The following is a 114,289-nucleotide window of genomic DNA, read 5'->3' as shown; positions in this document are numbered from 1 at the left end:
GCCCCACCTGCCACCAGCGCATCCGGGTGCCCGTGCGCGGACGGGTGCGGGCCCGCTGCGGGCTGTGCCGGACGGTTCTCGAATGCGACACCTGACCGATCTTCCGTACGCTCGAAACATGACGAAAGAGCCGACGGCGGACGCCCGCGCGCTGTTCGAGGCGGTGCACAGCGGCGCGGACGACGCCGTCGTGGGACTGCTCCGGGCCGGGGTCCCCGCAGATGTGACCGATGAGGACGGGCAGACCCCGCTCTATCTGGCGGCGGTGAGCGACGAAGTCGGGATCGTCCGGGTGCTGCTCGCGGCGGGCGCCGATCCCGGGCGGGCGAGCGGCCCCGAGAGCGGGGACCTGCCGCTGTGCGGGGCCTCGGTCGGCGGGCACACCGAGGTGGTACGAGCGCTGCTCGCCGCGGGCGCACCGCCCGACCAGCAGGAGGCGTACGGCTTCACGGCGCTGCGGTGGGCGATGACGCAGGGCCACGCCGCGACAGCGTGGGCGCTGCTCGAGTACGGCGCCGACCCCGACCTGCCGGGCCCCGGCGGCGAGCAGCCGCTGGTGCTGGCCGCCCGCCGCGGCTCCCCGTCGACCGTACGGGCCCTGCTGCGGCACGGCGCCGCCGCGAAGGAGGCGGCACTCGCGGAGGCCCGGCAGTGGCTCGTACGGGATGTGGAGCGGGAGCTGCGCGAGGGGCTGTTCCGTGCGTTCGCGAAGGACGAGGGGTACGAGGCGGTGGCGCACCGGATCGAGGAGGACGGCGGGGTGACCGTCGTCGTCGAGCTGCTGCGGGACGGCACGCTGTTCGCGGGCAATGAGCAGCAGACCGGCCACGCGGCGATCGTGACGCTGCTCGAAGGGGAGTTGGGGGTCCGGACGCCGTACGCGAAGCTCGCCGAGCGGGCCCTGCGCTGCGGGGACCCCGAGCAGGACGACTGGATCGAGTCGGTGCTGGCGCTGTGGGGCCGCGGCGACGAGGAGACCTTCCAGGCGGCGTCCGCGTGGTGCGCGAGCGACGACCCGATGCGGCAGGCGTTCGCGGCGGATGTGCTGGCGCAACTGGGCTTCGCGAGCCCGGGTTCAGGGTCGGGGTCGGGGCCGGGTTCACGTTTGGGGTCGAAGGCTCCGGGCGAGTCGGCCGGACAGGACACCCGGCGGCCGTTCGCCGCCCGCGCGCTGCCCCTGCTGCGCGAGCTGTCCCGCGAGGCGCGGGAGCCCGAGCTGATCCAGGCGGTCGTCCTCGGTCTCGGTCACCACGGGGACGTGGCCGCGCTGCCGGAGATACTGCGGCATGCCGGCCACCCGGACGCGGAGGTGCGCAACCAGGTGGCGCTCTCGCTGTTCGGGCTTGTGCCGGGCGACCACGCGGAGGGCATCGAGGCGCTGATCGCGCTGAGCCGGGACGCGGACGCGCATGTCAGGGACTGGGCGACCACGGCGCTCGCGGGCGTGGACGCGGATACGGCCGAGATACGCGAGGCGCTGGCGGCGCGGCTCGGCGACCGCGACGCGGAGACCGCGGCGGAGGCGGCCCGAGGCCTGGCGATACGTCAGGATCCGCGCGCCGCACCGGCATTGGCGCGGATTCTCGCGAACGAGGACCCCGACGGGTACGCCCGCGACACGGCAGCCGACGCCGTACGCCATGTACACGACGAGAAGCTCAGGCGGCGGCTCGAACAGACCGCGCCGCGCCACCGCTGACCCAACGGCGAAGTCGCCGGCCGGCGACCTCCGCCCCGTCGATCACATGGGTCCTGCTCACGGGGCGGAGAACGGAGGATGCCGGCTCAGCAGCCGTAGTCGACGAGGTCGAACGAGGCGTAGTGATCGGCGGTGTAGTAGTCCTCCTGGACCGAGTCACCCGTGACGATGCGGCGGGCGCCGCGGTTGGAGGAGCCCGGAGTCTTGACGGTGTACTCGTGGTAGTAGCCGGTCGAGTGCGAAGGCAGGACGCCCTCGCGGTTCTGGAAGACCGTGCCGTCCTGGGGGTACGGGAACGGCCCGCCCGACTCGATCAGATCGAGCGTGTCGTGCGCCTGGGAGGGGAGGTCGGAGTGGCAGATGTCACCGACTGCGGCCGCGGCCGCGGTCGTGGGGGTGGGGGTGGGGGTGGGGGTGGCCGTGGCCTGACCGCCGATGAGGAGAGTCGAGACAAGGGCGGCGATGCCACCGAGGGTGGCGATTCGTGGGGGGATTCGCATACGCACTATTGATGCGCGTAGAACTTGACGGGTCAATGTCAACTGGGCGGAATTTCCCGGAAGTTAACCGGGTCGCGGGCGGGCGGTGTACGACCTTCACCTGTTGTCCGCGCGGCTATCGCACCCCGTACACAGGCTGCGGCGGCTCCGCCTCGGTCAGCAGCTTCAGCGCCGCGACGCCCGCATCGGCGGGGGTCCAGCGCGTGCCCTTGTCGGCGGTGGGGCCCGGCCGCCAGCCCTCCATGACGGTGATGCGGCCGCCCTCGGCCTCGAAGACGCGACCGGTCACGCCGGCGCTGTCGGCCGAGCCGAGCCAGACGACGAGTGGCGAGACGTCCTCGGGCAGGGCGGCAAGTCCGGCGAAGGTCGCCTCGGTCATACGCGTACGGGCCGCGGGCGCGATGGCGTTGACCTGGACCCCGTACCGGCCCATCTCGGCCGACGCGACCAGTGTGAGGCCGATGATCCCGGCCTTGGCTGCGGCGTAGTTGCCCTGGCCGACGCTGCCCAACAGCCCTGCGCCCGAGGTGGTGTTGACGACCCGGGCCGCCACCGGCCGCCCCGCCCTGGCCTCTGCACGCCAGTGCGCGGCGGCATGCTTGAGGGGGAGGAAGTGGCCCTTCACATGCACCCGCATCACGGCGTCCCAGTCGTCCTCGTCGAGGTTGACGAGCATGCGGTCGCGCAGAAAGCCCGCGTTGTTGACCAGCGTGTCGAGCCGTCCGTACGTCTCCAGCGCGGCGGCGACGAGAGTCGAAGCGCCGTCGGCCGTGGCGATGTCGCCGCCGTGCGCCACGGCTTCGCCGCCCGCCGCCCTGATCTCGTCGACGACCTGCTGAGCGGGTCCGCTCGATCCGCCGGCCCTGTCCAGGCTCGCGCCCGAGCCCCCGCCCGAGCCCCCGCCCAAGCCCCCGCCCAAGCCCCCGTCCAGGCCGACGTCCAGGTCGTTGACGACGACCTTCGCTCCCTCGGCGGCGAAGGCGAGCGCGTGGGCCCGCCCGAGACCGCGTCCGGCGCCGGTGACGATGACGACACGTCCCTCGCACATGCTCCTGCCGGGGGTCCGGGGGTTGCCCCCCGTGATGGCACTGCCGGTCATCTCACTTCTCCTTGTTGACAGTTGCGGCATCGAGGAAGGCGGGGCGCTCCCCGCCCCCGTGCACGAGCAGCGAGGCTCCGCTCACATAGGCCGCGCGCTGCGAGGCGAGGAAGACGGCCGCTTCGCCGATCTCCGAGGGCTCGGCGAGCCGCCCGAGTGGCACCGTGCGGCCGACCGCCGCGATGCCCTCCTCGTCGCCGTAGTGAAGATGGGACAGTTCGGTGCGGACCATGCCGAGGACGAGCGTGTTCACGCGGACTTCCGGTGCCCACTCCACGGCCATGGAGCGGGCCAGGCTCTCAAGACCGGCTTTGGCCGCCCCGTACGCCGCCGCGCCCGGCGAGGGGCGGCCGCCGCTGACGCTGCCGATCATCACGATGGACCCGCCGGACGCCCTGAGGTGCTCGTGGGCGGCGAGCGAGGCGGTCAGCGGCGCGGTGAGGTTGAGCTCGATCACGCGGGCATGGCGGGCGGCGTCGTCTGCGCATTCGCCTCCGGCGAGCATCCGGTAAGGCGTCCCGCCCGCGTTGTTGACGAGGGCGTCAAGCCGCCCGTGCCGCGCCACGACGTCGGCGAAGAACTCCCCCACCGCGGCCGGATCACGCAGGTCAAGCGGTACGAACTCGGCCCCGGCGACCGGGACTTCGGGCGGCCTTCGCGCACAGACCACCACCTTGGCGCCCGCGCGCAGGAACGCCCGGGCGATGCCGGCGCCGACGCCCCGCGTGCCGCCCGTGACGACGGCGACCCTCCCGTCCAGCTCCATCGGCTGCTACCTTCCTCACCTAACAAATGTTTGGTGGAAAGGTAGCTGATCCGCTCATGGGTGTCTCCACCGCAAGCCCCGAGAAAGGCATCTGTGTCGTCACGGTCGACTTCCCACCCGTCAACGCCCTTCCCGTACAAGGCTGGTACGACCTCGCCGACGCGGTACGGACAGCGGGCCGCGACCCAGAGATCCGCTGCGTCGTGCTCACCGCGGAGGGCCGCGGCTTCAACGCGGGCGTCGACATCAAGGAGCTGCAGCAGGATGTCGGCCACAGCGCCCTGGTGGGAGCGAACCGCGGCTGCTACGAGGCCTTCGCCGCCGTGTACGAGTGCGAAGTGCCCGTCGTCGCCGCCGTGAATGGCTTCTGCCTGGGCGGCGGCATCGGACTCGTCGGCAACGCGGACGCGATCGTCGCCTCCGACGACGCCACCTTCGGGCTGCCGGAGCTGGACCGCGGCGCTCTCGGCGCGGCCACCCACCTCGCCCGGCTCGTTCCCCAGCATCTGATGCGCGCGCTGTACTACACCTCGCGCACCGCGACCGCGCAGGAACTGCACGCCCACGGCTCGGTCTGGAAGGTCGTCCCGCGCGCTGAACTGGCCGATGAGGCACGAGAGTTGGCGCGGGAGATCGCCCGGAAGGACGGGAATCTCATCCGGCTGGCCAAGGCCGCCATCAATGGCATCGACCCCGTCGACGTACGCCGCAGCTACCGCTTCGAGCAGGGCTTCACCTTCGAGGCCAACCTCAGCGGGGTCGCCGACCGCGTCCGCGACACCTTCGGCAAGGGCACCTTCGGCAAAGCCCCCTTCGGCAAGGAGGACCAGCAGTCGTGACCGACAAGACGATGACACCCGAAGAGGTCGTGGGCCGCCTCCGCAGCGGAATGACGATCGGCATCGGCGGCTGGGGTTCGCGCCGGAAGCCCATGGCGCTGGTGCGGGCACTGCTCCGCTCCGAGATCACTGATCTCACCGTGGTCTCGTACGGCGGCCCCGACATCGGCCTCCTCGCCGCCGCCGGCCGGATCCGCAAGCTCGTCACGGCCTTCGTCACCCTCGACTCGATCCCGCTCGAACCGCACTACCGCGCAGCCCGCGAGCGCGGTGACTTCGCCCTCACCGAGATCGACGAGGCGATGTTCATGTGGGGGCTGCACGCCGCCGCCAACCGGCTGCCGTTCCTCCCGGTACGGGCGGGCATCGGCTCCGACGTGATGCGGGTCAACCCCGGGCTGCGCACGGTGACTTCGCCGTACGAGGAGGAGGAAGCCCGCGAGGAGTTCGTCGCCGTACCGGCCCTGCGGATGGACGCGGCGCTGGTCCACCTGAATCGCGCGGACCGGCTCGGCAACGGCCAGTATCTGGGACCCGACCCGTACTTCGACGATCTGTTCTGCGAGGCCGCCGACGCCGCATACGTCTGCTGCGAGCAGCTGGTGGAGACCGCCGAGCTCACCAAGGACGCCGCCCCGCAGACCCTGCTGGTGAGCCGACACTCCGTCACCGGCGTGGTCGAGACCCCGAACGGCGCGCACTTCACCTCATGCGCCCCCGACTACGACCGGGACGAGATCTTCCAGAAGCTGTACGCGGCCACCCCCTGGCCCGAATTCGCCGAGCGCTTCCTGTCCGGCACCGGCGAGCACGACTACCAGTTGGCCGTCCAGACCTGGCACGAGGAGCAGCGGTGAGCGTCAGCCGATCCGAGTACTGCGTGATCGCGTGCGCCGAGGCGTGGCGCGACAACGGCGAGGTGCTGGCCAGCCCCATGGGCCTGATCCCGTCCATCGGGGCCCGGCTGGCCAAGCGCACCTTCTCGCCCGATCTGCTGCTGACCGACGGCGAGGCGATGCTGGTCGGACTCGACGGGACGGTCGAAGGGTGGCTTCCGTACCGCCGCCATCTGACCATGGTCACCGGCGGCAGGCGGCACGTGATGATGGGCGCCGGCCAGATCGACCGCTTCGGCAACCAGAACATCTCCTGCGTCGGCGACTGGGAGCGGCCGAAGCGACAGCTGCTGGGGGTGCGCGGCGCGCCCGTGAACACCCTCAACAATCCGGTCAGTTACTGGGTGCCGAAGCACTCCGCGCGGGTCTTCGTCGGGCGCGTCGACATGGTGTGCGGTGTCGGCTACGACCGAGCGGCCGGGGCGCGCTATCACCGTATCCCTCGGGTGGTGTCCGACCTCGGCGTCTTCGACTTCGCGACCCCCGACCGCTCGATGCGCCTGGCGTCCGTGCATCCCGGTGTCACCGTCGAGCAGGTCCGGGAGGCGACCGGCTTCTGCCTGGTAATCGGCGACGACGTCCCCTGCACACGCGAACCGAGCGCCGATGAGCTGCGTCTGATCCGCGACGTCATCGACCCGAAGGGCCTGCGCGAGCGCGAGGTCAAGGGCTGATGGAGACCGCCCTCACCAAGCTCACCGGCGTCAGGCACCCGGTCGTGCAGACCGGCATGGGATGGGTGGCCGGACCCCGGCTGGTCTCCGCCTCCGCCAACGCCGGCGCGCTGGGCATCCTCGCCTCCGCCACGATGACCGCCGACCAGCTGCGGCAGGCTGTCCGCGAGGTCAAGTCCCGTACGGACGCGCCCTTCGGGGTCAATCTCCGCGCCGACGCCGGCGATGCCGGGGACAGGGTCCGGATCATCATCGACGAAGGCGTACGGGTCGCTTCCTTCGCCCTGGCGCCCTCCCGCGAGCTGATCGCCGAGCTGAAGGACTCGGGCGTGATCGTCATCCCCTCGGTCGGGGCCCGCAGGCACGCCGAGAAGGTGGCCGCCTGGGGCGCGGACGCGGTGATCGTCCAGGGCGGCGAGGGCGGCGGCCACACCGGCGATGTGGCAACGACCGTGCTGCTTCCGCAGGTTGTGGACGCGGTCGACATTCCGGTGATCGCGGCCGGGGGCTTCCATGACGGGCGGGGGCTGGTCGCGGCGCTCGCCTACGGCGCGGCGGGCATCGCGATGGGCACCCGTTTTCTGCTCACGTCGGACTCGACCGTGCCGGACGCGGTCAAGGCCCGGTATCTGGCGGCGAGCGTCAAGGACATCACGGTCACCACCGCCGTCGACGGGCTCCCGCACCGGATGCTCCGTACGGATCTCGTCGACTCCCTTGAACGGGCGGGCCGTACGAGAGCACTGGCACAGGCCGTCCGCCGGGCTGCCGGCTTCAGGAAGATCTCGGGCCTGTCCTGGCCGCAGATGATCCGCGACGGTCTGGCCATGAAACACGGCAAGGAGCTGAGCTGGAGCCAGGTCCTGCTCGCCGCCAACACCCCCATGCTCCTCAAGGCATCCATGGTCGAGGGCCGCACCGACCTCGGCGTGATGGCCTCGGGGCAGGTCGCCGGGCTGATCGAGGACCTCCCCAGCTGTGCGGAGCTCGTCGCCCGGGTGATGTCCGAGGCCCGGCACGTGCTCGGCGCCCTGCCCGTCGCAGAGTGATCCGGGCTTCGAGGTCAGGCCTCGCGGTTGAGCTCTACGACAACGTCCTCGAGGCGGTTCATCGAGATCTGCATGCCGCGTTCCATGCCCGAAGCGATATGGCCGTCACGGTGCTCCTGGCTGGTGTGCAGGACGGTGATGGACATCGTCGTCACGCCGTCACGCTCGTCGAACACGATGGTGTCGAGCGCCGCGGCGTCGGGAAAACCCTCGAACACCTCGGTCGAGACGATGCGGCGCGGAGCCTCGATCGTGCGGTTCCGCCGGTCGGCCTGAAATTTCGGGCCGACCGGCCGAATGTTCAGCCTCGCCGGCGGTTGAGTCGCGGGGCCCTGGGGCGGAGCCCCGAAACCAAGCCCCGCCGGCGATTGAGGTGCGGGGCCCAGGGCCGGAGCCCAGGGGGACGCCCGCGGCCGCGACCCCGCTTTGCGCTAAACCGCTGTGCGGCGGCCCCCCTGCGCCCCGCCCTGCGCGCCGCGGCCCGGGCGGCCGCCCTGGCCGCCGCGGCGGCCGCGGGTGCGCGCGCCGGCCGCGGTGCCCGACTGGGCGCCGCCACGGCCGCCCTGGCCCGGGACCTGGGCGCGGCGCCGCTGCGGGCGCTGCTGCACCACCGGCTGCGGCACCTCGATCGTGATCGCGACCCCCGAAGGCTCACGCGCCCCGGTGAGACGGCTGAGCTCGTCGTCGCTCGACTTGATCCTCGCCGTGCGCGGGGCGATACCCGCGTCCGACATCAGCCGGGTCATCTCACGCCGCTGCTCAGGCAGCACCAGCGTCACGACGCTGCCGGACTCGCCCGCCCGCGCGGTGCGCCCACCGCGGTGCAGATAGTCCTTGTGGTCGACGGGCGGATCGACGTTCACGACCAGGTCGAGATCGTCGACATGGATCCCACGGGCCGCAACATTCGTCGCGACCAGCGCGGTGACCTGCCCGGTCTTGAACTGGTCGAGCGTGCGGTTGCGCTGCGGCTGCGAGCGGCCGCCGTGCAGGGCCGCCGCCCGTACTCCGCTGGCGAGCAGTCGCTTGGCGAACCGGTCGGCGCCGCGCTTGGTGTCCACGAAGAGGATCACCCGGCCGTCGCGGGCCGCGATACGCATGGCCACGGCCTTCTTGTCCGTCTCGTCCGCCACGTGCAGCACATGGTGCTCCATCGTGGTGACCGCGCCCGCGGACGGGTCGACGGAGTGCACGACGGGATCGGTGAGAAACATCCGTACGAGCCGGTCGATGTTCTTGTCCAGCGTCGCCGAGAACAGCATCCGCTGACCGTCCGCCTCGACCTGCTTGAGCAGCGCCGTGACCTGCGGCATGAAGCCCATGTCGGCCATCTGGTCAGCCTCGTCGAGGACGGTGATCGCCACCTGGTCGAGCACGCAATCGCCACGCTCGATCAGGTCCTTGAGCCGCCCGGGCGTGGCCACGAGCACCTCGGCGCCGCGCCGCAGCGCGCCCGACTGCTTGCTGATCGACAGCCCGCCGACGACCGTCGTCAGCCGCAGCTGCACGGAGGTCGCGTACGGCGAAAGAGCGTCGGTGACCTGCTGCGCGAGCTCACGCGTCGGTACGAGGACGAGCGCGAGCGGCGCCCGCGGCTCGGCGCGCCGACCCGCGGTGCGGGCGAGCAGCGCGAGCCCGAAAGCGAGGGTCTTGCCGGATCCGGTGCGCCCGCGGCCGAGTATGTCGCGGCCGGCGAGGGAGTTCGGCAGCGTCGCTGCCTGGATCGGGAAGGGCTCGGTCACGCCCTGCGCCGCGAGGGTCTTCAGCAGGGCGGCCGGCATGTCCAGCTCGTCGAACGCCTCGACGGCAGGCAGCGCGGGTGTGATGGTTTCCGGCAGCGTGAATTCCTGCGGGGACGCCACCTTGCGGGCGGGAGCCTTGCCGGAACCCTTCACTGGGCCCTGGGCGCGGGAATTGACCGGGCGCTTTCGGGTCGGGCGGGCCGGGCGTTCGGAGCGAGTCATGCGGATATTGCCCTCCTGGGCATGTGAGACAGCACAAGCCGGGGCCCGCACCTTCACGGTGCGGGCCCCGGCTGCGAGGTTCGCGTCCAGCTATTAGGCCGGGACGATGTTCTCCGCCTGCGGGCCCTTCTGGCCCTGCGTGACGTCGAAGGAAACCTTCTGGCCCTCCTGGAGCTCGCGGAAGCCCGAGGTAGCGATGTTCGAGTAGTGGGCGAAGACGTCGGCGCCGCCGCCGTCCTGCTCAATGAAGCCGAAGCCCTTTTCCGAGTTGAACCACTTCACGGTTCCAGTAGCCATGTCATTCTCCTAAAACAGGGGCAAGCCGGAAACCCACACCTCGTGAGTTTCCCGTCGCGATATTGAGCCCCATCCGGAGAAGCCGGAAACAATAATGTGCGCCTGAGGAAGCATTCCCGTCAGGCGCACACAAAGTTCATGGGTACCAAAACTGCAACGCCCTCACCGTAGCACGCCCGCGCCGGAAAGGCTCGTGTTCACAGCCGTTCGATGATCGTGACGTTGGCCTGACCTCCCCCTTCACACATCGTTTGCAGTCCGTACCGGCCTCCCGTGCGCTCCAGTTCATACAGGAGCGTCGTCATCAGCTTCACGCCCGTGGCGCCCAGAGGATGACCCAGTGCGATCGCACCGCCGTTCACATTGACCTTGTCCGGGTCCGCGCCCGTCTCCTTCAGCCAGGCGAGCACCACGGGCGCGAAGGCTTCGTTGATCTCGACCAGATCGAGGTCGTCGATCGACATGCCGGTCTTCTTCAGCGCGTACGCCGTCGCCGGGATCGGCGCCGACAGCATCCGGATCGGGTCCTCGCCCCGTACGGAGAGATGGTGGATCCGGGCCCGCGGGGTGAGGCCGTGCTCGGCCACGGCCCGCTCGCTCGCGATCAGCATCGCCGCCGCGCCGTCCGAGACCTGCGAGGAGCAGGCGGCCGTGATGGTGCCGCCCTCCAGGACCGGCTTCAGGGCCGCCATCTTCTCCAGCGTCGTGTCGCGCCGCGGACCCTCGTCGACCGTCACGTCTCCGTACGCCACAAGCTCCCGCTCGAAGCGGCCCTCGTCGATCGCGCGGATCGCACGCCGGTGGGACGTGAGCGCGAACACCTCCATGTCGCGCCGCGAGATCCCCCACTTCTCCGCGATCAGCTGCGCGCCGTGGAACTGGTTGACCGGCTGGTCGCCGTACCTGGCCCGCCAGCCCTCGCTGCCCGCGAACGGGCCTTCGGTCAGTCCGAGCGACTCGGCGGCCTGGCGGGACGCGAAGGCGATCGGGATCTGCGTCATGTTCTGGGTGCCGCCGGCGACGACCAGGTCCTGGGTGCCCGAGAGCACGCCCTGCGCCGCGAAGTGCACGGCCTGCTGCGACGACCCGCACTGGCGGTCGATCGTCACGCCCGGGACCTCTTCGGGCAGTCCCGCCGCCAGCCATGCCGTACGGGCGATGTCTCCGGCCTGCGGGCCCACCGTGTCCAGGCAGCCGAAGACGACGTCCTCGACGGCGGACGGGTCGACTCCGGAGCGTGCGACCAAGGCCTTCAGTACATGCGCGCCCAGGTCCGCCGGGTGGACCTGGGCAAGGCCGCCCTTGCGCCTGCCCACCGGGGTGCGTACCGCTTCGACTATGTAGGCCTCGGCCATGACAACTCCTCGATCGGTTACGTACGTACGGCGATCCCGTCCAGCACCATGGACAGGTACTGCCGGGCGATCTCCTCGGGGCTGTGCTGCCCGCCCGGCCGGTACCAGGAGGCGGCCACCCACACGGTGTCGCGCACGAACCGGTAGGTGAGCCGGATGTCCAGGTCGGCGCGGAAGACCCGGTCCGCGACACCGCGCTCCAGCGTCCCGAGCCACGCCTTCTCGAACTTCTGCTGCGAGTCGGTGAGGTAGTGGAAGCGGGGCTGGGCCGCCAGGTGCCTGGACTCCTTCTGGTAGATCGCGACGGCGGCGCGGTGCCGGTCGATCTCCCGGAAGGACTCGGTGACGAGGGCCTCGATGGTCTCCCTGGGCCCGAGCCCGGCGGCGAGCACGGCGTCGTACCCCTGCCAGAGCTCGTCGAGGAAGGTGGAGAGGATCTCGTCGAGCATCGATTCCTTGGAATCGAAGTGGTAGTAGAGGCTGCCGGCGAGCATCCCCGCCTCGTCCGCGATCTTGCGGACGGTGGTGGCGTTGTACCCCTGGGCGGCGAACACCTCGGCGGCGGTGTCGAGGAGCTCGCGGCGGCGCTCGGGCGAGGCGCTCACCTGGGTCTTCTTCTTGCTGTTGGTCGGCACCCGACCATTCTCGTCCTACGCATGCTGGCTGCTGACGGAGAGGACCTCGCCGGTCAGGTACGAGGAGTAGCCGCTGGCCAGGAAGACGATGGCGTTGGCGATCTCCCACGGTTCGGCGTACCGCCCGAAGGCCTCCTTGGCGGTCAGCTCCTGAAGCAGTTCGGCCGATGTGACCTTCACCAGGTGCGGATGCATGGCGAGGCTGGGGGCGACGGCGTTGACGCGTACGCCGTACTCCGCGGCCTCGATCGCCGCGCAGCGGGTGAGCGCCATGACTCCGGCCTTGGCGGCGGCGTAGTGGGCCTGGCCGGCCTGGGCGCGCCAGCCGACGACGGAGGAGTTGTTGACGATCACCCCGCCGCGGCCGGTCGCCCGGAATGAGCGCAGGGCGGCCCGGGTGCAGCGGAACGTGCCGTTCAGGGTGACGTCGAGGACCTTGTCCCACTGCTCGTCAGTCATGTCGGCGAGTGCGGCGGTGCCGCCGAGGCCGGCGTTGTTGACCACGATGTCGAGTCCGCCGTGGTCCCGTACCGCCTTCTCGAACAGCGCCTGGACCTGGGCCTCCTCGGTGACGTCGCAGGGCACTGACGTCACGGCGGCTGTGCCGAACTCCTCGGCGAGCGCGGCCTCGGTCTCCTTGAGGCGGCGTGCGTGCGCGTCTGAGATGAGGATGCGCGCGCCCTCCTGAAGGAATTTCCGGGCGGTCGCGCCGCCGATCCCGGCGCCGGCCGCGGCGGTGATCACGGCCGTACGGCCTTTCAGGAGGTCGTGACCCGGTACGTACTGCGCCCTGTTGTCCGTCACGGCGGCAGGTTAACCTACCAAACACTTGTTAGGGAAGGATGCGCGAATGGACCTGTACCACTCCGCCGACGAGGAGGCCTTCCGCGCCGAGGCCCGCGCCTGGCTCGCCGCGCATGTGCCCGCCGAGCCCCTGCCGTCCCTGGAGACGCGGGAGGGCTTCGCGGCGCACCGCGCGTGGGAGGAGCGGCTCTACGCGGACCGCTGGTCGGTCGTCTCCTGGCCGCGGGGGTACGGCGGCCGGGGCGTCGACATCTTCCAGTGGCTGATCTTCGAGGAGGAGTACTACGCGGCGGGTGCACCGGGCCGGGTCTCGCAGAACGGCATCAACCTCCTCGCCCCCACGCTCTTCGACCACGCCACGCGGGAGCAGCGGGCCCGCGTGCTGCCCGCGATGGCGAGCGGCGAGGTGATCTGGGCGCAGGCCTGGTCGGAGCCCGAGTCGGGCTCCGACCTCGCGTCGCTGAAGTCCCGCGCGGTGCGGACGGACGGCGGCTGGCTGCTGAGCGGGCAGAAGACCTGGTCCTCGCGGGCGGCCTTCGCGGACCGGGCGTTCGGCATCTTCCGCACCGACCCCGATGCGCCGAAGCCGCATCACGGCCTCACCTATCTGATGTTCGACCTGTCGGCGCCGGGCGTGACGGTGCGTCCCATCGGCCGCCTCGACGGCAAGCCCGCCTTCGCCGAGCTCTTCCTCGACGAGGTCTTCGTCCCCGACGAGGACGTGATCGGCGAGCCGGGTCAGGGCTGGCGGATCGCGATGTCCACGACGGGCAACGAGCGGGGGCTGACGCTGCGCTCCCCCGGCCGTTTCCTCGCCGCGGCGGACCGTCTCGTACGGCAGTGGCGCGCGAGCGCCGATCCCGCCGACACGGCATTGCGCGACCGGGTCGCGGACGCGGTGATCGGCGCGCGTGCGTATCAGCTCTTCACCTACGCGAACGCCTCGCGCTTCGCGGCGGGGGCGAACATCGGCGCGGAGTCGAGCCTGAACAAGGTCTTCTGGTCGCAGTACGACATCGCGCTGCACGAGACCGCGCTCGATCTGCTGGGCCCGATCGGGGAGTTGGCGGAGGGCGAGTGGGCGGAGGGGTACGTCTTCTCGCTCGCCGGCCCCATCTACGCCGGTACGAACGAGATCCAGCGCGACATCATCGCCGAGCGTCTGCTCGGCCTTCCGAAGGGCCGCCGCTGATGCGTTTTCTGCTTGACGACGAACAGGCGGCGTTCGCCCGCTCGCTGGACGCGCTGCTGACGGCGTCGTACACACCGTCGACCGCCCGCGCCTGGTCCACCGGGAACCACGCCCCTGGCCGGGCGCTGTGGTCACGCCTGGCCGAGGCGGGAGTCTTCGCGCTCGCGATCCCGGAGCCGTACGAGGGAGTGGGCCCGCTCCCGGTCGAACTGACGGTGGCCTTCACGGAGTTGGGCCGCCACGCGGTGCCGGGCCCGCTGGTGGAAACAGTGGCCGCGGCGGCGCTGCTGTCGCGGCTGGCCGAGCTGGGCGACGCGTCCTCCGCCAAGCGGCTGCTGCCGGGTCTCGCGTCGGGCGACTCGACGGCGACGCTCGCGATGACAGACGGCGGACCGTACGCGCTGGACGCGGACGCGGCGACGGTGACGCTGGTGGTGTCGGCCGCGGCTGCTCCGGTCGCCGAGCTGCGTATCGCGGCCGGGCACGGCGTGGCGCAGGCGTCCGCCGACCCCGCGCGGCGGCTGTCCGTGCCCACCGGCGGAGGCGAGGTGCTGGCCGCCGGGCCGCACGTGGACGCCGCCGCCGCGTATGCCGCGGACGTCGCGCGTCTCGTCACCGCCGCGCAAGCCCTCGGCGTCGGGCTCGCTCTCCTCGACCGGACCGTTGCGTACGTCAAACAGCGCACCCAGTTCGGGACCGCCATCGGCTCCTTCCAGGCGGTCAAGCACCGGCTGGCGGACACCCTCATCGGGCTCGAGTTCGCCCGGCCGCTGCTCTACGGGGCAGCCCTGTCGATGGCCCCCGCCGATATCGCCGCGGCCAAGGTGACCGCGGGCGAGGCCGCGTACGCCGCGGCCCGCACCGCGCTCCAGCTCCATGGAGCGGTGGGCTACACCGACGAGCTCGACCTCTCGCTCTGGCTGCGCAAGGCGCGTCCGCTGCGCGACGCCTGGGGCACCCCCGGCCAGTGCCGGGCGCGGGTGCTGGGCGTATGACTCAGCGGCGCCGCTGCGTGCGGACCGCCGCGCCCGGCTGCCAGGTCCGTACGACCAGTTCCTCGCCGTCGACGTACGTCTGAACCACCTCGCCCAGCTCGACGCGGAAGAGATGGAACGGCTCCGGTGGCTTGACTTCCGCCACGAACCGGGCCTTCTCCCCAGGATCGGTGACCTCCACCGCGCGCCCGGCGATCCGGACGTCACCGCCGCCCATGGAGTCGTCGGCGCCGGGGTTCGCCTGGAGGGCGAAGCGCGGATCGCGCTTCAGGTCCTGCGCCTTACGGGAGCCCGGCATCATGCCGAGCCACAACTCACCGGAGCGGAACGTCACCTCAAGACCCGTCACCCGCGGCGAACCGTCCTTGCGCAGCGTGGCCAGCACATGGTGCTTGTACTGCTCGAATCGCTTCTGCACGGTCTCCGCGAAGCCCGGCTCCGCCGCCCGGAAGTCTGCCCATGAATTCGATGTCATGGAGCCATGAAACCGGGAAAGCAGGACATCTCCTGTCAGGATTAACCCGCCCATGGCCCCCGCCCACGGCCCCGCCCCCGCTCACCGGGTCCGCAGCGTGACGACCGCCGCGTGCCCCTCCGTACGCAGCGAGCCGGGCGAGTCGTCCAGCACCGCCGCGTCGTACTGCCCGAGCGTCACGCGCGCATCCTCCAGGACCGTGGGCCCGTCCACCGCGACGATCACGACCGTCGAGCCGGGCTCCACCACTACCCGCAGTCCGCCGCGCACCACCGAGGTCAGGCAGGCCGTACGGCCCCTGCGGTGCATGACGTTGAAGTTGACGACGGGCCCGCCGAGGAGGCGTCCGTCGGTCTCCACATCACCGGGGAAGTCGTAGGGCCGGTACCGCTCATCGGCCAGTGTGCGCTGCCCGCCGACCATGAGGTCCATCCCGGCACCCTCGACCACGGTCAGCGTCCGGTCGATCCCGGAGAACGCGGAGAACGGTCCCTCCGCGCCGACGTCCGCGAGGCTGATCCGCCAGTCGAAGGCGTCCATCCCGGCCCCCTCGGGCGAGACGGCGATCTCGCGGGTGACGCCGCCGCCGTTCTTCCACGGCACGGCCGCCCGGTCGGCTGCCCTGAACACCCGTACCGTCATCGCACGATGCCTTGCGCACGGGCCGCCGCCAGCCAGCTGGGGAACTCGGCGACCAACCGGTCGTAGAGCTCCATGTCCGGGACCTGCCGCGGGTCGAGTCCGGCGTGGAAGAAGCCCGCGTTGTCGACGGCGCGTTTGGCGGGCACGGCGAGTTCGTCGAGCTTGTGCAGGAAGTCGAACTGCGAGCTGCGCTTGTTGCCGAAGCCGATGAACTGCCAGAACAGCGGCAGCTTCGCGGCCTTGCACAGATAGCGTTCCGCCGCGTGCTTGCTGATCGGGCCGCCGTCCGTCTGGAAGACGACCAGCGCGGGCGCGGTCGAGCCGCTGTCGATGTAGTGGTCGATGACCGCGTCCATGGCCAGGTGGTAGCTGGTCTTGCCCATGTGCCCGAGGCCCGCCACGATCTCGTCGACCCGGCCGCGGTGGTTCTCCAGGGCGATGTCCGTGACCGCGTCGATGTCCGTGGAGAAGAAGACGACGGGCACGGATCCGTCGTCGTCGAGGTGTGCCGACAGACCGAGCACCCGGTCGGCCAGGGCCTGGACGCTGCCGTCCTTGTAGTAGTCCTTCATGGAGCCGGAGTAGTCGAGCACCAGATAGACGGCCGCGCGCTCCCCGCTCAGCCGGTGCTTGTCCAGGGAAACACCGGCGCTCTTGTAGAGGCTGACCAGCGCGGGAGCGGTCTCCTCGATCTTGCGGAGACTGATGGCCGCCATGCGGGGCTCCGTTCGTTCCATATGACGGGAAGACAGGGGAGACGAGACTACGTCCAGAACGCACCGCGGCGCCTGCCCAGTCCGGTCGGGGACAGGGGCAGGCGCCGCGTTACAGGGTCCGGGGGGTGAGCCCCGGTTCTACCAGCCCGTACGTCGTTGTACGGGACGTCTATTGGAGGTGGAACTCAGACCGTCAGCGCACGGTCCGTCGGGCGGATCGGAGCCGGCAGTTCGCTCGCCCCCGTCAGGTAGCGGTCCACACCGCGCGCCGCCGAGCGGCCCTCGGCGATCGCCCACACGATCAGCGACTGACCACGGCCCGCGTCACCCGCGACGTACACGCCGTCGACGTTCGTCGCGAAGTCCGCGTCCCGCGCAACGTTGCCCCGCTCGTCCAGCTCCAGGCCGAACTGCTGGACCAGACCGTTCTCCTGGTCCGTGCCGGTGAAGCCCATCGCGAGGGTGACCAGCTGCGCGGGCAGCTTGCGCTCCGTGCCCGGCTTCTGGGTGAGCTTGCCGTCGACGAACTCCACCTCGACCAGGTGCAGGAACTGCACGTTCCCCTCGTCGTCGCCCTCGAAGTGCGTCGTCGAGACGGAGTAGACCCGCTCGCCGCCCTCCTCGTGCGCCGAGGTGACCTTGTAGAGCATGGGGAACGTCGGCCACGGCTGGCCCGACGGCCGCTCCTCGCCGGGACGCGGCATGATCTCCAGCTGGGTGACGGAGGCCGCCCCCTGGCGGTGGGCCGTGCCCACGCAGTCCGCGCCGGTGTCGCCGCCGCCGATGACGACGACGTGCTTGCCCTCAGCGGTGATCGGGGGAGCGACGAAGTCACCCTCCTGCACCTTGTTGGAGAGCGGCAGGTACTCCATCGCGAAGTGGATGCCGTTCAGCTCACGGCCGGGGACCGGCAGGTCGCGGGAGACGGTCGCGCCCGCCGCGATGACCACCGCGTCATAGCGCCGGCGCAGCTTCGCCGCGTCGATGTCACGGCCGATCTCCACCTCGGTACGGAACTTGGTGCCCTCCGCGCGCATCTGCTCGATACGGCGGTTGATGTGCACCTTCTCCATCTTGAACTCGGGGATGCCGTACCGCAGCAGCCCGCCGATGCGGTCCGCGCGCTCGTACACCACGACCGTGTGACCCGCCCGCGTCAGCTGCTGCGCCGCGGCCAGACCCGCCGGGCCCGAGCCGATGACCGCCACCGTCTTGCCGGAAAGCCGCTCCGGCGCCTGGGGCCGTACGTCATTGCTGTCCCAGGCCTTGTCGATGATCGAGACTTCGACGTTCTTGATGGTGACGGCCGGCTGGTTGATGCCGAGGACGCAGGCCGACTCGCACGGAGCGGGGCACAGACGGCCGGTGAACTCCGGGAAGTTGTTGGTCGCGTGCAGCCGCTCGCTCGCGGCCGCCCAGTCCTCGCGGTAGGCGTAGTCGTTCCACTCGGGGATGAGGTTCCCCAGCGGACAGCCGTTGTGGCAGAACGGAATGCCGCAGTCCATGCAGCGGCCGGCCTGCTTGCTGATGATCGGCAGCAGCGAGCCGGGAACGTAGACCTCGTTCCAGTCCTTCACGCGCTCCGCGACGGGGCGGGACTTGGCGACCTCGCGGCCGGTGGTCAGGAAGCCCTTGGGGTCAGCCATTGGTCGCCGCCTCCATCATCTTCTCAGTGGTCTCCTGCTCGGAGAGACCGGCGAGCTCAGCGGCGTCCTTGGCGGCGAGCACTGCCTTGTACGTGGTCGGGATGATCTTGCTGAATCGGTCCACCGCGACGGACCAATCTGCCAGCAGCTTCGCTGCGACGGTGGAGCCCGTCTCCTCCTGGTGGCGGCGCACGACATCGTGCAGCCACTCCTTGTCGGCGTCCGAGAGGGCCTCGATGGCATCGACATTGCCGACGTTGACGTTGTCGCGGTCGAGATCGATGACGTACGCGACACCGCCGGACATGCCGGCTGCGAAGTTACGTCCGGTCTCGCCCAGCACCACCGCGTGGCCGCCGGTCATGTACTCGCAGCCGTGGTCGCCCACGCCCTCCGAGACGACCGTGGCCCCGGAGTTACGGACGCAGAACCGCTCGCCGGTGCGGCCGCGCAGGAACAGCTCGCCGCCGGTCGCACCGTAGGCGATGGTGTTGCCCGCGATGGTGGAGTACTCGGCGAGGTGGTCGGCGCCCCGGTCCGGGCGGACGATGACGCGGCCGCCGGAGAGACCCTTGCCGACGTAGTCGTTGGCGTCGCCCTCCAGGCGCAGGGTGACGCCCCGCGGGACGAACGCGCCGAAGGACTGGCCCGCCGAGCCGGTGAAGGTGATGTCGATGGTGTCGTCGGGCAGGCCCGCGCCGCCGAACTTCTTCGTCACCTCGTAACCGAGCATCGTGCCGACGGTCCGGTTGATGTTGCGGATCGCGACCTGCGCGCGGACCGGCTGGGCTTCCTCGGCGGTAGCGGCGTTCAGCGCTTCGGCGGCGAGCTCGATCAGCTCCTTGTCGAGCGCCTTCTCCAGGCCGTGGTCCTGCTCGACCAGCGCATGGCGCACCGCGCCGTCCGGCAGCTCGGGGACGTGGAAGAGCGGAGCCAGGTTGAGGCCCTGCGCCTTCCAGTGGTCCACGGCCCGCTCGGTCTCGAGGAGTTCGGCGCGGCCGACGGCCTCCTCGATCGTACGGAAGCCCAGCTCGGCGAGGAGCTCACGGACCTCCTGGGCGATGAACTCGAAGAAGTTGACGACGTACTCGGCCTTGCCGGAGAACCGGTCCCGGAGGGTCGGGTTCTGCGTGGCGATGCCGACCGGGCAGGTGTCCAGGTGGCAGACGCGCATCATGATGCAGCCGGAGACGACGAGCGGCGCGGTCGCGAAACCGAACTCCTCGGCGCCGAGCAGCGCGGCGATGACGACGTCCCGGCCGGTCTTGAGCTGACCGTCGGTCTGGACGACGATGCGGTCGCGCAGGCCGTTGAGCAGCAGGGTCTGCTGGGTCTCGGCGAGGCCGAGCTCCCAGGGGCCGCCCGCGTGCTTCAGCGAGGTGAGCGGCGAGGCGCCGGTACCGCCGTCGTGGCCGGAGATGAGGACGACGTCCGCGTGCGCCTTGGAGACACCGGCGGCGACCGTGCCGACACCGACCTCGGAGACCAGCTTCACGTGGATGCGGGCGGCCGGGTTGGCGTTCTTGAGGTCGTGGATCAGCTGAGCCAGGTCCTCGATGGAGTAGATGTCGTGGTGCGGCGGCGGCGAGATCAGCCCGACGCCCGGGGTCGAGTGCCGGGTCTTGGCGACCCAGGGGTAGACCTTGTGGCCGGGCAGCTGGCCGCCCTCGCCGGGCTTGGCGCCCTGCGCCATCTTGATCTGGATGTCGTCCGCGTTGACCAGGTACTCGCTCGTCACGCCGAAGCGGCCGGAGGCGACCTGCTTGATGGAGGAGCGGCGCTCCGGGTCGTACAGCCGGTCCGCGTCCTCGCCGCCCTCACCGGTGTTGGACTTGCCGCCCAGCTGGTTCATGGCGATGGCGAGGGTCTCGTGCGCCTCGCGGGAGATCGATCCGTACGACATCGCGCCGGTGGAGAAGCGCTTGACGATCTCGGAGACCGGCTCGACCTCGTCGATGGAGATCGGCTGGCGGTCCGACCTACCGTTCTCATTTGTCTTTAGGGCGAACAGGCCGCGCAGCGTCATCAGCCGCTCGGACTGCTCGTTCACACGGTCCGTGTACTTCTTGAAGATGTCGTACCGCTTGGTGCGCGTGGCGTGCTGGAGGCGGAAGACCGTCTCCGGGTCGAACAGATGCGGCTCGCCCTCACGCCGCCACTGGTACTCGCCACCGATCTCCAGCGCGCGGTGCGAGGCCGCGATGCCGGAGGCCGGGTACGCCTTGGCGTGCCGGGCAGCGACCTCCTTGGCGATGACGTCGAGTCCGGCTCCGCCGATCTTCGTGGCGGTGCCGTTGAAGTACTTCTCCACGAAGGCCTCATCGAGACCGACGGCCTCGAAGACCTGCGCGCCGCGGTAGGAGGCGACCGTCGAGATGCCCATCTTGGACATGACCTTCAGGACACCCTTGCCCAGCGCGTAGATCAGGTTGCGGATGGCCTGCTCGGGCTCCAGGCCCTCTATGAAGGTGCCGGCCCGGACCAGGTCCTCGACGGACTCCATCGCCAGGTACGGGTTGACGGCGGCCGCGCCGTAACCGATGAGGAGCGCGACGTGGTGCACCTCGCGTACGTCGCCGGCCTCGACCAGCAGGCCCACCTGGGTGCGCTGCTTGGTCCGGATGAGGTGGTGGTGGACGGCGGAGGTGAGCAGCAGCGACGGGATCGGCGCGTGCTCGGCGTCCGAGTGCCGGTCGGAGAGAACGATCATGCGGGCGCCGTCCTCTATGGCGGCGTCGACCTCGGCGCAGATCTCCTCGATGCGGGCCGCGAGGACGTCGCCGCCGCCGCTGACGCGGTAGAGACCGGAGAGGGTCGCGGCGGTCATGCCGGGCATGTCGCCGTCGGCGTTGACGTGGATGAGCTTGGCCAGCTCGTCGTTGTCGATCACCGGGAAGGGCAGCGTGACCGACCGACAGGAGGCCGCGGTCGGCTCGAGCAGGTTGCCCTGCGGGCCCAGCGAGGAGTGCAGCGAGGTGACGAGCTCCTCGCGGATGGCGTCCAGCGGCGGGTTGGTGACCTGCGCGAACAGCTGGGTGAAGTAGTCGAAGAGCAGCCGGGGGCGCTCGGACAGGGCCGCGATCGGGGAGTCCGTACCCATGGAGCCGAGCGGCTCGCCGCTGGTCCTTGCCATGGGCGCGAGGATGACGCGCAGCTCCTCCTCGGTGTACCCGAAGGTCTGCTGGCGGCGGGTGACCGAGGCGTGGGTGTGGACGATGTGCTCGCGCTCGGGCAGGTCCTCGAGCTCGATCTCGCCGGCCTCCAGCCACTCCTGGTACGGCTGCTCGGCGGCGAGGGCCGACTTGATCTCGTCGTCCTCGATGATGCGGTGCTCGGCGGTGTCGACGAGGAACATCTTGCCGGGCTGGAGGCGGCCCTTGCGGACGACCTTGGCCGGGTCGATGTCGAGGACGCCGACCTCGGAGGAGAGGACGACGAGTCCGTCGTCGGTGACCCAGTAGCGACCCGGGCGCAGGCCGTTACGGTCGAGGACCGCGCCGACCTGGGTGCCGTCGGTGAAGGTGACACAGGCCGGGCCGTCCCAGGGCTCCATCATCGTGGAGTGGTACTGGTAGAAGGCGCGCCGGGCCGGGTCCATGGAGTCGTGGTTCTCCCACGCCTCGGGGACCATCATCAGCACGGAGTGCGGCAGGGAGCGGCCGCCGAGGTGCAGGAGCTCCAGGACCTCGTCGAAGGACGCGGAGTCGGAGGCGTCCGGCGTACAGACCGGGAAGATCCGCTCCAGCTTCTCCGCCCCGAAGAGCTCGGAGGCGAGCTGCGACTCGCGGGCACGCATCCAGTTGCGGTTGCCCTTGACCGTGTTGATCTCGCCGTTGTGCGCGACGAAGCGGTACGGGTGGGCGAGCGGCCAGCTCGGGAAGGTGTTGGTCGAGAACCGCGAGTGCACGAGCGCGACGGCGGTCGCCAGGCGGCGGTCCGAGAGGTCCGGAAAGAAGGGCTCCAGCTGGCCGGTGGTCAGCATGCCCTTGTAGACGATGGTGCGGGCGGAGAGCGAGGGGAAGTAGACGCCGGCCTCGCGCTCGGCGCGCTTGCGCAGCACGAACGCCTTGCGGTCCAGTGCGATGCCCTTGCTGGCGCCGTCCGGTCCGTCCGACACGAAGAGCTGGGAGAAGGCCGGCATGGTGGCGCGCGCGCCGTTGCCGAGCAGATCCGGGCTGACCGGGACCTCGCGCCAGCCGAGGACCGTCAGGCCCTCCTCGGCGGCGATCTTCTCAATGCGTGAGACGGCTCCCGTGGAGTCGTCGGCCGGCAGGAAGGCGATACCGACGGCGTAGGAACCGGCTTCGGGAAGTTCGAAGTCGCCGACCTCACGCAAAAATGCGTCGGGGACCTGAAGCAGGATGCCGGCGCCGTCACCCGAGTCGGGTTCGGAGCCGGTGGCACCGCGGTGCTCGAGATTACGCAGTACGGTCAGCGCCTGCTCGACCAGCTCATGGCTGGCAACACCGGTGAGGGTGGCCACGAACCCGACGCCGCATGCGTCGTGTTCGTTACGGGGGTCGTACATCCCCTGGGGGGCGGGGCGACCGTCCATGGGCGACCAGGCGTCGGAACGCATCGGCACTCCCGTCGTCGTCGTGGCATATGCAACTGCCGAGGGACGACGTTGGCCCTCCGCGAAATTTCGTGCAGGTTACATGATGGAGTGCTTCTCGGAAAGCGGATAGCTCGTTCCAGCATGCGGACACCGCACAAAGCGGTGAAGGCGGGTCACAGTCGGACAGATCGATATCCGCCGGCCCATCGCAGATCAGGCTCCATTGCCCACAGCGTCTACGGCTCATGCCCGGTGGTTAAGGACTCGAAACCGCGGAGTAACGGCTACATATGTAGCTCCATGCATAGTGTCTCACCTGAGGCGGTTTTCTCAGAGAGGGCGTACGTCACAACCTTCGGGGGCGACCGGCCCGGACCGCAAGGGCCGCGGGTCAGAGAGCCGCGCCGAACAGCGCCCCGAGCCCGTAGGTGACGGCCGCCGCCGTGCCGCCGAGGACCAGCTGGCGCAGTCCGCTGTACCACCAGCTGCGCACGGTCACCCGGGCCACGAGCGCACCGCAGGCGAAGAGCCCGACCAGAGCGAGCAGCACCGCGGGCCACAGGGAGCTCGCGCCGAGGAGATACGGCAGTACGGGCAGCAGCGCGCCCAGCGCGAACGAGCCGAAGGACGAGACGGCGGCGACGGTCGGCGACGGCAGGTCGTCCGGGTCGATGCCGAGCTCCTCGCGGGCGTGGATCTCCAGCGCCTGCTCGGGGTCCCTGGAGAGCTGCATCGCAACTTCACGGGCCAGCGCGGGCTCGACGCCGCGGGCCACGTACAGCGCGGCGAGCTCCTCCATCTCGTCGACCGGGTGCTTACGCAACTCCCGCCGCTCCACGTCCAGTTCGGCCTCGACGAGCTCCCGCTGGGAGGCCACCGAGGTGTACTCGCCGGCCGCCATAGAGAAGGCGCCCGCGGCGAGTCCGGCGAGCCCCGTGATGATGATGGTCTGCTGGGACACGGCGCCGCCCGCGACACCGGTCATCAGGGCGAGGTTGGAGACCAGTCCGTCCATCGCGCCGAATACCGCGGGGCGCAGCCAGCCGCCGTTGACATCACGGTGGGTGTGGTTGTCGCGGTGCGCTGCGTGGAGCGTCGCCTCGGTTTCGATGATGGACACAGTTCTCCCCTTCTCCGGCAGCGGGCCCGTGGTCCCGCTCCCCCCTCAACACCCTCGAAAATACGCACCATGTAAGGGGCCCGCCAGCAAGGCAGGCCGTACTTACCTGTAGTCAGGCGGGTGACAGACACGTTTCTCAGACTCGTCGCGCGCCGCATGTGGCACAGATGCAGGAACAGGCTCGGTGCGCGCGAAAGGGGCCCGCCCCATGGAGTTGATTGCATGCAATCCCGCTGATCCCGCGGCCGACGCCCCCACCGCCCCTGTTACGGCCGCCGCAGTTACGACCGCCGCCGTACTCCGCGACCGGGCCTGTGGCGCACTGCTCGGCCTCGCGGTGGGCGATGCGCTCGGCGCCCCCGCCGAGAACATGCGGCCGTCGGAGATCCGCCGCCGGTGGGGTCGTATCGAAGGATTCGTGAGCGAGGACCCGGCGGGTACGGACGACACGGAGTACGCGATCTTCTCCGGCCTGCTGCTGGCGCGGCACGGCTCGGCGCTGACCGTCGCACATGTCGAGAAGGCGTGGCACCACTGGATCGCGGATCTGGACGAAGGCCCGTTCCGCGGAGCGGGGTTCAGCGAACGCGGCACCCTGGAGAACCTGCGGCGCGGGCTCGCCGCACCGATCTCGGCCCAGCACCGGCACGCGTGGAGTGACGGACTGGCGATGCGCGCGGCGCCGTTCGGCGTCTTCGCGGCGGGCCACCCGGCGGAGGCGGCGCGGCTGGTCGCGATCGACGGCACCGTCAGCCACGACGGCGAGGGCATCTACGGCGGCCAGGCGGTTGCGGCGGGCGTCGCCGCGGCGATGGCGGGCGCGGGCCCGGCCGGGGTGATCGGCGCGGCGCTCTCGGTCGTGCCGATGGACTCCTGGACGGCCCGCTCCCTGCGCCGCGCGGTGGTCGCGGCCCAGCGCACCCACGCGCACACCCTGGCGATGGAACGGGCGGTCCGCTCGGCGGTGGTGATCGGCGGCTACCCGTGGACGGACCTGGCCCCTGAGGCGGTGGGCCTGGCGTTCGGCGCGTTCGCGGCGGCCCGCGGAGACTTCCGAACGTCGGTCCTCACCGCGGTCAACATGGGCCGCGACGCGGACACCACGGCGGCGGTCGCCGGCGCGCTGGCCGGGGCGATGTCCGGGGCCACGGCGATCCCCCCGGAATGGTCCTCGGCCATCGGCCCGGTCCGCGGCAGCTGCCTCCCGTCGATGACCGGCTACCACGTCCTGGACATCGCGGAACTGCTCACCCCGGACGACGACCCGCAGGCGGCGTCATGACGTGCGAGCCGCGGTGGCGCGAGGACGCGGGACCCGCCGAGCCTGCCCCGGCAGGCCCGCCGCCGAGCGCCTCCCAGGGGCCCTGGGGCCTGCCCGCGGGCTCCGGCCGCACCCCGTCCCGTCCCATCGAAGGGCTTCTTCTCGGGCTCGCCGCGGGGGACGCCGCCGGGTGGCCGTCCGCGCGGCATCGGGCCGCGCGGATGCCCGAGTGGACCCGGCGGCTCACCCGTGAGCTCGACGACTTCGCCGAGCAGAACGCGACCACCACGCTCCCCGTCCCCATCGCCCTCAACCAGTCCCCCGAACCCCTCCGCCTCGGTCCTTCCGACGACGCCGAGTGGGCCGCCTTCGCCGCCGAGACCGTGCTCACCGCCGCCGGTGATCTCTTCGCCGGGCTCGCGCCCGGCCGCCGGATGCGCGCCGCCGTCGATCTCGCCTGGAACTCCCTCGCCAGCGAGGTCGCCGCGGCCGCCGACCGCGCCCCCGAGGTCGAGTCCGCCGTACTCCCCCTCCGCGCCCGGATCTCCGTACGCGCCGGGCTCGGCAATCTCGCCACGGGCCTCCGCCCGCCCGCCACCGGCCACGACAACCCGCACTTCTTCGACGACGCCGCCTGCGTACGCGCCGCCGTCCTCGCCGTCGTCCACCCCGGCGACCCGGCCGCCGCCGCCGCGCTCGCCGAGTTCGACGCGCGTTACAGCCAGGACGGCGACGGGGTGCACGGCGCCCGCGCCATGGCGGCGGCCGTGGCCGCGGCGCTCGGCGGCGCGCCCGTCGACGACGCCGTCGACGCCGCCCTCGCCGAACTCCCCGACGCCACCGAAATCGGCCGCAACGCCCAGCACGCCGTCAAGCTCGCCCGCGACGCCCACGGCGCCTTCGAACTCGTACCCCTCCTCGAGCACCAGATCGTCGACCACGTCTACAGCTACGGCATCGCCGCCGCCGAGACCGTCCCCGTCGCCCTCGCCCTCGCCACCGCCGCCCGCGGCCGGGTCGCCGAAGCCGTGCCCGCGGCCGCCTGTCTGTCCCGCGTCGCCGACTCCGCACCCGCCCTCGCCGGCGCCCTGACCGGCGCGCTCGGCGGCGGCGATGCCGTGCCCGCCACCTGGCGCGACGCGTGCCGCATCCTGGCCGGCTGCGCGCTCCCGCGGCTCGCCGGGACGGATCTCGTCGAACTCGCCGGGCTGCTCGCACACACGGAACTGACCGCCCCGGGTGGACAATTCCGGCATGACGACGACACTCGCGACGCTCACACTCGATGACCGGATCAGCGGCAGCCTGATCGGCGCGGCGGTCGGTGACGCGCTCGGCGGCCCGGTCGAGGGCTACACCCCGGAGCAGATCGTGGAGCGGCACGGCGGCCGCGTCCACGGCATCGTCGGCCCGTGGCACGGCGACGAATGGCGCACCGCCCGCCCCATCGCGCCGTACCACAAGGGCGACGGACACGTCACCGACGACACCCTCATGACGCACGCGCTGATCCGCGTGTACACCACCGTCCGCGACCACCTCGACGCGTACGCCGTCGCCGACCATCTGGTCCCCGACCTGATCTCGACCCCCCGCTGGATTCCGGAGCTCGAGGCTGAGGCGCTCCCCGTGCAGCGGGTCTTCCTCGCCGAGAAGTGGATGGTGGCCCGCCTCCACTACGGGCACAACGACCCGCGCGAGGCGGGCGTCGGCAACATCGTCAACTGCGGCGCGGCGATGTACATGGCCCCGGTGGGCCTGGTCAACGCGGCGCATCCGGCGGCCGCCTACGCCGAGGCCATCGACATCGCGGGCGCGCACCAGTCCTCGTACGGACGTGAGGCGGCGGGCGTCTTCGCGGCGGCGGTCGCTGCGGCGTGCCTGCCCGGCGCGACGCCCACAACGGTCGTGGACACGGCACTCTCGCTGGCCAAGGACGGCACGGGCGCGGCGATCGAGGCGGTGGCCGAAGTCGCCCCGCACCACTCGGACTTCGACTCGGCACTGGCTCCGCTCCGGGCGGCCGTCGCCCCCTTCGACACGGTCGGCCCGGACTACCGCGCCCCGTCGCTGGCCGCCCGCCGGCCCTCCCGGCTGCACGCCATCGAGGAACTCCCGATCGCCCTGGGCATGCTTCTGGTGGGCGGCGGTGACTACCGCCGTACGGTTCTCGGAGCCGTCAACTACGGCCGTGACTGCGACTCGATCGCCACGATGGCAGGGGCGATCGCGGGCGCGCTCCACGGCGAGTCCGCGGTGCCGAGTGACTGGGCGAAGACGGTCGCCGAGGCCAGCCGCCTAGACCTGCACGCCCCGGCGGCGGCGCTGACCGCGGTCACCCGCGAGATCTTCGCCCGCGACACGACTCGCCGCCGCACCCATGAATCGGCGTTCGCCCGTCTGACGGATCCGCGATGACCGGCCTCCGCCTCACCTGGGTCCAGCCGGAGGACCTGGTGCGCCACGAACTGCGCCAAGCGGACGAGGACGGCCGCGACGCGACGGAGATCCGCACCCGCTGGGCACGCGCGGGCGGCCCCCTGTCCCCGCCTCGGGACGGAGCGTCTGAGTCACCCGCACCACCGAAGCTTCGGGCCCTGGCGTACGAGCTGCTGGACGAACTGGCTCTGCTGCCGTCCCCGTTGACGGAGCATGAGCCGACGCCTCTTGCCCTGATCAAGGCCGACTGCCCGGCCTGGCCCACGCGCGAAGCGCCGAGGAGCCGGGGGCCTGGGGATCAGCCATCGCTTTCGGCACGGGGGTACTCCCCCTGGCCACGCCGGGGGCACCCCCACCCAGGCGAGGCTCTGGGGGAGGGCGGGCCAGGGGAGAAACACCCCCGCCCCAATACCCTGCACGCCTCCTGGCTCGGCCGCGCCATCGGCTGTCTCCTCGGCAAGCCGGTCGAAAAGCTCCCCCTCCATGCCATCCGCAGCATCGCCCGCGCCACTGGAAACTGGCCCCTCCACACCTGGTTCACCGCCAAAGGCCTACCCCCGGACCTCGCCGCCGCACACCCCTGGAATCGCCGGTCCGCCGGCACCTCACTCGCCGAGAACATCGACGGGATGCCCGAGGACGACGACCTCAACTACCCCCTCCTCAACCTGCTCCTCCTCCAGCGCCACGGGAAGGCGTTCACCACCCCCCAGCTCGCCCAGCTCTGGCTCGACGAACTCCCGGCCGGGCGTACCTTCACCGCCGAGCGCGTCGCCTACCGCAATCTCCTCTCCGGCGTGGAACCCCCGCTCACCGCCGGCCACCGCAACCCCTTCCGGGAGTGGATCGGCGCCGCCATCCGCGCCGATGTGCACGGCTGGACGCACCCCGGCGCCCCCGCGGCCGCCGCCGCGCAGGCCCATCGCGACGCGTCGCTCACCCACACCGCGAACGGTGTCTACGGCGCGATGTTCATCGCGGCCACCATCGCCGCCGCGGCCGGTGGCCGGAGCGACGTCCACCAGTGTCTGCAGAGCGGCCTCACCGTCATCCCCCCGCGCTCCCGGCTCGCCAAGGCCATCCGCCTCGGCATCGACACCGCCCGCGCGGAACCCGACTTCGACACCGTCGTGGACCGGCTCCACACCGCCCTCGGCCACCACCACTGGGTCCACGTCATCCCCAACGCCGCCCTCCTCGCCGCCGCCCTCACCCACGCCGACGGCGATTTCACCGGCTCCATCTGCCGTGCCGTCTCCGGGGGCTGGGACACCGACTCCAACGGCGCGACCGCCGGCTCCGTCGCGGGCCTGCTCGCCGGCCACCCCGCCGCGATCCCCGACCGCTGGACCACCGCCCTCAAGAACCGTCTCGCCACCTCTGTCGCCGGCTTCGACGGCATCGGCTTCGACACCCTCGCCCACCTCACTCACCAGGAGGCACTCCGCCCATGACCGGCATCGCGGTGCTCGGCAGCACCAACATGGACCTCGTCGCGTACGTCTCGCACGCGCCGAAACGCGGAGAGACCGTCACCGGAAGGGAATTCCTCACGATCCCCGGCGGCAAGGGCGCCAACCAGGCCGTCGCCGCCGCCCGCGCCGGCGGCGACGTCGCCATGATCGGCGCGGTCGGCTCGGACGACTTCGGCGTACGGCTACGGCACACGCTCGAATCGTCCGGCGTCGACACCGACCTTCTGCGCACCGCGGAAGGCCCCTCCGGCACCGCACACATCGTCGTAGACGAAGAAGGCGGCAACTCGATCGTCGTGATCCCCGGCGCGAACGGCACCGTCACCGCCCTCGTCCCCGGCGACGAGGCCCTCATCGCCTCCTCCGTCGCGCTGCTCCTCCAGCTCGAACTCCCCCTGAGCGCCGTACTCGACGGCGCCGAAGCCGCGCGCCGGAACGGTGTACGGACCGTCCTCACCCCCGCCCCCGCGCAGCCCCTTCCTCCCGAACTCCTCGCCGTCACCGACCTGTTGGTGCCCAATGAGCACGAGGCGGCCACCCTCGCCGGCGTCGCCGACCCGCACCTGGCCGCCGAGGCGCTGCTGCGTCAGGTCCCCGAGGTCGTGATCACACTCGGCTCGGCGGGCAGCCTGTACGCGGCCCGGGGCGCGGCTCCCGTCACCGTGCCCGCGCCTCGCGTACGGGCCGTCGACACGACCGGCGCCGGCGACACCTTCGTCGGCGCCCTCGCCGTCGCGCTCGTCGAGGGCAGGCCCGTACAACAGGCCCTGACCTGGGCCTCGGCCGCCGCCGCCCTGTGCGTCCAGCGCCCCGGCGCCTCCACCTCCATGCCGTACCGCTCAGAGATCGACGACGCCTCATGACCCACGCTCCCCCGCCGGCCGCTCCCCTCACCGGCCTGCGCGTCCTCGACCTGGCCACTCTCTTCGCGGGCCCGCTCGCCGCCACCATGCTCGGCGACTTCGGCGCGGAGGTCATCAAAGTCGAGCACCCCACCCGGCCCGATCCCTCCCGGGGTCACGGCCCCGACAAGGACGGCGTCGGCCTGTGGTGGAAGCTGCTCGGCCGCAACAAACGCACCGTCACCCTTGACCTGTCCACCCCCGACGGCCGCGAGATCCTCCTCCGTCTCGCGAAAACCGCCGACGTGATCATCGAGAACTTCCGCCCCGGCACCCTGGAGAAGTGGCAGCTCGGCTGGGAGGAGCTGAGCACAGCCAACCCCGGCCTCGTGCTGACCCGCGTCACCGGCTTCGGACAGCTCGGCCCGTACTCCCACCGCCCCGGCTTCGGCACCCTCGCCGAGGCGATGAGCGGCTTCGCCTCCATCACCGGCGAGCCCGAAGGTCCGCCCACCCTCCCTCCGTTCGGCCTCGCCGACTCGATCGCGGCGCTCGCCACCGCGTACGCCGTCATGACCGCGCTCACCGCCCGCACCGCCACCGACCGCGGCCAGGTCATCGACATGGCGATCATCGAGCCGATCCTGACCGTGCTCGGCCCGCAGCCCCTCTGGTACGACCAGACCGGGTACGTACAGAAACGGACCGGCAACCGCTCCTGCAACAACGCCCCGCGCAACACCTACCGCACGGCCGACGGCTCCTGGCTGGCCGTCTCCACCTCCGCCCAGTCCATCGCCGAACGCGTCATGCATCTGGTCGGTCGCCCGGACGTGATCGACGAGCCGTGGTTCAGCACCGGCAGCGGCCGTGCCGAGCACGCCGACGTGCTCGACGAGGCGGTCGGCGGCTGGATCGCCTGCCGCACCCGCGCCGAAGCCATGGCCGCCTTCGAGAAGGCCGAAGCGGCGATCGCACCGATCTACGACGTCCGTGACGTCATGGAAGACCCCCAATACCAAGCGCTGGACACCATCACCGAGGTCCCCGACCCCGAACTCGGCACCCTCCGGATGCAGAACGTCCTATTCCGGCTCTCCGAGACCCCAGGCGCCATCCGCTGGGCGGGCCGCCCGCACGGCGCCGACACGGACGAGGTCCTCAGCGAACTCGGCCTGTCCCGGGCCGAAATCACCGCTCTGCGCACCCAGGGCGCCCTATGACCACACCCCTCACCTGGCTGTACGCCCCCGGGGACCGGCCCGAGGTCGTCCACAAGGCCCTCGCCTCCAACGCCGACGTCGTGATCGTCGACCTGGAGGACGCCGTGTCCCCCGACCGCAAGAAGTACGCGCTGGCCGCCACAGCCGAACTTCTCGCTTCCCCCCAGACGCTTCCGGTCCATGTCCGCATCAACACCCCCCATGACATCGAGGCCCTGACCACACTCCCCGGCCTCTGTGCTCTGCGTATCCCCAAGGTCGCATACGCCACTGACATCCGGCGGATCGCGGCCCGCGCACCAGGCGTCCCCCTCTATCCGCTCCTCGAGTCCGCGCTCGCCATCGAGCACGCGTACTCCATCGCCACCGCACACCCCGCCGTCCACGGCATCGCCATCGGCGAGGCAGACCTCCGCGCAGACCTCGGCATACGGGACGGCACCGGCCTCGACTGGCCGCGCACCCGCATCGTGGTCGCCGCCCGCGCGGCAGGCCTGGCGCCACCGGTCCAGTCCGTCTTCCCCGACATCCGCGACCTGGACGCCCTCTACGCCTCCTGCACCCACGGCCGCGCCCTCGGCTTCCTGGGCCGGGCGGCCATCCACCCCCGCCAGCTCCCGGTCATCGAGCGGGCGTTCCGCCCCACGCCCGAGGAGATCGAGGCGGCGGAGGAGGTCGTCAAGGCGGCCGCCACGGACGAGGGCGCGCTGGCCCTGCCGGACGGCCGCTTCGTGGACGCCGCGATCGTGGCAGCGGCGCAGCGGACCCTCTCCCTCGCGCGACGCGAGGGCGGATAGGAGCGGAGGAGCGGAGGAGCAGACGGGGAACGCACGAGGCCGCCGGAACCACTCGGTCCCGGCGGCCTCGTCACGTAAGTCGCGCAAGTCGCCTAAGTTGCGCAAGTGCCGGCGGTCAGCCCTTCTTGGCCGACTCCGCGTCCACGTCTGCGGCCGAGTCCTCCGCAGCAGCCTCGTCCCCGTCCGCCGGGTCCTCAGCCGGGTCGCCCGCAGCGTCGTCCGCCTCCGGCTTCGCAGCCGCCGCCTTCGCCGACTTGTCGGACCTCTCCGGCTCGACGATCTCCTCGCGCCCGGGCCGCACCCGCGCCGAGATCACCATGTACGTCACCGCCAGCACGAAGACGACAATCGAGGTCCACACATTGAGGCGCAACCCCAGCACGTGGTGCGCCTCGTCGACCCGCATGTACTCGATCCAGGCCCGGCCCACGCAGTAGGAGGCGACGTAGAGCGCGAACGCCCGGCCGTGTCCCAGCTTGAAGCGCCGGTCGGCCCAGATGACCAGCAGCGCGACGCCGATGCACCACAGGGACTCGTACAGGAACGTCGGGTGGTAGAGGCCCGCCTCGCGGTTCGTACCCTCGGTGATCTTGAGGGCCCACGGCAGATCCGTCGGCTTGCCGTACAGCTCCTGGTTGAACCAGTTGCCCCAGCGGCCGATCGCCTGCGCTATGGCGATGGCGGGCGCGAGAGCGTCCGCCCAGGCCGGCAGCGGGATCCCGCGGCGGCGACAGCCGATCCAGGCGCCGACCGCGCCCAGCGCGATCGCGCCCCAGATGCCGAGGCCGCCCTCCCAGATCTTGAAGGCGTCGACCCAGTTCTCACCCTCGCTGAAGTACAGCTGGTAGTCGGTGATCACGTGGTACAGCCGGCCGCCGACGAGACCGAAGGGCACCGCCCAGACGGCGATGTCGGCCACGGTGCCGGCCTTGCCGCCGCGAGCGATCCAGCGCTTGTTGCCGTACCAGACGGCCGCGAAGACACCGATGATGATGCAGAAGGCATAGCCGCGCAGCGGGAGTGGTCCGAGATGGATCACTCCGGTCGACGGGCTGGGAATGTAGGCAATATCCATGGCAGGACCGACGCTACCCTGCCGGGCCGGACGCACGGCAACCCACCCGGCAACTTCTGGATAACGAGCCGCGTCCCGGACGTACGCCGATGTACACCGATGTACGCCAGGAGGCTGCCCGGAAGCCGTCAGGAGGAGGCCGGGCTCGGCGTGGAGCGATCGGTGCCCGGCTTCTTGCCCTTGTTCGCCTCTTCGACCCACTTCTTGAAGTTGGCGACGGAGATCTGCTCGGAGCCCTTCTGCGGGAAGACGGACTCCCCGTTGAGCAGCACGGTCGGGGTACCGCCGAAGCCGCCGTTCTTGAAGGCGGTGTTCGACTTGGTCACCCAGCTGCTGTGCTTGCCGTCCTCCACACAGCTGCGGAATTCGGGTGTGTCCAGGCCGTCGACCTTGCCCGCGAGCTCGATCAGCCTGCTGTTCTGGGCGAAGGCGTCGTCCGTCTCCGGCGGCTGGTTCTGGTACAGCACGTCGTGGTACGGGGCGAATTTCCCCACGTCCTGGGCGCACGCCGCGGCGTTCGCCGCGTGCAACGAGCCGCTGCCGCCCATGTTCCCGTCGATGATGGTGGCGAGGTGGTACTCGATCTTGAGCTTGCCCGCCTGCTCCAGCTCATGGATGGTGTCTCGGAGACCGTTCTCGAAAGCGGCGCAGGCCGGGCAGCGGAAGTCCTCCCACACCGTGAGCGTGGACGGGGCGTCGCTCGCGCCCACCGGGATCGCGAGCTGGTCCTTGCCCTGCACGCCCGCGGGCGCGAGGAGCGGACCGGCGTCCGAGCCGCTGTCCTTCTTCTTCCCGGCGTTCGCGGCGATCACGCCGACGACGGCGGCGAGGCCGAGGACGCCGACCACCGCGGCGGAGACGATCAGCAGCCGCCGTCGTTTCTCACGCGCCTTCTCCGACTCACGTTCCTGTTGGAGCCGCTCGCGCGCGGTCCGCTTCCGTTCCTGGTTCTTCTCGCTCACATCCGGCAAACGAACCAGGGAGGCATGTGCATGCCTCCCCGGTCCGAGATCCACCCTTATGAGCTACGCGTCCCGGCGCACGCCTTCGGCGAGTTCGGCCGCCAGTTCCCGCACCGCCGCCAGGCCCGTGGCCTGGTCCGGTGCGTCGAGGAGCCGCTTCACGAACGCGGACCCGACGATCACGCCGTCCGCGAAGGAGGCGACCTCGGCGGCCTGCTCGGGGTTGGAGACGCCGAGGCCCACGCAGACCGGCAGCTCGGTGGTGGCGCGGGTGCGCCGTACCAGGTCCTGGGCCTGTGCGCCCACCGACTCACGGGTGCCGGTCACGCCCATCAGCGAAGCCGCGTACACAAAGCCGGAACCGGCCGCCGTGATCTTCGCCAGCCGGGCGTCCTTGCTGCTCGGCGCGACAACGAAGACCGTGGCGAGGCCGTGCTTCTCGGCGTGCTCGCGCCACACGCCGGCCTCCTCGACCGGCAGGTCGGGCAGGATGCAGCCGGCGCCGCCCGCGTCGGCGAGCTCGGCGGTGAAGCGCTCGATGCCGTAGCGGTCGATCGGATTCCAGTACGTCATCACGAGGACCGGCTTGCCGGTGGACTCGTGCGCCTCGCGGACCGTACGCATCACGTCGGCGATCTTGACGCCGCCGCGCAGGGCGATGTCGTCGGCGGTCTGGATGACGGGGCCGTCGAGGACGGGGTCGCTGTGCGGCAGCCCGACCTCGACCACGTCAGCGCCGCCGTCCAGGGCGGCCTTGACCGCCTCGATACCGCCGTCGACGGTCGGGAAGCCGGCCGGGAGGTACGCGATGAGCGCGGCCCGGTTCTCGTTCCTGGCCTGCGCCAGGGTGTCGCTCAACAGCTGGATGTTGCCGCTCACTTCGCGTCCCTCCTGATCTCGGCGTAGCCGTTCTCCGCGGAGGCGTCGGCGGTGACCTTCGCGTCCCCCTCGCCGTCGTACAGCCCGAAGTAACGGGCGGCGGTGTCCATGTCCTTGTCGCCACGGCCGGACAGATTGACGACGATCAGACCGTCCTTGCCCAGTTCCCGGCCGACTTCCAGCGCACCGGCCAGCGCGTGCGCGGACTCGATCGCCGGAATGATGCCCTCGGTACGGGACAGCAGCAGCAGCGACTGCATGGCCTCGTCGTCGGTCACCGCGCGGTACTCGGCCCGGCCGCTGTCCTTGAGGTACGAGTGCTCGGGGCCGATGCCGGGGTAGTCGAGTCCGGCGGAGATCGAGTACGGCTCGGTGATCTGGCCCTCCTCGTCCTGCAGGACGTACGAGCGCGAACCATGCAGGATGCCGGGCTCGCCCGCGGTCAGAGTGGCCGCGTGCTCGCCGGACTCGATGCCGTGGCCCGCGGGCTCGCAGCCGATGAGCCGTACGGACGCGTCCCGGATGAAGGCGTGGAACAGCCCGATCGCGTTTGACCCGCCGCCGACGCAGGCGACGGCGGCGTCCGGCAGCCGGCCGGCCCGCTCCAGGATCTGGCGGCGGGCCTCGACGCCGATGACGCGGTGGAAGTCGCGGACCATGGCGGGGAAGGGGTGCGGTCCGGCGACCGTGCCGAAGAGATAGTGCGTACGGTCCACATTGGCGACCCAGTCGCGGAACGCCTCGTTGATGGCGTCCTTCAGGGTCCGGCTGCCGGAGGCCACCGGGATGACCTCGGCGCCGAGCATCCGCATCCGCGCCACGTTCAGGGCCTGGCGCTGGGTGTCGATCTCACCCATGTAGATGGTGCACTCGAGGCCGAAGAGCGCGCAGGCGGTCGCGGTCGCGACGCCGTGCTGGCCGGCGCCGGTCTCGGCGATGACCCGGGTCTTGCCCATGCGCTTGGTGAGCAGCGCCTGGCCCAGCACGTTGTTGATCTTGTGCGAGCCGGTGTGGTTGAGATCCTCCCGCTTCAGGAAGACCCGCGCCCCGCCGGCGTGCTCGGCGAACCGGGGCACCTCGGTGAGGGCGCTGGGGCGGCCGGTGTAGTTGACCATCAGGTCATTGAGCTCGGCGGCGAAGGCGGGGTCGGCCTTGGCCTTGTCGTACTCGACGGCAACCTCGTCGACCGCGGCGACGAGCGCCTCGGGGATGAACTTGCCGCCGAATGCGCCGAAGTAGCCCTCGGCGCTGGGGACTTGACCCTCCGGGTCCGGGATGAAGAAGTCGCTCGACATGCGACATGCTCCTTGTCGGGGCGGTTGCCCCAGAAGTCTGGTGTGCAAGGGACACGGTATGCGCGTGCGCGGCTGCCCGACGGGGCGTTGTTCCCCACCCCGCCCCTACCCGTAACCGGGGCTCCGCCCCGGACCCCGCGCCTCAATCTCCCCCAGACTTCGTCCGGGGGGACCCCCACGCGGCTTGATTTGCCCGGACGCTTGAAGTTCCGCCCGTCCGGGCGGAACTTCAAGCCCGTCCGGCGATTGAGGACACGCCCGAAGGGCGTACGGGGGTCTGGGGGCTTGCCCCCAGTTCGGGAAGGGGCGGGGTGGGGAAAGCACCCGCCCGAGACCGCCTAGCGGCAGTCGCACGCGCGAACCGCGCGCCATCGCGCATGCCGTTGACCTGGCCCGGCTCGGAGCCGATGACGTATCGCACCCGGCGGCCGTGTACCCGGCGGGCCGGGGCCCGGCAGCCGCGGGGCTTGCAGCCTCGGGCCAGCCGCGCGTATGGGTCACGCGCGGCGGCGAGCGCCGCGCCGCGGGGAGCCGTGACCGTCCTGCGCACGTCGCCCGCCGCCGGACGCGACGGCGTCCGGTACTGCGGGGCCACACGGCCGACGGCGGTCATGGGGTCGGTCAGCTCCGCCCGTGACGCAGGGCCGGGTGCGCACCCGCGGCGACCAGGTCGGCGACCGCCGACTTCGGGTCACGGCCGGTGACCAGGGACTCGCCGACCAGCACCGCGTCGGCGCCCGCGTTCGCGTAGGCGATCAGGTCGTGCGGACCGCGCACACCGGACTCGGCGATCTTGACGATGTGCGCCGGAATCTCGGGGGCGACCCGCTCGAACGTCGAGCGGTCGACCTGCAGCGTCTTCAGATCGCGGGCGTTGACGCCGATGATCTTCGCTCCGGCCTCCACCGCGCGCTCGACCTCGTCCTCGTCGTGCACCTCGACCAGCGGGGTGAGCCCGATCGACTCGGCGCGCTCGATCAGCGAGACCAGGGCCTCCTGCTCCAGCGCTCCGACGATCAGCAGAACGAGGTCGGCGCCGTAGGCCCTGGCCTCCCACAGCTGGTACGCGGTGACGATGAAGTCCTTGCGCAGCACCGGGATGTCCACCCTGGCGCGGACGGCTTCGAGGTCGGCGAGCGAGCCGCCGAAGCGGCGCTGCTCGGTCAGTACGGAGATGACGGCCGCGCCGCCCGCCTCGTAGTCGGCGGCGAGCCCGGCCGGGTCGGCGATCGCGGCCAACGCGCCCTTCGACGGGCTGGAGCGCTTGACCTCACAGATCACATGGACGCCCTCGCCACGCAGCGCGGCGACGCCGTCCTTGGCCGCAGGAGCCTTGGCGGCGCGCTCCTTCAGCTCGTCGAGGCCCACACGCGCCTGCCGCTCTGCGAGGTCGGCGCGCACGCCTTCAATGATCTCGTCGAGCACACTCACGCGAGCGGCCCCCTTCCGGGACGGTTCAGATGGATCAGGATCAGCCATGTCGATGGTATCCGCAGGAGGGCCCGGGCCTCGCATCCGGTTGACGCCCGTCCCACTACCTGGGACTTTGCGGGTCCGGGGTCGTCCCCCGGACGGGCACGGTCACGGCGCGAGCGCAGAGCCGAACGGCAGGTTCCGGATCACGCTGAAGGCGAGGAGTACACCGCCGAGCGACCACCACCACACCGGCGTGACGGCGATCCGCAGGGGCACGCCCCGTGCGGCGTGAATCAGCCACACCACCCACACTACGGCGAAGATTCCGTAGCCCGCGACGGCGATGGCATTGGTCCCGAGCGCGGTGGTCAGATCTCCGTGGATGAACGCGTGGGCACTGCGCAGCCCCCCGCAGCCCGGGCAGTAGATCCCGGTGAAGCGGAACAGCGGGCAGACCGGGTAGTGGCCCGGTTCGTTGGGATCGACCGTGCCGACATACGCGAAGGCCGCGGCGACCCCGGCGAGGGTGGCCAGGGGCGTCGCCAGTCGCCGTGCGAGCGGGGCAGGGCCGGGCTCACGGGCGGGTGCGGCGGGAGAAGGCATGGCGTCCACCCCGTGATTGTCGCCGTTGATACGGAAAGGCGCATACGGAAAAGGGGCATACACAGAGGCGCAGCCCGGCAACGCTGGGCTGCGCCTCGCAGCGTGGAGCCGTACGGCAGCGTCAGGAGGACGCCTGCGCCGTGGCGGGCTGTGCCGTGGCGACCTGCGCCTGGTCCGCCTGCGACCTCGCCCGCACGTGGGCCTCCGACTCCTTCGGCATGCCGAGTCCGGCGGCCTTCATGGCCAGGCCGACCACGCCGCCGAGGATGATCACGGCCACTCCGGCCCAGAAGCCGAGCGGATTGGCCGCCACCATGAAGACGCCTGCGACACAGAAGCCGATGAAGGCGATGGTGACACCGGTCCAGGCGGCCGGGGTGTGTCCGTGGCTGCTGCCCGCCATGAGTTTGCTCCTCGTTGATGATGCTCTGGGGTGACCTGTTGCGCTGTGGTGAGCCGGAAGCTCACCTCACATTGTCCCGTACGCCGTGGCATGCGATGACGTGGGGTGTCTCACGCTTCCCGCGTCGGGTCCTCGCCGCGGTCCAGGGCCTTCCACAGATCCTCGGGCCGGTCCGGGTCCACGGCCGGTGCCTTGCGCGGCCGGGGGGTGCCGTCGCGCTCGTACCGGCCGGACATCGTGGGCCACTGCTTGCCGTACCGCAGCGCGAGCAGGCCCGCGAGCAGGATCAGCAGGCTGCCGGCCACGGTCACATAGGGCCAGGCGGTGTGGGTGAGCGCCTCGACCGTGGCGGCCGCGTCGCCGGTGGTCTTCGCCGCCTGCTCGTCGAGGGCCGCGCTGTCGGAGGCCCCGAGGAAGGCGGCGAGCGCCGCGCCGGCCCCGCTCAGGGCGAGCAGCACGGCGACGAGCAGCCGGCCCGCGCTGCGCACCGCGAAGACGGCGACGAGGGCGGCCAGGCCGACGATGGCGAGCGCCGTCGGGACTCCGGTGACATCGCTGCCCTGGGCGTCGAGCGGCAGCGTGCCGCCGCCGACGGCTGCCCTGCCCTCGGCCCAGACCTGGCCGGCGGCGAGCAGTACGACGGTCGCGCCGACGGCGCCGAGGAACAGGGCCGCGGCGAGGCTGCGGCGGCTGCCGGTGGCGGATGCCGATCCGGCGCGGGGCTGGGGTACGGGTACAGCGCTCACATACCCCACTATCCCTTACCGCCCAGTCAGCTGTTGAGGCGGTTCGCGGTGTGCACGGCGCGGAGCACCGCGGCCGCCTTGTTGCGGCACTCGGTGTCCTCGGCGACCGGGTCCGAGTCGGCCACGACCCCCGCTCCGGCCTGCACGAACGCCGTGCCGTCGCGCAGCAGTGCGGTACGGATGGCGATCGCGGTGTCGGAGTCACCGGCGAAGTCGAGATAGCCGACGCAGCCGCCGTACAGTCCGCGCCGCGAGGGCTCCAGCTCGTCGATGATCTGCATCGCGCGCGGCTTGGGGGCGCCGGAGAGGGTGCCGGCGGGGAAGCAGGCGGTCAGCACGTCGAAGGCGGTACGGCCCTCGGCGACCTGGCCGGTCACCGTCGAGACGATGTGCATGACGTGGGAGTACCGCTCGATCGACATGAAATCGACGACCTCGACGCTGCCGGGCTCGCAGACCCGGCCCAGGTCGTTGCGGCCGAGGTCGACCAGCATCAGGTGTTCGGCACGCTCCTTGGGGTCGGCCATCAGCTCGTCGGCGAGCGCCTGGTCCTCCTGCGGGGTCGCGCCGCGCGGCCGGGTCCCGGCGATGGGGTGGACCATGGCGTGCCCGTCCTCGACCTTGACGAGCGCCTCGGGGCTGGAGCCGACGACATCGAAGCCATCGAAGCGGAAGAGGTACATGTACGGGCTGGGGTTGGTTGCCCGCAGCACGCGGTAGACGTCCAACGCGCTTGCCGTACAAGGGGTTTCGAACCGCTGGGAGGGCACGACCTGAAAGGCCTCGCCGGCCCGGATGCGCTCCTTGATGTCCTCGACGGCGTCCTGGTAGTCCTCGCCGCCCCACAGCGCGGAGAACTCCGGCAGCTCGGAGGGCGGCAGCACGGCGGGCGCGGAGGCCAGCGGCCGTGTGAGGTCGGCCTCCATAGCGTCCAGGCGCGCGACGGCGTCGGCGTAGGCCTCGTCGACGCCGGTGTCGAGGTCGTTGTGGTTGATCGCGTTGGCGATCAGCAGGACGGTGCCGTCCCAGTGGTCGAGCACGGCGAGGTCGGAGGTGAGCAGCATGGTCAGCTCGGGGAGCTTCAGGTCGTCGCGCTCGCCGGGGCCGATCTTCTCCAGCCTGCGGACGATGTCGTACCCGAGATAGCCGACCATGCCGCCGGTGAAGGGTGGCATTCCGGAAGCGAGGTCGCGTGTGGGGGTACCTCCCACGCCGCTAGGCGTAGGGGGAGTGTGCAGCGCCTCGACGGTGGCGCGCAGGGCCCGCAGGGGGTCGCCGTCGACCGGGACGCCGACCGGCGGGGTGCCGAGCCAGTGCACATGGCCGTCACGTTCGGTGAGGGTCGCGTCGGAGCGTACGCCGATGAAGGAGTACCGGGACCAGGAGCGGCCGTTCTCGGCGGACTCCAGGAGGAAGGTGCCTTCGCGCTCGCCGGCGAGCTTGCGGTAGAGCCCGACCGGGGTGTCGCCGTCGGCGAGGAGCTTGCGGCTGACGGGGATGACACGGCGGTCGGCGGCGAGCTTGCGGAAGGTGTCGAGATCCATGGCGCCCGACCCTACTGGTCCAGCGGGAGCACGTCGGCGTCGAAGCAGGTGCGGGCCCCGGTGTGGCAGGCGGCTCCGACCTGGTCGACCTTGACGAGGATCGCGTCGGCGTCGCAGTCCAGCGCGACGGACTTGACGTACTGGACATGGCCGGATGTGTCGCCCTTGACCCAGTACTCCTGGCGGCTGCGGGACCAGTAGGTACAGCGGCCGGTGGTCAGGGTGCGGTGCAGGGCCTCGTCGTCCATCCACCCGAGCATCAGCACCTCACCGGTGTCGTACTGCTGGGCGATGGCCGGAACCAGGCCGTCGGCGCTGCGCCTGAGGCGGGCGGCGACGGCGGGATCGAGGGAGCTGGCGGGGACACTGCTGGTCATATGGCCATTGTGCCGTGCCCGGCGGGGGTGGCGGGCGGTGCGTCCACTGGGCGGACCCGGTGCGGCCGCCGTAGGCTGGCGGACATGTCGACCCATGCCAAGCGTGAACGACTTCTGCTCGCCGACCTGTTGGAGACGGCGGGCCCCGATGCTCCGACCCTGTGCGAAGGCTGGAAGACCCGTGATCTGGCCGCCCATGTGGTGGTGCGGGAGCGGCGGATGGACGCGGCGGGCGGGATTCTGATCGGCGCGCTCAAGGACCGGCTGGAACGGGTCCAGGCGGAGTTCGCCTCGAAGCCGTACGAGGAGCTCATCCAGCTGATCCGTACGGGACCGCCGCGGATGTCTCCGTACGGGATCAAGCAGCTCGACGAGGCGGCCAACACCGTCGAGTTCTATGTGCACACCGAGGATGTGCGGCGGGCCCAGCCGGACTGGACGCCGCGCGATCTGGACCGGGTCTTCGAGGACGCCCTGTGGTCGCGCCTCGAGAAGGCGGCCAGGCTGCTGGGCCGCAAGGCACCGGTCGGGCTTGTGCTGCGGCGTACGGACGGGCAGACGGCGGTCGCCCACCGCGGCACCCCGGTGGTGACGGTGACCGGGGAGCCGGGTGAGCTGACGATGTTCGCCTTCGGACGGCAGGACGTGGCGCGGGTGGAGCTGGAGGGCGACAAGGACGCGATCGCGCGGCTGCACGAGACCGAGGCGTTCGGGATGTAGGTCACCCGGTCACCCGTACGGCGGACGGCAGCGGTGCCGCGACGGTGGGCCACGCCAGGTCCTCGATGCCGGCGCCAGGTCCTCCAGGTCAGCGGACGGGGTGCCCCGCCTCCCGCAGGGCGTCCTTGACCTGGGAGATACGCAGATCGCCGAAGTGGAACACGGAGGCCGCCAGCACCGCGTCCGCGCCCGCCGCGACGGCCGGGGGGAAGTCCGCCGACTTGCCCGCGCCGCCGCTCGCGATGACCGGGACGGACACGTGCTTACGGACCGCCGCGATCATCTCGATGTCGTAGCCGTCCTTCGTGCCGTCGGCGTCCATCGAGTTGAGCAGGATCTCGCCCGCGCCCAACTCGGCGGCCCGGTGCGCCCATTCGACGGCGTCGATGCCGGTGCCCTTGCGGCCGCCGTGCGTGGTGACCTCGAAGGAGCCATCGGCAGTACGCCGCGCGTCGACCGACAGCACCAGCACCTGGCGGCCGAAACGCTCCGCGATCTCGCGGATCAGCTCGGGGCGGGCGATCGCGGCGGTGTTCACGCCCACCTTGTCCGCGCCCGCGCGCAGCAGCTTGTCCACGTCGTCGGCGCTGCGCACGCCGCCGCCCACGGTCAGCGGGATGAAGACCTGCTCGGCGGTGCGGCGCACCACGTCGTACGTCGTCTCACGGTTGCCGGACGAGGCCGTGATGTCGAGGAAGGTCAGCTCGTCGGCGCCCTCGGCGTCGTACAGCTTGGCCATCTCGACGGGGTCGCCCGCGTCCCGCAGATTCTGGAAGTTGACTCCCTTGACGACCCGGCCGTTGTCCACGTCCAGGCAAGGGATGACTCGGACCGCGAGGGTCATTCGGCACCTCCTCGGTAGGCCTCGACCTCGACCTCGACGACCAGGCTCGGTTCGACGAAGCCGGAGACGATGAGCATCGACGTGGCCGGACGGACCTCGCCGAACAGTTCCTTGTGTGCGCGGCCGACCTCGTCCACGTCCCGGGCGTGCGTGATGTACATCCGCGTACGCACGACGTCTTCCCGGCCGAGGCCCAGCTCCTTCAGCGCGTCGAGGGCGACACCGAAAGCGGTCACCGCCTGCTCGTACGGACCGCCCGCGGCGATCTGGCCGCCCACGACCGAGGTGCAGCCGGAGACCAGGACCAGGCCGTTCGGCAGCTGGACGGCGCGGGAGTAGCCGAAGGCCTCCTCCCACGGCCCGTCCGAGCCGATACGCCGTACGGAATCAGAGCCTGAATCGGTCATGCCGACACCGCCGCGAGTGCCTCTTCGAGGGTGAACGCCTTCGCGTACAGCGCCTTGCCGACGATCGCGCCCTCGACGCCCTCGGGCACCAGCGAGGCGATCGCCCGCAGATCGTCGAGCGAGGAGACGCCGCCGGAGGCGACGACCGGCTTGTCGGTGGCCGCGCAGACGTTCTTCAGCAGCTCCAGGTTGGGGCCCTGGAGGGTGCCGTCCTTGGCGATGTCGGTGACGACGTAGCGGGCGCAGCCCTCGGAGTCGAGCCGGGCGAGCGTCTCGTAGAGGTCGCCGCCGTCGCGGGTCCAGCCGCGGCCGCGCAGCGTCGTACCGCGTACGTCCAGCCCGACCGCGATCTTGTCGCCGTGCTCTGCGATGACCTTGGCGACCCACTCGGGGGTCTCCAGCGCGGCCGTCCCCAGGTTGACCCGGGCGCAGCCGGTGGCCAGCGCGGCCGCGAGCGAGGCGTCGTCACGGATACCGCCGGAGAGCTCGACCTTGACGTCCATCGCGTTGGCGACCTCGGCGATCAGCGCCCGGTTGTCGCCGGTGCCGAAGGCCGCGTCCAGGTCGACCAGGTGCAGCCACTCGGCGCCCGCGCGCTGCCAGGTCAGGGCGGCCTCCAGCGGAGAGCCGTACGACGTCTCCGTACCGGACTCACCGTGCACGAGGCGGACGGCCTGGCCGTCGCGGACGTCGACGGCGGGGAGGAGTTCAAGCTTCGGCATTACAGCGTCTCAATCCAGTTGGTCAGCAGCTGGGCGCCGGCGTCGCCGGACTTCTCGGGGTGGAACTGGGTCGCCCACAGCGCGCCGTTCTCGACGGCTGCGACAAAGCGCTCGCCGTGCGTGGCCCAGGTGACCTGGGGCGCGCGGATGGCGGGGTTGGTGACTTCCAGGCTCCACTCGTGCACGGCGTAGGAGTGCACGAAGTAGAACCGGGCATCGGCGTCGACTCCGGCGAAGAGCTTGCTGTCGGCCGGCGCTTCGACGGTGTTCCAGCCCATGTGGGGAACGATCGGGGCCTTCAGCGGGCCGACCGTGCCGGGCCATTCGTCGAGGCCCTCGCTCTCCACGCCGTGCTCGATGCCGCGCGCGAAGAGGATCTGCATGCCGACGCAGATGCCCATGACCGGGCGGCCGCCGGAGAGCCGGCGGTCGACGACCCACTCGCCGCGGGCCTTCTTGAGGCCTTCCATGCAGGCGGAGAAGGCGCCGACGCCGGGGACGAGGAGCCCGTCGGCGTTCATGGCCGTGTCGAAGTCACGGGTGATCTCGACGTCCGCGCCGACGCGGGCCAGCGCCCGCTCGGCGGAGCGGACATTGCCGAATCCGTAGTCGAAGACGACGACTTTCTTCGGAGTGCTCATTCCCAGATCCCCTGAATCCGCAGGACGCCGGCGCCCAGGCACATCACGGAAGCGATGGTGAGAAGCACGATCAGGCCCTTGGGCATCTTCTGCTTGGAGAAGGAGTACACACCGCCGGCGAGGAAGAGCCCGACGACGATGAGAACGGTGGAGAGGCCGGTCATGGGGTTGCTGCGCCCTTCTCGTTCGCTTCTCCGCCCGCGCGGCGCAGAGGTGCCACTATCGCGATCGTCTGCGGCCCGGCGGCCGCGCGTACGTCGCCCGCTGCGCCCTTCTCGTTCGCTTCTCCGCCCGCGCGGCGCAGAGGTGCCACTATCGCGATCGTCTGCGGCCCGGCGGCCGCGCGTACGTCGCTCACAGTGCGCCCTTCGTGGAGGGGAGGATGCCCACCGCGCGCGGGTCGCGCTCGGAGGCGTACCGCAGAGCGCGGGCCAGCGCCTTGAACTGGCACTCCACGATGTGGTGCGCGTTGCGCCCGTACGGGACGTTGATGTGCAGCGCGATCTGGGCCTGGGCGACGAAGGACTCGAAGATGTGCCGGGTCATGGTCGTGTCGTACGAGCCGATCATGGGCGCCATGTTCTCGGGCTCGGTGTGCACGAGGTACGGGCGGCCCGAGAGGTCCACGGTGACCTGGGCGAGGGACTCGTCCAGCGGCACGGTGCAGTTGCCGAATCGATAAATCCCCACCTTGTCGCCGAGCGCCTGCTTGAAGGCGGCGCCGAGCGCGAGGGCGGTGTCCTCGATGGTGTGGTGCGAGTCGATGTGCAGATCGCCCTCGGTCTTCACGGTGAGGTCGAACAGGCCGTGGCGGCCGAGCTGGTCGAGCATGTGGTCGTAGAAGCCGACCCCGGTCGACACGTCGACCTTTCCGTGGCCGTCGAGGTCGATCTCGACGACGACGGACGTCTCCTTGGTGGTGCGTTCGACACGGCCAACGCGGCTCATGCGTCGTACTCCTTCTTCAGTTCACGAACCGCGTCGAGAAACGCGTCGTTCTCTTCTGGGGTGCCGGCGGTGACCCGCAGCCACCCGGGCACTCCGTTGTCACGGACCAAGACGCCCCGGTCGAGGATCTTCTGCCAGGCCTCATGGCTGTCGGGGAAGCGGCCGAACTGGACGAAGTTGGCGTCCGATTCGGTGACCTCCCAGCCGATCGCGCGCAGCTCGGTGACCAGCCGGTCCCGCTCACGCTTCAGCTGCTCGACATACCCGAGCAGCGTATCGGTGTGCTCCAGCGCGGCCAGCGCGGTGGCCTGGGTGACGGCCGACAGGTGGTACGGCAGGCGCACCAGCTGGACGGCGTCGACCACGGCGGGGTGCGCGGCCAGGTAGCCGAGGCGCAGACCGGCCGCGCCGAAGGCCTTGGACATGGTGCGCGAGACCACGAGGTTCGGCCGACCCTCGATCAGCGGCAGCAGCGAGGGGCGGTGGCTGAATTCGACGTACGCCTCGTCGACGACCACCAGGGACGGCTTGGCAGCCTGGGCCGCCTCGTACAGCGCGAGGACGGTTTCGGCCTGGACCGCGGTGCCCGTCGGGTTGTTGGGCGAGGTGATGAAGACGACGTCCGGCCGGTGCTGGGCGATGGCCTCGCCTGCCGCGTCGAGGTCGATCGTGAAGTCGTCGCGGCGCGGTCCTGAGATCCAGTGGGTGCCGGTGCCGCGCGAGATGAGTCCGTGCATCGAGTACGAGGGCTCGAAGCCGATGGCGCTGCGGCCGGGGCCGCCGAAGGTCTGGAGCAGCTGCTGGATGACCTCGTTGGAGCCGTTGGCGGCCCAGACGTTGGCGAGAGTCACCTCGTGCCCGGCCGTACGGGTGAGGTAGCGGGCGAGCTCGGTGCGCAGTTCGACGGCGTCCCGGTCGGGGTAGCGGTTGAGCCCGCGCGCGGCCTCCGCGACCCGCTCGGCGATCCGCTCGACCAGCGGCTCGGGCAGCGGATACGGGTTCTCGTTGGTGTTCAGCTGTACGGGTACGTCGAGCTGGGGCGCCCCGTACGGGGACTTGCCGCGAAGCTCGTCGCGGATGGGCAGATCGTCGATTCCGGTCACTGCTCAGGCACCTTCCATCCGAAGCGTGCCTTGAGGGCGGCGCCGTGCGCGGGCAGGTCCTCGGCCTCGGCGAGCGTGACGACATGGTGCGTCACGTCGGCGAGCGCGTCGCGCGTGTAGTCGACGATGTGGATGCCGCGCAGGAAGGACTGGACGGACAGGCCCGAGGAGTGGCAGGCGCAGCCACCGGTCGGCAGGACGTGGTTGGAGCCCGCGCAGTAGTCACCGAGCGAGACGGGCGCCCACGGGCCGACGAAGATCGCGCCGGCGTTGCGGACCCGGGCGGCGACCGCGGAGGCGTCGGCGGTCTGGATCTCCAGGTGCTCGGCGCCGTACGCGTTGACTACCCGCAGTCCCTCTTCGACGCCGTCGACCAGGACGATCGCGGACTGCTTGCCGCTCAGCGCCGGGACGATCCGGTCCTCGATGTGCTTGGTTGCCGCGACCTGCGGCTCGAGCTCCTTCTCGACTGCGTCCGCCAGCTCCACGGAGTCGGTGACCAGCACGGCGGCGGCCATCGGGTCGTGCTCGGCCTGGCTGATCAGGTCGGCGGCGACGTGCACCGGGTCGGCGGCCGAGTCGGCGAGGATCGCGATCTCGGTCGGACCCGCCTCGGTGTCGATACCGATGCGGCCGGTGAAGTACCGCTTGGCGGCGGCGACCCAGATATTGCCGGGGCCCGTCACCATGTTCGCGGGGGCGCATCCGTCAGGTCCCTCGGTGCCGTACGCGAACATCGCCACGGCTTGGGCGCCGCCCGCGGCGTACACCTCGTCGACGCCGAGCAGCGCGCAGGCGGCCAGGATCGTCGGGTGCGGCAGCCCGTCGAACTCTTTCTGCGGCGGGGACGCGAGCGCGACGGATTCGACGCCCGCCTCCTGCGCCGGCACCACGTTCATGATCACGGAGGAGGGGTAGACGGAGCGGCCGCCCGGTGCGTACAGACCGACGCGCTCGACCGGCACCCACTTCTCGGTGACGGTGCCTCCGGGGACGACCTGGGTGGTGTGCTCGTCTCGGCGCTGGGCGCGGTGCACGATCCTGGCGCGCCGGATCGACTCCTCCAGAGCGGCCCTGACCTCGGGGTCGAGCTGCTCCAGGGCGTCGGCGAGTGCCGCTGCGGGCACTCGTACCCGGTCCAGCTTCACACCGTCGAATTTCTCCGCGTACTCGATCAGCGCCGCCGTGCCGCGATGATGCACGTCCTCGCAGATGGGCCGCACCTTCTCCAGGGCTGCTTCCACGTCGAACTCGGCACGGGGCAGCAGGTCGCGCAGAGCGGCACCCTCGGGGAGAGCGTCGCCACGCAGATCGATTCGAGAGATCACAGAGCAATTCTCTCAGACCGGATTCCGCTGCTGGTCGTCCGTATCACTGGCTGATACCGGCCCCAGAAGTTGTTCATGACCACTAGCGTTCAGTCCGTCACTCAGCGGGAAGAACAGCTGTACGAACCAATGAAGCGGAGGAGCGGCATTGACCGAGCCGCTGGACGACGGGCCTCCGAATGGACTGAGCCCGACCGAGCTCCAAATGTGGAACGCATTCCGGAACGGAAGCACGTACGACCTGAGCGATCCGAATCCCCTGCTGAACGATCCCTTCTCCCCACGCCCCTGGGGCCCCGAGCGCAGCGTCCGCGCGTCCATCGTCGCCCGGCTGCTGCTCAGCGGTCCCAGCGCACGGCCCGGACGGGTCGCCGCGCTGAAGCTCCGCGGGGTCCAGATCACCGGCACCCTCAAACTCGCGGGCGGCAGCATCGCCCCGTACGTCGAGCTGAACGGCTGCCGCTTCGAGAGCGAAGTGCTGATGCCCGAGGCGCACTTCACCACGGTGCGCATGGTCGGCTGTGCGATCCCGCGGATCGAGGCGGCCCGGCTGCGTACCGAGGGCGATCTGCATCTGCCGCGCTGCCGCATCGAGCACGGCATCCGCCTCACCGACGCGCAGATAGGCACCGATCTGCTGATCAACCAGATCCATGTCCGGCCGGACCGCCGGGGACGGGCGATCACCGCCGACGGGATGTCGGTCGCCCAGGACTTACAGGCCGAACTGATCGAGACATACGGCGAGTTCAGTCTGCGCGGCGCGAAGGTGGGGGTCTCACTGAGCCTGCGCGGCAGCCGGCTGCGCGCGGCCGGGGAGCGGCGCGCGCTGAACGCACCGCAGCTGAGCGTGGAGCGGACGCTCTATATGACGGGCGCGTGGGTGAGCGAGTCCACGGGCAACCAGGGCTCCACTCCCCCGTTCGGCACCGGCGGTTCCGCGACCCCGGCGCGCGGCACCCGGCTACAGCCCTTCCAGTGCCACGGCGGGGTGCGGCTGGACGACGGCCGGTTCGGCGACGCGGTCGATCTGCACCATGCGCGGTTCGTGCTGAGCTCGCGCGAGGAGTTGTCGCTGCGCCGGATCGCCACTCCGGAGCTGCGCTTCAACGCGGAGCGCCCGGAGGAGGGCCGCGTCGTGCTGAACGGCGCGAAGATCGTGACGCTGATCGATCTGGCGGCGAGCTGGCCGGGGCCCGGCGGCCTCGCGATGGGCGGCTTCGTCTACGAGAACCTCGTTCCGTACGAGGAGTTCCCGCTCAGCCGCCGCCTGGAGTGGGTGGCCTCGGCGACTCCGGAGTACTCCCCGGAGCCGTACGAACGGCTGGCGACCGTCCTGCGCAACAGCGGTGAGGACGCGGACGCCCGCGAGGTGCTGCTCGCCAAGCAGCGCCGCCGCCGGGAGACGCTGCCGCTGGCCGCGAAGCTGTGGGGCTATCTGCAGGACTGGACGGTGGCGTACGGCTACCGCCCGGGCCGGGCGGCCCTGTGGATGGCGGTTTTATGGGCGGCGGGCGCGGTGGCCTTCTCCCAGATCGATCCGGCGCCGATCAAGCCCGAAGAGCATCCGCGGTGGAACGCCGCGCTGTACGCCCTGGATCTGCTGCTGCCGGTGATCAATCTCGGCCAGGACGGCTACTGGCAGCTGGATGGCCGCTGGCAATGGGCGTCGGCCGCGTTGATCCTGCTCGGCTGGATCCTCGCGACGACGGTCGCGGCGGGCGCGTCCCGCCTTCTCCGGCGCGGCTGAGGCACTTTCTTTACGCTCTCTTGGCTTTCGCCAGGACAACCATTCCGCCGCTACGAACTCTTCACAGCTGCCCTCTGGCGCGCCTCCTACCTGCAGTTTTCAATGGTCCGCACCATGTCATTGCTCCGCGCCCTGATCCGCACCGCGCGCATGATCCGTCATACGCCGCAACTCGCCGACGGCCTGCCGCCCGACGAGGCGGTACTGCTCGACGCCCCCGACGAGCGGCTGAGCCCGGTGCTGGTCGCGGCTGCCATCGGGGAGTACGAGCCGGCCGCCAAGCTGCTGGCGACCACGCGTGAATCGGCGGAGTGGGAGAACCGCGACCGGTACGTGATGCGGCTCGCCGCGTTCGCGTACAGCCGCGACGAGTGGCTCATGTCCTGGCTCGCCGCCGCGCCGCGCGACCCCGACGCGCTGGTCGTCAAGGCCGAGCTCGCGGTCCGCAGGGCCTGGGAGTCGCCGGCCAGGGCCGAGCGGCTGCGCGAGATCGGTCCGCTGATCGACGCGGCGGCGGAGGGCGACTCGCACGATCCGGTGCCGTGGCGGATCTCGCTGGACCACGCGCGCGGCACGCATGCCACGCACACGGCGTTCGAGTCGCTGTGGGAGCAGGCCGTACGCCGCTCCTCGCACCACTACGGCTGTCATGTCGCGGCCCTGCAGTACTTGTCGGCACAGTGGTACGGCTCACACCGCGAGTGCTTCGACTTCGCCGAGCAGGCGGCGGCGGACGCGCTGCCGGGCTCACTGGTGCAGGCGCTGCCGGTGCGGGCGGCGTTCGCGCAGCTGCTGAGCGGGGACACCACCTCCGTACAGGACGACCGGATCGACGCGGCGGCGGATCTCGCAATCACGCTCTCAGCGGATTATCAGGCCGGGGATCCATTGCCCGCGGAGGTGCGCAATCTGCTGGCGTACGTGCTTGTGGGGCGGGGGCGGTGGACCGAGGCGCTGGAGCAGTTCCGGCTGATCGGCCCGTACGCGACGTCGTTTCCGTGGAGTTATGCCTCCGACGATCCACTGGGTCAGTTCCTCGAGGCGAGGGACGGTGTACGGATCGAGATCGCCTCGGCGATGCCAGTGCGTGGACGGGGCGGACGAAGCAGGTCGTTCGGCCATTAGGCTTGACCGTTGTGACCGCAAGCCTCCCCCTCTTCCCGCTGAACTCGGTGCTGTTCCCGGGCCTCGTTCTGCCCTTGAACGTCTTCGAGGAGCGTTATCGCGCCATGATGCGCGAACTGCTGAAGACGGACGAGTCCGAACCGCGCCGTTTCGCAGTGGTCGCCATCCGCGACGGCCGCGAGGTGGCGCCGACCGCGCCCGGCATGCCGGACCCGACCGCGCTGCCCGAGCGCGGCCCGGCGGCGGGCTTCGGCGACGACCCGATTCAGGCCTTCCACCGGGTGGGCTGCATCGCGGACGCCGCGACGATCCGCGAGCGCGAAGACGGCAGCTTCGAGGTGCTGGCGACGGGCACGACCCGGGTCAAGCTCCTCTCGGTCGACGCGAGCGGCCCGTATCTGACTGCCGAACTGGAGGAGATCCCGGAGGAGTCGGGGGACGGCGCGGGGACCCTCGCCGAGGGCGTGCTCCGTGCCTTCCGCAGCTACCAGAAGCGGCTGGCGGGCGCGCGGGAGCGGTCGCTGTCCACGGGGGCGGATCTGCCGGACGAGCCGTCGGTGGTGTCGTACCTGGTCGCCGCGGCGGCGGTGCTGGACACCCCTGCGAAGCAGCGGCTGTTGCAGGCTCCGGACACGGCGACCCGGCTGCGTGAGGAACTCACCCTGCTGCGCTCGGAGACGGCGGTGATCCGCCACCTCCCTTCGCTGCCCGCGGTCGATCTGACCCGGGCGCCGACGAGCCCCAACTGACGGGAGTTTCCTGCGGTGCCGAAGAAGCCCAAGAAGCCCGGCGGCACGCCCGCGACGGTCGCCCTGACCGCGGCGGGCACGGCCTTCACGGTCCACGCGTACGGCCACGACCCCGCGTCGCCCTCGTACGGCGAGGAGGCGGCACAGGCACTCGGGGTCTCCCCCGACCGGGTCTTCAAGACGCTCGTCGCGGACGTCGACGGTCAACTGACGGTGGCGATCGTCCCGGTGGCGGGCCAACTGGACCTCAAGGCGCTGGCCACGGCGGTCGGCGCCAAACGCGCGAGGATGGCCGACCCGGCTGCGGCGGAACGTACGACGGGCTACGTCCGCGGCGGCATCTCCCCGCTGGGCCAGCGCAAACCCCTCCGCACGGTCCTGGACGCGTCTGCGTCCCTGCACCCCACGATCTGCGTCTCGGCGGGCCGCCGCGGCCTGGAGGTCGAACTGGCCCCCGCGGACCTGGCGGCGCTGACGTCGGCGGTGCTGGCGCCGATCGGGCGCGCGTAGGGGGTCGACGGCGGGGCCGTCCTCGGCTACGACCGTAGGAACGCTCTGTCGGGGAGCGCGTACGCGGAGAGGACACGGCATGTCCAAACGCACCCGCAAACGCAAGTGGCGCATACGCAAGCACCGCGCAAACCACGGCCGCCGCCCGGCCTGACCCCGGGGCTCCGCCCGGCCCCCGCGCCTCGATCGCCGGCGGGGCTTGTTTCGGGGCTCGGCCCCGGGCCCCGCGCCTCAAACGCCGGCGGGGCTTGATTTCGCGTCCGGGACCGCGCCTCAAACTCCCCCGGACGAAGTCTGGGGAAGATTGAGGACAACGCCCGACGGGCGTACCGGGGTCTGGGGCGCAGCCCCAGTTCGGGAAGGGGCGGGGTGGGGAACGCCCGCCGCAGGCGTCAGGCCGCGCCAGGGTCGCCCGGGCCCGGGCCGTACCCCGGTGCCGGCCACTCCGGCTCCGGGTCCCGCGGGCCGAACAGCGCCGTCAGCGCCAGGTGGACCACCATCGCCGCCACCGGCCACGCCAGCACCGCCCCCTTCGCCCTCAGCTCCAGGTACGCGTCGAAGGTCACCCCCTCGCCGACCTCCCGCGCATGCGCGACCACATCATGCGTCGGGCCGAACCACACCCCGATCCCCCACGCCAGCAGCGATCCCAGCAGGCCGCCCAGCGCCAGCGCCACCACCAGCGCGATCCCCCCGCGCCTGCGGATCCAGAAGACCGCCGCCGCGCTCACCGCGCCGAAGGCGAGTGCCAGCAGCACGAACGTTCCGTCCGCGCCCACCGCCTCCTCGCCCTCCGTGTCCTTGAGGAAGACCGCCTTGTCGTTCGAGATCAGCGGCACCCGCGGCGCCAGCCACAGCCACAGCAGCCCCAGCGCCACGCCCAGAATCGTCACGGCCACCAGCACCACGGCCGCGTCCCGCAGGTCCGTCTTCAGGTCCGGGTCATCCCCCGCTCCCTTGGCGTACAAGGGCCCGGGCCCGGTCGGCGGCGACTGCCACGGGTCGTTGTCCGGCGAAGGCTGGTGAGGCGGAGTCAGAGGTGCGGTCACCCCGCCATCGTGCCAGGCGTGTCCGGACGGTGCCTCACCGGACTGCCGCCCGCCGGTACGCCCACGTCGCGACCGTCAGCGAGACGACACCCACCAAGGCGCAGACCGCGAGGTCCAGCCCGACGACCGCCCAGTCCGGACGCACGTCGAAGGTCCGCGCGAGGGCCTCGACGCCGTATGTGGAGGGCAGCAGATCGCGGGCGTACGAGACCGGCCCGGGCAGCCTGTCGGCCGGCAGCACACCGAGCAGCAGCGCCGCGGACATACCCAACTGCCCTAGCAACGTGGCCACTTCCTGGCGCGGCGCGAGCAGACCGAGCGCCGCGCCAAGACCGGCGAGGGCGGCGCCGGACAGCGGGATGACCGCGGCGAGCACCCATAGATGCGTCAGCGGCAGCTGGAAAAGGACGCTGCCGACGACGGCGGTGACGACCGTGCCGGGCACGGTGAAGGAGGCGTACGCACCGGCCGCACCGAGCACCACCGCGGCCGGCGGCACCGGCAGCGTGGCGTAGTGGTCGAGGCCGCCGCTGGCCCGCAGCTGCCCGAAGTACTGCGCGAGGAGATTGAGCGCGACGAAGGCGACGACGAGGACGCTCGACCCGGCGACGACGGCCCGCGCCTCCGCACCCCCGTCGACGACCCCGCGCATCAGGACCATGATCCCGATCGACTGGAAGGTCGCCACGAAGAGCAGCGGGATCCGGGCGACCCGCGCCCGCGACAGCTGCGCGCGGTACACGGCGGCGAGCGCGGGCAGCAGCCGCGCCCGCGGCGCGAGCGGTGCGGCATCCACCACCGCCGCCCTGTCGGCCACACTGATCTGTTCGGCCACCGCCTCCGCGGGCACGATGCTCACGCCTTGACCAGCCCCTTCGTCGCGTTCCCGCCGAGCGCCAGGTACACGTCTTCCAGGCTCGGCGTGGCCACGGTGAAGTCGTCGAGCGCCGCGAACGCCGCGCCACCCGTCACCGCCGCGACCGCCGCCCGCGCCTCGTCGGGCGCGAGCCTGAGCACCCAACGGCGCCCGTGCTCCTGCGCGGACCCGCGCAGCGCGGTGACCTCGGGCACGTCCAGCGGCGCCCGCTCGCGCCACACCAGCTCGACCCGCACCTCGCCGGCGACCCGTTCCTTGAGCCCGGCCGGGGTGTCGCAGGCGATGACGCGGCCCCGTTCCAGCACGGCAACCCGGTCGAGTACGGTCTCGGCCTCGATGACGTTATGGGTGACGAGGAGGACGGTCGCGCCGTTCTCCGCCCGCCGCCGGTCGACCGCGGCCCACACCGCGCGCCGCGCGACGGGGTCCATGCCGGTGGTCGGCTCGTCCAGTACCAGCACCGGCCGCTCGCCCACGAGCGTTGCCGCGAAGCAGGCCAGCCGCCGCTGTCCGCCGGAGAGTTTCTTCAGGGGGCGCGCGGCGAGCCCGGTCAGCCCGAGCTCCTCCAGTACGTCGTCCCGCTCGGCCCTAGCGTCCCGCAGGGAAAGTCCGCGCAGCCGCCCGGTCGTCTCTGCGGCGAGCGCGACGGTCAGCTCGTCGAGCGCGGTGGACTCCTGCCCGAGGTAGCCGATGAGCCGGGAGGCCCGCTCCGGGTGGCGTACGAGATCGTGGCCCAGCACCTCGACACTGCCGGAATCCGGTCGCATCAGCCCGGTGAGCTGTCGTACGAGGGTGGACTTGCCGGCGCCGTTGGGCCCGAGCAGACCGAAGATCTCGCCACGCCGCACCACCAGCGAAATCCCGTCAGTGGCACGCACCTCGGGCGTCCCGGGGGTGCCTCGGCGACCGCGCGCGGCGGGGTACGTCTTGACCAGATCCCGCGCCACGCACACCGTACTCACAAGGGACGAGCCTAAGGGGTCGGGCGGACTACTCCCCCGCGGGGGCGTGTTCCGCGGCCGCCCGTACGTCGATCTCACGCCAGAATCCGGCCCGGATCGCATAGCGGTCGTGCTCGTCGATCTGGTCGTCCTTGTGCGCCAGGAGCCCGAAGCGCGCGGCGTACCGCAGCAGTTCGCCGTCGATGCGGTGCGGGATCCGCGGATACATGGTGGACAGCTTCTGCACATGACCCGCCTCCGGCAGCCGTTCCATCCAGCGCCGGGCGAAGACCTGGCCGACCTCGAAGGGGTCGCCGCCGACCGTCGTGATGTCCTCCTCGCGGTCGGCCCAGCGCTGCTCGGCGCTGGTGAGTTGGGCGAGCGTCGGCAGGGACGCGGTCTCGGGCGGCTCGCCGAGCGCCCCGCCGCCGGCCCGCTCGACCCAGCCCTTGTCGGAGGACCAGCGCAGGGTGGCGCTCGCCGGATGCGGCGCGGGGTGCTGGCCGGGGGCGCGCAGACCCGCCAGATCCTTGGGGGTGGGAACGCCCTTGGACGCGGCAGGGGCGGGGATCGGCTCGGCGCCGTTCTCGGTGGGGGCCGGCTGAGAGCCGTTCCGTACGGCGTCGGCGGCGCGCTCCTGCGAGGCGGCGAGCGCCGACTCGGGCAGCGGCGCGGAGAGGATCGCGGCGATCTCGGGGCCGGGTGCGGGCTGCGGGGCGCAGATGCCGGTGAGTTCCTTGGCCCGTACGGCCCGGGTGATCCAGGCCCGGTCGAGCACCCGTCGCTCGTCCGCCTCGGCGACCAGGTCCTCGGACTGGTTGTAGTCGCCGTCGGCGGCCTGCACGGCCCAGAGGTGGACGGCGACGCCGTGCTCCTTTGCGGACATCAGACCGGGGAGCAGATCTCCGTCGCCGGTCACCAGCACCACGTCGGAGCAAGCGCGATTTCTGGCCAGCTCGGTGAGCTCGGCGTGCATGGCCGCATCCACGCCCTTCTGTGCCCAGCGGCCGTCGCTGCGGGTCAGTGCGCCCAGCCGGACCGTCACCCGCGGCATGACGCGCAGCCGCCGGTGTTCGGGCTGCGGTACGCGGTCGGGGGCGCCGTCGAACCAGTAGATACGCAACAGCGGGCGCTCCGTATCGGCCTCGGCGAGTTCGCGCAGGCCCTGGATGAGGGCGGCGTGGTCGACGGTGATGCGGGAACGCGCCGGTTCCCCGGCGAGAAGACTCGCGGCGGCGCCCAGCAGATATCCGGCGTCCACCAGGACAACGCAGCGGTCCACGCGTTCCACCCTCTTTCGGGAACTTGGGGATCGGGGAAGGGTCCGGATCGGGGATTGTTCCGGGTTTCCTTCGAGTCTGCCCGACCACGGGAGGGTTAACGGCCGGAACTCGATCATCGGCGTGGCGGAACCCTGGTCCGAGGCGCGACAAGGGCCCTTTACGCACCGCAATGATCCAAAATGCGGCGCTTCATCGCATATGTGAGTCTGGCAGCGGCCCTGGCCCCGAGAATCCCCACAGGAGGCATCACCATGGCCAAGAACAAGAATCGCAAGCAGGGTGGCCAACAGGACCGTTCGCCGGCCGCGGAGCGCGGCGGCGAGCAGGCCAAGTCGACCGCGTACGAGTCCCATGCGCAGCCCCAGTCCCAGGCTCAGGGCAGCCCCGCGGACGTTGCCCGTAAGCACCAGCGACGCTTCGGCCACAACTGATCGCGGCGCAAAAAAGACGAGCCGTAAAAGACGAGCCGTAAAAGACGAGCCGTAAAGGACGAGCCGTAAAAGACGAGCGGCAAAAAGACGCAAGGGGCGCGCCCGTGACGACGGGCGCGCCCCTTGCGGCGTATGTGCGTATCGGCGCTAGCCGGCCAGGCAGGACGGGCCGAGCAGCACCTTCAGATCGCCGAAGAGCGCCGGGTCCGGCTGCACGCGGTGCCGGTCGAGCCGGAGCACCGTGGTCTTGCGGGGGCCCTGGAGCTTGATCCGTACCTCGGTGTTGCCCTTGTGGTGGCTGAGGATCTCACCGAGCCTGCTGATCATCGGCGGCGTCACCTTCACCGTCGGGATGGTGACGACCACCGGGGCGTTCGTGCCGGCCGACGAGAGGTCCGGGACCATCAGCTCCATGGCGACCAGCCGCGGGATGTCCTCGCGCTTGTCGAGCCGTCCCTTGACGAAGACCACGGTGTCCTCGACGAGCTGCGTAGACACCAGCTGATAGGTCGCCGGGAAGAACATGCACTCGATGGAGCCCGCCAGGTCCTCGACCGTCGCGATCGCCCAGGCGTTGCCCTGCTTGGTCATCTTGCGCTGCAGGCCGGAAATGATTCCGCCGATGGTGACGACCGCGCCGTCGGCGTGCTCACCACCGGTGAGCTGGGAGATCGCGGCGTCCGACTTGTCGCTCAGGACATGCTCGATGCCGAACAGCGGGTGGTCGGAGACATAGAGGCCGAGCATTTCGCGCTCCTGCGCGAGCAGATACGACTTGTCCCACTCGACGTCGGAGAACTCGACGTCGAGCCCGAAGCCCGGCTCGTCGTTCTCCTCGTCGCCCATCCCGCCGAACAGGTCGAACTGCCCCTCGGCCTCCTTGCGCTTGACCGCCACCACGTTGTCGATCATCGGCTCGTGGTGGGCGACCAGGCCCTTGCGGGTGTGGCCCATCTCGTCGAAGGCGCCGGCCTTGATGAGCGATTCGACGGTCCGCTTGTTGCAGACGACGGCCTCGACCTTGTCGAGGAAGTCGGGGAAGGAGGTGTACTTCCCCTTGGACTTGCGGCTGCGGATGATCGAGTCCACTACGTTCGTGCCGACGTTCCGCACGGCTGAGAGGCCGAAGAGGATCACCTCGTCGCCCTGCGCGGCGAAGTTCGACTGCGACTCGTTCACATTGGGCGGCAGCACCTTGATGCCCATGCGGCGGCACTCGTTCAGATAGACCGCGGACTTGTCCTTGTCGTCCTTCACCGAGGTGAGCAGCGCGGCCATGTACTCGGCGGGGTAGTTCGCCTTGAGATATGCGGTCCAGTAGGTGACCAGGCCGTACGCCGAGGAGTGCGCCTTGTTGAACGCGTATCCGGCGAACGGGACCAGCACGTCCCACAGCGCCTGGATCGCCTCGTCCGAGTACTTGTTCTTGCGGGCGCCTTCCTGGAACAGAACGAAGTTCTTCGCCAGCTCCTCGGGCTTCTTCTTGCCCATCACGCGGCGGAGGATGTCGGCCTCGCCGAGCGAGTACCCCGCGATGATCTGGGCGGCCTTCTGCACCTGCTCCTGGTAGACGATCAGGCCGTAGGTGACGCCGAGGACCTCCTTGAGAGGCTCCTCGAGCTCCGGGTGGATCGGCGTGATCTCCTGCTGGCCGTTCTTGCGGAGCGCGTAGTTCGTGTGCGAGTTCATGCCCATCGGGCCCGGCCGGTACAGGGCCGAGACGGCGGAAATGTCCTCGAAGTTGTCGGGCTTCATCAGCCGCAGCAGCGAACGCATCGGGCCGCCGTCGAACTGGAAGACGCCGAGTGTGTCACCGCGGCAGAGCAGTTCGTACGTCTTGGGGTCGTCGAGCGCGACGGAGAGCAGCTCCAGGTCGACGCCCTTGTTGGACTTCACCATCTTGACGGCGTCGTCCATGATCGTGAGGTTGCGCAGGCCGAGGAAGTCCATCTTCAGCAGGCCCAGCGACTCGCACTGCGGGTAGTCCCACTGCGTGATGGTGACGCCGTCGGTGTGCCTGACCCACACGGGCACATGGTCGGTGATGGTCTCGCTGGACATGATCACGCCGGCTGCGTGCACACCCATCTGCCGGACCAGTCCCTCGACGCCCTTGGCGGTGTCGATGACCTTCTTCACGTCCGGCTCGTTCTCGTACATCCCCCGGATCTCGCCCGCCTCGCTGTAGCGGGGGTGCTTCGGGTCGGTGATGCCGTTGAGGTCGATGCCCTTGCCGAGGACGTCGGCGGGCATCGCCTTGGTGAGCCGGTCGCCCATCGCGTACGGGTAGCCGAGCACCCGCGCGGAGTCCTTGATGGCGTTCTTCGCCTTGATCTTGCCGTACGTGCCGATCATGGCGACCTTGTCGGCGCCGTACTTCTCGGTGACGTACCTGATCACCTCACCGCGCCGGCGCTCGTCGAAGTCGATGTCGACATCGGGCATGGAGATGCGCTCGGGGTTGAGGAAGCGCTCGAAGATCAGTCCGTGCTCGATCGGGTCGAGGTCGGTGATGCCCATGGCGTACGCGACGATCGAGCCGGCCGCGGAGCCTCGGCCGGGGCCCACCGCGATGCCGTTGTTCTTTGCCCACATGATGAAGTCGGCCACCACGAGGAAGTACCCCGGGAAGCCCATGTCGATGATGATGCCCATCTCGTACTCGACCTGCTTGAGCCGGTCGTCCGGGATGCCGCCCGGGTAGCGCCGGGCCATGCCGCGCATGGTCTCCTCGCGGAACCAGGTCACCTCGGTGTAGCCCTCGGGCACCTCGAACTTCGGCATCAGGTTCCGCTCCTGGAACCAGCCCTCGGTGTCGATCTGCTGCGCGACCAGGAGGGTGTTGGCACAGCCCTCCTGCCAGGCGTCCGAGGAGTCCACGGCGTACATCTCGTCCGTGGACTTCAGGTAGTAGCCGGTGCCGTCGAAGCGGAAGCGGTCCGGGTCCGAGAGGTTCTTGCCGGTCTGGATGCACAGCAGCGCGTCATGCGCGCCGGCCTCGTCGGCGTAGGTGTAGTGCGAGTCATTGGTGACGATCGGCGGGATGCCGAGCTTCTTGCCGATCTCAAGGAGGCCGTCGCGGACCCGGCGCTCGATCTCGATGCCATGGTCCATCAGCTCCAGGAAGTACCGGTCCTTGCCGAAGATGTCCTGGTACTCGGAGGCGGCCTTGAGGGCCTCGTCGAACTGGCCGAGGCGCAGCCGTGTCTGGAGTTCGCCGGAGGGGCAGCCGGTGGAGGCGATGAGCCCCTCCGACCACTGGGCGATGGTCTCCTTGTCCATCCGCGGCCACTTCTGCAGCCAGCCCTCGGCGTACGCGTCGGAGGAGAGCCGGAAGAGGTTGTGCAGACCGGTCTTGTTGGCCGCCCAGATCGTCTTGTGGGTGTAACCACCCGAACCGGAGACGTCGTCCCGCTTCTGGTGCGGCTGGCCCCACTGGATCTTCCGCTTGTTCCGCCGGGACTCGGGGGCGACATACGCCTCGATGCCGATGATGGGCGTGACGTCCGCCTTCTTCGCCGAGTGGAAGAAGTCGTACGCCCCGTGGAGGTTGCCATGGTCCGTCATGGCGATGTGCGTCATGCCCATTTCGTTGCAGGCATTGAACATGTCCTTGAGCCGCGCGGCACCGTCCAGCAGGGAGTACTGGGTGTGGACGTGAAGGTGCGTGAAAGGCGGCTTGGTCACGGCGGAATGCCTCCGGAGAACGGTTGGTGACAGGCTGCGGACAGTCTGGGTGGACAGCCTGGAAGTCTACGTCTTGGCACTGACAGTCGGCGGGCACTCCCGAGTACGGTCATGCGTTGGAGGGGACGGAATCCCCCGTCCCGTTTGTCATGCACCAGGAGGCACCCAGCGATGTCGGTACCGCGATCCGCCGAGGCAACAACTGAAGAGCGCGGCGAGGAGATTCTCGCCGTCTTCGACACCGCCTTCGGCCACCTGCTGGCCGCCGACCCCGCCGCCTTCCGGGTCAAGTTCCGGAAAATGGCCGCCTCGGCGTTCGCGTTCTACCGGGGCACCGCCTGCCTGTTCTACAACGACCTGGGGCGCGAGCGGCACGGCGGCCCGTTCCTCGACGAGCGCACCGGCCGGGTGTGGATCCACGGCGATCTGCACGCCGAGAACTTCGGTACGTACATGGACGCCAACGGCCGTCTGATCTTCAACGTCAACGACTTCGACGAGGCGTACGTCGGCCCCTTCACCTGGGACCTCAAGCGGCTGGCCGCATCGCTGGCACTTGTCGGCTACACCAAGGCGCTCAGCGACGAGCAGATCACCGAGCTGGTGCGGATCTACGCCGCCGCCTACCGCGAGCGCATCCACGCCCTGGCCGCCGGCGCGAAGAACGACGAGGTGCCGCCCTTCACGCTGGACACCGCCGACGGCCCGCTGCTGGACGTGCTGCGCGACGCCCGCTCACTGACCCGGTTCTCGCTGCTCGACTCGATGACCGAGATCCGCGACTTCGAGCGCCGGTTCGCGCCCGGTGGCGGCTCGATCGAGCTGGACGCGGCCACCCGCTACAAGGTGCTCGCGGCCTTCGACGGCTATCTGGAGACGCTGCCCGAGTCCAGCCTGACCCGGCCCGACTCGTACCGCGTCAAGGACGTCGTGGGCCGCCGCGGCATCGGCATCGGCTCCGCCGGCCTGCCCTCGTACAACATCCTGCTCGAAGGCAACAGCGACGCCCTCGAGAACGACGTCGTGATCTACATGAAGCAGGCGCAGACCCCCGCGGTCTCCCGGCACATCGACGACGCCACCGTGCGGGAGTACTTCCAGCACGAGGGCCACCGCACGGTGATCTCGCAGCGCGCGCTCCAGGACCACGCCGACCCATGGCTGGGCTGGACCGAGCTGGACGGCTCGGGTCAGCTGGTCGCCGAGGTGTCGCCGTACGCAGTGGATCTGGACTGGGGCGACATCGACGAGCCGGAGGAGATCGCGGCGGTCGTCGCCGACCTGGGCAGGGCGACGGCCACGATGCACGGCGCGGCGGACGAGGAGAGCGGCCACTCGCTGGTGCCGTTCTCGACGGAGCGGGCCATCGACGCGGCGATCGCGGCCGACGAGGAGGGGTTCGGTGAGCTGCTGGTGGAGTTCGCGCACAGCTACGGCGCGCGGGCGCGGGCGGACCACCAGATCTTCGTCGACCTGTTCCGTAACGGCCGGATCCCGGGTCTCTGAGTATCGAGCATGCGGCTGAGCCGCGTGGGGCCGGATCCTTAAGGGACGCTTACCCGGCCCCATGGGAGACTCCCGGGTGATGGACATATCAGGAATGCAGCTCAGGGGGCTGCGGGCAGCGATCTTCACGGCACTGGTCGTGACACTGTCCGCCGCCTCGCATGTGCTGCTCTCCCAGGTCCCGCTGCCGCTGACCACCGTCGCGGGTGTTTCGGCGGGCGTCTTCGCCGTCGCGTACGCCCTGTCGGGCCGGGAGCGGGGCTACTGGCGGATCGCGAGTCCGCTCGTCCCGCTGGAACTGGCCGCGGACACCGTCTTCACCACCGGCCAGGACGTCTGTTACGGCCCCGGCGGCGGCCCGGTCGCCGGTTCGCTGCGCGCGGTCGGCTTCGATGTGCTGTGCGGCGGCGGGGTCGGCGCCCAGCTGCCCGGCGTGGCGGTCGCCGACCGTGGCGCGGCCACCCTGCTGCACTCCACCGACCCCGCCCTGCCGTGGCTGCTGCTCGCCGCCCATGTGTCGGTCGGGCTGCTTGCCGCGGCCTGGCTGCGGCGCGGCGAGTCCGCACTGTCCGGCCTTGTGCGGGCGGTGGGCGCCTTCGCGTTCCGGCCGCTGCGGATGGCGGTCGCCGCGGCGGGGACGGCGCACCGGGCCGTACGGCGCGCAGCGCGTCCCGCGCCGCGCCGCCCCGGCATCTCCCGCACCCGTCTGCTGGTGCACTCCGTCGGACGGCGGGGACCGCCGCGCTCGGCCGCAGTCTTCGCCTGAGCCCGCAGTCCCCCTTTCGGCAATCCCTCGATCTTTTCCGTATCTCTCGATACGACATCACACGGAGTGAATGAGCATGAGTGCACGCAACAGCCAGGCCAGCAAGGCGGCGGCCCGCGAGCGGCTGCGCCAGGAGCGTGAGCGCCAGGCCAAGAAGGACAAGACCCGCCGTCAGCTCATCGTCATAGGCTCGACGGTCGTGGTCCTCGCGATAGCGGGCGGCATCGGATATGCCGTGATGCAGGCCAACAAGCCGGGCCACTGGGAGTCGGTGAAGGACGAGAAGAACGTCGCCGCGCCGAAGAACACCGAGGGCGAGAACGGCACGACCGTCGTCATAGGCAAGCCGGCCGCGAAGAAGACGCTGGAGCTGTACGAGGACTCGCGCTGCCCGGTCTGCGCGTCCTTCGAGCAGTCGGTCGGCGCGACTGTGAAGAAGGACATCGACGCCGGCAAGTACAGGATCAAGTACATCGGCGCGACCTTCATCGACAACGCCACCCAGGGCGAGGGCTCGAAGAACGCTCTGTCCGCGCTGGGGGCGGCCCTCAATGTCAGTCCCGAGGCCTTCATGGAGTACAAGGCCGCCCTCTACTCGGCGAAGTACCACCCCGAGGAGAACGACGACAAGTTCGCCAAGGACTCGTACCTGCTGGAGGTCGCCGACTCGGTGACCGCGCTCAAGAACAACGCCGAGTTCAAGAAGAACGTCGAGGGCGGCACCTTCGACGCCTGGGCCATGAAGATGTCCGCGGCCTTCGACGACAGCGGGGTCACCGGCACGCCGACGCTCAAGATGGACGGCAAGAAGGTCACCGCGGACGGCACAGAGAACCCGCCCATCACGGTGGAGCAGTTCAACGCCGCGGTCGACAAGGCCATCAAGGGCTGAGGCCATTAAGACTTGAGACCATCAAGGACTGAGGTCGTTAAGGAGTGATTCCACCCGATTACGGCTGGTACCGCCCGAGTTCCCGACCGACCTGGAGGGAACGCGCTGGTTGACCGTTTCCGATGGGCGGGCGAACTTTCCCTGTTCGCCCGCCCATTCGGCTTACCGATCAGTAATCTGATCGGCCGTGACCAGTCGACTCTCCGCAACTCCCAGCCGCCGCACGGTCGTCAAGGCCGCTGCCGCCACCGCTGTCGTCGCCGCGCCCGCCATCGCGGTCGCCACCTCCGCCACCGCGGCCTCCGCCCAGGAGGCCCCGGCCTTCCTCCACGGAATCTCCTCCGGCGACCCGCTGCCCGACGGTGTACTGCTGTGGACGCGTATCACCCCCACCCCCGATGCCGTGCCGGGCTCGGGCAAGGGCCCCGACACCGCGGTGAGTTGGGAGGTCGCCGAGGACAAGGGCTTCACCCGGGTCGTCGCCCGCGGCACCACGACGTCGAAGGCCGCCTCCGATCACACCGTCAAGGTGGACGTAAGGGGCCTGCGCCAGGCGACCGCCTATTACTTCCGGTTCACCGTCGGCGCGAGCGTCTCGCCCGTCGGCCGCACCCGCACCACCCCGGCCACCGATGCCGCAACGCCCGGTGTCCGCTTCGGTGTGGTCTCCTGCGCCAACTGGGAGGCGGGCTACTTCTCCGCGTACCGGCATCTGGCCGCCCGCGCCGACCTGGACGCGATCCTCCATCTCGGCGACTACATCTACGAGTACGCGACCGGCGGCTACCCGGCCGAGCAGTACGTCGTACGCCGGCACTCGCCGAAGAACGAGATAACCACGCTCGCGGACTACCGCACCCGCCACGCCACGTACAAGACGGACGCCGATCTGCAGGCGCTGCACGCCGCGCACCCGGTGATCGCGATCTGGGACGACCACGAGTTCGCGAACGACACCTGGTCGGGCGGCGCGGAGAACCACACGCCGGGCGCCGAGGGCGAATGGGCCGCGCGCGCCGCGGCCGCGCGTCAGGCCTACTTCGAGTGGATGCCCGTACGCGCGTCGACCGAGGGCACCGTCTACCGTCGGCTGCGCTTCGGCAAGCTCGCCGATCTGCACCTGCTGGACCTGCGGTCCTTCCGCTCGCAGCAGTCGACCGTCGGCAACGGCGACGTGGACGACCCGGAGCGTACGATCACCGGCCGCGCGCAGCTGGACTGGCTGAAGGCCGGGCTTGCCGGTTCGGACGCCGCGTGGAAGCTGGTCGGCACCTCGGTGATGATCTCGCCGGTCGCGTTCGGCTCCGTACCGGCCCATCTGCTGGAGCCGATCGCGGAGTTGCTGGGGCTGCCCAAGGAGGGCCTCGCGGTCAATGTCGACCAGTGGGACGGCTACACGGACGACCGCAAGGAGCTGCTGAAGCATCTGACGGACCGCGGGATCAAGAACACCGTCTTCCTCACCGGCGACATCCACATGGCCTGGGCGAACGACGTGCCTCTCAAGGCGGCGACGTATCCGCTGTCGCAGTCCGCCGCGACAGAGTTCGTGGTGACGTCGGTGACCTCCGACAACCTGGACGACATCCTCCATGTCGCGCCGGGCACGGTCTCGCTGGTCGCCTCCACGGCCGTCAAGGCGGCCAACCGCCATGTGAAGTGGCTGGACATGGACAACCACGGCTACGGCGTCCTCGACGTCACCGCCGAGCGCTCGCAGATGGACTACTACGTCCTTTCCGACAGGACGAAGCAGGACGCCACCACGAAGTGGGCCCGCTCCTACCGGACCCTGTCCGGTACGCAGCGCGTCGAGCGGGTCAGCCAGCCGGTGCGCTGACGCTGGGCAGCTGGGCAGGGGGATCCGTAGGGCCCGTGGGCCTCGCGCGGAGGGACGCGAAAACGCGTGCCGCGCGAGGCCTGTTGGTCTCGTCGGCCCTGGCTACAGCGTTTCGAGGAAGCCCAGCGCGATCCGCCAGGTCTGCTCAGCCGCGGCCTCGTCGTAGTCGGGCAGACCGGGGTCGGTGTACAGATGCCCGGCGCCCGGGTAGCGGTAGATCTCCACATCCGCGCCTGCCCGCTGCATCTGCAGATACCAGGCGTTCAGCCAGTCGTGCGGCTCGAACGGGTCCGGGTCCGCGACATGCAGCTGTACGGGCAGGTCGTCCGCGCTCGCACCCTCCGCGATGTCGGACGTACCGTGCAGGAGCAGCAGTCCGCGCGCCTTCTCGTCGCCCAGCGCGAGGTTCTGCGCGATCGAGCCGCCGAGCGAGAAGCCCGCGTACACCAGACCCTGCTCGGAGTACGGCGCGGCGGCGAGGATCGCCCGGCGCAGCAGCTCCTCCTTGCCGATCTTTTCCTTGAGATCCATGCCTTCCTCTACGGTCTCGGCGGTTTGCCCCTCGAAGAGGTCGGGCACGCGAACCTGGTGCCCGGCGGCGCGCAGCCGATCGGCTGCCGCGTGCACTGCCGGACGCAGACCGTAGACCGAATGGAAAAGCATGATGTTCATTCGGCCATCCTGCCAGTTCCCGTTAGCGTCGGAGTTTATGGACAACGTACTGCGCCCGTTGACCGTAGTCGGTGGCTCTCTCGTGCTCACGCTGCTGCTCGGCTGGGCCCTGGACCTGCTGTTGCGCCGGGTGGACGACCGCCACCCCGAGACCCCGCTGTGGGGGCTGCTGCGGCGCTGCCGGCTGCCGTTCCAGGTCGTCCTGCTCACCGCGCTGCTGAGAGGGACCTATCGCGAGACGCAGTGGCAGCCGCTCAAGGACCACGAGGCGGCCATCGGCCAGGTGCTGTCGCTGGTGCTGATCAGCGCGGGTGCCTGGCTGGTGGTGCGGATCGTCTCGGCCGCTGTGGAGTCGTCGTACGCCCGTTACGCGTCCTCGACCCGCGATCCGGCCCGGGTACGCCGGGTGCGCACACAGGTCACTCTGATCATTCGGATCGTCACGGCGGTGGTCGTGGTGGTGGCGGTGGCCGCGATGCTGCTGACCTTCCCGGGCATGGAGAAGGTCGGCGCGTCGATGCTGGCCTCCGCGGGCATCATCGGCATCGTCGCGGGTGTCGCGGCGCAGTCCACGCTCGGGAATCTCTTCGCGGGCTTCCAGATCGCGTTCGGCGACATGGTGCGGATCGGCGACACGGTGGTGGTGGACGGGGAGTGGGGCACGGTCGAGGAGGTCACGCTGACGTTCCTCGCGGTGCGGACGTGGGACGAGCGGCGCATCACCATGCCGGTGTCGTACTTCACCAGCAAGCCCTTCGAGAACTGGTCGCGCGGCGGAGCGCAGATGACCGGGACGGTCTTCTTCCATCTGGACCACTCGGCACCGGTGAGCCTGATGCGCGAGAAGCTCCAGGACATCCTGCGGGAGTGCGCGGCGTGGGACGGCCGCGACTGGAGTCTGGCGGTCACGGACACCACGCCGAACACCATGCAGGTGCGGGCGGTGGTGACTGCGAAGGACGCGGACGACATCTGGACGGCGCGCTGCGCGGTACGGGAGCAGATGATCGCCTGGCTGCACGAGAAGCACCCCTACGCGCTGCCACGCGTGGCGACGTCCCCGGCCGCGCTGCCCCCGAACGGCGCATGGCCAAGGGCCATTGGGCGGACTCCGGACGGGCACCTGCCGTCCCCCGACGGGGAGGGCCACGATGGGGGCGCCCAACCCCGCACGGGCAGCGGCTGACACCCGGCCACGGCGACCGACCGACTGCCCACGCTTCCGGCGGACGCCCGCCAGGCCGCCCGCCGGGAGCCACGCCGCCCAACACCCCCTCACCGCAGGCTGCGTACGTCCAAGTGCCGCAGCACCCTGTCCACCACCTCCGGGTCCGCGCCCGGTTCGTTGCGGGCCGACAGGACCTCGTGGCGGGCCGCCGACAGCATCTCCCGCTGGATTCGCTGCATCGTCCTGAGCCGGTCCACCCGCTTCGCGAACCACTCCCGCCGCTCGTCGTCGACGATGTCCGGGCTGATCCTCGCCCCCATGTCGTACGCCGCGCGCAGCAGCCGCTCGCTGATGTCCTCCGGCAGTTCCTCCACCGCCTCGATCTCCCTGAGCCGGCGTTTCGCCGCCTTCGACGCGCGGATCGCGAGGTTCCGTTCCAGCTCGCCTTCCGCGTCCGTGTCCGCCCGCACACCGAGCCGCCGCACCAGCCACGGCAGCGTCAGGCCCTGGAGCACAAGCGTCGCCAGGATGACCGCGAACGCAATGAAGATGATCTCGTCCCTGGCCGGAAAGGCCGCCCCGCTGGCCGTCTTCAGCGGAATGGCGAGCGCCAGAGCGACCGATGCCACGCCCCGCATCCCCGACCACCACATGATGACGGTCTCCCGCCAGCTCACGGGGATCTCCTCGTCGTAGTCCCGCAGCCTGTGCAGTCGCTTGGCGAGCGAGGTCGCGGGCATCAGCCACAGCAGCCGTACGACCACGACGACCCCGATGATCGCGGCGCTCCAGCCCAGAAGCTGCACCTCCCGCCCGTCCGCCGTGCCGAAGACGACGTGCAGTTCGAGGCCGATGAGGCCGAACGCGACCCCGGTCACCAGCGTGTCGACGACCTGCCAGAACGTGGTCCCGGCCAGCCGCCCCATCACATCGTCCGCGTCGGCGGCGTGCTCGGCGAGGAAGAGCGCGGTGGTCAGGACGGCGAGCACGCCGGATCCCTTCAGCTCCTCCGCCAGCACATAGCTGACGAAGGGCACCATCAGCGACAGGCCGACCTGCAGCGTCGCATCGCCGAGCATGCCCATCAGCTTGTTGGACAGCCAGCCGAGCGCGAGCCCGACCGCGACGGCCACCACGGCCGACAGCACCAAATCCCCCACCGCGTCCGGCCACGAGAACGTTCCGCTCACCGCCGCCGCGATCGCCACGTGGTACAGCACGATCGCTGTGACGTCGTTGAACAGCCCCTCCCCCTCCAGGATGGAGATCAGCCGCCGCGGCAGCCCGAGCGACCCGGCGACCGCAGTCGCCGCGACCGGATCGGGCGGCGCCACCAGCGCGCCGAGCGCGAACGCCGCGGCGATCGGCAGCCCGGGCACTATCGCGTGGGCGACGGCCGCCACCGCCGCCATCGTGACAAACACCAGCGCGACCGCGAGCAGCAGGATCGGCCGGATATTGGCCGTGAACTGCCGCCAGGAGGTGCGCTGTACGGCCGCGTACAGCAGCGGCGGCAGCAACAGCGGCAGGATGAATTCCGGCGGCACTTCGACGCTCGGCACGAAGGGCATGAACGCCAGGACGATCCCGGCCACCGTCATCAGCACGGGCGCGGGCAGCCTGAGCCGCTCCCCCAGCGGCACTGTCACCACGGCCCCGAGCAACAGCACGAAAAGCAGCGCCAATTGGCCCACGGTGTGTCCTCCGGCGGCTCGAAACCTCAGCGATCAGGAATTCAAGCCTGCCACGCAAATAACCCGAATCATCTCAACACCCCCTGTGGCAAACATCTCTGATTCACCATCCTGAACAGCCATCCGATGTTTATGACGCAAGAGCAACAAGTGGACTGCCGTCTGGTGGAACCTCAACGTCCAGATCGGCATGGCCCCGATCCACGGCTCCAACCATCCCGAACTCGACTCCGTGACCGGCGCGTTCCGCCGCTTCGAGCGGAATCTGCCGCTGTCCGTGCCGGCCGACTACCGGGACGGCAAGGGCTATGCGCTCGGCCACCCCTCCGACTGGCAGCTGCGCGCGGGAGACACGTACGACGTGGGCATCCCGGGCTCGGACCGTATCTCCGACAACTTCGGCAATCTCACCTGGGCCCTGCACCATGTCTGGCTCGCCTACCGCCACTCCATGGACCGCGCGATCCTGCGCGACGTCGTGTACCCGATCCTCGCCAAGGCGATCCACTTCTACGCCCACTTCCTTCACGAGGGCGGCGACGGCCGGCTGCATCTGCTGAAGACCCGCTCCCCCGAGTACGCGGACGCCGCGGACTGCACGTATGACCTCTCTCTCATCCGCTGGGGCGTACGCACCCTGCTGGAGTCGGCCCGCCTGCTGCGCATCGACGACCCTCGAGCGCCCCGCTGGCGGGACATCGCGGCACGGCTGACCCCGTACGCGGAGGACCCGGCGGCCGGAATCATGATCGGCAAGGACGTCCCGCTCGCGGACTCCCACCGCCACCACTCCCATCTGCTGTGGCTCCACCCACTGCGGGAACGGACCTGGGACCGCGCGGACGACCGGGACGTGATGCGCCGCAGCATGGACCACTGGGTGAGCATGCAGCAGCGCTGGCACGGCTACAGCTACGCGGTCGCGTCGTCCATGTACTCGGTGATGGACGCGCCCGAGAAGGCGCTGGACTCGCTGACCTTCTTCACCGACCTCGGCCTCGTGGACGACTGCCGGATGACGGTGAACACGATGTACCGGGAGGGCAAGAACTTCGCCCTGGAGAGCCCGCTGGCCGGCGCGCAGTCGACGCTCGACATGGCGGTCCAGTCCCACGACGGCGTGCTCAAGGTCTTCCCGTCCGTCTCCGCCCGCTGGCCGGACGCTTCCGTGGCGGGCCTGCGCACCCAGGGCGCGTTCCTCGTCGACGCGGACCGCGCGGCCGGCACGACCCGCTGGATCCGCATCCACAGCGAATCGGGAGCGCCCCTGACCCTGGACCACGGCATAAGGGCCGAGATCTCGGTCCGCGACGAGCACGGCCGCCCGTTGCCGTGGCGCGAACCGACGCCGGGCCGCGCCGCGATCCAACTCCCGCGCCACGCGACGGCGTTGATAACGACGAAGGGCACCGAGCCGGGCCCACCGCGGGACGTCCCGGCGACGGGCGAGTGGACGAGGTGGGGCCTGCCGTCCTGAAGGGGGCTGCCGTCCTGAGGGGGCCGGGCGTCCTGAAGGGGCCCGGCCGTGCAGGGGAGAACCCCGTCCCCCGCTAGAGCGCCCGCCGCATCGCCCTGTGCCCGATCCCCGCGTCCAGGAACTCCGCTCCGTACGCCACGTACCCCAGCCGCTCGTAGAACCCCAGCGCATGCGTCTGCGCATGCAGGTCCACCGCGGCCAGCCCCCGCTCCCGCGCCGCTTCCTCGATCGCCCGGACCAGCGCCACGCCCACGCCGAGCCCCCGCGCCGCCTTGCTCACCGCGAGGCGGCCCAGGGAGCCCACCGACGGGTCGCCGCCCGTCTTGTCCGCCGCGGCCTCGCTGTACAGGAGCCGTCCCGTGCCCAGGGGCTGCCCGTCCACGTCGACCGCCAGCACATGCACCGTGTCCGCGTTCTCCGCGTCGAACGCGTCGTACTCGATCTCCGCCGACACCCGCTGCTCGACGACGAAGACTTCCTTCCGGACCGCGAAGCACGCTTCCCGGTCGGCCGGGCCGACAGCGGCCCTTACGGCGAAGGAACTCACGCGCTCTCCGCCGCGATCGTGTCCAGCGCCGACCTCAGGTCCTCCGGGTACGCGCTCTCGAACTCCACCCACTGCCCGTCCGACGGGTGCTCGAAGCCCAGCCGCACCGCGTGCAGCCACTGCCTGGTCAGCCCCAGCCGCTTCGCCATCGTCGGGTCCGCGCCGTACGTCAGATCGCCCACGCACGGGTGCCGGTGGGCAGCCATGTGCACGCGGATCTGGTGCGTACGCCCCGTCTCCAGCTTGATGTCCAGGAGCGACGCCGCACGGTACGCCTCGATCAGGTCGTAGTGCGTGACCGACGGCTTGCCCTCCGCCGTGACCGCCCACTTGTAGTCGTGGTTCGGGTGTCGCCCGATCGGAGCGTCGATCGTCCCGCTCAGCGGATCCGGGTGCCCCTGGACCAGCGCGTGATACCGCTTGTCCACGATCCGGTCACGGAACTGCGCCTTGAGCAGGGTGTAGGCCCGCTCCGACTTGGCGACGACCATCAGCCCGGACGTGCCGACGTCCAGCCGGTGCACGATCCCCTGCCGCTCCGACGCGCCGGACGTCGAGATCCGGTATCCCGCGGCCGCGAGACCGCCGATCACGGTCGTGCCGCTCCAGCCGGGACTCGGGTGCGCGGCCACACCGACCGGCTTGGCGATCACGACGATGTCGTCGTCGTCATGCACGATCTCCATGCCCTCGACCGGCTCGGCCACGATCTGCACGGGCGCGGACGCCTGCGGCATCTCGACCTCGAGCCACGCCCCGCCGTGCACACGCTCGGACTTTCCGACGACCGAGCCGTCGACCTGCACCTTCCCGGCGGCTGCCAGCTCGGCCGCTTTCGTACGGGAAAACCCGAACATCCGGGAGATGGCGGCGTCTACGCGCTCGCCCTCAAGGCCATCGGGTACGGGCAGGGTGCGGATCTCGGGAACTGTACTCACCCGTCGAGTATGCCTTGTCAGTCCTTGTGGACAGTCCCGTCGGGGTCCAGCCCCTTGAACGACAGGATCACAATCAGGATCCCGCCGCAGACGATCGCGGAGTCGGCGAGGTTGAAGACCGCGAAGTGCGCGGGCGCGATGAAGTCGACGACCGCGCCCTCGAAGACCCCGGGCGCCCGGAAGATCCGGTCCGTGAGGTTGCCGAGCGCACCGCCGAGCAGCAGACCGAGGGCGATCGCCCACGGCAGGCTGTAGAGCTTGCGCGCGAGACGGGCGATCACGACGATCACCGCCGCCGCGATGCAGGTGAAGATCACGGTGAAGGCCTCGCCGATACCGAACGCGGCGCCCGCGTTCCGTACCGCCTCGAACTTCAGCAGATCGCCGATGATCTCGATCGGCTCGTGGTGCTCCAGCTTGGCCACCACGAGCATCTTGCTGCCGAGGTCGACCAGATAGGCGACGAGCGCAACAGCGAACAGCACGGCGATCCGCCGCTTGCCCTTGGGCTGCTCGGCGGGCGCCGCAGCCTCGTCGGCGCCCACTGAATCCGACGTACCGATGATGCGCTCCGCCTCTGCCACGTGAGTCCCTCAACCTAGGTGCCTGACTGAGCACGAGGGTACGGCACACACGTACGGACTCAGCCTCGGCGTTCTTGCTTCTGCTTGTCTTCCACGCACAGTGTGGCTCGCGGGAAAGCCTGCATACGGGCCTTCCCGATCGGCTTGCCGCAGATCTCGCAGAGCCCGTACGTCCCGGCGTCGAGCCGCACCAGCGCGCGCTCGCTCTGCTCCAGCATCTCGCGCGCGTTGGCGGCGAGCGCCATCTCGTGCTCGCGAGTGATGTTCTTGGTCCCGGTATCGGCGTCGTCGTCACCCGCGCCGTCCCCGGAGTCGCGCATCAGACCGACCAGCGACTCTTCCGAGGAGCTGATCTCGTTCGTCAGTCGGACCACCTCGCTCTCCAGCCCGGCACGCGCATCGGCGACCTCCTCCGCTGTCCATGGGTCCTCGCCTGGCCGTACGGCGAGCTCCCCCGGCGGCGTCGCGGCCACTGTAGGGGTCGTGGGCACCGCCACCGCGCTGTCGCCGGCTGCCGATGCCCCACCCGCGGTCTTCTTCGCTCCCACCGTCCTGGCTCCCGTCTGCTTCGCGGCCTCGGCCGCCCCCTTGGCCGCGGTTGCGGCCTTGTTCGCGGCCTTCTTGGCCACGGCCTTCCTCGCAGGTGCCTTCTTCACCGGCGGCGCCTGGGCCGCCGGCTCGGCAGTCTCCGCCACGACCGCGGCGTTCTTGGCGGTCGCATCCTTGGCGGTCGCCTTCTTCGCGGTCGCGTTCTTGGCGGTCGCCCTTTTCGCGGTCGTTTTCGTGGGGGTCGCCTTCTTGGTGGTCGTGTCCTTCGGGGTCGTCTTCTTCGCCGGCGCCTTCTTCGCGGCTTTCTTGGCCGTGGCCTTGGTGGCCACCGCCTTCCTCGCGGTCGTCTGCACGGTCGTCGTCTTAGTCGCGGTCGTGTTCGTGGGGGTCGCCTTCTTCGTCGCCGTGGCCTTCTTGGGGGTGGCCTTCTTGGGGGTGGCCTTCTTCGCAGCTGCTTTCTTGGGCTGTGCCTTCTTGGCGGGAGCCTTGTCGGCGGGGGCGTTCCTTGCAGCTGCCTTGCGGGGCGGTGCCTCGTCGCCCCCTGCCGTCTTGGCGGGAGCCTCGTCCGCGGGGGCCTTCCCCGCCGTTGCCTTCCGGGGCGGGGCCCTCCTGGACCCTGCCGTCTTGGCGGGAGCCTCGTCCGCGGGGGCCTTCCCCGCCGACACCCTCTTCACCGTCGCCGTCGCCGCCGATGGCTTCTTCCCGGTCCTCTTCGCCGCGGCCCTCTTCACGACGGTGCCCTTCTTGCCGCTCGCATCCTTGGCCGCCGCGTCTGCGGCGGTGGATCTTGCGGACGCCGTCTTCTCGGCGGTCTTCTTCGCCACCATGGCCGCGGCCCCTTCACATATTGTGATCTTGCTCGCGAGTCGGTGCTGGGACGATAAATCGACACCAGCCCCGCGGCAAACGGGGCACGCCGCCGCTTGGGCCCGCCCCGGCCTGCGACAAGGCGAACCTGCATCCGTTGTGCCCAGCTCCCCGCCCGGTAATCCGCCACTCGGGCGGAGCCGGACTCCGCCGGGGCCGTATGGCCATTCGGGTCAACCGCGCACCCCGCGGGCGGGCCCGTGCCCGGTCCGGTGAAAACCGGTCGGCCGCCTTCCGTACGGGCCCGTACACTGGGCGAAGCGAAAGGCGTGGATGGGGACGAGTAGCTTCGTACGCAGCCATGAGCGACCCGGGGACGGTGAGAGCCCGGGGGCGAGCGCGAGGTGAAGCATCACCCCTGAGCCGCCGGAAGAAAGCCCACGGGAGCACCGCGGGCGAGTAGACCCGGCATCGCGACCCCAATGAGGGGGCTCACCGGTCACGGCCGGCGGGCCAAGGAGGGTGGTACCGCGGGAGCACGCGCTCTCGTCCCTCCGACGGAACAGACATTGTCCGTTGGAGGAGCTCGCCGATGACGCCACCCCAGTACAACCAGGTGCCCGCCCAGGTCGACCTGCCTGCGCTCGAGCACGCCGTGCTCGACTTCTGGCGCGAAAGCAAGGTTTTCGCCAAGAGCCTCGAGCAGTCCGAGGGCCGCCCCGAGTGGGTGTTCTACGAGGGCCCGCCGACCGCAAACGGCATGCCCGGAGCGCACCACATCGAGGCCCGCGTCTTCAAGGACGTCTTTCCGCGCTTCCGCACGATGCGCGGCTATCACGTCGCCCGGAAGGCCGGCTGGGACTGCCACGGCCTGCCGGTCGAGCTCGCCGTCGAGAAGGAGCTCGGCTTCTCCGGCAAGAAGGACATCGAGGCGTACGGCATCGCGGAGTTCAACGCCAAGTGCCGTGAGTCGGTGACCCGTCACACGGACGCGTTCGCCGAGCTGACGACCCGCATGGGGTACTGGACCGACCTCGACGACGCGTACCGCACCATGGACCCGTCCTACATCGAGTCGGTCTGGTGGTCGCTGAAGGAGATCTTCAACAAGGGCCTGCTGGTCCAGGACCACCGTGTCGCCCCCTGGTGTCCGCGCTGCGGCACCGGCCTCTCGGACCACGAGCTGGCGCAGGGGTACGAGACGGTCGTGGACCCGTCCGTCTTCGTCCGCTTCCCGCTGACGAGCGGCCCGCTGGCCGACGAAGCGGCCCTCCTGGTGTGGACCACGACCCCCTGGACCCTGGTGTCCAACACGGCGGTCGCCGCGCACCCCGACGTCACGTACGTCGTCGCGACGAACGGCGAGGAGAAGCTCGTCGTCGCGCAGCCGCTCCTTGAGAAGGCCCTCGGCGAAGGCTGGGAGGCCACCGGCCAGTCCTTCACGGGCGCCGAGATGGAGCGCTGGAAGTACGACCGTCCCTTCGCCCTTGTCGAGTTCCCTTCCGAAGCCCACTACGTCGTCAACGCCGACTACGTCACCACCGAGGACGGCACCGGTCTGGTCCACCAGTCCCCCGCCTTCGGTGAGGACGACCTCAGGGTCTGCCGTGCGTACGGCCTGCCCGTGGTCAACCCGGTCCGCCCGGACGGCACCTTCGAGGAAGACGTGCCGCTGATCGGCGGAGTCTTCTTCAAGAAGGCCGACGAAGCGCTCACGAAGGACCTCGCCGATCGCGGCCTGCTCTTCCGGCACGTCCCGTACGAGCACAGCTACCCGCACTGCTGGCGCTGCCACACCGCGCTGCTCTACTACGCGCAGCCGTCCTGGTACATCCGCACCACCGCCATCAAGGACCGGCTGCTCGAGGAGAACGAAAAGACCAACTGGATCCCGGACTCGGTCAAGCAGGGCCGCTACGGCGACTGGCTGAACAACAACATCGACTGGGCGCTCTCCCGTAACCGCTACTGGGGCACGCCGCTGCCGATCTGGCGCTGCGAGGAGAACCACCTCACCTGCGTCGGCTCACGCGCCGAGCTCACCGAGCTGACCGGCACCGACCAGTCGGCGCGGGACCCGCACCGGCCGTACATCGACGATGTGACGTTCCCCTGTCCGACCTGCCAGGAGACGGCGACGCGAGTCCCGGAGGTCATCGACGCCTGGTACGACTCGGGTTCGATGCCGTTCGCGCAGTGGGGCTATCCGTACAAGAACAAGGAGCTCTTCGAGAAGCGCTACCCGGCGCAGTTCATCTCGGAGGCCATCGACCAGACGCGCGGCTGGTTCTACACGCTGATGGCCGTCGGCACGCTCGTCTTCGACAAGTCCAGTTACGAGAACGTCGTCTGCCTGGGCCACATCCTCGCCGAGGACGGCCGCAAGATGTCCAAGCACCTGGGGAACACCCTGCAGCCGATCCCGCTGATGGATCAGCACGGCGCCGACGCGGTCCGCTGGTTCATGGCGGCGGGCGGCTCCCCGTGGGCCGCGCGCAGGGTGGGCCACGGCACGATCCAGGAGGTCGTGCGCAAGACCCTCCTCACGTACTGGAACACGGTGGCGTTCCAGGCCCTGTACGCGCGCACGTCCAACTGGGCGCCGTCCGCGGCGGATCCGGCCCCGGCGGAGCGCACGGTCCTGGACCGCTGGCTGCTGAGCGAGCTGGGCGCACTGGTGGACCAGACGACCCAGGCGCTGGAGGCGTACGACACCCAGCGTGCCGGAAAGCTCCTGTCGGCCTTCGTCGACGACCTGTCCAACTGGTACGTACGCCGCTCGCGCCGCCGCTTCTGGCAGGGTGACGCCGCCGCGCTGCGGACGCTGCACGACGTCGTCGAGACTGTGACCGGTCTCATGGCCCCGCTCACCCCCTTCATCACGGAGCGGGTCTGGCAGGACCTGATCGTCCCGGTGACACCGGACGCCCCGGAGTCGGTCCATCTGTCGACCTGGCCGGCGGCCGACCTGGACGCCATCGACCCCACCCTCTCCTCCCAGATGGCGCTGGTCCGCCGCCTGGTGGAGCTGGGCCGCGCCACCCGCGCGGAGTCCGGGGTCAAGACGCGTCAGCCGCTGTCCCGGGCGCTGGTCGCGGCGGCGGGCTTCGAGTCCCTCTCCCCCGAGCTGCACGCGCAGATCACGGAGGAACTGAACGTCTCGTCCCTCGCCTCACTCTCCGAGGTCGGCGGCTCGCTGGTCGACACCACGGCCAAGGCGAACTTCCGCGCGCTGGGCAAGCGCTTCGGCAAGGGCGTCCAGGCGGTCGCGAAGGCGGTCGCCGAGGCCGACGCCGCGGCGCTCTCGCTGGCCCTGCGCGAGGGCAACGCGACCGTCTCCGTGGACGGCGAGACGGTCACCCTCTCCCCGGAGGAGGTCATCATCACGGAGACCCCGCGCGAGGGCTGGTCGGTGGCCTCCGACTCGGGTGCGACGGTCGCCCTCGACCTTGAGATCACCCCGGAGCTGCGGCTCGCGGGCCTGGCGCGTGACGCGATCCGCCTGATCCAGGAGGCGCGCAAGAACAGCGGCCTGGACGTCGCGGACCGCATCGCGGTGAGCTGGTCCTCCACGGACCCGTCCACCGTCGAGGCGCTGACGGAGCACGCCGGGTTGATCGCCGACGAGGTGCTGGCCACGACGTTCACCCCGGACGCGGCGGACGACAGCTTCGGTGCGCCGTTCACGGACGAGGGCCTGTCGCTGACGTTCCGTCTGCGCAAGCAGTAACAAATCAGCAACAAAGGGGCCCGGGCAACAGCCCGGGCCCTTTGCTTTCCCCCAAGCCCGCCGCAGGCGACCCCCGTACCCCACAAAAGGGCCGGGCCCAGGACATCAGTCCCGGGCCCGGCCCTCAGCCTGCCGACGGCTACGCGCGATACGCGCGACCCGCCGTCAGTTGTCGTCCTCGTCGATCAGAAACCCGCGCATCGGCGACGGCGCCTGCTGCATCGGCTGCGGAGCCTGCGGCCGCACCGGTGCCATCGGCTGGGTCATCGCCGGGGACATCTGCTGCTGACCGCCGTACGACGGGGCGCCGCCCATGGACGGGTTACCACCCATCGGCTGTCCCATCGACTGGTTGCCGCCCATGGTGTGACCCATCGCACCCGCACCGGCCGGAGCCATCGACGGGGCCGACGGCAACGAAGGAGCGGACGGGCTGCGCGGCGGGGCCAGCGAGTCGTCCGCCTGGGTCTCCAGCTGACGCAGCTGGCTCTCCAGGTACGACTTGAGCCGGGTGCGGTACTCGCGCTCGAAGCCTCGCAGGTCCTCGACCTTGCGCTCCAGCGTGGCACGCGCGGACTCCAGCGAGCCCATCGCGACGCGGTGCTTCTCCTGGGCGTCCCGCTCAAGAGCGTCCGCCTTGGCGCGGGCATCGCGCTCGAGGCCCTCGGCGCGGCTGCGCGCCTCGCCGACGATCTTGTTGGCCTCGGAACGGGCCTCCGCGATCGCCTGGTCGGCGGTCTGCTGCGCCAGCGAGAGCACCCGCGCGGCACTGTCGCCGCCGGGGCCCTGACCGGGCTGCGGCATCTGCGGACCGTGACCGCCCATGGGGCCGCCCATCGGGCCACCCATGGGACCGCCCTGCATCGGGCCGGGGCCGTGCGGGCCCTGCGGGCCGCCGTGGCTGGGACCGGCGGGCAGCTGCGGAGCACCACCGGGCAGCTGGGGCGGACCCATCTGCGGGGGCTGCTGCTGGACCGGCGGTCCGGATATGGCGGCGGGCACCGGCGCCCCCGGACCACGGCCGTCCTGCTGCTCCGGCGGCTTGCGCATGCCCTGCTGCTGCTGGTTCTGCGCGGCCGCACGGGTCGCCGCGGCCAACTTGGCGCGCAGGTCCTCGTTCTCGCGGAGCAGGCGGGTCAGTTCGGACTCGACCTCGTCGAGGAAGGCATCGACCTCGTCCTCGTCATAGCCTTCTCGGAGGCGGACGGTCGTGAACTGCTTGTTCCGCACGTCCTCGGGGGTCAGCGGCATCTCTTCTTCACCTCTACGTAGTCGTCGGCAGTCGGCAAGACCGTATCGCTCACATCAGTTCCCCACGCTGTTCACGACAGAGATCAGGATGTAGACGATGATCATCAGAACGAAGAAGGACAGGTCGAGTGCCACGCCCCCGAGACGCAGCGGCGGAATGAACCGCCGCAGAAGCTTGAGCGGTGGATCGGTGACAGTGTAGGTGGCCTCCAGAACGACCACCATCGGCTTGCCAGGTTGCCATGAGCGGGCGAACTGGAAGACGTAGTCCATGACCAGCCGGAAGATCAACACGACCAGGAAGCACATCAGCGCGATGTAGACCACATCCAAAGCGACGCCCATCCCGCGCTTCCCTCTCCCCTGGCTCTCGTGTCACCGGCCTCTCGGCCGGGGTCGTTCCGGTCTCGTTTTCTCAGCTCTGGTTGAAGAACCCGCCCTCTGCGATGCGGGCCTTGTCCTCCGCCGTGACATCGACGTTAGCAGGCGACAACAGGAACACCTTCTGCGTCACCCGCTCAATGCTGCCATGCAAACCGAATACCAGGCCCGCGGCAAAGTCGACAAGTCGCTTCGCATCGGTGTCATCCATCTCCGTGAGGTTCATGATCACCGGGGTGCCCTCGCGGAAGTGTTCCCCGATGGTACGGGCCTCGTTGTAGGTCCGCGGGTGCAGTGTGGTGATGCGGTAAGGCTCCCGCTCGGACACGACCTTGGGCATGATCACCGGTGCGTTCTTCTCCAGGCTCGGACGTTCAGGTGTGATGGATGCCACGGGGGCGATTCGCGCCGGACGTCCACTTTCAGCGGGAAGCGGAAGCGGCTCGCGCTGCGCGGGCGGCTGCACCACCCGCACCGGTTCTTCCCGCTCCACCTGGTGCGGGGGCTGGTGTCGCCGGTGATCCCGCTCCGGCTCCGGCTCGGGTTCGAAATCGTCATCGGGATCGAAACCCCGGCCGTCATATCCATCGTCCTCCACGAGGCCGAGGTAGACCGCCATCTTGCGCATCGCGCCGGCCATTCTCTGAGTCCTCCGCTCTGTGGTGGATCGGCATTCGTCACCAAGTGCCCGCGATCCACTCGGTCTGCCCGCATTGTGACGGGAATGACCATATTTTCTGCTGTGGTCCGACTTGCTTCGCGACGTTACCCGAGCCGGGGTCGGACTCCGAGTACCGCAGTGCCGACGCGCACATGTGTCGCTCCGGCCGCCACTGCTTGTTCGAGGTCCGCACTCATCCCTGCTGACACCATGTTCGCAGCCGGATGCCCGGCGCGCAGGCTGGATGACAATTCCATCAGCCGCTCGAACGCCGCCTGTTGCCGTCCCGCGTACGGTCCGGCGAGCGGCGCGACAGTCATCAGACCGTCCAGCCGCAGTCCCGGTGCGCCGTCGATCGCGGCGGCCAACTCATCGATTCCGTCCGGCGCGACGCCGCCGCGCTCCCCCCGCTCGCCCGACTCCGCGTCCAGCGCCACCTGGATCAGGCAGCCCAGCTCGCGCTCCGCGCGAACCGCGGCGGCGGACAGCGAGTTGACGAGCTTGAGCCTGTCGACAGATTGCACGATGTCGGCATAACTCGCCACGGAACGGACCTTGTTGGTCTGCAACTGTCCGACGAAGTGCCAGCGGAGGTCCAGATCCGAGCAGGCTGCGGCCTTCGGCGCAGCGTCCTGATCACGGTTCTCGGCCACATGACGCACACCGAGTTCATGGAGCAGACGCACATCACTCGCCGGATAGGTCTTGGTGACCACGATGAGAGTCACCTCTTCCCGCTTGCGGCCGGCGGCCGCGCAGGCAGAGGCGATACGTTCCTCCACTGCCGTCAGACTGTCGGCGAGTTCGGTTCTGCGGTCCGTCATGCTCGGGTCTCTCCTGCGGGGGGTCCGGGGGTTGCCCCCGGGGAAGGCGCAGCCAGCCAGACATATCCGGCGAGCCGCCCAGTGGTGCGGTCGCGGCGGTACGAGTAGTGGTCCCGCGATTCCAGTGTGCACACCGGCGAACGCTGCCGGTCCCGTACCCCGAGCGCTTCGAGCTGGGCGTGGACTGCGGCGGTGACGTCGACGGCCGGGGTGCCCCAGCTGGTCTCGGACCAGGCCGCCGGTTCGGCCGCGGCCACTTCTGACCGCATCTGCTCGGGGACTTCGTAGCAGCGTCCGCAGACGGCGGGTCCGGTACGGGCGATGATCCGGTCCGGTTCCGCGCCCAGCGACTTCATCGCCTCGACGGTCGCGGGCACGATCCCCGCGACCATTCCGGGACGGCCCGCGTGCGCGGCGGCCACCACGCCCGCGACCGGATCGGCCAGCAGTACGGGGGTGCAGTCCGCGGTCAGTACGGCGAGGGCGAGCCCCCGCCGCGCGGTGGCCACACCGTCCACGGCCGGTACCGGCCCGTAGCCCCAGGGCCCGTCGACCTCGGCGACATCCTTGCCGTGGACCTGGTTCATCCAGACGACCTCGTCCGGGTCGAGCCCGAGTTCCTTTGCGGCGATCGCGCGGTTGGTCAGTACAGCCCCGGGGTCGTCGCCGACCGCTCCGCCGAGGTTGAGCTCCTCGTACGGAACGGCGCTCACCCCGCCCCACCGGTCGGTGAAGGCGAAGTGCGCGCCGCTCTCGTGTATCGCGTCGTGCTGCACTGTCACTTCAAGAAGTCCGGGACATCCAGCTCTTCGGCCTGGCTGTCCTGGTACGGACGGGCCGGCGGCACCGCGTGTCCGGAGGCCGGGGAGTTCAGGTCGTTCGCGACCGGAACGGGCTCGGCCGGGCCCGAGGGCTCATCGCGGGTCGGCACCGTGCCGAGGCCGGACGAACGCGAGGCCTCCGTGGAGCGGGACCCAGCGGCCGGCGTCTCCTCGCGCTTGCTCGCGCTGGAGCCGAGAACCGTCTCCCGGCGAGTCGGCGGCTGTCCGCCGTCGAAGCCGGCCGCGATGACCGTGACCCGTACCTCGTCGCCCAGGGCGTCGTCGATGACCGCGCCGAAGATGATGTTGGCCTCGGGGTGGGCCGCCTCGCTCACCAGCTGGGCCGCCTCGTTGATCTCGAAGAGACCGAGGTCCGAGCCGCCGGAGATGGAGAGCAGCACCCCACGGGCGCCGTCGATGGAGGCCTCCAGCAGCGGCGAGGAGATCGCCATCTCGGCGGCGGCCACCGCGCGGTCGTCGCCGCGGGCCGAGCCGATGCCCATGAGCGCCGATCCCGCCTCGGACATCACGGACTTGACGTCGGCGAAGTCGAGGTTGATCAGGCCGGGGGTGGTGATCAGGTCGGTGATGCCCTGGACACCCGACAGCAGCACCTGGTCCGCGGACTTGAAGGCGTCCAGCACGCTCACCTGGCGGTCCGAGATGGAAAGCAGGCGGTCGTTCGGGATCACGATGAGGGTGTCGACCTCTTCACGGAGCTCAGCGATGCCGTCCTCCGCCTGGTTGGCGCGGCGGCGGCCCTCGAAGGTGAACGGGCGGGTGACCACGCCGATCGTGAGGGCGCCCAGCGTGCGCGCGATGTTGGCGACGACGGGTGCGCCGCCGGTTCCGGTGCCGCCGCCTTCGCCGGCGGTGACGAAGACCATGTCGGCCCCCTTGAGGACCTCCTCGATCTCCTCACGGTGGTCCTCTGCCGCCTTGCGACCGACTGCGGGGTTGGCTCCGGCCCCCAGGCCGCGGGTGAGTTCACGACCGACGTCGAGCTTGACGTCGGCGTCGCTCATCAACAGGGCTTGCGCATCAGTGTTGATCGCGATGAACTCGACGCCCTTGAGACCGACCTCGATCATTCGGTTGATGGCATTGACACCACCGCCGCCGACACCGATGACCTTGATGACTGCGAGGTAGTTCTGCGGTGCTGCCACGTCGAAGGCCTCTCGCCTCGAGTTACGTGTCGTCGCTTCGCGTTGGTTGCCGCGCTGCGACGACGGATGCCGATGGGACGGTCCGAAACGCCGACCCAAACCCTAACGTTGAAGTTTAGGGTTACCAGTGTGTCTGTTCGCTGGACTCTTCCGAACAGGACACTAAGTCGACAAGTGGCGCACGTTCAACGAACACGCCGAACCTCCCGTTTTTCTTTTCACCCTATGTGATCAGCCGTTGCGCTGACCAACCAGGGTGCTGGCCAGCACATTTGGGCGTCAACTCCTTGACGAGGCAGGGGCGGTGGGCGCACTTACATCGAAGTACCGGGCCTTCGGCGCGGCTTTCATCAGTGCGGTGAGAGCGCGCGCCTTCGCCTCGCCGTCCTCCGAGCTGCCCCAGACAACCGTCCGGTCCCGGCTCAACTCCACGGTGATGTAGTCGTATGAGTGGACCGTGAGGGCTCTTGTGTCCGCGACGACTTCTCCGGGGAGTTCGCCCCGGACGCGTACCGCCTCGGCAAGGAGTCGGTCCGCGCCGAAACGGCGCAGACTCGGGGACTGATCCACTGTCAATTCGAGCAGCGGAACAGCCTTGGGAGCCTCGTCCACCGTGGCGAACCGGACGCCCTTCGCGTCCACTTCGATGAACTTTGCGCCCTTTTCGATAAGCAGCACGGGCTTTCGCTCGGTCACTTTGAGATCGATCCCGCGCGGCCATGACCGAACGACATCCACCGAGTCGATACGGGGCAGCTTATGCCTGAGACGGGCCTCAATGGCGTCCGTATCGACGGAAATCAGCGGCGCACCGATCGGGACAGCGGCCGCGGACGTCACTTCGTCCGGTGTCAGAACCTCGGTGCCCGATGTCGTGACGCGCTCCGCGCGCAGCCACGAGGAGCCGTAAAGCACCCAGATTCCGCTCGCGATGAGCAGGATCGCGGCAGCGGCGATCAGCAGCGCTCGGCGGCCGGGGAGGCGCAGCCGACGGGCCGGGGCGCCCTGGCGGGGCGGGCGGGCCGACCCCGCGCTCCCGCCGGGGGACTTGCCTGCCCCGCGTTCGGCGGTGGTCGGTCCGGCCACGCTCCCCTGCCCTTCTTACGCCTGGCGGCGTGCAGCGATCGCCTCGTACACCATGCCGACGAGCAGGTCGTCGGCGTCCCTGCGGCCGAACTCGGCGGCGGCACGGGACATCTCGTACAGCCGGTGCGGATCGGCGAGCACCGGAAGGACATTGCCCTGGACCCACTCGGGGGTCAGTTCGGCGTCGTCGACCAGCAGTCCGCCGCCGGCCTTCACCACCGGCTGGGCGTTCAGCCGCTGTTCGCCGTTGCCGATCGGCAGCGGTACGTACGCGGCGGGCAGCCCCACGGCGGAGAGTTCGGCGACGGTCATCGCGCCCGCGCGGCAGAGCATCATGTCGGCCGCTGCGTACGCGAGGTCCATCCGGTCCACGTACGGTACCGGGATGTACGGCGGCATACCGGGCATGTTGTCCACGCGCGGCAGTTCGTTCTTCGGGCCGACCGCGTGCAGGATCTGGATACCGGAGCGCTGAAGCACCGGCGCGATCTGCTGGATCACCTCGTTGAGGCGGCGGGCGCCCTGCGAGCCGCCGGAGACCAGCAGCGTCGGCAGGTTGGGGTCCAGGCCGAAGGCGGCACGGGCCTCGGGGCGTACCCGTGCGCGGTCGAGGGTGGCGATCGTGTGGCGCAGCGGGATGCCGATGTAGCGGGAATTGCGCAGCTTGCTGTCCGGCGTGGCGACGGCCACGCCCGCGGCGTACCGCGAGCCGATCTTGTTGGCCAGGCCGGGGCGCGCGTTGGCCTCGTGGACCACGATGGGCACCCCGAGCCGCTTGGCGGCCAGATAGCCGGGCAGCGCGACATAGCCGCCGAAGCCGACGACACAGTCCGCCTTCGTACGCTCCAGGATCTGCTCGGCGGCCTTGATGGTGCCGCGCAGCCGCCCGGGGACGGTGATCAGCTCAGGGGTGGGCTTGCGCGGCAGCGGGACGGCGGGGATGAGCGCCAGATCGTAGCCGCGCTCGGGCACGAGCCTGGTCTCGAGTCCCTTCTCCGTGCCCAGGGCCGTGATTCCCACGGCCGGGTCCTGCCTGCGCAGGGCGTCCGCGAGGGCGAGCGCGGGCTCGATGTGGCCGGCGGTCCCCCCACCGGCGAGTACGACATGCACCGAAATTCACCGCTCTCCGGACGGACGCTTCTTGACGCGCCGCCTCATCGTCTTCCATCTCACCCCGGGCCTCCGCATGGCCAGGGCCGCCTTCGCGGCGGGATCCTCTCGCGCGAAGGCGATCAGCAGCCCGACCGCGAACATGGTCGGCAGCAGGGCCGATCCTCCGTAGGAGAACAGCGGGAGCGGGACACCGGCGATCGGCAGCAGACCGAGCACCGCACCAATGTTGACCACGGCCTGGGCCGTGATCCAGGTGGTCACGCCTCCCGCGGCATACCTCACGAAGGGGTCCTCCGTGCGTCCGGCCACGCGGATACCCGCATAGCCTAGAGCCGCGAAGAGAGCGAGCACCGACAGCGTCCCCGCCAGCCCCAGTTCCTCCCCCGCGATGGCGAAGATGAAATCGGTGTGGGGTTCTGGGAGTTGCCCCCATTTTTCCACACTTGCACCGAGACCGGAACCGAACCATCCGCCGGAGGCAAGAGCATAGATGCCGTGGACAGCCTGCCAGCACTCGCCCTGGGGGCCGAGGTCGATCGCGCCGACGCAGAAGAGCCGGGACATCCGGTTCTCGTTTGTCTTGATGAGCATGATCCCGACGAGAGCGGCGACGGCCAGCACCCCCGCGAACAGCCGGGTGGGTGCTCCGGCCAGCCACAACAGTCCGAAGAGGATCGCGGTGAGGATGATCGCCGTACCCATGTCGCCGCCGAGCATGATCAGGCCGAGCAGCAGAAAGGCGACCGGGACCAGCGGCACCAGCATGTGCTTCCACTGGGTCAGCAGCCGCTTGTCCTGTTTACGGGCGAGCAGGTCGGCGCCCCACAGGATCAGCGCCAGCTTGCCGAACTCACTGGGCTGGAGCTGGAACGGTCCGCCGAGGTAGATCCAGTTCTGGTTGCCGTTGACCGCATGCCCTATCCCGGGGATCTGGACGAGCACCATCAGAAAGACGGTGCCCATCAGGAGCGGGTAGGCCAGCGCCCGGTGGAGCTTGACAGGCATCCGGGACGCGAGCAGCAGCAGTCCGGTGCCGAGGACGGCGGCGAGGAACTGCTTGCGGAAGAAGTACGAGGCCGGGAGCGACAGCTCGAGCGCCTTGATCATCGAGGCGGAGTAGACCATCACCAGCCCGAGCACGGTGATCAGCAGGCTGCTGCCGAGGATCAGGTAGTAGCCGGTCAGTGGGCGGTCCCAGGCCCGGCGCGCCTGCTCGTACAGCCGTCGTACGCCGCTTCCCCGGGGCGGCCGCGGATCGCTGGGCCCGCGGGCGCCACGGGCGACGGGCGGCCGTCGCACGGCTCCCCCGGCCCGGCTGCGCAGCGCGAGCCCGGCGTGGGCCGGCACCTGGCCTGCGAGAGCGGGCTCGAGCCCGACTGGGGCTCCTCCCCAGACCCCGCTCCTCAATCGCCGGAGGGGCTGGAAAATCCGGCCCGTCCAGCGATTGAGGACTGGGTGTCCGGGGGCGAAGCCCTCAGCCGCGGGGGCGGTGTCGTCGGCCGGCATGGTCGCTGTCCCCTCCAGTCGTGCCTGGTGCGGCCGCCGGAATCCCGGGCGGCCCCGGGAGGCTCGGCGCGGCACGGGGGCCGCGGCGGTCAGGCGGGCTCGGCGGCGAGTGCGCGGACCGCGTCCGCGAACGCCTCGCCTCGCTTGTTGTAGTTGGCAAACATGTCCATCGAGGCGCAGGCCGGGGCCAGCAGCACCGTGTCCCCCGGCCGGGCCAGCCGCGCTGCTTCCAGGACCGCCGCCGACATCGCCCCAGTGTCTGTCCGCTCGAGGTCGACGACCGGGACCTCGGGGGCGTGTCGCACCAGGGCTTCGCGGATCAGCGCGCGGTCCGCGCCGATCAGTACGACACCGCGCAGGTGCTTTGCCGACTTCTCGACAAGTTCGTCGAAGGTCGCGCCCTTGGCCAGGCCGCCGGCGATCCACACGATCGGATCGTAGGCCGCCAGGGACGCCTCCGCGGCATGGGTGTTGGTGGCCTTGGAGTCGTCGATGTACGCGACACCGGCGACGTCGGCGACCTTCTCGATGCGGTGCGGGTCGGGGCGGAAGGCGCGCAGTCCGTCGCGTACGGCGGCGGGCGCGACGCCGTACGCACGGGCCAGCGCCGCGGCCGCGAGCGCGTTGGCGATGTTGTGCGGAGCCGGCGGGTTGACGTCCGCGACCTCGGCGAGCTCCTGGGCCTGCTTCTGCCGGTTGTCCACGAAGGCGCGGTCGACCAGGATCCCCTCGACGACTCCGACCTGGGAGGGCCCGGGCGTGCCGAGGGTGAAGCCGATCGCCCGGCAGCCCTCCTCGACGTCCGCATCGCGCACCAGGTCCTCGGTCGCCTTGTCGGCGACGTTGTAGACGCAGGCGACGGTGTTGCCCTCGTAGATCCGGCCCTTGTCGGCGGCGTACGCCTCCATGGAGCCGTGCCAGTCGAGGTGGTCGGGCGCGATGTTGAGCACGGCGGCGGAGTGGGCGCGCAGCGAAGGCGCCCAGTGCAGCTGGTAGCTGGAGAGCTCGACGGCGAGTACGTCGTACGTCTCGTCACCGAGGACCGCGTCGAGCAGCGAGACGCCGATGTTGCCGACGGCCGCCGTGCGCAGGCCCGCGGCCTCGAGGATCGAGGCGAGCATCCGTACGGTCGTGGTCTTGCCGTTGGTACCGGTGACCGCGAGCCACGGCGCTGCTTTTCGACCGTCCCGTCCCCGCAGCCGCCACGCCAGTTCGACGTCGCCCCATACCGGGACGCCCGCCTCGGCGGCGGCCGCGAAGAGCGGCTTGTCCGGCTTCCAGCCGGGCGTGGTGACGATGAGCTCGGTCCCGGCGGGCAAGGTCGCACCGTCGCCGAGGCGGACGGTGATTCCCTCCGCCTCCAGCTCGGCCGCCTGCGCACGGGAGCGCTCGTCGTCCCCGTCGTTGACGACCGTGACGACGGCGCCGAGGCCGTGCAGTACCCGGGCGGCGGGGATGCCGCTCACGCCCAGACCCGCGACGGTGACCTTCTTGCCCTGCCAGGTGCTCACTTGTCGGCTGCCCATCCCGCGTAGAAGAGGCCCAGACCCACGATGACGCACATGCCCTGGATGATCCAGAAGCGGACCACCACAAGGACTTCGGACCACCCCTTGAGTTCGAAGTGGTGCTGGAGCGGCGCCATCCTGAAGACCCGCTTGCCGGTCATCTTGAAGGAGCCGACCTGGATGACCACGGACATGGTGATCAGGACGAAGAGTCCGCCGAGAAGGGCCAGCAGGAGCTCCGTACGGGAGCAGATGGCCAGGCCCGCGAGCGCGCCACCGAGGGCGAGCGAACCGGTGTCGCCCATGAAGATCTTGGCGGGCGAGGTGTTCCACCACAGGAAGCCGAAGCAGGAGCCCATCAGGGCGGAGGCGACGACAGCCAGATCGAGCGGATCTCGTACTTCGAAGCAGGCGTTGGGGTTGGTCAGCGTCACCGCATTGGCGCAGGACTCCTGGAACTGCCAGAGCCCGATGAAGGTGTACGCACCGAAGACCATCACCGAAGCGCCGGTGGCCAGGCCGTCCAGACCGTCCGTCAGATTCACGCCGTTGGACATCGCCAGAATCATGAACAGCGCCCAGACGACGAAGATCACCGGGCCGATCGACCAGCCGAAGTCCGTGATGAACGACAGCTTGGTGGAGGCGGGGGTCTGGTGGCGGCTGTCGGCGAACTGCAGTGACAGCACGGCGAAGGCGATGCCGACGATCAGCTGTCCGGCCATCTTGGCCTTGGCCCGCAGACCGAGCGAGCGCTGCTTGACGATCTTGATGTAGTCGTCCAGGAAGCCGACCAGGCCCATGCCCGCCATCAGGAAGAGCACCAGTACACCCGAGAATGTCGGGTCCTCCCCGGTGATCACCTTGGCGAGGGCGTACGCGATCAGCGTGGCCAGGATGAAGGAGATGCCGCCCATGGTGGGCGTGCCCTTCTTGCTGCCGTGGCTGCGCGGGCCGTCGTCCCGGATGAACTGCCCGTATCCCTTGCGGGCCAGGAGTTTGATCAGCAGCGGGGTGCCGACCAGGGTCAGGAAGAGCCCGATGGCTCCCGCGAAGAGGATCTGCCTCATCGGACGGCACCCTCACCCTCGAGAAGCGCCTGTGCGACCCGCTCCAGACCGACCGATCTGGAAGCCTTCACCAGCACGACGTCTCCCGGACGCAGTTCACTGCGCAACAGGTCGACCGCCGCCTGCGCGTCGGACACGTGCACCGACTCCTCACCCCACGAACCCTCGTTATATGCGCCCAGTTGCAACCAGGACGCTTCCCTGCCCCCGACTGCGACGAGCTTGCTGACGTTGAGCCGGACGGCGAGCCGCCCGACCGCGTCGTGCTCGGCGAGCGCTTCGTCGCCGAGCTCGGCCATCTGGCCGAGCACCGCCCACGTACGGCGCCCTTTGCCCATGGCCGCGAGCGCACGAAGGGCGGCTCGCATGGACTCGGGGTTCGCGTTGTAGGCGTCATTGACGATCGTCACGCCGTCCGGACGCTCGGTGACCTCCATGCGCCAGCGGGAGAGGGTGCCCGCCTCGGAGAGCGCGAGGGCGATCTCGTCGACGGACATGCCCAGCTCATGGGCGACGGCGGCCGCGGCGAGCGCGTTCGACACGTGGTGCTCACCGTACAGCCGCATGGTCACGTCACTGCACCCGGTGGGGGTTTGGAGCGTGAAGGAGGGCTGTCCTAGTTGGGTGAGCCGGACATTCTCGGCGCGTACGTCGGCGTCCGCGGCCTCTCCGAAGAGGACGACCCGGGCCTTGGTGCGGGTCGCCATGGCGCGTACGAGAGGGTCGTCGGCGTTGAGGACGGCCACGCCGTCCTTCGGCAGACACTCCACGATCTCGCCCTTGGCCTCGGCGATCTGCTCGCGGCCGCCGAACTCGCCGATGTGGGCGGTGCCGACGTTCAGTACGAGGCCGACCTTCGGCGGGACGAGGCCGGTGAGGTAGCGGATGTCGCCGATGTAGCGGGCGCCCATCTCGAGGACGAGGTGTTGGGTGTCCTCGGCGGCGCGCAGCGCGGTCAGCGGCAGGCCGATCTCGTTGTTCAGATTGCCCGCCGGGTAGACCGTGGGGCCCTTGCGCTCCAGGACCTGGGCGATGAGGTCCTTGGTGCTGGTCTTGCCGGAGGAGCCGGTGAGCGCGATCGCGGTGGTGCCGAGGCGTTCGACGACGGAGCGTGCGAGGGCGCCGAGCGCGGCGGTGACGTCGGGCACGACGATCGCGGGTACGCCGACGGGGCGGGTGGCCAGCACAGCTGCCGCACCCGCCGCCACAGCGCGCTCGGCGTAGTCGTGGCCGTCGACGTGCTCGCCGGCGAAGGCGGCGAAGAGACTGCCAGGCCGCACCGCGCGGGAGTCGATGACGACGGGGCCGGTGACCCGCACGGCCGGATCCGGTATGTCGTACGACTGCCCGCCGACGATTTCGGCGATCTCGGCGAGGGAGAGGGCGATCACTACTTCATCCCACTGTCTTTATGGATTGCAGCGTTCTCGATGGCGGCGCGCAGGACCTCGCGGTCGTCGAAGGGGCGGACCACGCCGGCGATGTCCTGGCCCTGCTCATGGCCCTTGCCGGCGATCAGCACGGTGTCGCCCGGCTGGGCGCGGGCGACGGCCGCCGCGATGGCCGCGGCCCGGTCGGCTTCGACCAGGACGTCGCCGCGCTCGTGGATCGGCACCTCGGCGGCCCCGGCGAGCATCGCGGCGAGGATCGCGAGGGGGTCCTCGGAGCGGGGGTTGTCGGAGGTCAGTACGGCGGTGTCGGCGAGGCGGGCGGCGGCGGCGCCCATCGGGCCGCGCTTGGTCACATCCCGGTCGCCGCCGCAGCCGAGGACGATGTGCACCTTGCCCTCGGTGACCTTGCGCAGGGAACGCAGGACCGATTCGACGGCGTCCGTCTTGTGCGCGTAATCGACGACGGCGAGATACGGCTGGCCCGCCTCGACGCGCTCCAGGCGGCCCGGTACGCCGGGGACGGCGGCAATGCCGTCGGCGGCGGTCTGCGGGTCGATCCCGGCAACGGCGAGGGTGACGATGGCGGCCAGGGTGTTGGCGACGTTGAACGGGCCGGGCAGCGGGGCCTCGGCGCGGATCCGCTCGCCACCGGGGCCGACCGCGGTGAATGTGGAGCCGTGCGAGCCGACTTCGACCTCCTCGGCCCGCCAGTCGGCATCCGGGTGGCCCTCGGCGGAGAAGCTGGTGACCGGGACGGACGCCTCCTTGAGGAGCCTGCGACCGTACTCGTCGTCGAAGTTGACGACCCCGAGCCTGCTGCGCTTCGGCGTGAACAGCTGCGCCTTCGCCTGGAAGTAGTCCTCCATGCCGGAGTGGAATTCCATGTGCTCGGGGCTGAGGTTGTTGAAGACGGCGACGTCGAAGACGCAGCCGTCGACCCGCCCCAGCACGAGGGCGTGGCTGGAGACCTCCATGGCGACCGCCTCGACGCCGCGCTCGCGCATGACGGCGAACAGGGCCTGGAGGTCGGTGGCTTCGGGGGTGGTGCGCTCGGACTTGATGCGCTCGTCGCCGATCCGCATCTCGACCGTGCCGATCAGACCGGTGCTGCGGCCCGCCGCCTTCAGCCCGCCTTCGACGAGGTACGCCGACGTGGTCTTGCCGGAGGTGCCGGTGATGCCGATCTGGAGCAGGGCATCGCCGGGCTGGCCGTAGATCTCGGCGGCGAGCTCGCCCATGCGGCCGCGCGGGTTCTCGGTGACCAGGACCGGCAGGCCGGTCGCCGCGGCGCGCTCGGCGCCCGTCGGGTCGGTGAGGATCGCGGCCGCCCCGAGGTCCGCGGCCTGCGCGACGAAATCGGCGCCGTGGAGGCGGGCGCCGGGCAGGGCGGCGTACACGTCACCGGGGCGTACCGCCCGCGAGTCGTGGGTGATGCCGGTGACCTCACCAGTGACCCCGTCGGGACTGGGATCCTTCGCACCCAGCCGGGCGGCCAGCTCCCCGAGTGATGTCGGGCGGGGCCGGTCCGGACGGGGCGCTCCCGGCTGTTTCGCGGGGGCGTCCTGCTGGGCGGTTCGGTACTGATCAGCATGTGACACGGCGGTGAGCGTACCGGGCGCACCCGGCCCGGGGCGAAGTGAGGGGCTCCGGGCACTGCCGTGGACCGGCCGGTTCCCGGAATCGGAAGTGATCGTTGTCACTGGTGGTTCCTCCGGGTCACTGGCCGGGTTTGAAGGTGACGGGCAGCCGGGCGGGATCGGCGCCGGTCGGGGCGGCCTGGACGGTCTTCAGGGCGAACTCCATGACCTTCCGGTAGATCGGCCCGCAGATCTGGCCGCCGAAGTAGCTGCCTTTGGTCGGGTTCTGGATAGCGCAGTAGACGGTGATCTGTGGCTTGTCGGCAGGCGCGAAGCCGGCGAAGGAGGCGGTGTAGCCCCTGTAGCGGCCCAGTTTCGGGTCGACGCGGTTGGCCGTGCCGGTCTTGCCCGCGACGCGGTAGCCGGGGATACGGGCCTTGGTGCCGGTGCCCTCCTGGTCGTCGACGACCGACTCCAGCATGGTGGCCAGCGTCCTGGCGGTCTGCTTGCTGACGACGCGCGTCTTCTCGGGGGCGGGCGCGGGTGTGAAACGGCCGTCGGGACCCTTGGTGCCGCGGATCAGGGTGGGCTCGATGCGTACGCCGTCGTTGGCGATCGTCGAGTAGACCGAGGCCGCCTGCACGGCGTTGAGGGAGAGGCCCTGGCCGAAGGGGATCGTGTACTGCTGCGAGGTGGACCAGTCCTGCGGATTGGCGAGGATGCCGGGCGTCTCGCCCGGATAACCGATGCCGGTCGGGCTGCCGATGCCGAACTTGCGCAGGTAGGAGTGGAGCACCGCGTTGGCCTCGGGCTGCGTCTTGCCGAGCTGGCCGGTCGCCAGGATGGTGCCGAGGTTGCTGGACTTGGCCAGTACGCCGTTGAGCGTGAGGTACCAGGTGGGGTGGTCGATGTCGTCCTTGAACAGCCGGTCGCCGCGGTGCAGCCGGTTGGGGACGACGACGTGGGTGCCGGGCGTGGCGGCCTTCTCCTCCAGCACGGCGGCCATGGACATCACCTTGGCGGTGGAGCCCGGTTCGTACGCGTCCTGGAGTGCGGCGTTGCCCATGGCGGCCGAGTTGGCCTGGGTGAGGTCGTTGGGGTCGAAGCCCGGCGCGTTGGCCATGGCGAGGACCTCGCCGGTATGGGTGTTCTGCACTATCACGTAGCCGCGGTCGGCCTTGGACTTCCTCACCTGGTCGCTGATGGCCTGCTGGGCCGCCCACTGGATGTCCCGGTCGATGGTCAGCTCGATGTCGGAGCCGGGGACGGCGGGGACCTCGCGGGAGCCCGCGGTGGGGACGCGGCGGCCACCGGACTGGGCGTAGGTGATCTGCCCGTCCTGGCCGGCGAGGGCCTTGTCGAGCATGGACTCCACACCGCCGCCTCCGCGGCCGTCGGCGTTGACGAAGCCCAGTATCCCGGCGGCGAGATCGCCGTTGGGGTAGACGCGTTTGCTGCTCGGCTCCTGGAAGACGCCGAGCAGCACATTGGCGCCGGGGCCGCCCTTGCGCTTGTCGGCCGCGGCCTTGGCGGCGAAGACGCCCTTGAGGTCCTTGATCTGGTTCCAGACCTGCGGGGTCTGGCGGCGGGCCAGCACGGTGTAGCGGGACTTGGGCGTCTTGAGCTTCTTGGCGAGTTCGGCGGCGTCCTTGCCGAGGATCGGGGCGAGCAGCGCGGCAGCCTGTTCCGGCGCGTCGGGAGCCTTGCTCTCCTTCGGCGTGAACAGCGCCGGGTCGGCGGTGATGTCGTGCGCGTCGACGCTGGTGGCCAGGGCGATGCCGGCCCGGTCGGTGATCTCGCCGCGCTCCGCGGTGAGCTTGTGGCTGAGGTAGCGGTTCTTCTCCGCCTTGGCGGCGTACGCGCTCGCGTCTACGGCCTGCACCTGAAGGAGGCGTACGACGAAGGCCAGCATCACCAGGGTCAGGCCGAGGCTGACCAGGCGCAGCCGGGGGCGGGGGCTGCCGAGCCTGATGGCGCGCGGGCCGGGTCGCGGGCGGCGGGGCGCGGTTCGGGCGGGCGGCCGCCGGGAAGGTCCTGGCACCCGGCGGCGCGGGGGTTGCTTGTGGGGCACTGCGTCACCTGCCGGTGGTCGTCGGGGTCGGCTTCGCGGGCGGGCTCGACGGCTTGGCCGCCCCGGTGGGCGTGGACGGCGCGGGCTTGCGGGCGGGCGAGGACTGCTGTGACTGCGGCGCGGCGGACGGCGGGGTGGCCGGAGGCGTGGCGGCAGGGGGCGTGGTGGCCGGGGGCGACGGGGTGGGGGCGAGGGACGACGATGGCGATGGCGAAGGGGCCGGGGGCGGGGTGACCGGGTCCTGGATCTTCATGGGTGACGGGACCGGGACCGGCTGCCCGGTGGCCCGGCGGGGCACGCCGCGGACCGTGCCGTCCGGGTCGAGGAAGGCGGGGCTGCCGCCGGGCACCATGCCGAGCTCGCGGGCCCGCCGCTCCAGTGCGTCGGGGGCGGAGTAGCTGTCCACGTCCCGCTGCAGCGCCTGCTGCTCGTCGGTGAGTTCGGTGGTCTTCCGCTTGAGCTCACTCAGCTTGAACGAGCCTTGGTTGAGCGCGGAGTTCAGCAGCAGGAGCGTGATCAGCCCGCCGCCGAGGAGCACCACGACCAGCAGGACGAAGGGGGTGCGGGCCGCTGTGCTCGGCCTCGATGGCATCAGCCCGGCGAGCCGCGCGGCCCGCCCCTTCAGCTGCTTGGCCGCTGCGCTCACACGTCCTCCCGGATGCGCTGCGCTCCCCTGAGCCGCGCGGGCGCCGCGCGGCGGTTCTGGGCGACCTCTTCCTCGGTCGGCAGCTCGGCCCCGCGGGTCAGCAGTTTGAGCCGCGGCTGGTACTCCTCGGGGACGACCGGCAGGCCGGGCGGGGCCGTGTTGCCCGCGCCGGCCGCGAAGACCTGCTTGACGAGCCGGTCCTCGAGGGAGTGGTACGACAGGACGGCGATGCGGCCGCCGACGGCGAGCGTGCCGACCGCGGCCGGGATGGCGTGCTCCAGGACGGTCAGCTCGCCGTTGACCTCGATGCGCAGCGCCTGGAAGGTGCGCTTGGCGGGGTTGCCGCCGGTGCGCTTGGCGGCCTGCGGCAGGGCGTCGCGGATCAGCTCGACGAGCCGGGCGCTGTTGCTGAAGGGTTCCTTCTCCCGTTCCCGTACGACGGCGGAGACGATCCGCTTGGCCTGCTTCTCCTCGCCGTACATGCGCAGGATCCGGACCAGCTCGCCGGGCGGGTAGGTGTTGAGGACCTCGGCCGCGCTGACGCCGGTCGTCTGGTCCATGCGCATGTCGAGCGGGGCGTCCTGGGCGTACGCGAATCCGCGGTCCGCCTCGTCGAGCTGCATGGAGGAGACGCCGAGGTCGAACAGGATGCCCTGCACTCGGGGGATCTTCAGGCGCTCGAGGACCTGGGGGAGCTCGTCGTAGACGGCGTGCACCAGGGTGGCCCGGTCGCCGAAGGGGGCGAGCCGTTCGCCGGACAGCCGCAGCGCTTCCTTGTCCCGGTCGAGTGCGACCAGGCGTACCTCGGGGAACTGAGTGAGCAGAGCCTCGCTGTGTCCGCCGAGGCCCAGGGTGCAGTCGACGACCACCGCGCCCGGCCGGTCCAGCGCCGGGGCCAACAGGTCCAGGCACCGCTGGAGCATCACCGGGACGTGTCGGGTCTGGCTCATGCGCCCTCTCAGGTCCGGCGCGGGGGTACGTACTGCCGGGTCCCCGCCCGCAGGTACGCCGCCACACGCGGGGAAACATCGAAAATTACAGGATGTGCGGGAAGTGTCCGTGAACTGCGCGTCACTTTAGTCCACGCGTCCTGGCGGTCAATCAACCGGCTGTCGCGTGGCGCGGGGGGTGCGGGGACGGGCCGCCGGAGCGGACACTTCACTCGTACGGACGCGACCGATCACGCCTGTGGGTTAGGTCACAACAAGGCTCATTGACGTTCTTTGTCCCCCCTCACAGCGGGCTTCACCTGGCTGTGCCCATTACCGTCATCCTCATGTCGACTTCCGCGCACCACTCTGCCGACGCAGTGCGTTCCAGCGGGACGGTCACTGATCGTCTCGTCGAGGCGAACCTGCGCTACGCCGCCGGCTTCCAGGATCCGGGGATGGACGCCCGCCCCGTGCTGCAGGTGGCCGTGGTCGCCTGCATGGACGCCCGGCTCGACCTGCACGACGCGCTCGGGCTGGAGCTGGGCGACTGTCACACGATCCGGAACGCCGGCGGTGTGGTCACGGACGATGTGATCCGCTCGCTGACCATCAGCCAGCGGGCGCTTGGCACCCGCAGCGTCATACTCATCCACCACACCAACTGTGGTCTGGAGAGTCTGACCGAGGACTTCCGGCACGAGCTGGAGGACGAGGTGGGACAGCGGCCGCCGTGGGCGGTGGAGGCGTTCCGGGATGTCGATCAGGACGTACGGCAGTCCATGCAGCGGGTGCGCACCTCACCGTTCCTGCCGCACACCGATGACGTCCGGGGCTTTGTGTTCGATGTGACGGAGGGGCTGCTGCGGGAGATCGACCCCGCTGCGTGACCGCTCGCACACCGGATAAAGCAGGGCAACACCGACAAATCGCACCCACTTATCCACAGGCGAGTGACACGACCCGGTAACGGCAACAAGAATGCGTGTGTGGCACCCTTCCGGAAGCTTCCGGAGACGGTGTCCGTGTTTCGGGGTGGGCCGGGCCGTCTGAAGAGCATCGGCCCGTAGAACGGGCCGAGGAGGGCCGGGTGACGACCTATGACGATCGAGCGAGCCTCACAGATCTGACCACCACAGCGGAGCGTGTCCGCAGGTCGGTGGAGGGTGTGATCGAGGGCAAGCCTGAGGTCGTACGGCTTTCGCTGACAGTGCTGCTCGCCGAGGGGCATCTGCTGATCGAAGATGTGCCGGGCGTGGGCAAGACAATGCTGGCCAAGGCGCTGGCGCGGTCCATCGACTGTTCGGTGCGGCGTATCCAGTTCACGCCGGATCTGCTGCCGTCCGACATCACCGGTGTGTCGATCTTCGACCAGCAGCGGCGCGACTTCGAGTTCAAACCGGGCGCGATCTTCGCCCAGATCGTGATCGGCGACGAGATCAACCGCGCGTCGCCCAAGACGCAGTCGGCGCTGCTGGAGTCGATGGAGGAGCGCCAGGTCACCATTGACGGGAATACTTACGAACTGCCAAGCCCCTTCATGGTGGTGGCCACCCAGAACCCGGTGGAGATGGAGGGCACCTATCCGCTGCCGGAGGCGCAGCGGGACCGCTTCATGGCGCGGGTTTCGATCGGCTACCCCAGCGCGGACGCCGAGCTGCAGATGCTCGATGTGCACGGCGGGGTCTCGCCACTCGACGATCTGCAGCCGGTTGCCCACGCCCACGACATCGTGAAACTGATCGACGCCGTGCGTACGGTCCATGTCGCCGACTCCGTTCGGCGGTACGCCGTGGAGCTGGTGGCGGCCACCCGCAGCCACGCGGACCTGAGACTGGGCGCATCGCCGCGCGCCACGCTGCATCTGCTGCGTGCCGCGAAGGCCTCGGCGGCGCTCAGCGGCCGTGACTACGCCCTGCCGGACGATGTCCAGGCACTGGCCGTGCAGGTGCTCGCGCACCGGCTGCTGCCCACCGCGCAGGCCCAGTTGAACCGGCGTACGGCGGAGCAGGTCGTGCTGGAGATCATGCAGCGCACCCCGGTGCCCACGGCCGGCGGCTCCGACAGCGTCTATGTCCCGGGCCGGCCGGCCCAGGCGCCGCTCTACGGCCAGCAGCCCGGCGCCCGGCGGCTGTGATGTCGTCGGCTGGGGGCCCCGCCGCCGCGGAAGGCAAGGACGCGAGCGGCCTGCGGGCGGCCCTGGGCGGGCTCACCACACGCGGGCGTTCCTTCTTCGCGGCCGGCGTGGCGGCGGCGTTGTGCGCGTATGTCCTCGGGCAGGGCGACCTGCTTCGCGTCGGGCTGCTGCTGGCCGTGCTGCCGCTGGTCTGTGTGGCCGTGCTGTACCGCACCCGCTACCGGGTCGCGGGCAGCCGGCGGCTCTCGCCCTCGCGGGTGCCTGCGGGATCCGAGGCGCGGGTCCACCTGCGCATGGACAACGTCTCGCGGCTGCCCACCGGGCTGCTGATGCTCCAGGACCATGTGCCGTACGTGCTGGGGCCGCGGCCCCGGTTCGTGCTGGACAGGGTGGAGGCGGGCGGCCGGCGCGAGGTGTCCTACCGGGTCCGTTCGGATCTGCGCGGGCGCTATCCGCTCGGGCCGCTGCAGCTGCGGCTGAGCGACCCGTTCGGGATGTGCGAACTGACCCGCTCCTTCAGCGCGTACGACACCCTCACCGTCATTCCGCGGACCGAGGCGCTGCCTGCGGTGAGGCTGGCGGGCGAGGCCTCGGGGTACGGCGACGGGCGGCAGCGCTCGCTGGCGCTGGCGGGCGACGACGACATAATCCCGCGCAGCTACCGCTACGGCGACGATCTGCGCCGGGTGCACTGGCGCTCCACCGCGCGCTACGGCGAGCTGATGGTGCGCCGCGAGGAGCAGCCGCAGCGGGCCAGGTGCACGGTGCTGCTCGACACCCGGCGGATCGCCTTTCAGGGTGCGGGTCCCGACTCGGCCTTCGAGTGGGCGGTGTCGGGCGCGGCCTCGGCCCTGGTGCACATGCTGGAACGGGGCTTCGCGGTCCGGCTGTTGACGGACACCGGAAGCTCGGTGCCCAGTGAGGGCGCCGACGGCTTCGCCGGGTCCACCCAGGAGTCCGCGGACTCCGCGGGTCTGATGATGGACACGCTCGCGGTCGTCGACCACTCCGACGGGGCCGGGCTCTCGCGCTCGTACGACGTGCTGCGCGGCGGGAACGAAGGGCTGCTGGTCGCCTTCTTCGGCGATCTGGACGAGGAGCAGGCGGCCCTGGCCGCCCGCATGCGGCAGCGCAGCGGCGCGGCCGTCGCCTTCGTCCTGGACAGCGGGACCTGGGTGACGAGCGGCGCGGTGGCCGGCGCGGTCGACGACCGGCTGAGGCTGCTGCGCGAGGCGGGCTGGACGGCCCTGTCCGTGTCGCCCGGGACGCCGCTCTCCGACCTGTGGCAGCAGGCGGGCCGGCAGCGCAGCGAGTCGTCCGGCAGCGGTACGAACGGTTTCTCTGGGGGTTGGTCATGAGCGGTCGCGGACGGCTGGCTCTCTGTGCCTTCGCCGCCACCCTGATGGCGGCGGGCGCGATGCTGCCGCTGGTCGATCCGGCGAGCTGGATGGTGCAGGCGGCGTTCCTGCTGGCGATCCAGAGCGGGGTGGGGGCGCTTGCCCGGCGGGTGCCGCTGGCCAGGCCGCTGACGGTGACGGTGCAGGCGCTCGTCACGCTGCTGCTGCTCACCGTGGTCTTCGCCCGCAGCCAGGCGATTCTCGGCGTGCTGCCGGGTCCCGACGTGTTCCAGCAGTTCGGGACGTTGCTGAACGCCGGTGGCGAGGACGTCGGGCGGTACGCGATCCCGGCGCCGGCGACCGACGGCATCAGGCTCATGGTGATCGGCGGGGTGCTGCTGATCGGCCTGGCGGTGGACGCGCTCGCGGTGACGTTCCGCAGTGCCGCCCCGGCCGGGCTGCCGCTGCTCGCGCTGTACTCGGTGGCCGCGGGCCTGTCCGGCGGCGCGAGCTGGATGTGGTTCCTGCTCGCGGCCTCCGGATATCTGCTGCTCCTGCTGGCCGAGGGCCGGGACCGGCTCTCCCAGTGGGGCCGCGTCTTCGGCGGTGCCGCACCCGGGCAGGGACGCAGCCCCGCCGGGCTCGACTCGGCGGGCGGCAATGCCCTGGCACCGGTCCGTACGGGCCGCCGGATCGGCGCGCTCGCGCTGGGCGTCGCCCTCGTGGTCCCGGCGGCCCTGCCCGCACTGGACGGCGGTCTGCTGGAGAGCACGGGCAGCGGGGACGGCCCGGGCTCCGGCGGCGGCACCATCTCCGCGGTGAACCCGCTGGTCTCGCTGCAGGACAGCCTCAACCAGCCGGAGGACCGCGAGGTCATCCGGTATCGCACCAACGCGACGGAGACCAAAGACCTCTATCTGCGGATCGTCGCGCTGGACCAGTTCGACGGGACTGCGTGGAAGTCCTCGGAGCGCAAGGTCAAGGACGTGCCGGACCGGCTTCCGCAGCCGGACGGCCTGAGCACGTCCGTAGGCGTCACCGAGATCAAGACGAACATCTCGGCCGCGGGCTCGTACAAGCAGAGCTGGCTGCCGCTCCCCTACCCGGCGACGCAGGTAAAGATCAACGGACGCTGGCGCTACGAGCCCGCCGGCCGGACCCTGGTGGGTGACCGTGGTCAGGACACCCGTGGCGCGCAGTACTCCGTCACCAGCCTGCTGGTGAAGCCGACGCCGGATCAGCTGGCAAGCGCGCCCACCCCGCCCTCCAAGCTGCTGCGCGAGTACACCCGGGTTCCCGATGCGCTTCCCGACGTGGTCAGAAACACCGCGAAGGCGGTGACCAGGGGCGCCACGAACGACTACGAGCGGGCGGTCAAGCTCCAGGACTGGTTCGCGATCGAGGGCGGCTTCCGCTACGACACCCAGGTGCAGTCGGGCACGGGCGTCAACGCGATCTCCCGCTTCCTGAGGGAGAAAGAAGGCTTCTGCGTCCACTTCTCGTTCTCGATGGCCGCGATGGCCAGGACGCTGGGCATACCGGCGCGGGTCGCGGTGGGCTTCACCCCGGGCTCCCCGCGGGCGGACGGCACCGTGTCGGTCGGACTGCGCGAGGCGCACGCCTGGCCGGAGCTGTACTTCGAGGGCGTGGGGTGGACGCGGTTCGAGCCGACCCCGAGCCGGGGCTCCGCGCCCGACTACACGCGCCCGGAGTCACCGTCCGGCGGGGCGACCAACCCGACCCAGCCCGAGACCAGCGCTGCGGCGACGCCGTCGGCCGCGCCTTCGGTGTCGGACACCTGCCCGGCGCAGCAGGCAAAGCAGCTCGGCGAGTGCGGAGCGGCCGCTCCGCAGGAGATCCTGCCGCCGACCGACCCCGGGACCCCGCTGGGGACCGTGCTGGGTGTGAGCCTGGCCGTCGTGGCGGTGGTGCTGGTGCCGCTGCTGCCGATGCTGTGGCGGATCAGGGTGCGCGCACGACGCCTCGGCTCCAGCGGGCGCACGTCCGAGGACGCGGCGAACCGGACGCTGGCGGCCTGGCAGGAGATCTCCGATACGGCGTGGGACCACGGCATCCTGCCCGACGAATCGCAGACGCCGCGCAAGGCCGCTGCCCGCATCGTCCGGCTGGGACAGCTGGAGGGCGAGGCGGCCGACGCAGTGCACCGGGTGGCCAGTGCGGTGGAGCAGGTGCTGTATGCGCCTCAGCCGCGGCCGGGCACGGGGCTGGCGGATGACGCCGAGGAGATCCGGGCCGGGCTCGGGGCCGCAGTGGGCCGCGGTACGCGGCTGTGGGCCCTGCTCGCGCCCCGCTCCACCGTCCGAGTGGTGTGGGCCCTGTCGGCGCGCTGGGCGGCCGTCACGGACCGGTGGGGCGTGCGCAGGTGGCGTCTTGACCGGTGGTCTGGCAGCCAGTGGGCGGCCGGCCGGTGGTCGGGAATCCTGCGCCGCGCATCCCGGCAGCGGGGCTGACGCGGGGCTGACCGCAGCGGGCCGGGCGCGAGCCCGGCCCGACTCCCGCTCGAGTTGCCGTACGAGAACTCAGGTGCTGTACGAGAGGTGCTGTGCGAGACCTCGAGGCGCAGTACGAGAAACGGTGAGGGGCGACGCTCTTGAGCGTCGCCCCTCACCGTTTTCAGCACGTTTTGATTAGGCGGTTCAGTGGCCCTGTTCATCGCGGCGGCGCTGCCACCGCTGCTCGATCCGGTCCATCATCGACCTGCGTCGACGGGGATGGCGGCCGGCGGGAGCTGCCGTGTCCCCCACGGCCTGCTGCTCACCCGGTTTGGGCGCTTTGCGCCATCCGGTGACCGCGAGCACCGCACAGCCCAGCATGACGAGGAATCCCACCACGCTGATCCAGATCTGCTGCGCGACCATTCCAGCCATGAGGAGCGCGATACCCACCAGGAAGCCGACGACTGCCTGGTAGACCCGTCGCCGGGTGTATGTACGCAGCCCGCTTCCCTCAAGCGCTGTCGCGAACTTGGGATCTTCGGCGTACAGCGCTCGCTCCATTTGCTCGAGCATTCGCTGCTCGTGCTCCGAGAGCGGCACGGAGTCCTCCTAGTTGTCGGCCGCGGGGGGCGACCGGTAAGCGGCCCTTTCAGGATAGGCAGGGAATCGCCCCCGTGAAACCCGCCCTCTACGCCAATTCGCCAGTCCGGGCCGCCATGGCGGCTTAGGTGCTGAGGCGTAGATTCCCCAACCTCCGATCCGTCATGCCGGATGGTGTCCTCCGATCATACGGGGCGAAGCCCACGATCGGGGGGTCTGTGGCGTACTCCATGTGCGGCTGCGCCGCTGATCAGCCCCGCTTCTCGCCCAGAACGTGCAGCTGAGTCGCGACGGAGTGGAAGGCGGGCAGCTCGGCCGCCGCCGCCTCCAGCTTGAGCAGCGCGTCCAGCGCGCCGGGCTCGGTGTCCACCAGGACGCCCGGGACCAGGTCGGCGAAGACCCTTACGCCGTGCACGGCACCCACCTCGACACCGGCCTCGGCGACGAGTTCGGTGAGCTGCTCGGCGGTGAAGCGGCGCGGCACCGGGTCGCCGTCGCCCCAGCGGCCCGCGGGGTCGGTGAGCGCGTGGCGGGCCTCGGCGAAGTGCCCGGCCAGCGCCCTGGCCAGGACGGCCCCGCCGAGCCCGGCGGCGAGCAGGCTGATGGCACCGGCCGGACGGAGCGCGTCCACCGCGTTGCGTACGCCCTCGGCGGGGTCGTCCACGTACTCCAGGACGCCGTGGCACAGCACCACGTCGTACCCGTCGCGCTCCGCGACGTCGAACAGGCCGTGGATGTCGCCCTGGACCCCGCGGACCCGGTCGGCCACACCGGCCTCGGCGGCCCGGCGCTCCAGCGCGAAGAGTGCGTTCGGGCTGGGGTCGACCACGGTGACGCGGTGCCCGAGCTGGGCGACGGGCACCGCGAAGTAGCCGCTGCCGCCTCCGGTGTCGAGGACGTCCAGGGCGTCCGTCCCGGTTGCCTTGACCCGGCGGTCGAGGGCGTCCTTGAGGACGTCCCAGACCACGGCGGTACGGAGGGAGGCGCGGGGGCGCATCAGGTCCGACACGGCAGTTGACTCCTCGGACGGTGCGAATACGTTGAATACCTTGAAGATGCAGTCCACCCTATTGCCTCCGCCGGGCGCCCCAGCCCTCCGTCTTCTCACCGCCGGCGGCTGCCCTGCGCCTCACCCTGCGGCGCCCCCCGTCTCCGGTTGCTCGCCCCTCGGCTGTGGCAGCACCGGCTGGAGCACCAGCAGCCGCTCGACCAGGCGCAGGAACATGGCCGCGTCGCGCAGCAGATCGTCGGCGTCGCGGCGGCTCGCCGCGCCCTGTATGCCCGCCTCCGCGCGCGCCCTGCGCCGGGCGCCCGAGGCGAACAGGGCGCTCCATTCGGTCAGTTCGGGCGCGATCTCAGGCAGGACTTCCCAGGCGCTTCGGATCCTCTGCCTGCGGCGTGCGCCGGTCTCCGGGCGACCGCGGGCGGCCAGCACCGCGGCCGCGGTGCGCAGGGCGGCCAGATGGGCGGTGGCGTACTGCTCGTTCGGTGTTTCGAGAGCGGCGGCCTCGTCCAGTCCCGTACGGGCCTGGGCGAGCAGGTCGAGGGCGGCGGGCGGTGCCGAGGCCCGCCGCAGGACGGGGTGCACGTCGTTCGCCGGTCCGGTCAGTGAGGGGGCAGGGCCGGTGGCGCGGCGCCGGTGTGCGGCTGCTGCGTAGGAGCTGGCCATGACGAACCTCCTGTCGTCGTGTGACGGCACTGTGGCCGTATGTGTCCATCGTGAAGGGCACCACTGACAATCGGCTCTGACCTGCGCCTTTGCTTCGATCACAGGTTCGGGGGTATTTTTGCACTGACCGGTCAGTACAAAAATGGGGGAGGGTTCGTGGACAGCCCGCACGGGGCGGCCGTAACCGCCGAGGACTTGGGGCTCAAGGGCCCGCGCGGCTGGGCGTTCCGCTCGGTGAGCATCAAGGCGGAACCCGGCTCACTCGTCGCGATCGAGGGCCCGTCCGGTTCCGGCCGCACCTGCCTGCTGCTCGCGCTCACCGGCCGGATGCGCCCCACCGAGGGCAGTGCCGAGGTCGGCGGTCTGCCGCTGCCGCGCAAGATGGCGGCCGTACGCAGGATCAGCGCGCTCGGGCCGGTGCCTGGGGTCAGCGAGCTCGACCCGGCGCTGACCGTTGCCGAACATCTGCGCGAACGGGCCTGGCTGCAGCGCCGTTTCGACGGCTCGCTGCGCGCCCTGCTGCGCCCGCGCGCCGAGAGGATCGCCGCGGCCCGGAGCCGTATCGACACAGCACTCGAGGCAGCCGGACTAGACGTGGCCGCACTCCCCAAGCAGGAACGCACTTCCGTGCGCGATCTGGAGCGGCTGGAGGCGCTGCGCCTGTACGTCGCCCTCGCGCTGATCGGCCGCCCCGGCCTGCTCGCGGTCGACGACACCGACCTCAAGCTCTCCGACGTCGACCGGGCCGAGGCCTGGCAGCTGCTGCGCTCCGTCGCCGAGGCCGGCACAACGGTGCTCGCCGTGTGCAGCCAGGCGCCCGAGGGCAGGACCGCCATCCGCACGATCACGGTCGAAAACACCAGCACAGTCGAAAGCACCAGCACAGCTGAAGAAACCGAGACGGCCGAGAACACCGGCACGGCCGAAAGCACCGAGACGGCCGAGAACACCGGCACGGCCGACAACACCGAGTCGACCGAAGACACCACCGAAAGCACCACCGACGACGAGGAGGGGACGGCCGATGCGATCGCCGAAACTCGCCGCGCTTGAGCTGAAGCGGTTCGGCAGGGGGAAGCTGCCGCGCGCCGCACTCGTCGCGGTCCTGCTGCTGCCGCTGCTCTACGGCGCGCTGTACCTGTGGTCCTTCTGGGACCCGTACGGACAGCTCAACAAGATCCCCGTCGCCCTCGTCAACGACGACAAGGGAGCCACCGCCGCCGGCAAGAAGATCGCCGCCGGCGACGAGATCACCAAGGGCCTGCGCGAGAGCAAGGTCTTCGAATGGCACGAGGTGAGCGCCGCCGATGCCCGCAAGGGCGTCGAGGACGGTGCGTACTACCTCTCGCTGACCATGCCGAAGGACTTCAGCGAGCGCATCGCGTCCAGCTCGGGCAACTCCCCCGAGACCGGCGCCCTTCAGGTCCGTACGAACGACGCCAACAACTACATCGTCGGTCAGATCTCGCGGACGGTCTTCTCGGAGGTGCGCACGGCCGCGTCGACCAACACCTCCCGCACCTTCCTGGACCGGATCTTCATCTCCTTCTCCGACATCCATGACGCGACCGAGAAGGCCGCAAAGGGCGCCGACAAGCTCAAGGACGGGGTCGGCAAGGCGAAGGAGGGCTCCAAGGACCTCGCTGACGGCCTGAAGGACGCCAAGGACGGCAGCGGCAGGCTGGCCGGCGGCCTGACCAAGCTGAACAAGGGCGCGGGCGACCTCGAGACCGGCTCGCAGAAGGTCGCCGACGGCACCCAGGCGCTCGCCGACAAGGTCAACAAGATCGCCGCCGACGTCCGTCCGTACCTCAAGGACAACGGCACGACGATCGGCGACACGGCCCGCCTGGTCGCCGATTCGTCCCAGGCGGTACGCCGCAACCTCGGCATCCTCGTGAAGACGGCGCCCGGCCGCGCGGCCCTCGCCCACAAGTCGGCCGACAAGCTGAGCAGCATCTACAAGGCGCGCTGCGAGGACGCCGTGCTGCCCGACCCGGCCCTCTGCTCCGACCTCAAGACCGCCAAGGACACGGCGGCCGATGTCGCCAAGGTCGCCGACGACGTCAATGCCCTGATCAAGGACAACAACGGCAGTCTGAAGACGCTGGACGGCCATCTCGCCACGCTGCAGCGGCAGGCGACAGACCTCGCCAAGCGGTCACCGCGCCTGGACGAGGACCTGGAGTACGCCGTCGCAAAGATCAACGAGCTCAACTCGGGTGCCAAGAAGGTCGCTCAGGGCGCGGACAAACTGCACACCGGCCTGGGCGGCGCCAAGACCGGCTCGACCGATCTCGACAGCGGCGTCGGCAAGCTCAAGAAGGGCGCCAACAGCCTGGATGGCGGCCTCTTCAAGCTCGCCGACGGTTCGACCGAGCTGGCCGGCGGGCTCAACGACGGCGTGGACAAGATCCCTGACTACGACAAGACGGACCGCGACCGCCGCACCGAGGTGATGGCCGACCCCGTCAAGCTGGCCAGCCAGTCGCTGCACAAGGCGCCCAACTACGGCACCGGTTTCGCCCCGTACTTCATCCCGCTCTCCCTCTGGGTGGGCGCGATGGTCGCGTACATGATCATCCAGCCGCTGAGCCGACGGGCCCTCGCCGTCGGCGCCTCCGCCTGGCGGATCGCCGTGGCCGGCTGGCTGCCCGTCGCCGCGATCGGACTCGCCCAGGTCGCCGCGCTGATGTCCGTACTGCATTGGGGCCTCGGCATGAAGATGGCGTACGCGGCCGGGACGGTGGGCTTCCTCGCCCTCGTCACCTGCTGCTTCGCCGCGATCATCCAGTGGCTGAACGCACGCTTCGGGGCCGCGGGCCGGATCCTCGTGCTCGCCCTCCTGATGCTTCAGCTGACCTCGGCCGGCGGAACCTACCCCGTCCAGACCAGCCCAGGGTTCTTCAACGCCATCCACCCCTTCCTCCCGATGAGTTACGTCGTCGAGGCGCTGCGCCGGCTCATCACGGGCGGCGGACTCGGCCCGGTCTGGCAGGCGTGCGCGGTGCTGATCGCCTTCACCGCGGGCGCGATCGCGCTCACCGCCGTGTCCGCGCGGCGCAAGCAGGTGTGGACGCTCGACCGTCTGCACCCCGAGCTGAGTCTGTGAGGCGGGCCGACCTGTGAGAATCGACACCATGGACGCCATGGACAGCACCAGCACCAGACGCCGGGCGACCCGGGCAAGGCTCTACGAGGCCGCGGTCACGCTCATAGCCGAGCAGGGCTTCTCCGCCACCACGGTGGACGAGATCGCCGAACGCGCCGGGGTCGCCAAGGGCACGGTCTACTACAACTTCAAGAGCAAGACCGAGCTCTTCGAGGAGCTGCTGCGGTACGGCGTCGGCCTGCTCACCGCCTCGCTGCAGTCCGCCGCCGACGAGGCGACGGAGCACGGCCGCACCAAGGTCGAGGCGCTGGACGCGATGATCAAGGCCGGTCTGGTCTTCATAGACCGCTATCCGGCCTTCACCCAGCTGTACGTCGCCGAACTGTGGCGCACCAACAGGGCCTGGCAGTCGACGCTTCTCGTCGTACGGCAGCAGGCGGTCGCCGTCGTCGAGACGGTGCTGCGGGAAGCCGTCGAGAACGGCGAGCTGAGCGAGGAGATCGACATTCCGCTGACGGCGGCGGCGCTGGTCGGGATGGTGCTGGTGGCGGCGCTGGACTGGCAGGCCTTCCAGCCGGAGCGGTCGCTCGACGATGTGCACTCGGCCCTGTCGCGGCTGCTGCACGGCCGCGTCAGCGGCCGCTGAAGGGGCGGTACGAGCGGGCCCGTGCCCGCGGCCACGTGAAAGGCCGTTCGACACAGAAGTGCCGTTCCGGCGAGGCTCGATCCCCCCGAGCCCCGCCGGAACGGCGTGTTACCCCCGTGTCCCCCCGTTCCCCCGTATCCCCCGTTCCCCTCGATTCCCCCGTGGTGCCGGAGGACCCTGGTCATCGGGCCCTCCGTCGTGCGCCCCCGTTCCGTCGGGGGTGCCGCGCCGTTCCGCCGCCCCGTGTCGGCGGTACCGGCGCCGCGCCCCTTCCGTGGTCCCCACTCTTCCTTCTACGCAGGTGAGACCCCATCCGCGCGCGTACTCATCTCACCCACTAGGTACGGGTACTCAGCCGTCCGTACTCACCCCCACCCGCCCGGCAGGCCGACTGGTCACGATCGCGTCCGCGTCCGTACTCCCTCTCGGACCGATGCGCTGGTCGTCGCCGGGGCAGCGCCGCGAAGGCGGCCGGGGATCCGGGGGTCCGAGGGGTGCCGATAAAGTCGCGGACATGGCACGGATTGCGGTGATCGGCGCCGGGATGGGCGCCATGGCGGCTGCCGCCCGGCTGGCCGTGGCAGGCCACCGGGTGACGGTGTACGAGCGCTCGGCGAGCTACGGCGGCGCGGTGGGCCGGTTCGAGCGCGACGGCTTCGTCTTCGACACCGGCCCCGGTCTGCTGCATCTGCCCGCCGTCTGGCGGGACTTGTTCGTCAAGACCGGCAAGGAGCCGCTGGAGCAGTGCCTCGGGCTGGTCCAGGTGGACCCGTCGAGCCGGCATGTGTTCGCCGACGGCAGCGAGGTGTCCCTGCCGAACGCCTCGCGGGCCGGCATCGTCACCGCGCTCGAAGCCGCGCTGGGCGCAGGGGCGGGCGAGCGGTGGGGCGCGTTCCTCGGGCGGGCCAGGGACGCCTGGGACCGTTCCCGGCGGCCACTGCTCGAAGAGCCGCTGTGGGCCGACTGGCAGGTGCTGAAGCGCGATCCGTATCCCGCACCGCGTCAGCGCAGGCTGCTGCGCGCCCGGCAGGCCTCCACGGTCTCCGAGGTCGCCGCGTGGGAGCTTGCGGAACCGCGGCTTGCGGCACTGCTCGAGGGGTACGCCCTGGCGTACGGCCTGGATCCCCGGCGCGCCCCGGCGAGCGCCGCCCTGCTGCCGTACATGGAGCAGACCTTCGGCAGTTGGTACGTCGAGGGCGGGATGCGCGAGCTGGCACGCGCGGTCTACGAGCGGTGTCTGGCCCGCAGGGTGGAGTTCGTCTTCAGGTCCGAGGTGACCCGGATCGTCGAGAAGGACGGGCGGGCGGCGGGAGTCGAGCTCGCCGGGGGCACCGTCGCCGAGGCCGACCATGTGGTGGCGGGCGCCGAGGCTCCGGATCTCGTCGGGCACGAGCTGTGGCGGGACGGCGACGTACGGCCTCAACAGGGCGCCGGCGGCGGGCAGTTGCCTGGCAGGTTCACCGTGCTGCTCGCCCTGCGTGGGGCGCGGCCCGCATCGGCCGTCCACCGGAGCGTGGTGCACTCCCCCGACGCCGGGGCGGAGGCGGCCGCGGTCTTCGGCGGGCGGACGGCCGAGCGGCCCACCGTCACCGTGCTGCGGCCCGACGATCCCCGCACCCGCCCCGACGACGAGCACGAGGCGATCACCCTCTCCGCGACGGTCATGGGGCACGGCGGCCCGGCCGACTGGACCGACGCGTCGCTGCGCGAGGGGTACGCCGAGGTGCTGATCGACGCCGGGTCCGCGGCCGTACCGGAGATACGCGAGCGCCTGCTGTGGCACGAGACCCTGACGCCCGCCGAGACGGGACCGCTGCCCGCGCCCGCGCTCGCCGGGGAGGGCGGACGCTGTCTGCATCCGGCGAACAGCACACGGCTGCCCGGCCTGTATCTGGTGGGCGGCCGCGCGCACCCGGGCGGCGGTCTTGCGCACGCGGGAATGTCGGGGGCACTGGTGGCCGGGCTGATCGTGGAGGGCGCGGACTTCCGCGGCTCCCGGTAGCGGGCTCCCAGTTACCGGCTGTCAGTAACCAGCCGCCGGTAACCGGATGTCAGCATCCGGTTGTCAGTAGCGGTACTGCTGCTCATTGTACCCGGCGTCGTAGCCGTAGGGGGAGGGCTGCTCCTGCGGCATCGGCGGCGCTTCCTGCTCGCCGTCGCGCTGCTGCGGCACCCACACCCCGCCGGGCGGCGTCTCGCTGTACTGGTTCTGGGCGTACGGGTCGGCGTACTGCTGCTGGCCGCCGTAACCGTCGTACGTCTCGTACGTGTTGTACTGCTGGCCGCCCACATACGGATCGGAGTACGCGGCGTACTGCTGCTGTCCTGTGCCGTAGTCGTACTGCCCGGCATAGCTGTCCTGGCCCGCCGGCTGCTGCTGCCCGTAGCCGGAGTAGCTGTCGTACGAGCCGCCGTACTGTGCGTAGTTCTGGCTCTGGTCCTGCTGCTGGGCCGCATAGGCGGCGTCGCTGTACACGCCATACTGCCCGGTGTCGTCCGGGAGCGGCTGCGGCTCGTAGACCGGTTCCCGCTGCGGCGCCGACGCGGCGGGCTCGTACGGGTCGGGTTCATACGGGTCGGGCTCGTACGGCGCGGCGGGCTCGTAGGAGAGGTCGGTGACCTCCAGCGAGGGCTCGCGCGAAGCCGCCCCCGACTTGGCGCCCGACTTGCGGCGGGGGCTCACGCCCGGGCTTCCGCCGAGCGCCCAGCCCGTGGAGAAGCCGCGGCGGAAGGAGAGCGTGACATACGTCTGGCCGACGGCGAAGGCGATCGCGCCGACCGCGATCACCACGACGGAGGGCAGCAGGACGCCGAAGACCACGCCGAGGAATCCGACGAAGGCGAGAAGTCGCCAGCGCAGCCGCGCCTTGTACTGCAGCAGCACCTCACCGAGCAGCCACAGCGCGACGACACCGAACGCGATATAGAGGACCGTCCAGCCCATGCCCGCCCCTCTCCTACGGCCGTCGCCCCGGGTCGGGGCGGGTACGACCGATCACGACTGCTCGTGCAGTCCGAGATTCTCGTAGATTTCCAGCGTCGCCGTGGAGTTGTTGAGCGTAATGAAGTGCAGTCCGGGGACTCCCTCGGAGAGCAGCCCTGCGCAGAACTCCGTCGCGAACTCGATGCCAATGGAGCGTACAGCGGCCGGATCGTCCTTGGCGGTGAGGATCCTCTCTTTCAGATCCGGCGGGAACGCGGCATTGCTGAGCTGCGCAAACCGCTCGAGCTGCTTGACGCTGGTGACGGGCATGATCTCGGGGATGATCGGGGTCTCGCAGCCCGTGGCCGCGACCCGGTCGCGCAGCCGCAGATAGTCCTCGGGCCTGAAGAACATCTGCGTGATCGCGTAGTCGGCGCCGGCCCGGCACTTGTCCACGAAGTGGCGGATATCGGTGTCCCAGTCCTCCGAGCGCGGATGCATCTCGGGGAAGGCCGCTACGCCGACGCAGAAGTCACCGGACTCCTTGATCAGCCGGACCAGCTCGGCGGCGTACCGCACGCCCTCGGGGTGCTTGACCCACTCGCCCATCGGGTCGCCGGGCGGGTCGCCCCGGACGGCGAGGATGTTGCGGATCCCGGCGTCGGCGTACTGGCCGATCATGTTGCGCAGTTCGGCGATGGAGTGGTCCACCGCGGTGAGGTGCGCGACGGGCGTCAGAGTGGTGTCGGCGGCGATCTGCTGGGTGGCCTTGACCGTGCCGGCGCGCGTCGAGCCGCCGGCGCCATAGGTCACGGAGACGAAGTTGGGGGCGACCGCCTCGACCCTGCGGAGCGCATTCCAGAGGTTCCGCTCACCCTTCTCGGTCTTGGGCGCCCAGAACTCGAAGGAGTAGGAAGTTTTGCCGGTTGCAAGAAGCTCGCGCACGGTCCGTGCGCGATCCGTCCTGGTCGAAGCTGTACCGAGGGCCATACCCGCAGGCTATCCAGGGCGCGCCGGTCACCCAACCGAACGGAGGAAATATGTCCGAATTTGCCGGGTTACTGTCCACCCTTCGGACAGTTATCGAATACGCTCCCGCACCCGCTTGGCGAGGGACGCCGTCGCCGCTGCCGGGTCGTCGGCCTCGGTGATCGCCCGCACGACGACGATCCTGCGCGCGCCCGCGTCCAGCACCTCGTCGAGGTTGCCCGCGTCGATCCCGCCGATCGCGAACCACGGCCGGTCGGTCTCAAGCCCCGCCGCATACCGCACGAGGCCGAGTCCGGGGGCGTAGCGCCCGGGCTTGGTCGGGGTGGGCCAGCAGGGGCCGGTACAGAAGTAGTCCACGCCGGGCTCGGCGACGGCCGCGTCGACCTCGGACTCGGCGTGCGTGGAGCGGCCTATGAGCACCTCGTCGCCGAGGATCGCGCGGGCGGCCGGGACCGGCAGATCGCCCTGCCCCAGATGCAGCACGTCGGAGCCGATGGCATGGCCCACGTCCGCGCGGTCGTTCACGGCGAGCAGCTTGCCGTGCCTGCGGCAGGCGTCGGCGAAGACCTGGAGGTGCTCCAGCTCCTCGGCGGCCTCCATGCCCTTGTCGCGCAGCTGCACGATGTCGACCCCCGAGGAGAGCACGGCGTCGAGGAACCCGGCGAGGTCGCCCTGCTGCCTGCGGGCGTCCGTGCACAGATAGAGCCGGGCGTCGGACAGCAGCGCACGAGCCGTGGACATGAGTGTTCCCCCCGGGGTGGGTCGGCGGTGTGCGGGCAGGAACCACTGGCCCCCCTGCCCGCACACCGCGTGGTGTTGTCTTCAGGACATCAGACGGCGAGCGCCTGGGCCCGGCGCTTCACCTCCGTGCCGCGATTCTCGCTGAGCGCCTGCGCGGGCGTGCCCGGCAGGGTCGGGTCGGGGGTGAAGAGCCACTCAAGCATCTCTTCGTCGGTGAAGCCGTCGTCCTTCAGGAGCGTCAGGGTCCCGGCGAGACCCTTGACCACCTTGTTGCCGTCGATGAAGGCGGCAGGCACCTGAAGCGCGCGGTTCTCACCACGGCGCACGGCGATCAGCTGGCCCTCCTTGACCAGCTGCCGTACGCGTGTCACCTCGACATCGAGCATTTCCGCGATGTCGGGAAGGTGGAGCCAGGCGGGGACGAGAGCATCGATCTTTGCGTCAATCTCGGTCACAGGACAAGCGTGCCATCCCGGACTGACAGTCGGTAGCCGGACCCTGGACAGCAGCCCGCATTCAGCCCTGGACAGCCGCCGCCTTCAGAGGGACGGAGGGATCGGCGGCGATGTCCGGATCCAGCCGCGCGCCGGCCAGGATGAGCTTGCGCCCTTGCGCCAGATCGCGGGCCCGGCCGACGGCGAGGAGCGCGACCAGCGTGCCCTCACGCAGCCACAGCACCGACCACGCGGCGTCCGCCGGATTGCCCCGCCACACCGCCGTGTCGGCGGCCGGGTGATGGCCCGCGTACTGCACAAAGCGCCCGAACTGCTCGGACCAGAAGTACGGCACCGGGTCGTAGACCTCCAGCGGCTGCCCCAGTGTGCTCGCGACGATATTGGCGGCGACCGTGCGCGGCCCGTGCAGGGCGTTGTCCCAGTGGTGCACGAGCAGCCGCTCGCCGTAGCGGCCGGACGGGAAGGAGGCGCAGTCCCCGACGGCGTACACATCGGGCAGCGAGGTGCGCAGATGCTCGTCGGCGGTGATTGCTCCGTCCGGGCCCAGCGCGATGCCCGAGCCGGCGAGCCAGCCGGTGGCGGGGCGTGCGCCGATGCCGACGACCACCGCCCCGGCCGGGAGCTGCCGGCCGTCCGCGAGGATCACCGTGCCGGGCTCGACGTCGGCCACGCGCGCGTGGGTCAGAAGCTCGACGCCGTACTCCGCGTACCAGTCGGCCATCGGGGCGGCGACCTCTGCGGGCAGGGCGTACGCGAGGGGGCGGTCGGCGGCCTCGACGACGGTGACCGCGCAGCCCGTCTCGCGGGCGGCTGTCGCGAACTCCGCGCCGATCCAGCCCGCGCCGACGACCACGATGTCATGCTGCCGCGCGAGGACGGGGCGCAGTCGGGCGGCGTCGTCGAGGGTGCGCAGCAGATGGACGCCCGGGACGCCTTCGGCGCCGGGCAGCGTGATCGGCTCCGCGCCGCTGGCAATGACAAGGACGTCGTACGGGACGGGTCCCGCCTCGGTGTCCAGCTCGTGCGCCTGCGGGCGTACGCCGGTCACCTCGCAGCCCAGCCGCAGTTCGATGTCGAGCGCCTCGAAGTCGAGCTCGAAGGCCGACCCCTCCGCCTTGCCGAGCAGGATCGCCTTGGAGAGGGGGGGCCTGTCGTACGGCTGGTGGGGCTCGGCGCCGATCACGGTGACCGGGCCCGGGAAGCCCTGTTCGCGCAGGGCCACGGCGGTCTGCACGCCGGCCATCCCCGCGCCGACGACGACCACGCGCCGCACGCCCTGTGCTGTCTGCTGCTCGCTCACCCGACAACCTTACGCATCTGACACCCCGTCAGGTAACCGGCTGCTCGACAACGCTCGTCCCGCTGCCCTCCTGAGACTCCCACTCCCAGGTCTCCTCCAGGCGGACTCGCCCGTCCTCGAGCTCGACCACCGTCGAGACACAGTGCCCGGAGGCCGTCCGGCCGTCCGTCTTCAGCTGGACGTACCGGAAGTCCAGCCGGTCGCCCTCCCGCGTCCCCACAAGGTGGCCGCGGACCACGTCGCCGCCCTCGTACTCGGCCCAGATCCGGCCGTCCCGCTCGTGGTACGTGAACCGGGTGCGGGTCCCCACCTGGCCCGGAGCCTGGTCGGCGACCGGCGAGAGTACAAGTCCGTCGAGCGACCGTGCCACAGCTGC

General features: G+C 70.5%; 107 protein-coding genes (1 of these 107 cut by a window edge). 36 read left to right on the top strand and 71 right to left on the bottom strand.

The genetic code is table 11. The annotated features are described in order from the left end of the window. Together QFZ67_RS29620 and QFZ67_RS29615 are read left to right on the top strand one after the other, a co-directional pair. Positions 1-95, top strand: the 3' end of a protein-coding gene (locus QFZ67_RS29620; protein WP_307664114.1) for a hypothetical protein. 814 nt of this gene lie to the left of the window's left edge; only the last 95 of its 909 coding nucleotides appear in the window; its start codon lies off the left edge, out of view; the stop codon is at positions 93-95. Positions 96-118: 23 nt separating this feature from the next. Beyond that, on the top strand, positions 119-1,699 hold the full coding sequence (locus QFZ67_RS29615) for an ankyrin repeat domain-containing protein (RefSeq protein ID WP_307664113.1): 1,581 nt from the start codon (positions 119-121) through the stop codon (positions 1,697-1,699). Between the two features lie 86 nt (positions 1,700-1,785). Here QFZ67_RS29615 and QFZ67_RS29610 read toward each other — a convergent pair whose 3' ends face one another. The 3 genes from QFZ67_RS29610 to QFZ67_RS29600 all read right to left on the bottom strand — a co-directional run bounded on the left by QFZ67_RS29610 (position 1,786) and on the right by QFZ67_RS29600 (position 4,064). After that, entirely contained in the window at positions 1,786-2,199 is a 414-nt protein-coding gene (locus QFZ67_RS29610; RefSeq protein ID WP_307664112.1) for a ribonuclease, read from the bottom strand. A 115-nt stretch (positions 2,200-2,314) separates the two neighbouring features. Beyond that, on the bottom strand, positions 2,315-3,298 hold the full coding sequence (locus tag QFZ67_RS29605) for an SDR family oxidoreductase (RefSeq protein ID WP_307664111.1): 984 nt from the start codon (positions 3,296-3,298) through the stop codon (positions 2,315-2,317). A gap of 1 nt (position 3,299) precedes the next feature. Continuing rightward, positions 3,300-4,064, bottom strand: a complete 765-nt coding sequence (locus QFZ67_RS29600) for an SDR family oxidoreductase (RefSeq protein WP_307664110.1) — start codon at positions 4,062-4,064, stop codon at positions 3,300-3,302. Between the two features lie 56 nt (positions 4,065-4,120). Here QFZ67_RS29600 and QFZ67_RS29595 point away from each other — a divergent pair, with 56 nt between their 5' ends. From QFZ67_RS29595 to QFZ67_RS29580, 4 genes are read left to right on the top strand one after another with little or no spacing between them, the layout of a single operon-like run. Then, positions 4,121-4,903, top strand: coding sequence for an enoyl-CoA hydratase family protein (locus QFZ67_RS29595; protein WP_307664109.1), 783 nt, complete (start codon positions 4,121-4,123; stop codon positions 4,901-4,903). Beyond that, positions 4,900-5,760, top strand: coding sequence for a CoA transferase subunit A (locus QFZ67_RS29590; RefSeq protein WP_307664108.1), 861 nt, complete (start codon positions 4,900-4,902; stop codon positions 5,758-5,760). Before QFZ67_RS29595 ends, QFZ67_RS29590 begins: the two co-directional genes overlap by 4 nt. Beyond that, complete coding sequence (locus tag QFZ67_RS29585) at positions 5,757-6,473, top strand: CoA-transferase subunit beta (protein ID WP_307664107.1); 717 nt, start codon at positions 5,757-5,759, stop codon at positions 6,471-6,473. The genes QFZ67_RS29590 and QFZ67_RS29585 overlap by 4 nt, the downstream gene beginning before the upstream one ends. Then, positions 6,473-7,522, top strand: coding sequence for a nitronate monooxygenase family protein (locus QFZ67_RS29580; protein ID WP_307664106.1), 1,050 nt, complete (start codon positions 6,473-6,475; stop codon positions 7,520-7,522). The genes QFZ67_RS29585 and QFZ67_RS29580 overlap by 1 nt, the downstream gene beginning before the upstream one ends. Positions 7,523-7,536: 14 nt before the next feature. Here the strand turns inward: QFZ67_RS29580 and QFZ67_RS29575 are convergent, their stop codons facing one another. The 6 genes from QFZ67_RS29575 to QFZ67_RS29550 all read right to left on the bottom strand — a co-directional run bounded on the left by QFZ67_RS29575 (position 7,537) and on the right by QFZ67_RS29550 (position 12,577). After that, on the bottom strand, positions 7,537-7,821 hold the full coding sequence (locus tag QFZ67_RS29575; RefSeq protein ID WP_307666012.1) for an SRPBCC domain-containing protein: 285 nt from the start codon (positions 7,819-7,821) through the stop codon (positions 7,537-7,539). 132 nt (positions 7,822-7,953) lie between these two features. Further along, positions 7,954-9,486: a DEAD/DEAH box helicase gene (locus tag QFZ67_RS29570; RefSeq protein ID WP_307664105.1), complete on the bottom strand. Its 1,533-nt coding sequence runs from the start codon at positions 9,484-9,486 to the stop codon at positions 7,954-7,956. Positions 9,487-9,579: 93 nt separating this feature from the next. Then, positions 9,580-9,783, bottom strand: coding sequence for a cold-shock protein (locus tag QFZ67_RS29565; protein ID WP_003969786.1), 204 nt, complete (start codon positions 9,781-9,783; stop codon positions 9,580-9,582). 197 nt (positions 9,784-9,980) lie between these two features. Beyond that, positions 9,981-11,138, bottom strand: a complete 1,158-nt coding sequence (locus QFZ67_RS29560; RefSeq protein ID WP_307664104.1) for an acetyl-CoA C-acetyltransferase — start codon at positions 11,136-11,138, stop codon at positions 9,981-9,983. Positions 11,139-11,155: 17 nt separating this feature from the next. Then, complete coding sequence (locus QFZ67_RS29555; RefSeq protein WP_307664103.1) at positions 11,156-11,773, bottom strand: TetR/AcrR family transcriptional regulator; 618 nt, start codon at positions 11,771-11,773, stop codon at positions 11,156-11,158. Between the two features lie 15 nt (positions 11,774-11,788). After that, positions 11,789-12,577, bottom strand: a complete 789-nt coding sequence (locus tag QFZ67_RS29550; RefSeq protein WP_307664102.1) for an SDR family oxidoreductase — start codon at positions 12,575-12,577, stop codon at positions 11,789-11,791. A gap of 46 nt (positions 12,578-12,623) precedes the next feature. Between QFZ67_RS29550 and QFZ67_RS29545 the strand changes: the two genes are divergently transcribed. Together QFZ67_RS29545 and QFZ67_RS29540 are read left to right on the top strand one after the other, a co-directional pair. Continuing rightward, complete coding sequence (locus QFZ67_RS29545; RefSeq protein ID WP_307664101.1) at positions 12,624-13,769, top strand: acyl-CoA dehydrogenase family protein; 1,146 nt, start codon at positions 12,624-12,626, stop codon at positions 13,767-13,769. Beyond that, a complete protein-coding gene (locus QFZ67_RS29540; RefSeq protein ID WP_307664100.1) occupies positions 13,769-14,764 on the top strand; it encodes an acyl-CoA dehydrogenase family protein in 996 nt (331 codons plus the stop codon). Before QFZ67_RS29545 ends, QFZ67_RS29540 begins: the two co-directional genes overlap by 1 nt. Position 14,765: 1 nt before the next feature. Here QFZ67_RS29540 and QFZ67_RS29535 read toward each other — a convergent pair whose 3' ends face one another. The 6 genes from QFZ67_RS29535 to QFZ67_RS29510 all read right to left on the bottom strand — a co-directional run bounded on the left by QFZ67_RS29535 (position 14,766) and on the right by QFZ67_RS29510 (position 23,921). Next, positions 14,766-15,239 (bottom strand): pyridoxamine 5'-phosphate oxidase family protein, encoded by a 474-nt coding sequence (locus tag QFZ67_RS29535; protein ID WP_307664099.1) that lies wholly within the window; start codon positions 15,237-15,239, stop codon positions 14,766-14,768. Between the two features lie 81 nt (positions 15,240-15,320). Beyond that, positions 15,321-15,881 carry a HutD family protein gene (locus QFZ67_RS29530; protein ID WP_307664098.1) on the bottom strand — a complete coding sequence of 187 codons (561 nt, stop codon included), beginning with the start codon at positions 15,879-15,881 and terminating at the stop codon, positions 15,321-15,323. After that, positions 15,878-16,597, bottom strand: a complete 720-nt coding sequence (locus QFZ67_RS29525; RefSeq protein ID WP_307664097.1) for a VWA domain-containing protein — start codon at positions 16,595-16,597, stop codon at positions 15,878-15,880. Before QFZ67_RS29525 ends, QFZ67_RS29530 begins: the two co-directional genes overlap by 4 nt. 185 nt (positions 16,598-16,782) lie before the next feature. After that, a complete protein-coding gene (locus QFZ67_RS29520) occupies positions 16,783-18,243 on the bottom strand; it encodes a glutamate synthase subunit beta (protein ID WP_307664096.1) in 1,461 nt (486 codons plus the stop codon). Next, positions 18,236-22,822 carry a glutamate synthase large subunit gene (gene gltB / locus QFZ67_RS29515; protein ID WP_307664095.1) on the bottom strand — a complete coding sequence of 1,529 codons (4,587 nt, stop codon included), beginning with the start codon at positions 22,820-22,822 and terminating at the stop codon, positions 18,236-18,238. Before gltB ends, QFZ67_RS29520 begins: the two co-directional genes overlap by 8 nt. Before the next feature lie 370 nt (positions 22,823-23,192). Beyond that, a complete protein-coding gene (locus QFZ67_RS29510; RefSeq protein WP_307664094.1) occupies positions 23,193-23,921 on the bottom strand; it encodes a VIT1/CCC1 transporter family protein in 729 nt (242 codons plus the stop codon). 208 nt (positions 23,922-24,129) lie between these two features. Here QFZ67_RS29510 and QFZ67_RS29505 point away from each other — a divergent pair, with 208 nt between their 5' ends. The 7 genes from QFZ67_RS29505 to QFZ67_RS29475 are packed head-to-tail and all read left to right on the top strand — an operon-like array spanning position 24,130 to position 31,958. After that, on the top strand, positions 24,130-25,203 hold the full coding sequence (locus tag QFZ67_RS29505) for an ADP-ribosylglycohydrolase family protein (RefSeq protein WP_307664093.1): 1,074 nt from the start codon (positions 24,130-24,132) through the stop codon (positions 25,201-25,203). After that, positions 25,200-26,471: an ADP-ribosylglycohydrolase family protein gene (locus QFZ67_RS29500; protein WP_307664092.1), complete on the top strand. Its 1,272-nt coding sequence runs from the start codon at positions 25,200-25,202 to the stop codon at positions 26,469-26,471. Before QFZ67_RS29505 ends, QFZ67_RS29500 begins: the two co-directional genes overlap by 4 nt. Beyond that, positions 26,437-27,600: an ADP-ribosylglycohydrolase family protein gene (locus QFZ67_RS29495; protein WP_307664091.1), complete on the top strand. Its 1,164-nt coding sequence runs from the start codon at positions 26,437-26,439 to the stop codon at positions 27,598-27,600. The genes QFZ67_RS29500 and QFZ67_RS29495 overlap by 35 nt, the downstream gene beginning before the upstream one ends. Then, positions 27,597-29,075, top strand: coding sequence for an ADP-ribosylglycohydrolase family protein (locus tag QFZ67_RS29490; RefSeq protein ID WP_307664090.1), 1,479 nt, complete (start codon positions 27,597-27,599; stop codon positions 29,073-29,075). The genes QFZ67_RS29495 and QFZ67_RS29490 overlap by 4 nt, the downstream gene beginning before the upstream one ends. Continuing rightward, the gene (rbsK, locus tag QFZ67_RS29485) at positions 29,072-29,959 is read left to right on the top strand and encodes a ribokinase (protein ID WP_307664089.1); all 888 of its coding nucleotides are present in this window, start codon (positions 29,072-29,074) and stop codon (positions 29,957-29,959) included. Before QFZ67_RS29490 ends, rbsK begins: the two co-directional genes overlap by 4 nt. Then, positions 29,956-31,161, top strand: a complete 1,206-nt coding sequence (locus QFZ67_RS29480; protein WP_307664088.1) for a CaiB/BaiF CoA-transferase family protein — start codon at positions 29,956-29,958, stop codon at positions 31,159-31,161. Before rbsK ends, QFZ67_RS29480 begins: the two co-directional genes overlap by 4 nt. Next, positions 31,158-31,958, top strand: coding sequence for a CoA ester lyase (locus tag QFZ67_RS29475; RefSeq protein ID WP_307664087.1), 801 nt, complete (start codon positions 31,158-31,160; stop codon positions 31,956-31,958). Before QFZ67_RS29480 ends, QFZ67_RS29475 begins: the two co-directional genes overlap by 4 nt. Before the next feature lie 115 nt (positions 31,959-32,073). Here QFZ67_RS29475 and lgt read toward each other — a convergent pair whose 3' ends face one another. The 11 genes from lgt to hisI form a co-directional block, all read right to left on the bottom strand. Then, positions 32,074-33,033: a prolipoprotein diacylglyceryl transferase gene (gene lgt, locus QFZ67_RS29470; protein WP_307664086.1), complete on the bottom strand. Its 960-nt coding sequence runs from the start codon at positions 33,031-33,033 to the stop codon at positions 32,074-32,076. Positions 33,034-33,161: 128 nt separating this feature from the next. Next, a complete protein-coding gene (locus tag QFZ67_RS29465; protein WP_307664085.1) occupies positions 33,162-33,995 on the bottom strand; it encodes a thioredoxin domain-containing protein in 834 nt (277 codons plus the stop codon). Between the two features lie 63 nt (positions 33,996-34,058). Next, positions 34,059-34,874, bottom strand: a complete 816-nt coding sequence (gene trpA / locus QFZ67_RS29460) for a tryptophan synthase subunit alpha (protein WP_307664084.1) — start codon at positions 34,872-34,874, stop codon at positions 34,059-34,061. Further along, entirely contained in the window at positions 34,871-36,169 is a 1,299-nt protein-coding gene (gene trpB / locus QFZ67_RS29455; protein ID WP_307664083.1) for a tryptophan synthase subunit beta, read from the bottom strand. The genes trpA and trpB overlap by 4 nt, the downstream gene beginning before the upstream one ends. A 229-nt stretch (positions 36,170-36,398) precedes the next feature. Beyond that, positions 36,399-36,782, bottom strand: a complete 384-nt coding sequence (gene trpM, locus QFZ67_RS39185; RefSeq protein ID WP_373430143.1) for a tryptophan biosynthesis modulator TrpM — start codon at positions 36,780-36,782, stop codon at positions 36,399-36,401. A gap of 8 nt (positions 36,783-36,790) precedes the next feature. Further along, a complete protein-coding gene (trpC, locus tag QFZ67_RS29450) occupies positions 36,791-37,600 on the bottom strand; it encodes an indole-3-glycerol phosphate synthase TrpC (RefSeq protein WP_307664082.1) in 810 nt (269 codons plus the stop codon). A gap of 150 nt (positions 37,601-37,750) precedes the next feature. Continuing rightward, positions 37,751-38,188 (bottom strand): DUF2752 domain-containing protein, encoded by a 438-nt coding sequence (locus QFZ67_RS29445; RefSeq protein ID WP_307664081.1) that lies wholly within the window; start codon positions 38,186-38,188, stop codon positions 37,751-37,753. Between the two features lie 121 nt (positions 38,189-38,309). Continuing rightward, the gene (locus QFZ67_RS29440; RefSeq protein WP_307664080.1) at positions 38,310-38,591 is read right to left on the bottom strand and encodes an HGxxPAAW family protein; all 282 of its coding nucleotides are present in this window, start codon (positions 38,589-38,591) and stop codon (positions 38,310-38,312) included. A 110-nt stretch (positions 38,592-38,701) separates the two neighbouring features. Next, entirely contained in the window at positions 38,702-39,346 is a 645-nt protein-coding gene (locus QFZ67_RS29435) for a TIGR02234 family membrane protein (protein ID WP_307664079.1), read from the bottom strand. Between the two features lie 17 nt (positions 39,347-39,363). After that, positions 39,364-40,881 (bottom strand): anthranilate synthase component I, encoded by a 1,518-nt coding sequence (locus QFZ67_RS29430; protein WP_307664078.1) that lies wholly within the window; start codon positions 40,879-40,881, stop codon positions 39,364-39,366. An 11-nt stretch (positions 40,882-40,892) separates the two neighbouring features. Further along, positions 40,893-41,258: a phosphoribosyl-AMP cyclohydrolase gene (gene hisI / locus QFZ67_RS29425; RefSeq protein ID WP_307664077.1), complete on the bottom strand. Its 366-nt coding sequence runs from the start codon at positions 41,256-41,258 to the stop codon at positions 40,893-40,895. Positions 41,259-41,342: 84 nt separating this feature from the next. Between hisI and QFZ67_RS29420 the strand changes: the two genes are divergently transcribed. Then, entirely contained in the window at positions 41,343-41,978 is a 636-nt protein-coding gene (locus QFZ67_RS29420) for a TIGR03085 family metal-binding protein (RefSeq protein ID WP_307664076.1), read from the top strand. Between the two features lie 88 nt (positions 41,979-42,066). Here QFZ67_RS29420 and hisF read toward each other — a convergent pair whose 3' ends face one another. The 9 genes from hisF to hisD are packed head-to-tail and all read right to left on the bottom strand — an operon-like array spanning position 42,067 to position 47,971. Further along, on the bottom strand, positions 42,067-42,822 hold the full coding sequence (gene hisF / locus QFZ67_RS29415; RefSeq protein WP_307664075.1) for an imidazole glycerol phosphate synthase subunit HisF: 756 nt from the start codon (positions 42,820-42,822) through the stop codon (positions 42,067-42,069). After that, positions 42,819-43,229 (bottom strand): RidA family protein, encoded by a 411-nt coding sequence (locus QFZ67_RS29410; RefSeq protein WP_307664074.1) that lies wholly within the window; start codon positions 43,227-43,229, stop codon positions 42,819-42,821. The genes hisF and QFZ67_RS29410 overlap by 4 nt, the downstream gene beginning before the upstream one ends. After that, positions 43,226-43,951, bottom strand: coding sequence for a bifunctional 1-(5-phosphoribosyl)-5-((5-phosphoribosylamino)methylideneamino)imidazole-4-carboxamide isomerase/phosphoribosylanthranilate isomerase PriA (priA, locus tag QFZ67_RS29405; RefSeq protein WP_307664073.1), 726 nt, complete (start codon positions 43,949-43,951; stop codon positions 43,226-43,228). The genes QFZ67_RS29410 and priA overlap by 4 nt, the downstream gene beginning before the upstream one ends. Then, positions 43,951-44,592: an imidazole glycerol phosphate synthase subunit HisH gene (gene hisH / locus QFZ67_RS29400; RefSeq protein ID WP_307664072.1), complete on the bottom strand. Its 642-nt coding sequence runs from the start codon at positions 44,590-44,592 to the stop codon at positions 43,951-43,953. The genes priA and hisH overlap by 1 nt, the downstream gene beginning before the upstream one ends. Then, entirely contained in the window at positions 44,589-44,756 is a 168-nt protein-coding gene (locus QFZ67_RS29395) for a hypothetical protein (RefSeq protein ID WP_307664071.1), read from the bottom strand. The genes hisH and QFZ67_RS29395 overlap by 4 nt, the downstream gene beginning before the upstream one ends. Then, a complete protein-coding gene (locus QFZ67_RS29390) occupies positions 44,753-44,950 on the bottom strand; it encodes a hypothetical protein (RefSeq protein ID WP_307664070.1) in 198 nt (65 codons plus the stop codon). Before QFZ67_RS29390 ends, QFZ67_RS29395 begins: the two co-directional genes overlap by 4 nt. Beyond that, positions 44,947-45,540: an imidazoleglycerol-phosphate dehydratase HisB gene (gene hisB / locus QFZ67_RS29385; protein WP_307664069.1), complete on the bottom strand. Its 594-nt coding sequence runs from the start codon at positions 45,538-45,540 to the stop codon at positions 44,947-44,949. Before hisB ends, QFZ67_RS29390 begins: the two co-directional genes overlap by 4 nt. Next, positions 45,537-46,643, bottom strand: a complete 1,107-nt coding sequence (locus tag QFZ67_RS29380; RefSeq protein ID WP_307664068.1) for a histidinol-phosphate transaminase — start codon at positions 46,641-46,643, stop codon at positions 45,537-45,539. Before QFZ67_RS29380 ends, hisB begins: the two co-directional genes overlap by 4 nt. Next, a complete protein-coding gene (gene hisD / locus QFZ67_RS29375; protein WP_307664067.1) occupies positions 46,640-47,971 on the bottom strand; it encodes a histidinol dehydrogenase in 1,332 nt (443 codons plus the stop codon). The genes QFZ67_RS29380 and hisD overlap by 4 nt, the downstream gene beginning before the upstream one ends. A 148-nt stretch (positions 47,972-48,119) precedes the next feature. Here hisD and QFZ67_RS29370 point away from each other — a divergent pair, with 148 nt between their 5' ends. The 4 genes from QFZ67_RS29370 to ybaK all read left to right on the top strand — a co-directional run bounded on the left by QFZ67_RS29370 (position 48,120) and on the right by ybaK (position 52,105). Then, positions 48,120-49,721, top strand: a complete 1,602-nt coding sequence (locus QFZ67_RS29370) for an oxidoreductase (RefSeq protein ID WP_307664066.1) — start codon at positions 48,120-48,122, stop codon at positions 49,719-49,721. 102 nt (positions 49,722-49,823) lie between these two features. Continuing rightward, positions 49,824-50,846 (top strand): hypothetical protein, encoded by a 1,023-nt coding sequence (locus QFZ67_RS29365; protein ID WP_307664065.1) that lies wholly within the window; start codon positions 49,824-49,826, stop codon positions 50,844-50,846. 2 nt (positions 50,847-50,848) lie between these two features. Then, complete coding sequence (locus QFZ67_RS29360; RefSeq protein ID WP_307664064.1) at positions 50,849-51,595, top strand: LON peptidase substrate-binding domain-containing protein; 747 nt, start codon at positions 50,849-50,851, stop codon at positions 51,593-51,595. 15 nt (positions 51,596-51,610) lie between these two features. Beyond that, entirely contained in the window at positions 51,611-52,105 is a 495-nt protein-coding gene (ybaK, locus tag QFZ67_RS29355) for a Cys-tRNA(Pro) deacylase (protein ID WP_307664063.1), read from the top strand. Between the two features lie 392 nt (positions 52,106-52,497). Here ybaK and QFZ67_RS29350 read toward each other — a convergent pair whose 3' ends face one another. From QFZ67_RS29350 to QFZ67_RS29335, 4 genes are read right to left on the bottom strand one after another with little or no spacing between them, the layout of a single operon-like run. Continuing rightward, on the bottom strand, positions 52,498-53,154 hold the full coding sequence (locus QFZ67_RS29350) for an ABC transporter permease (protein ID WP_307664062.1): 657 nt from the start codon (positions 53,152-53,154) through the stop codon (positions 52,498-52,500). A gap of 34 nt (positions 53,155-53,188) precedes the next feature. Next, positions 53,189-53,989: an ABC transporter permease gene (locus tag QFZ67_RS29345; protein WP_307666011.1), complete on the bottom strand. Its 801-nt coding sequence runs from the start codon at positions 53,987-53,989 to the stop codon at positions 53,189-53,191. A gap of 20 nt (positions 53,990-54,009) precedes the next feature. Then, positions 54,010-54,984 (bottom strand): ABC transporter ATP-binding protein, encoded by a 975-nt coding sequence (locus tag QFZ67_RS29340; protein ID WP_307666010.1) that lies wholly within the window; start codon positions 54,982-54,984, stop codon positions 54,010-54,012. 37 nt (positions 54,985-55,021) lie between these two features. Then, a complete protein-coding gene (locus tag QFZ67_RS29335) occupies positions 55,022-56,263 on the bottom strand; it encodes an NYN domain-containing protein (RefSeq protein ID WP_307664061.1) in 1,242 nt (413 codons plus the stop codon). A 243-nt stretch (positions 56,264-56,506) separates the two neighbouring features. Between QFZ67_RS29335 and QFZ67_RS29330 the strand changes: the two genes are divergently transcribed. Continuing rightward, positions 56,507-56,686 (top strand): hypothetical protein, encoded by a 180-nt coding sequence (locus tag QFZ67_RS29330; protein ID WP_307664060.1) that lies wholly within the window; start codon positions 56,507-56,509, stop codon positions 56,684-56,686. Between the two features lie 147 nt (positions 56,687-56,833). Here the strand turns inward: QFZ67_RS29330 and dnaE are convergent, their stop codons facing one another. After that, on the bottom strand, positions 56,834-60,373 hold the full coding sequence (gene dnaE / locus QFZ67_RS29325) for a DNA polymerase III subunit alpha (protein WP_307664059.1): 3,540 nt from the start codon (positions 60,371-60,373) through the stop codon (positions 56,834-56,836). A gap of 171 nt (positions 60,374-60,544) precedes the next feature. Here dnaE and QFZ67_RS29320 point away from each other — a divergent pair, with 171 nt between their 5' ends. The 4 genes from QFZ67_RS29320 (at position 60,545) to QFZ67_RS29305 (ending at position 65,377) form a co-directional block, all read left to right on the top strand. Next, positions 60,545-61,879: a DUF2252 domain-containing protein gene (locus QFZ67_RS29320; protein ID WP_307664058.1), complete on the top strand. Its 1,335-nt coding sequence runs from the start codon at positions 60,545-60,547 to the stop codon at positions 61,877-61,879. A 79-nt stretch (positions 61,880-61,958) separates the two neighbouring features. Then, on the top strand, positions 61,959-62,645 hold the full coding sequence (locus QFZ67_RS29315; protein WP_307664057.1) for a hypothetical protein: 687 nt from the start codon (positions 61,959-61,961) through the stop codon (positions 62,643-62,645). 76 nt (positions 62,646-62,721) lie between these two features. After that, positions 62,722-63,537, top strand: coding sequence for a DsbA family protein (locus tag QFZ67_RS29310; protein WP_307664056.1), 816 nt, complete (start codon positions 62,722-62,724; stop codon positions 63,535-63,537). A 187-nt stretch (positions 63,538-63,724) separates the two neighbouring features. Next, entirely contained in the window at positions 63,725-65,377 is a 1,653-nt protein-coding gene (locus tag QFZ67_RS29305; RefSeq protein ID WP_307664055.1) for an alkaline phosphatase, read from the top strand. 102 nt (positions 65,378-65,479) lie between these two features. Here the strand turns inward: QFZ67_RS29305 and QFZ67_RS29300 are convergent, their stop codons facing one another. Continuing rightward, positions 65,480-66,049, bottom strand: a complete 570-nt coding sequence (locus tag QFZ67_RS29300; RefSeq protein WP_307664054.1) for a dienelactone hydrolase family protein — start codon at positions 66,047-66,049, stop codon at positions 65,480-65,482. A gap of 37 nt (positions 66,050-66,086) precedes the next feature. Between QFZ67_RS29300 and QFZ67_RS29295 the strand changes: the two genes are divergently transcribed. Beyond that, the gene (locus QFZ67_RS29295; protein WP_307664053.1) at positions 66,087-67,235 is read left to right on the top strand and encodes a mechanosensitive ion channel family protein; all 1,149 of its coding nucleotides are present in this window, start codon (positions 66,087-66,089) and stop codon (positions 67,233-67,235) included. Between the two features lie 89 nt (positions 67,236-67,324). On the opposite strand, the gene QFZ67_RS29290 is transcribed toward QFZ67_RS29295, so the two are convergent. After that, positions 67,325-68,911 (bottom strand): Na+/H+ antiporter, encoded by a 1,587-nt coding sequence (locus QFZ67_RS29290; protein ID WP_307664052.1) that lies wholly within the window; start codon positions 68,909-68,911, stop codon positions 67,325-67,327. Between the two features lie 190 nt (positions 68,912-69,101). Here QFZ67_RS29290 and QFZ67_RS29285 point away from each other — a divergent pair, with 190 nt between their 5' ends. After that, positions 69,102-70,388, top strand: coding sequence for a glycoside hydrolase family 95-like protein (locus tag QFZ67_RS29285; protein WP_307664051.1), 1,287 nt, complete (start codon positions 69,102-69,104; stop codon positions 70,386-70,388). Between the two features lie 73 nt (positions 70,389-70,461). Here the strand turns inward: QFZ67_RS29285 and QFZ67_RS29280 are convergent, their stop codons facing one another. The 4 genes from QFZ67_RS29280 to QFZ67_RS29265 are packed head-to-tail and all read right to left on the bottom strand — an operon-like array spanning position 70,462 to position 73,833. Then, a complete protein-coding gene (locus tag QFZ67_RS29280; protein WP_307664050.1) occupies positions 70,462-70,935 on the bottom strand; it encodes a GNAT family N-acetyltransferase in 474 nt (157 codons plus the stop codon). Continuing rightward, positions 70,932-71,873, bottom strand: coding sequence for an RluA family pseudouridine synthase (locus QFZ67_RS29275; RefSeq protein ID WP_307664049.1), 942 nt, complete (start codon positions 71,871-71,873; stop codon positions 70,932-70,934). The genes QFZ67_RS29280 and QFZ67_RS29275 overlap by 4 nt, the downstream gene beginning before the upstream one ends. Positions 71,874-71,890: 17 nt before the next feature. After that, the gene (gene lspA / locus QFZ67_RS29270; RefSeq protein ID WP_307664048.1) at positions 71,891-72,457 is read right to left on the bottom strand and encodes a signal peptidase II; all 567 of its coding nucleotides are present in this window, start codon (positions 72,455-72,457) and stop codon (positions 71,891-71,893) included. Between the two features lie 59 nt (positions 72,458-72,516). Next, positions 72,517-73,833 carry a TraR/DksA C4-type zinc finger protein gene (locus QFZ67_RS29265; protein WP_307664047.1) on the bottom strand — a complete coding sequence of 439 codons (1,317 nt, stop codon included), beginning with the start codon at positions 73,831-73,833 and terminating at the stop codon, positions 72,517-72,519. Between the two features lie 572 nt (positions 73,834-74,405). Between QFZ67_RS29265 and ileS the strand changes: the two genes are divergently transcribed. Beyond that, positions 74,406-77,543: an isoleucine--tRNA ligase gene (gene ileS, locus QFZ67_RS29260; protein ID WP_307664046.1), complete on the top strand. Its 3,138-nt coding sequence runs from the start codon at positions 74,406-74,408 to the stop codon at positions 77,541-77,543. 165 nt (positions 77,544-77,708) lie between these two features. Here ileS and QFZ67_RS29255 read toward each other — a convergent pair whose 3' ends face one another. The 16 genes from QFZ67_RS29255 to rsmH form a co-directional block, all read right to left on the bottom strand. Then, positions 77,709-78,794 carry a DivIVA domain-containing protein gene (locus QFZ67_RS29255; protein WP_307664045.1) on the bottom strand — a complete coding sequence of 362 codons (1,086 nt, stop codon included), beginning with the start codon at positions 78,792-78,794 and terminating at the stop codon, positions 77,709-77,711. Positions 78,795-78,848: 54 nt separating this feature from the next. Continuing rightward, complete coding sequence (locus QFZ67_RS29250; protein WP_307664044.1) at positions 78,849-79,139, bottom strand: YggT family protein; 291 nt, start codon at positions 79,137-79,139, stop codon at positions 78,849-78,851. A 70-nt stretch (positions 79,140-79,209) separates the two neighbouring features. After that, the gene (locus QFZ67_RS29245) at positions 79,210-79,815 is read right to left on the bottom strand and encodes a cell division protein SepF (RefSeq protein ID WP_307664043.1); all 606 of its coding nucleotides are present in this window, start codon (positions 79,813-79,815) and stop codon (positions 79,210-79,212) included. Between the two features lie 125 nt (positions 79,816-79,940). Next, positions 79,941-80,660, bottom strand: a complete 720-nt coding sequence (locus QFZ67_RS29240; protein ID WP_307664042.1) for a YggS family pyridoxal phosphate-dependent enzyme — start codon at positions 80,658-80,660, stop codon at positions 79,941-79,943. Further along, entirely contained in the window at positions 80,657-81,442 is a 786-nt protein-coding gene (gene pgeF / locus QFZ67_RS29235; protein ID WP_307664041.1) for a peptidoglycan editing factor PgeF, read from the bottom strand. Before pgeF ends, QFZ67_RS29240 begins: the two co-directional genes overlap by 4 nt. Continuing rightward, positions 81,439-82,650: a cell division protein FtsZ gene (gene ftsZ, locus QFZ67_RS29230; RefSeq protein ID WP_307664040.1), complete on the bottom strand. Its 1,212-nt coding sequence runs from the start codon at positions 82,648-82,650 to the stop codon at positions 81,439-81,441. Before ftsZ ends, pgeF begins: the two co-directional genes overlap by 4 nt. A gap of 279 nt (positions 82,651-82,929) precedes the next feature. Beyond that, positions 82,930-83,736: a cell division protein FtsQ/DivIB gene (locus QFZ67_RS29225; protein ID WP_307664039.1), complete on the bottom strand. Its 807-nt coding sequence runs from the start codon at positions 83,734-83,736 to the stop codon at positions 82,930-82,932. A 15-nt stretch (positions 83,737-83,751) separates the two neighbouring features. Next, entirely contained in the window at positions 83,752-84,846 is a 1,095-nt protein-coding gene (gene murG, locus QFZ67_RS29220; RefSeq protein ID WP_307664038.1) for an undecaprenyldiphospho-muramoylpentapeptide beta-N-acetylglucosaminyltransferase, read from the bottom strand. Between the two features lie 6 nt (positions 84,847-84,852). Then, complete coding sequence (gene ftsW / locus QFZ67_RS29215) at positions 84,853-86,355, bottom strand: putative lipid II flippase FtsW (RefSeq protein WP_373430142.1); 1,503 nt, start codon at positions 86,353-86,355, stop codon at positions 84,853-84,855. Between the two features lie 89 nt (positions 86,356-86,444). Further along, positions 86,445-87,881 (bottom strand): UDP-N-acetylmuramoyl-L-alanine--D-glutamate ligase, encoded by a 1,437-nt coding sequence (gene murD / locus QFZ67_RS29210; RefSeq protein WP_307664037.1) that lies wholly within the window; start codon positions 87,879-87,881, stop codon positions 86,445-86,447. Then, the gene (gene mraY / locus QFZ67_RS29205; protein ID WP_307664036.1) at positions 87,863-88,933 is read right to left on the bottom strand and encodes a phospho-N-acetylmuramoyl-pentapeptide-transferase; all 1,071 of its coding nucleotides are present in this window, start codon (positions 88,931-88,933) and stop codon (positions 87,863-87,865) included. The genes murD and mraY overlap by 19 nt, the downstream gene beginning before the upstream one ends. Then, positions 88,930-90,324 (bottom strand): UDP-N-acetylmuramoyl-tripeptide--D-alanyl-D-alanine ligase, encoded by a 1,395-nt coding sequence (murF, locus tag QFZ67_RS29200; protein WP_307664035.1) that lies wholly within the window; start codon positions 90,322-90,324, stop codon positions 88,930-88,932. The genes mraY and murF overlap by 4 nt, the downstream gene beginning before the upstream one ends. Further along, positions 90,324-92,024 (bottom strand): UDP-N-acetylmuramoyl-L-alanyl-D-glutamate--2,6-diaminopimelate ligase, encoded by a 1,701-nt coding sequence (locus tag QFZ67_RS29195; protein WP_307664034.1) that lies wholly within the window; start codon positions 92,022-92,024, stop codon positions 90,324-90,326. Before QFZ67_RS29195 ends, murF begins: the two co-directional genes overlap by 1 nt. A gap of 16 nt (positions 92,025-92,040) precedes the next feature. After that, positions 92,041-93,972: a penicillin-binding protein 2 gene (locus QFZ67_RS29190; protein ID WP_307664033.1), complete on the bottom strand. Its 1,932-nt coding sequence runs from the start codon at positions 93,970-93,972 to the stop codon at positions 92,041-92,043. A gap of 4 nt (positions 93,973-93,976) precedes the next feature. Beyond that, on the bottom strand, positions 93,977-94,618 hold the full coding sequence (locus tag QFZ67_RS29185; protein WP_373430141.1) for a septum formation initiator family protein: 642 nt from the start codon (positions 94,616-94,618) through the stop codon (positions 93,977-93,979). Next, the gene (gene rsmH / locus QFZ67_RS29180; protein ID WP_307664032.1) at positions 94,615-95,568 is read right to left on the bottom strand and encodes a 16S rRNA (cytosine(1402)-N(4))-methyltransferase RsmH; all 954 of its coding nucleotides are present in this window, start codon (positions 95,566-95,568) and stop codon (positions 94,615-94,617) included. Before rsmH ends, QFZ67_RS29185 begins: the two co-directional genes overlap by 4 nt. 326 nt (positions 95,569-95,894) lie before the next feature. Here rsmH and QFZ67_RS29175 point away from each other — a divergent pair, with 326 nt between their 5' ends. The 4 genes from QFZ67_RS29175 to QFZ67_RS29160 all read left to right on the top strand — a co-directional run bounded on the left by QFZ67_RS29175 (position 95,895) and on the right by QFZ67_RS29160 (position 101,492). Then, positions 95,895-96,437: a carbonic anhydrase gene (locus QFZ67_RS29175; protein ID WP_307664031.1), complete on the top strand. Its 543-nt coding sequence runs from the start codon at positions 95,895-95,897 to the stop codon at positions 96,435-96,437. Between the two features lie 200 nt (positions 96,438-96,637). Then, a complete protein-coding gene (locus QFZ67_RS29170; protein ID WP_307664030.1) occupies positions 96,638-97,684 on the top strand; it encodes a MoxR family ATPase in 1,047 nt (348 codons plus the stop codon). Continuing rightward, positions 97,684-99,042, top strand: a complete 1,359-nt coding sequence (locus QFZ67_RS29165) for a DUF58 domain-containing protein (RefSeq protein ID WP_307664029.1) — start codon at positions 97,684-97,686, stop codon at positions 99,040-99,042. The genes QFZ67_RS29170 and QFZ67_RS29165 overlap by 1 nt, the downstream gene beginning before the upstream one ends. Continuing rightward, a complete protein-coding gene (locus QFZ67_RS29160) occupies positions 99,039-101,492 on the top strand; it encodes a DUF3488 and transglutaminase-like domain-containing protein (RefSeq protein ID WP_307664027.1) in 2,454 nt (817 codons plus the stop codon). The genes QFZ67_RS29165 and QFZ67_RS29160 overlap by 4 nt, the downstream gene beginning before the upstream one ends. A gap of 186 nt (positions 101,493-101,678) precedes the next feature. On the opposite strand, the gene QFZ67_RS29155 is transcribed toward QFZ67_RS29160, so the two are convergent. The 3 genes from QFZ67_RS29155 to QFZ67_RS29145 form a co-directional block, all read right to left on the bottom strand. Further along, positions 101,679-102,077, bottom strand: coding sequence for a DUF3040 domain-containing protein (locus QFZ67_RS29155; RefSeq protein ID WP_307664026.1), 399 nt, complete (start codon positions 102,075-102,077; stop codon positions 101,679-101,681). Positions 102,078-102,327: 250 nt separating this feature from the next. Next, positions 102,328-103,086, bottom strand: coding sequence for a methyltransferase (locus QFZ67_RS29150; RefSeq protein WP_307664025.1), 759 nt, complete (start codon positions 103,084-103,086; stop codon positions 102,328-102,330). A 120-nt stretch (positions 103,087-103,206) separates the two neighbouring features. After that, positions 103,207-103,746, bottom strand: a complete 540-nt coding sequence (locus QFZ67_RS29145) for an SAV_6107 family HEPN domain-containing protein (protein WP_307664024.1) — start codon at positions 103,744-103,746, stop codon at positions 103,207-103,209. A gap of 156 nt (positions 103,747-103,902) precedes the next feature. Here QFZ67_RS29145 and QFZ67_RS29140 point away from each other — a divergent pair, with 156 nt between their 5' ends. The 4 genes from QFZ67_RS29140 (at position 103,903) to QFZ67_RS29125 (ending at position 109,506) form a co-directional block, all read left to right on the top strand. Continuing rightward, positions 103,903-104,799 carry an ATP-binding cassette domain-containing protein gene (locus tag QFZ67_RS29140; RefSeq protein ID WP_307664023.1) on the top strand — a complete coding sequence of 299 codons (897 nt, stop codon included), beginning with the start codon at positions 103,903-103,905 and terminating at the stop codon, positions 104,797-104,799. Further along, positions 104,771-106,858 carry a YhgE/Pip domain-containing protein gene (locus QFZ67_RS29135; RefSeq protein ID WP_307664022.1) on the top strand — a complete coding sequence of 696 codons (2,088 nt, stop codon included), beginning with the start codon at positions 104,771-104,773 and terminating at the stop codon, positions 106,856-106,858. The genes QFZ67_RS29140 and QFZ67_RS29135 overlap by 29 nt, the downstream gene beginning before the upstream one ends. A 37-nt stretch (positions 106,859-106,895) precedes the next feature. Continuing rightward, positions 106,896-107,504, top strand: coding sequence for a TetR/AcrR family transcriptional regulator (locus tag QFZ67_RS29130; protein WP_307664021.1), 609 nt, complete (start codon positions 106,896-106,898; stop codon positions 107,502-107,504). A gap of 514 nt (positions 107,505-108,018) precedes the next feature. Then, positions 108,019-109,506: an NAD(P)/FAD-dependent oxidoreductase gene (locus QFZ67_RS29125; RefSeq protein ID WP_307664020.1), complete on the top strand. Its 1,488-nt coding sequence runs from the start codon at positions 108,019-108,021 to the stop codon at positions 109,504-109,506. A gap of 63 nt (positions 109,507-109,569) precedes the next feature. Here QFZ67_RS29125 and QFZ67_RS29120 read toward each other — a convergent pair whose 3' ends face one another. The 6 genes from QFZ67_RS29120 to QFZ67_RS29095 form a co-directional block, all read right to left on the bottom strand. Further along, positions 109,570-110,448, bottom strand: coding sequence for a hypothetical protein (locus tag QFZ67_RS29120; RefSeq protein ID WP_307664019.1), 879 nt, complete (start codon positions 110,446-110,448; stop codon positions 109,570-109,572). A gap of 51 nt (positions 110,449-110,499) precedes the next feature. Then, a complete protein-coding gene (metF, locus tag QFZ67_RS29115; protein WP_307664018.1) occupies positions 110,500-111,417 on the bottom strand; it encodes a methylenetetrahydrofolate reductase [NAD(P)H] in 918 nt (305 codons plus the stop codon). A 90-nt stretch (positions 111,418-111,507) separates the two neighbouring features. Continuing rightward, a complete protein-coding gene (thiE, locus tag QFZ67_RS29110) occupies positions 111,508-112,158 on the bottom strand; it encodes a thiamine phosphate synthase (protein ID WP_307664017.1) in 651 nt (216 codons plus the stop codon). A gap of 89 nt (positions 112,159-112,247) precedes the next feature. Beyond that, positions 112,248-112,613: an Rv2175c family DNA-binding protein gene (locus QFZ67_RS29105; RefSeq protein WP_307664016.1), complete on the bottom strand. Its 366-nt coding sequence runs from the start codon at positions 112,611-112,613 to the stop codon at positions 112,248-112,250. 61 nt (positions 112,614-112,674) lie between these two features. Further along, entirely contained in the window at positions 112,675-113,856 is a 1,182-nt protein-coding gene (locus tag QFZ67_RS29100; RefSeq protein ID WP_307666007.1) for an NAD(P)/FAD-dependent oxidoreductase, read from the bottom strand. Between the two features lie 85 nt (positions 113,857-113,941). Next, positions 113,942-114,283 carry a hypothetical protein gene (locus tag QFZ67_RS29095; protein WP_307664015.1) on the bottom strand — a complete coding sequence of 114 codons (342 nt, stop codon included), beginning with the start codon at positions 114,281-114,283 and terminating at the stop codon, positions 113,942-113,944. Between the last annotated feature and the right edge of the window lie 6 nt (positions 114,284-114,289).

This window comes from Streptomyces sp. V1I1 (assembly GCF_030817355.1).
Lineage (GTDB): Bacteria > Actinomycetota > Actinomycetes > Streptomycetales > Streptomycetaceae > Streptomyces.
This window is presented reverse-complemented; position numbering and strand designations above follow the sequence as displayed.

Bases quoted from the DNA above. Each gene is read 5' to 3' on its own strand.
- QFZ67_RS29615 (WP_307664113.1), top strand. From the start codon at position 119: ATGACGAAAGAGCCGACGGCGGACGCCCGCGCGCTGTTCGAGGCGGTG.
- QFZ67_RS29610 (WP_307664112.1), bottom strand. From the start codon at position 2,199: ATGCGAATCCCCCCACGAATCGCCACCCTCGGTGGCATCGCCGCCCTT.
- QFZ67_RS29605 (WP_307664111.1), bottom strand. From the start codon at position 3,298: ATGACCGGCAGTGCCATCACGGGGGGCAACCCCCGGACCCCCGGCAGG.
- QFZ67_RS29600 (WP_307664110.1), bottom strand. From the start codon at position 4,064: ATGGAGCTGGACGGGAGGGTCGCCGTCGTCACGGGCGGCACGCGGGGC.
- QFZ67_RS29595 (WP_307664109.1), top strand. From the start codon at position 4,121: ATGGGTGTCTCCACCGCAAGCCCCGAGAAAGGCATCTGTGTCGTCACG.
- QFZ67_RS29580 (WP_307664106.1), top strand. From the start codon at position 6,473: ATGGAGACCGCCCTCACCAAGCTCACCGGCGTCAGGCACCCGGTCGTG.
- QFZ67_RS29570 (WP_307664105.1), bottom strand. From the start codon at position 9,486: ATGACTCGCTCCGAACGCCCGGCCCGCCCGACCCGAAAGCGCCCGGTC.
- QFZ67_RS29565 (WP_003969786.1), bottom strand. From the start codon at position 9,783: ATGGCTACTGGAACCGTGAAGTGGTTCAACTCGGAAAAGGGCTTCGGC.
- QFZ67_RS29560 (WP_307664104.1), bottom strand. From the start codon at position 11,138: ATGGCCGAGGCCTACATAGTCGAAGCGGTACGCACCCCGGTGGGCAGG.
- QFZ67_RS29545 (WP_307664101.1), top strand. From the start codon at position 12,624: ATGGACCTGTACCACTCCGCCGACGAGGAGGCCTTCCGCGCCGAGGCC.
- QFZ67_RS29540 (WP_307664100.1), top strand. From the start codon at position 13,769: ATGCGTTTTCTGCTTGACGACGAACAGGCGGCGTTCGCCCGCTCGCTG.
- QFZ67_RS29535 (WP_307664099.1), bottom strand. From the start codon at position 15,239: ATGACATCGAATTCATGGGCAGACTTCCGGGCGGCGGAGCCGGGCTTC.
- QFZ67_RS29530 (WP_307664098.1), bottom strand. From the start codon at position 15,881: ATGACGGTACGGGTGTTCAGGGCAGCCGACCGGGCGGCCGTGCCGTGG.
- QFZ67_RS29525 (WP_307664097.1), bottom strand. From the start codon at position 16,597: ATGGCGGCCATCAGTCTCCGCAAGATCGAGGAGACCGCTCCCGCGCTG.
- QFZ67_RS29520 (WP_307664096.1), bottom strand. From the start codon at position 18,243: ATGGCTGACCCCAAGGGCTTCCTGACCACCGGCCGCGAGGTCGCCAAG.
- gltB (WP_307664095.1), bottom strand. From the start codon at position 22,822: ATGCGTTCCGACGCCTGGTCGCCCATGGACGGTCGCCCCGCCCCCCAG.
- QFZ67_RS29505 (WP_307664093.1), top strand. From the start codon at position 24,130: ATGGAGTTGATTGCATGCAATCCCGCTGATCCCGCGGCCGACGCCCCC.
- QFZ67_RS29500 (WP_307664092.1), top strand. From the start codon at position 25,200: ATGACGTGCGAGCCGCGGTGGCGCGAGGACGCGGGACCCGCCGAGCCT.
- QFZ67_RS29495 (WP_307664091.1), top strand. From the start codon at position 26,437: ATGACGACGACACTCGCGACGCTCACACTCGATGACCGGATCAGCGGC.
- QFZ67_RS29490 (WP_307664090.1), top strand. From the start codon at position 27,597: ATGACCGGCCTCCGCCTCACCTGGGTCCAGCCGGAGGACCTGGTGCGC.
- rbsK (WP_307664089.1), top strand. From the start codon at position 29,072: ATGACCGGCATCGCGGTGCTCGGCAGCACCAACATGGACCTCGTCGCG.
- QFZ67_RS29480 (WP_307664088.1), top strand. From the start codon at position 29,956: ATGACCCACGCTCCCCCGCCGGCCGCTCCCCTCACCGGCCTGCGCGTC.
- QFZ67_RS29475 (WP_307664087.1), top strand. From the start codon at position 31,158: ATGACCACACCCCTCACCTGGCTGTACGCCCCCGGGGACCGGCCCGAG.
- lgt (WP_307664086.1), bottom strand. From the start codon at position 33,033: ATGGATATTGCCTACATTCCCAGCCCGTCGACCGGAGTGATCCATCTC.
- trpB (WP_307664083.1), bottom strand. From the start codon at position 36,169: ATGTCGAGCGACTTCTTCATCCCGGACCCGGAGGGTCAAGTCCCCAGC.
- trpM (WP_373430143.1), bottom strand. From the start codon at position 36,782: ATGACCGCCGTCGGCCGTGTGGCCCCGCAGTACCGGACGCCGTCGCGT.
- QFZ67_RS29445 (WP_307664081.1), bottom strand. From the start codon at position 38,188: ATGCCTTCTCCCGCCGCACCCGCCCGTGAGCCCGGCCCTGCCCCGCTC.
- QFZ67_RS29440 (WP_307664080.1), bottom strand. From the start codon at position 38,591: ATGGCGGGCAGCAGCCACGGACACACCCCGGCCGCCTGGACCGGTGTC.
- QFZ67_RS29430 (WP_307664078.1), bottom strand. From the start codon at position 40,881: ATGGATCTCGACACCTTCCGCAAGCTCGCCGCCGACCGCCGTGTCATC.
- hisI (WP_307664077.1), bottom strand. From the start codon at position 41,258: ATGACCAGCAGTGTCCCCGCCAGCTCCCTCGATCCCGCCGTCGCCGCC.
- QFZ67_RS29420 (WP_307664076.1), top strand. From the start codon at position 41,343: ATGTCGACCCATGCCAAGCGTGAACGACTTCTGCTCGCCGACCTGTTG.
- hisF (WP_307664075.1), bottom strand. From the start codon at position 42,822: ATGACCCTCGCGGTCCGAGTCATCCCTTGCCTGGACGTGGACAACGGC.
- QFZ67_RS29410 (WP_307664074.1), bottom strand. From the start codon at position 43,229: ATGACCGATTCAGGCTCTGATTCCGTACGGCGTATCGGCTCGGACGGG.
- priA (WP_307664073.1), bottom strand. From the start codon at position 43,951: ATGCCGAAGCTTGAACTCCTCCCCGCCGTCGACGTCCGCGACGGCCAG.
- hisH (WP_307664072.1), bottom strand. From the start codon at position 44,592: ATGAGCACTCCGAAGAAAGTCGTCGTCTTCGACTACGGATTCGGCAAT.
- QFZ67_RS29395 (WP_307664071.1), bottom strand. From the start codon at position 44,756: ATGACCGGCCTCTCCACCGTTCTCATCGTCGTCGGGCTCTTCCTCGCC.
- hisB (WP_307664069.1), bottom strand. From the start codon at position 45,540: ATGAGCCGCGTTGGCCGTGTCGAACGCACCACCAAGGAGACGTCCGTC.
- QFZ67_RS29365 (WP_307664065.1), top strand. From the start codon at position 49,824: ATGGTCCGCACCATGTCATTGCTCCGCGCCCTGATCCGCACCGCGCGC.
- QFZ67_RS29330 (WP_307664060.1), top strand. From the start codon at position 56,507: ATGGCCAAGAACAAGAATCGCAAGCAGGGTGGCCAACAGGACCGTTCG.
- QFZ67_RS29320 (WP_307664058.1), top strand. From the start codon at position 60,545: ATGTCGGTACCGCGATCCGCCGAGGCAACAACTGAAGAGCGCGGCGAG.
- QFZ67_RS29315 (WP_307664057.1), top strand. From the start codon at position 61,959: ATGGACATATCAGGAATGCAGCTCAGGGGGCTGCGGGCAGCGATCTTC.
- QFZ67_RS29310 (WP_307664056.1), top strand. From the start codon at position 62,722: ATGAGTGCACGCAACAGCCAGGCCAGCAAGGCGGCGGCCCGCGAGCGG.
- QFZ67_RS29300 (WP_307664054.1), bottom strand. From the start codon at position 66,049: ATGAACATCATGCTTTTCCATTCGGTCTACGGTCTGCGTCCGGCAGTG.
- QFZ67_RS29295 (WP_307664053.1), top strand. From the start codon at position 66,087: ATGGACAACGTACTGCGCCCGTTGACCGTAGTCGGTGGCTCTCTCGTG.
- QFZ67_RS29285 (WP_307664051.1), top strand. From the start codon at position 69,102: ATGGCCCCGATCCACGGCTCCAACCATCCCGAACTCGACTCCGTGACC.
- QFZ67_RS29265 (WP_307664047.1), bottom strand. From the start codon at position 73,833: ATGGTGGCGAAGAAGACCGCCGAGAAGACGGCGTCCGCAAGATCCACC.
- ileS (WP_307664046.1), top strand. From the start codon at position 74,406: ATGACGCCACCCCAGTACAACCAGGTGCCCGCCCAGGTCGACCTGCCT.
- QFZ67_RS29255 (WP_307664045.1), bottom strand. From the start codon at position 78,794: ATGCCGCTGACCCCCGAGGACGTGCGGAACAAGCAGTTCACGACCGTC.
- QFZ67_RS29250 (WP_307664044.1), bottom strand. From the start codon at position 79,139: ATGGGCGTCGCTTTGGATGTGGTCTACATCGCGCTGATGTGCTTCCTG.
- QFZ67_RS29245 (WP_307664043.1), bottom strand. From the start codon at position 79,815: ATGGCCGGCGCGATGCGCAAGATGGCGGTCTACCTCGGCCTCGTGGAG.
- QFZ67_RS29240 (WP_307664042.1), bottom strand. From the start codon at position 80,660: ATGACGGACCGCAGAACCGAACTCGCCGACAGTCTGACGGCAGTGGAG.
- ftsW (WP_373430142.1), bottom strand. From the start codon at position 86,355: ATGCCGGCCGACGACACCGCCCCCGCGGCTGAGGGCTTCGCCCCCGGA.
- murD (WP_307664037.1), bottom strand. From the start codon at position 87,881: ATGGGCAGCCGACAAGTGAGCACCTGGCAGGGCAAGAAGGTCACCGTC.
- mraY (WP_307664036.1), bottom strand. From the start codon at position 88,933: ATGAGGCAGATCCTCTTCGCGGGAGCCATCGGGCTCTTCCTGACCCTG.
- rsmH (WP_307664032.1), bottom strand. From the start codon at position 95,568: ATGAGCCAGACCCGACACGTCCCGGTGATGCTCCAGCGGTGCCTGGAC.
- QFZ67_RS29175 (WP_307664031.1), top strand. From the start codon at position 95,895: ATGTCGACTTCCGCGCACCACTCTGCCGACGCAGTGCGTTCCAGCGGG.
- QFZ67_RS29165 (WP_307664029.1), top strand. From the start codon at position 97,684: ATGTCGTCGGCTGGGGGCCCCGCCGCCGCGGAAGGCAAGGACGCGAGC.
- QFZ67_RS29160 (WP_307664027.1), top strand. From the start codon at position 99,039: ATGAGCGGTCGCGGACGGCTGGCTCTCTGTGCCTTCGCCGCCACCCTG.
- QFZ67_RS29145 (WP_307664024.1), bottom strand. From the start codon at position 103,746: ATGGCCAGCTCCTACGCAGCAGCCGCACACCGGCGCCGCGCCACCGGC.
- QFZ67_RS29135 (WP_307664022.1), top strand. From the start codon at position 104,771: ATGCGATCGCCGAAACTCGCCGCGCTTGAGCTGAAGCGGTTCGGCAGG.
- QFZ67_RS29130 (WP_307664021.1), top strand. From the start codon at position 106,896: ATGGACAGCACCAGCACCAGACGCCGGGCGACCCGGGCAAGGCTCTAC.
- QFZ67_RS29125 (WP_307664020.1), top strand. From the start codon at position 108,019: ATGGCACGGATTGCGGTGATCGGCGCCGGGATGGGCGCCATGGCGGCT.
- QFZ67_RS29120 (WP_307664019.1), bottom strand. From the start codon at position 110,448: ATGGGCTGGACGGTCCTCTATATCGCGTTCGGTGTCGTCGCGCTGTGG.
- metF (WP_307664018.1), bottom strand. From the start codon at position 111,417: ATGGCCCTCGGTACAGCTTCGACCAGGACGGATCGCGCACGGACCGTG.
- thiE (WP_307664017.1), bottom strand. From the start codon at position 112,158: ATGTCCACGGCTCGTGCGCTGCTGTCCGACGCCCGGCTCTATCTGTGC.
- QFZ67_RS29100 (WP_307666007.1), bottom strand. From the start codon at position 113,856: ATGGCCGGCGTGCAGACCGCCGTGGCCCTGCGCGAACAGGGCTTCCCG.